Origin of the sequence: Thioclava pacifica DSM 10166, assembly GCF_000714535.1 — a bacterium.
GTDB lineage: Bacteria > Pseudomonadota > Alphaproteobacteria > Rhodobacterales > Rhodobacteraceae > Thioclava > Thioclava pacifica.
In genome coordinates this window covers 224219-336512 of record NZ_AUND01000023.1, presented here as the reverse complement: position 1 = coordinate 336512, position 112294 = coordinate 224219, and the positions used below count along the sequence as shown (strand labels likewise).

Sequence of the window (112294 nt, the reverse complement as noted above, 5' to 3'; positions counted from 1 at the left end):
GATCTTCACATCGCCCAGCCCCTTGTCGGCGCGGACCTCCTGGCAGATCTCGTAGCCCGAGACCTCCGGCAACATCACGTCGAGCAGCACGAGATCGGGGCGGGTCTCGCGGATGCGCTCCAGCGCGCCGCGCCCAGTGTCGATCCGGTCATGCTCGTAGCCCTCGCGGCTCATCAGATAGTCGAGCGCGATGGCGATATTGTCCTCATCCTCCACGATCAGGACGCGGTGTTTCCTCCCCCCAGGCATTCACTCATCCTCCTGCACACACCGCCTTGAGACCCGGATCCTCCGGGGGCAGCTTCAACCAAGCGCCACCGGTGAGTTCTCCTGCATCGGAGAGCTCCGCGCCGCTCACCAGATCGGCGCGGCTACCGGTTGCGCAATCATAGACCGTGGGCACCGTCATCAGCGGTTGCCAGCGCCCGATCAGCAGCAGGTCGGTCTCGACCAGCTCGGGCTTTTCGGCGACGGGCCGTTTGACCTCGGCCGCGTCAATCGCCATGAAACGCGTGACCATCGGCACCAGGTAGGTCCAGGGGCGCCACGGCACGCTCTCATCGACGGCCTGAAGCACCACGACCGTATCGGGCATGCCGCCGCGCACCGACGGATACCAGCTGTATTCGTTCCAGATCGTATAGCCGATAAGCGCCAGACCGATCGCCGCCGGCATCACCACCTTGGGCAGTTTCTCGCCGCGGAACTTCTTGCTCAGTTGATTGAGCAGGAAGACCACGAGGGCGGCGAGCGCCCCGGCTGCCATGGTCGAGATGAAGTCGTTGGTCATAGGCTCTCCTTAGCTGACCGGGCCTTTTCCGTGCCCGGCCGCCGATTGCATTGTGCGCACCACGACAAAGGCGTCGCGCAGGTGCGAGCGCTCGAAATCCGACAGATCGGAGGGTGCGAGGTAATTGTCCGGCTTGCGCCCCGAGCGCGCGAGATGCGCCTGGTTCTCCAGTCGCATCGCGGCGATCAGGTCATAGGCCTCGATCAGATCGCGCGCCCCGGAATGGCTCAGCACGCCCGCATGTTCGGCCTCGACGAGCCGCGCACGGGTGTTCACCTCGGGCAGGCGAGCGCGCAGCGCGTAAACGCGCGCGAGATCGGTGACCGGAACGACGCCGTTATGCTTCATGTCGATATGGTTGCGATGCTCGCCCGAACGGATCGTTGCAAAGCCCCGGATCAGGCCAAGCGGCGGCGTATGCTTGAGTGAATTGGCAATCATATGCGCGACGAAGATCGAGTTCTTCGCGGCCTTCGCCAGCGTGTCTTCCTGCAGTTTCTGGAACAGCCCAACGCCCGTGCCGCCGATCGCACGCAGGTCGAACATCACCGAAGCGAGCATCTGCGCTTCCGGGTTGGGCTTGTTGATCCAACCGTCGAAATACTCGCGCCAGACCCGAACCGGCTGGCACCAGCGCGGGTTCGTCGCCATCATGTCGCCCGGGCAATAAACATAACCGCAGGCATCCAGGCCATCCGAGACGATCTTCGCGAGCTGGCGGAAATAGCCCATGTCATCCTCGGTCACGGCATCGTCGAGGATCATGCAATTGTCCTGATCGGAAACGCCGGTCTGCTCCTGGCGCCCCTGCGATCCGCAGGCCAGCCACAGATAGGGCACAGGCGCCGGGCCAAGCTCGGCCTCGGCCATTGCCAAAAGCCTGCGCGTCACCGCATCGGCGATATCGGTGATCAGCCGCGTCACCACCTCATGTGCGTGATGCCCGCCCACGAGCTGTACCAGAAGCTGCGGGATCTGCGCCGTCACGGCCGCCATCTCGGCCACCGTCTTCGCGCCAGCCACATCGCGGATCAGCACCGCCGAGCTCACCGCCTGGAAGCGCGTGAGGTCGGTCTGGGTGATCATCCCGACGAAGCGCCCGTGATCGGTGATCGGCAGGTGGCCGATCCGCTTCTCGAGCATGATATGCAACAGGTCCGAGCCCAGCCCATCGGGTGTCAGCGTGATCGGATCGGGGGTCATCACGTCGCGCACGGGCGTCTCCAGGGACATCTCGCCGGCAAGCACCTTGTTCGACAGGTCGCGCACCGTGACGATGCCTTCGAGCTGCCCTTCCGGTCCCGCCACACCGAGCGAGGAGATATGCGCGTCACGCATCGTGCGCGCGGCCTCGGCCACGGTGGTCTCGGGCGCGCAGGAGACAGGCTCATGGGCGAGAAGATCGGCAATCTTCATCGTCGCGATGGAATTGGTCCGGGTCTCGCCCCCGCGCACACGGTTGAAGAAGCGCGCGAAGGCGGGCTCGTTTTGCGACAACTCGCGAAATTCCTCGGCGGGAAGCTCGAGCAGCACCGTGTCGGAGGTCACCCGCGCCGTGGTCGCGGCCAGCCCGTCGCGCATCAGGCCACGCTCGCCGAAGGTATTGCGCGGGCCAAGAATGGAGACCAGCGCCCCGTTCTGATCGGTCACCTCGACCGAGCCCTTCTTGATCAGGTAGATGCCCTTGAGGGGTTCGCGGAAGGCGTAAACGACATCGCCTTCGGAGAATTCCCTGCGGCGGAAGCAGCTGGCGACATGCTCCAGCTCGTTGCGCGGCAGGTTGTCGTAAGGGTGGACGCCTTCGAGAAATGCGAGGATCGGGGTCAGATCGGCGGCCATGATCTTGTCCTTTGGGTGGTGGCGGCGCCCCGAGGGGCGCCTGCCGAAAGTCAGAGGGTTCGGGACGAGGTTACCCCCGTCCCGCACCACTGTCTCAGTGGTCGACTGCCGCACCGGCGCCTTTCGGCACGCGGATCGACTCGACGAGCTCCTGGATATCTTCCGGGGTCTCTTTGGTCGCATTCGACACAACATAGGCGACGATGAAGTTCAGGATCGCGCCGATCACACCGAAGGACGTCGACTTGATCGAGAGGATCATCGGGTTCGCGTCGGTGAAGGTGTTGGTGTCCGGAATGAAGAACCAGCCCTTGTGCAGGAAGATGTAGACGAGCGTGGTGATCAGGCCGGTCAGCATCCCTGCAACCGCCCCGGTGTTGTTGATGCGCTTCGTGAAGATGCCCATCATCAGTGCCGGGAAGATCGAGCTTGCCGCCAGACCGAAGGCCAGTGCCACCGTCTGCGCCGCGAAGCCGGGCGGGTTCAGACCCAGATAGGTCGCCACCGCGATCGCAACGGCCATCGAGATACGGGCGGCCAGAAGCTCGCCTTTTTCCGAGATGCCCGGGTTGATCTGCGACTTGATCAGGTCGTGCGAAACCGCCGAGGAGATCGCCATCAGCAGGCCCGCTGCCGTCGACAGAGCCGCGGCGAGACCACCGGCCGCCACCAGCGCGATCACCCAACCCGGCAGGTTGGCGATCTCGGGGTTGGCGAGGGTGATGATGTCGCGGTTCACGGTCAGTTCGTTGGTGTCGCCGTTCTTGTACTCGATACGGCCATCGCCGTTCTTGTCGTCGAAGCTCAGCAGGCCGGTCTTGGCCCAGTTGCGCACCCAGGAGAGGTTCTGATCGTTCTCGATCGCAGTCATCTCCACGGCCGGCTGATCGACGCCGTTCGGGTAGAAGGTCTGCACGAGGTTCAGACGCGCCATCGCACCCACAGCCGGAGCGGTGAGGTAGAGGAGCGCGATGAACACCAGGGCCCAACCAGCGGACGAACGTGCATCGGCCACACGCGGAACGGTGAAGAAGCGCACGATGACGTGGGGCAGACCGGCGGTGCCGATCATCAGCGTCATGGTGAACAGGAACATGTTCAGCGTGGTGTCATGCTGGCCGGTATAGGACTTGAAGCCCAGAGCCTCGACCGTGTCGTTCAGCGTCGACAGGATCGGCGCACCGGTGTTGGCGTCGTTCGAGAACAGGCCCAGGCCCGGGATCGGGTTGCCGGTCAGCTGCAGCGAGATGAAGATCGCCGGGATGGTGTAGGCGATGATGAGAACCACATACTGCGCAACCTGCGTGTAGGTGATGCCCTTCATGCCGCCGAGAACGGCATACATGAACACGATCGCCGCACCGATGAAGAGGCCGGTGGTGTTCGACACTTCGAGGAAGCGCGAGAACGCAACGCCCACACCGGTCATCTGGCCGATAACGTAGGTGATCGACGCAACGATAAGGCAGATAACGGCCACGGTGCGCGCGGTTTGCGAGTAGAAACGGTCGCCGATGAATTCCGGAACCGTGAACTTGCCGAACTTGCGCAGGTAGGGCGCAAGCAGCATCGCCAGCAGCACGTAGCCGCCGGTCCAGCCCATCAGGTAGGCCGAGGTGTCATAACCGCCGAAGGCGATGATACCGGCCATCGAGATGAACGAGGCGGCCGACATCCAGTCAGCGCCCGTAGCCATCCCGTTGATGACCGGGTGAACGCCGCGACCTGCGGCGTAGAATTCCGACGTGGAACCCGCACGGGCCCAGATCGCGATGCCGATGTAGAGCACGAAGGTCGCGCCCACCACCAGCAAGTTGAGGGTAAACTGATCCATGTCCCTCTAGTCCTCCCTGAATCTTATTCTTCGACGCCGTGTTCGCGATCGAGCTTATTCATCCGCCATGCGTAGGCGAAGATCAGCACGAGGAACACGAGGATCGAGCCCTGCTGGGCAAACCAGAAGCCGAGATCGGTGCCACCGATCTTGATGCCTGCCAGCATCGGGCGAAGCAGGATACCGAAGCCGAAGGAACAGACGAACCAGATCACCAGAAACAGCTGGATCGTCCGGATATTCGCCTTCCAGTAGGCATTGGAAGAGGATTTGTCCGCCATGAGCGTAACTCCCTTTTCGTTTCTCTCCAGACGGGCCCCTCATGGGCCCGCCCCTCCCCAAAATCAGGCCGAGACGCGCTCTACGATCGACCCAAGCCCCGAGGCGATCGCGTCGATGGAGCCCATCGCGTCGATTTCCTCGAGAACGCCGAGCGCCTTGTAATGGGCGATCAGCGGCGCCGTTTGCGCGTGGTAGGCTTCGAGCCTCGCACGCGCCGTCTCGGCATTGTCGTCGGCACGGCGCTTGAACTCCGTGCCTCCGCATTTGTCGCAAACGCCCGCAACTTCGGGCTGTTTGAATTCGTCGTGATAGCCTTCGCCGCATTTGGCGCAGGTGTAGCGGCCGGCGACGCGGGCGATCATCGCCTCGTCATCGACCTCGAGGCTGATCGCCGCGGTGACCGACTGGCCGGTCGAGGCCAGCAGGTCATCGAGCGCGGCCGCCTGACCGGCGGTGCGCGGGAAGCCATCAAGGATGACGCCCTTGGCGACATCGGGCTCGGCCATGCGGTCCTTGAGGATCGCCAGCACGATCTCGTCCGAGACGAGGCCGCCCTGCTCCATCACCGCCTTCGCGGCAAGGCCAGCTTCGGTGCCCTGCGCGACGGCAGCGCGCAGCAGGTCGCCGGTCGAGAGCTGCACGAGGCCGAATTTATCCTCGAGCATCCGCGCCTGGGTGCCCTTGCCCGCGCCCGGAGGCCCGAGCAGGATCAGAACGGCAGGTTTCGTTTGCGTCATCGTCTCGCCCATCACTTGTTGCCGCGATTGGCGATCAGGTCATCGACGACCGAAGGATCCGCCAGCGTCGAGGTGTCGCCCAGCGCGCCGAAATCATTCTCGGCAATCTTGCGCAGGATACGACGCATGATCTTGCCCGAGCGGGTCTTCGGCAGGCCCGGCGCCCATTGGATGACATCGGGTTTCGCGATCGGACCGATCTCGGTGCGCACCCACTTCTCGAGCTCCTTGCGCAGCTCGTCGGTCGGTTCGACATCGTTCATCAGCGTGACATAGGCGTAGATGCCTTGGCCCTTCAGCTCGTGCGGGTAACCCACAACGGCGGCCTCGGCGACGGCCTGGTGCGCGACCAGAGCGGATTCGACTTCCGCCGTACCCATGCGGTGGCCCGAAACGTTGATCACGTCATCGACGCGGCCGGTGATCCAGTAATAGCCATCGCTGTCGCGGCGGCAGCCGTCACCGGTGAAGTAATAGCCCTTGTACTGGCTGAAATAGGTGTCCTGGAAACGCTCGTGATCGCCCCAGATCGTGCGCATCTGGCCCGGCCAGCTGTCCGAGATGCACAGCACGCCCTCGGCCTCGGTCTCGTCTTGCTTGACGGCCGTTTGCGGGTCGAGCACGACCGGCTTCACGCCGAAGAACGGGCGGGTCGCCGAGCCGGGTTTGGTAGGCGTCGCGCCCGGAAGCGGGGTCAGCATGTGACCGCCGGTCTCGGTCTGCCAGAACGTGTCGACGATCGGGCATTTGCCCTTTCCGACGTACTTGTCGTACCAGGCCCAGGCTTCGGGGTTGATCGGTTCACCAACCGACCCAAGCACCTTGAGGTCGGACAGGTCATATTTCTCGACCCATTCCGGCCCCTGGCCCATCAGCGAGCGGATCGCCGTCGGCGCGGTGTAGAACTGGTTGACCTTGTGCTTTTCGCACACGGCCCAGAAGCGGCCCGCATCCGGATAGGTCGGCACGCCTTCGAACATGATCGTGGTCGCACCATTGGCGAGCGGACCGTAGACGATGTAGCTGTGGCCGGTGACCCAACCCACATCCGCGGTGCACCAGAACACGTCGCCATCATGGTAGTCGAACGTGTATTGATGGGTCATCGAGGCATAGACGAGATAGCCGCCGGTCGAGTGCACGACGCCCTTCGGTTTGCCGGTCGAGCCCGAGGTGTAGAGGATGAAGAGCGGATCTTCCGCATTCATCGGACGCGGCGGACATTCGGGAGAGACGCTCTCCATCATCGCCTTCACATCCACGTCGCGGCCGTCGATCCAGGTGGTCTGGTCGCCGGTGTGCTTCACGACGAGGCAGCGCACCTTGTCCGAGCAGTGCAGCAGCGCGGCATCGGCATTGGCCTTGAGCGGGGTGCGGCGACCGCCGCGCGGCGCGGTGTCGGCGGTGATAACGACCTTCGCGCCCGAGTCGTTAATGCGGTTGGCCAGCGCGTCAGGCGAGAAACCCGCGAAAACGATCGAATGGATCGCGCCGATGCGCGCACAGGCGAGCATCGCGTAAGCGGCTTCCGGGATCATCGGCAGGTAAATAACGACGCGATCGCCGCGCATCACGCCCTGGCTCAGCAGGACGTTGGCGAAGCGGTTCACCTTTTCCGAGAGCTGGTTGTAGGTGATGTGCTGCGCGGGCGTCTCCGGGTCATCGGGCTCGAAGATGATCGCGGTCTGCTCGCCACGGGTCGCGAGGTGACGGTCGATACAGTTCACGGCGACGTTGAGCACGCCATCCTCGAACCACTTGATATTAACGTGGCCGAAGGTGAAGTCGGTGTTCTTCACCTTGGTGTAGGGGGTGATCCAGTCGAGGCGCTTGCCCTCACGGCCCCAGAATTTCTCGGGGTCGGTGATCGATTCCTGATACATCGCGCGATATTTCGCGGCATCGGCATGGGCATTCTCGAACCCCGGCGGGACTTCTTTCACGTCCGGAACCTGAGAAACCTGTTCTTGAGCAGCCATCGGCTTCCTCCCAACAATTTTCGACATGCGGCGCAATGGCCGCCAATCAGCCCACGACAGGTCGCGGGCGCTCTACCCCACGGACACTGTAACTCAAACGTTAATGTTCATGTAAGCCCCTTTGTGTATTGAATTTTTTTGTTAAGTTTTTCACACCGATTGCGCTAACTGTGTAAATTTAGTGAAAGATGGCAGAAAATAGGCGAAGGGTTTCAGGGGGTTGCCTGTTCACCACGGATGCAAAATCACCGTTCTGTAAATTTGACTGCCGGGTAAAGACTTCCGCGAAGGTGGAGTCCCCGCCGCCTTGGCCCGAATTTGATTCGATCCCGCGACCCAAACCGAAGCAGGCTGTGGATAAGTCTTCCGGGCTCGCCAGCTTGCTGGCGCGCAACGCAGGGCTTACCTGTGAAAGACCGCCCTCGCCTCAACCAGCAGTGCCCCATGTCGCAAACACCACCCCCCTCCCCCGCGAACCCGATCCGTCCCACCGATGACGAGGCGCGACGCCTCGCGCGCCGACTGATCGCCGAGGCACGGTTCGGCGCGATTGGCACACTCGATCCCGCTACCGGCCACCCGGCAGTGACGCGCATCGCCCTCGGACCTGGCCCCGAGAGTGAAATCCTGACACTCGTCTCCGGCCTCTCAGCCCATACAAATGCCCTGCGCGCCGATCCACGGGCAGGTCTTCTACTGGGCGAGCCCGGCCCCAAGGGTGATCCGCTCACCCACCCGCGCCTGTCGCTTCAGGTCGAGGCCCATCCGATCTACCGCGACAATCCGCGGTTCGTAGCGATGCACGCGCGCTGGCGCTCCGATCATCCCAAATCGACACTCTATATCGACCTGCCTGACTTCTTCTTCTTCGAACTCCGCCCCCTCGCCGGAGCGCTCAATGGCGGCTTTGGCCGCGCCTACAGCCTCACCCCCGGCGATCTCGCATAAAAAAGGCGCGCGAGATTTCTCCCGCGCGCCCAGATCATTCCAAATCCTGCCGATCAGATCGGGTTGTCCATCCGCAACGTGACTTGCAACCGCCCTTTCGCTGCATCCGGCCAGTTGATCACCGCAAGCGTCTTATCGGCGCCCTGCTCGACCGCGACATAAGGCATCGCCGTGACCCGCGCGCCCGAAGCATTGGTTACCGCGCCTTCGGCCACGAGACTCTGGACGTTGCGCGCCCATCCCCCGAAGGGCAGGTAATCCCCCGCATCGACCGTCCAGACTGTCTGCGCCGTGCCCTGGTTGACCTCGACCATCACAGGGTTCTGGGTAACCTGGTTCACCGCATTGAACATGTTGGCCTCGAAGACCACGTTGCGCATCCGTCCTCGATCGAGATCGGCAAAGCTCGTATCCACCGTCTCGATCCGGTCGATATTCCCGTTGAGCGACTTGAAGACATTATTCGTCACGCTCAGCCCCTGCACGAAATGCCCTGTGCCATAGGGCTTGATCGACAGCCAATGGAACCACGGAGCCACGTTGATGCACACGCATGTATTGCCGGTGACCGTCAGCCCGCCGAAGCTGTACTCATTCGAGAACTCCGGGAAGGCGTCGTGCTCGTTCGTCCACTCGATCACCGAGTTGTCGATGTAATTGCCGGTCACCGCCGATTGCACATTGGTCTGAGTGAAGACGAGCCCCGCGACACGCACGCCGCTCGTTTCCTCGTCGCCTTGGAACCAGTGATTGCCCACCAGAAGATGCCCCGAACCGTTCAGAACGAAAGTCGTGCCGAAGCGCACGAAGCGCGAGTCCCTGATCTTGGTGTCATTGGCATTGACGTTGAGCACCATCGACACCCGATCCTGCGCCGGGACAAGCATCTCGTTCGAGAGGAACTGGCAACCGTCGATCAGCAGATCCTGACACCCGCGCCCAATCGAGGTGATCACCCGGTCCTTGGGGCGCACGACATAGCTGTCGCGGATCTGGAACATCTGTCCCTCGGGCGCGAGCATGATGCAGCTCGCCGCACCGTTGCAGAGGAATTCGACATTGGCGATGTTGAACCGGTCGAGCTTGTCCATGCCCGAGAAATCGAGCACGTATTGGTAGCGCGTGAAGGTATAGGTCCGCGTCCCCGAGCCTCCATATAGCGGCTGCGAAAGATAAAGCGTCCCCGCCCCCACATTTTTCGACTTCACGTAGACTTCTCGCCCGACGCCGGTTCCGCTCACGCGCGCGCCTACCGGGACATTCGCGATATTGGCGACATTCGTCAGCTGCATCGACAGCGAGGTCGAATAGGTCGCCTGTGACGTGACCACCTCATCATCCCAAGCCGCACCTTCGATCACGTTGAACTGCCCGTTCTGCAAGACGCGGCGGTTCGAGAAGCTCGCGAGATCGGGCGCGAGCTCCTCGATCCGGATCGGCTCGCTCACCTCCACGCGCCGTCCCTTGAGGTCGAGCACATTGTGATCGGTATAGCCAAAGAGCGCCTGCAACGCCTTCTTGAACCCGGTCAGCTCGTCGCCGAATGCCTCCGCATAGGTCGGGAAATTGAACGAGGACATCAACGACAGTTTCGCCGCGGCGGGCATCGCCAGCGTGCCCACGAACTCGATCGGCGCCGAGATGGAGATCGAACTCCCGATGTAATAGTTGCCCTCCGGAACGAGGATCTTGCGCCCGTCCGCAGCCTGATCGGCAGCGTTGAAAGCGGCAGCGTCATCGCTCACGCCATCGCCCTTCGCGCCGAAATCGCGCACGTCGACCCAAGCCATCATGTCGCGCAGGAACGCCTCGGTCACATCCTCGATCTCGATATCGTCGATGCGCACGACGGCACCATTCGCGCCCGTCAGGTCGAGCCCGAAATGGCCATAAACAGCATCGAGCCCCCAGGCCATATCGACGCCGCCGCGACTGCCCGTGCCAACAATCGCCGACACTTCGACAACCGTGCCGTAGCTTTGCAGCGTCACGGTAGGCCCGATTTCGATCAACCCGCTCACATGCGCGCCGCTCCCGCTGACCGCATAGCCCGCGATGCGCACGTCCGGAAGGTTGCCGCTCACCGCCTTCACCCGCGCGCGGATGCGCAGATACGTTCCCGGCAGAATCGGCGTGTCACCCATATAGCGCAGCTTTTGCAGCGTCTGGGTCTTGAGCATTTCCAGACAGCCACCGAAATCAGCATCGGCGGGCACCAGTACAGCATTGGCCGCGCCCTCATATGTGGTCGAGCCCGGCATCCCGTCCTCGCTCGACCATTGATCGAGCCCTTCTGCGAAAGCGGCCGGGTTCAGCACCAGCCCTTCGGTAATCGCGACGTTCATCAGCAATCCTCTTGTCCAAGTTCCCGCCCGCCCCGTCCGCCGCGCCGCTGCGATCGAAACCGGGATCCGCCGAGAGCACCCGCCTCGACCGGACAAGAGCTACGGGCAAAGGTTAAAGAAGCACTGAGACGAGCGTGCGCTGACAACGTCATGCCGCTGTCATATGCTAGTAAGAGAAGGGAGCCGCACTGGACGGAGAGCCCGATGGCCTACGCGATTTCCCGCGACGACAAAAGCCCGACGAAATCCCTGCGCCGCATCGCGCGCGACGAGCTTGGCGCGGCCTGCAAACAGGCCACGAGCGAAGCCCCGTCGGTGCACGCCATGCGCAAGTCGATCAAGAAGACCCGTGGCTTGCTGCGCCTCTTCGCACCGCGCTTCGATGACTTCGCCCCGGCCAATGCGGCGCTGTCCGAGGCCGCGCGCGGGATCTCGGGACTACGCGATGCCGAGGTGCTGCGTACCACCCTCGCCCGTCTTGGGCGGGAGGGACCTGATCTCGACGGCGCGACCGCTGCTGGTGCACTGCTTGAAACGCTGCCCCCGCTCGAAACCCTGGCGCAAGCCGACGATCTTGCGCGTTTTGTCGAGCAGGTGAGCGACATCCGTCGTCAGGCGAAGCACTGGAAGGTGACCGGCAAGGGCTGGCCCGCCTATCAGGACGGGCTCCTCAAGACCCTTTCGGATTGCCGCAAACGGATGAAGACCGCGCGCGCCTCAGGCTGCGAGGAAGATTTCCACGCCTGGCGCACACGGGTTAAGCAACACTGGTATCACACCCGTCTGCTCGCGCCGATCTGGCCAGAGATGCTGCACCCGCGCGAGGACGCGCTCGACATGTTGGGCGAACTGATCGGCGACCATCATGACCTGCATGTGCTGCGCGGCGCGATCCCCGAGAGTTTCGACCCCGACCATTCGGCGGCGCTCGCGCAGCTGATTTCGGCCGAGCAGACCCGGCTCGAAACAGAGGCCCTCACCCTCGGCGCCCGGCTCTTCGCCGAAAAACCCGAGGCGCTTGCCGTACGCTGGGGCGCTTGGTACCGGCTCTGGCGGGGTTAACCCGCCAGTTCGCCTGCCAGCGCCCGCTCGATCAGAGCAACCGTTTCATCAACACCGTAAAGCGCGATGAACCCGCCGAAGCGCGGCCCCTGGCTCTGGCCAAGCAGCACCTCGTAGAGTGCCTTGAACCAGTCGCGCAGGTTGGCAAAGCCGTGGTTCTTGCCGACCGCGAAAACGACCGTCTGCAGGAATTCGTCGCTGTGGAAATCGGCCTCCGGCAGTGCCTCGTCGCTGCCCGCCGCCGCATTCTTGCGTGCGATCTGATCGAGAGCCGCCTGTTCCGATTGCAGCGCCTTGGCCAAATCTTCCAGCGCCGCGCGCTCCTGATCGGTGGGTTCGCGGAAGACCAGGGTCGGCTTCACAAAATCTTCGAAGTATTTCAGCGCGAAACCCGCCGCCTGATCGAGATCGGGATTGCCTTCCGGGCTCGCCTCGGGCGCGTAACGCTTGATGAAGCCCCATAGCCCTTCCTTCTCGATCGCCCCCGCGACGCTCGCGAGGTTCAGCAGCATCGAGAACGGCACGACCATTTTGCTCTCGGGCGGGTTGCCGCCGTGGATGTGCCAGACGGGGTTGTTGACCTGCGCGTCGATTTCCTGATCGGGATAGGCCCGCAGCTGTTGGTGATATTCGTCCACCATTTTCGGGATCACATCCCACCAAAGGCGCTTCGCGGTCTTGGGCTTGAGATACATGAAGTAGCTCAGGCTCTCGGTCGCCGCATAGGTCAGCCATTCGTCGATCGACAGGCCATTGCCCTTCGATTTCGAGATCTTCTCGCCATTGGCATCAAGGAACAGCTCGTAGGTGAAATGCTCCGGCGCACGCCCGCCCAACACGCGGCAGATGCCGTCATAGATCGGCGTGTTGGTCGAATGGTCCTTGCCATACATTTCGAAATCAACGTCGAGCGCGGCCCAACGCATCCCGAAATCGGGCTTCCACTGCAGTTTCACATTGCCGCCGGTGACCGGCAGCGTCCACTCGCGCCCGTCCTCGTCGTCGAAGGTCACGGTGCCATCCTTGGCATTGACCTCCTTCATCGGAACATAAAGCACGCGGCCGGTTTCGGGGTGGATCGGCAGGAAGCACGAATAGGTCTGCTGACGCTCTTCGCGCAGCGATTTCAGCATGATCGCCATGATCTCATCATACTTTTCCGCCGAGCGGATCAGCATGTCGTCGAACTTTCCCGACTTGTAATATTCGGTCGCCGAAGCGAATTCGTAATCGAATCCGAACGTATCGAGGAACCGGCGCAGCATCGCGTTGTTGTGGTTGCCGAAGCTGTCGAACTCGCCGAACGGATCGGGCACGGCGGTCAGCGGCTTCTGCTCGTGCTGACGCAGCATGACCTGATTGGGCACGTTGCTCGGCACCTTGCGCATCCCGTCCATATCGTCCGAGAAGCACAGCAGCTTCGTCGGGATATCCGAGATCACCTCGAAGGCGCGGCGGATCATCGTGGTGCGCGCGACCTCGCCGAAGGTGCCGATATGGGGCAGACCCGAGGGGCCGTAACCCGTCTCGAAGAGCACGAAACCCTTCTCGGGATCCTTCTTTTCGTAACGCTTGAGCACCCGGCGCGCCTCTTCAAAGGGCCAGGCCTTGGATTTCATCGCAGCGTCACGCAAGCTCGTCATGGCATACCTCATGAGGGCGCCCCATGCGCCCGGTCGCGCTCCACCTATTGAAGCGGAGGAGGACAGTCAATAATTTGCACCCCAACCACAGTCAGGAGCCTCAAAACCGTGCCCGATATCCTCGCCTCGCTCTCGCCCCAGGATGCCCTTGTCGCCGTGATGGTCGCGGTCTCCGCGGCAGACGAGGACGTACCGACCTCCGAACTCGTTGCGATTGAGCGTATTGTGAACCACATGCCGATCTTCGCCGGCTATGATTTCGACCGGATCGCACGGGTCTCGCGCTCGGTCTTCGCGCTGTTCGAGGAGGAAGACGGTCTTGAGGCCCTCTTCGGGCTGATCCGCGACTCGCTTCCAGAACGGCTTTTCGAGACCGCCTATGCGTTGGCATGTGATGTGGCGGCTGCCGATGGCACGATCCGTCAGACCGAGCTGCGCCTGCTTGAGGAGATCCGAGGCGAACTGGCGATCGACCGGCTGCATGCCGTCGCGATCGAATGGGGCGCGAAGGTGCGGCACGTCACCCTCTGAGGTGCAAGTTAATCACGCAGGATTCGGCAAGTGCTAAACCGGTTCGGTTTCCGGACCGGATCCCTTCCGATGTGATCCCGATCCAGCGCTTTCACCCCCCGCCAAGCATCGCCGCGTGCGAGACTTTACGCTTGGGGCGACCTACGCCTCCTGCTCGCTCCGGGTCAGGACTGCCGGTCGCTTCGGTCAATCGGCCTCTGTGACATCGCCCAAGTGTCGACATCGCCCAAGTGTCCGGGGCGCGGCGCGAGCAACCCGAAGCGGTGATGAACGACCACCTCGAACGATAAGCACGCTCAGCGCCCATAAATCGCAGCCCAGCGTTCAAGCAACCGACTTTGCAATATCTTGGACGCTTTCACCCAGGCCCGCCCGCCCGGTGGCTGTGGATCTGTTCCGGCCTTGCGTCGCCGTGCCAAGTCACCCGTGAAGATCGCAAAGACCAGTTCCGTCCCGTCCGGTGCCGTCATGTAACCCGCGAGGGTCGAGACGAAATTCAGCGTACCGGTCTTGGCGTCGACCGCGAAAGGCTGCGTTTTCATCGGCCGGCCACTCGCATCGCGCAGCTGGAAAGGCTTCATCAGACCGCGCAGCCCCATCGGCGCCCCGAGCAACCGTAACGCTCCGACCATGTCCTGCGGCGAAATCTTCGCATCGACGCCAAGGCCGGAGTGATCGGTAAAGCGGGCCGAGCGCGCGCCCGTGCGCTGCACCAGCCACTCCGTCATTGCCCGCCCGGAAGCCCCAAGCGAACTATCCGCGCCCAGCCTTGCGCTCGCCGTCATCCCCACCGCCTCGGCCGTGATATTGGTCGAATATTTCATCATCGACCGAAGGAGCGGCACCAAGGCCTCACTCGCATGGCTCACCAGAACCGTCCCGCCGGGGAGATTGCGAACCTCCTCGGGCGTGGGCAACGGCACGCCCTGGGCACGCGCGAGCGTCTGGAACACGTCGCCCGCATAAGCCGCCGGGTGGCGCACCGGAAGCCAGCGTGAGCCACCCTTGCCGAGCGCTGTCGAGGCGACCGTCCAGGTCTCAACCCCGCCTCTGTCAGAATAGGTGAAGGTTGGCCGCGCGCGGTTCGCGATCCCGACCTTGGCGGTATAGGCGCGCGGCTGCACGTCGCGCCCGCGTGCATCCATGCTCAGCGCCCAGCCCCCACCCGCGCGTTTCCACTGAAAATGCACGCGGTTGAAATTCAGCATCAGCCCCGAGATCGATGGGTTGTAGCCAGCATAGACCGGCTGATCATCCGCAATCTCGCGCTCATAAGGCAGCGCCCCGGCCCAGGTCAGGAACCGCCCTGTCACACCGCGCACGCCCTTACTCGCCAGCGCCTTCGCCATCGCCTGCAAATCGTCGGTCGACAGGGTCGGATCCCCGCCGCCCGCCAGAACCAGATCGCCCTGAATCAAGCCACCTGCGACCGGCCCCGTCGCGATAAGACGCGTCCCGAAACGAAAATCGGAGCCGAGTTGCTCGAGCGCATAAAGCGAGGTGATCGACTTGAGCGCAGAGGCCGGAGGCATCGCCTTGCCGCCCCACCGCTGCTCCAGCACCTGACCGCTGCGAAGATCCGCGACAACGAAACCGATATCGCCGCTCAACCCCGCGGCGCGAACAAGCTCGGCGCTCGATGCGATCCCCTGTGCCTTAAGCAGCGACGGGCAGGCAAGCAGACCGGCCCCTCCGGCGAGAGCCTGCAAAACCTTCCGCCGCGACAGCGCGTCCATGATGCGATTCCCCCTGTTTGCAAGGGTCAGCCTAGCGTCTCGTGCTGCCGCTTCAAGCGCTCGAAAGCCGCAGTTGACCCGCGGCCGTTGGCTTTACCCGTTCCGCCAGTCGCCGCGCTTACGGATCTCGCTCGAAGACAGGCCCGACATCGGGATATTGATGAAGCACCAGCGCGGCGCGGGCCCGTCGGCGAGGCGGGAGGATTGCGATGGAGGCAGTTCGGCCTGCGCGTAAATGCGCGCCGCGCGCGCATGGCGCCCCGGCATCCGCCAGCCAGGACGCGCGAGAACACCGATCGGCACGGTCTCGATGATGTCGCGCCAATGATCCCAGCGGTCGAATTGCACGAGGTTATCCGCCCCCATCAGCCAGACAAAGCGCACCCCGGGATAAAGTCGGCGCAGGTGCGAAAGCGTGTCGGCGGTGAACCGCGTACCCAGCCGCGCCTCCAGATCGCTGACCACCACGCGGGGGTCGCCGCGCAGGATCTGGCGCGCATGCTCGACCCGCTGTGCAAGCGGTGCGGGCCCGTGCGCCTTCAAAGGATTGCCGGGGCTCACCATCCACCAGACCCGGTCGAGACCAAAGCGGCGCAGCGCCTCACGCGTGATCAGCGCATGCCCTTGGTGGGCAGGATCGAATGATCCGCCCAGCAAGCCGATCTTTTGGCCCGGTTTCGCGATGGGAAAGCCCTTTTTCATGGGCTCTGCCCTTACCCCATCGCCCCGTGGCAGGAAAAGAGGAAACCCGCGCTCTTCGTGACCCGGCGCGTGAGATAAACGTCCCCGCGGGCATCTCAGTTATCGGTTGATCGCGCGAACCGCACGCAGCCGCGCCCCGCGTCCTTGGCAGAATAGGTTGCCGCATCCGCGTCGGCCTGCATCACCTCAAGGTCGGGAGGCCCATAATCGCCCGAGAACACAACACCAATCGAGCCGGAGATCAGGCATTCGTGACCGGAGAACCATTTCGGCTCCTCGAGACGGGCAATGATCCGCCGCGCCAAAGCCTTCACGGCGTGGCGCTCAATCGGACCGCGCAGCAGAAGCAGGAATTCGTCACCGCCCACGCGTCCGGCCATGTCGCCATGGCGCACCGTTTCTCGCAGGATCCGCGCGACCGATTGAAGTACGTAATCACCCGCCGCATGTCCGTGGCTATCGTTCACCCGCTTGAAATGATCGAGATCGATCTGCATCAACGCAAACGGCGCGCCTCCCTGAGCCGCACCGCTGACCGCCTGCGACAGCGCCTGTTCCATCGCGCGCCGGTTCGACAGGCGGGTGAGCGGATCGGTCAGGGCCAGCCGTTCTGCCTCCTGCCGCGCCTGATCGAGCCTTGCGGTAAGGGCGCGCAGCTCGCCCATCACAAGCGATTTCGCCTCCTGCAGATAGAGCATTTCCATCGCCAAATCGGCTGCGGCGAAATCGCGCTCGGTCAGCCCGAGGGTCGCCACCACCTCGCTCAGGTAGATACCAAAGCTCAGGTTCATCAACACGCCTCCGCCCTCGGTCGTAGGCAGGCTGAGCACATCACCGCGCAGGCCGATCTTGGGACGGGTCTGCAAGGTGAGGTGTATGCTCCGCCGGTCGCGCAAATGCCGGAGCGAAAACCCGCAGGCCCCAATCTGATGCGAGCAATTCTCAAATTCGCATTGAGGGCTGAGCCCATCGGGACATCGCAGCAAGTCGCCTTCCCGACGGCCGACCGAAAAATGGCGGGTAAAGGTGTCCCCGATCAACACGCCCTCACCCAAGACCTTTTTCAGGGTGCGCCCGAGCGCGCGAATCCGCGCCTGCCCGTCGATCCAGAGAAACATCGGCATTAACGCGCAGAAAAGGGGTTCGGCCTGCGCCAGAGCACCGGTCAAGCTGGTGCGCCCGGAACTCATGCCAACGCCCGATCCCACTGAGTTCTTCGGCGGAGGCGGCAGCAGATCGCGGCCCTGCGTGTCGCGCATCGCGTCGGTCATAAGCTGCCCTCCGCTGCGCGGGACAGCGCGAAGTTCCGCGCCTGCGCGTGGTAACTGTCCAGCAGACGGATCGTGACGCTTTCACCGGTCTCTTCCGGTTCGATCAACGCAAGAACGCCGTAGTCATCGGCCATTGCGCGCAGGATGCCAGCGAAGACCGTCGCCCAGCCCGACAGGTTTCCCACGACCATCAATCGATACTCCCCGGCGCCCGAGGTCGAAAGCGACAACTCCGGCAGGTCGAGATCCGCCAGCGCCATCCGTGCGCGGTCATGCAGATCCTCGAGGGTGTTGAGAAAATCCGTGTAATCACAGCCGCCGTAGCGCAGCAGGCGGCGCACTGGCTCGCGCGTCGCGAGATAAGTTCCCAGATCTTCCAGCAGATCGGTGCAACTTCGCCCCAGCTCCGTACAGGCTGCCTCGATCAGCGACAGGGTCTGCGCATCGTCATATTGCAGCATCGGCTCAAACCCGGCGGGTGGCAGCCCCAGACGGGATGCCACGTGATGCCAAACCTCGGCGCCATGCGTGTCGGTCAGGAAATTCTGGATCGAGCGGTTAATCAGGCCAAGCATGGTCCCTCCTGCCGGGAACCCTAGCGACCGGAGGTTAAGGAAGACCGAAAATCCGATAGCTTAGCGCGACAGCGGCAAGATCATCTGCCCACCGGCGCGCAACCCGAGAATTCCACTGGGGACAATTTCGAGCGCGCCCTTCGCGATCGCCGCAATGACCGGATCGAGTTCTCCCCGCGCAGCCCCGGTCTCGACGACGGGCTGCCCGCGAGACGCGCGCTGCCAGTTGCCGTTCCTCTCGGCATAAAGATCAATCACGCCGGAATAATCTTCCTGACGGATGATCATCGCCTCGTCTCCCGGTAGATCTGGGAGAAAATCGGCGCGCACCAGCGCACAGCTCGGCCGGCCGTCGGCATGCGGCGAACAAAGGCTCGCAGCGCGCGGACCCGCATCTTGCAACAGCGTCTTGAGCAAGGCTTCGGGTGGCGCCTCCGCAGTGGGCGGCACGACGATATCCTCGCGCAGACTGGTCAGGCGGGCATCGCTTTCGACAGGGGCCTTGCCGCGGGAAAGGACCGCTGCAAGAGCAGGGTCCCTGTCGGCCAGTGCCTGCAATCGGGCGATCCCGGCCTGCCCGGCCAAGCCCCATTCGGTCTCCATCGCGTAGACAGGCAGGCGCGCGGCCTCGATGCGCCCCTCCTCGTAGAGGGCGATCTGCGAGCGCGTCGCGATCTTGTACGGGGCGATCAACGGGGTCAGCCAGAGCAGCGCGGCCGTCAACAGAACCAGCGCCATCGCGATATTGACGCGCCGCACCCGCTCCATCCAGTTGCGACCGCTGAGCGTCGACAGCGCGTAGCCGGTACCATACCCCGCCAACAGCGCCGTCAGGACGAATTCTGCGACCCGCGCGGGCGTCCAACCCGAGCCCACGATGCGTTGCCACTCGATCCAGAGGGCGACCGCAATCATAACGGGCAGGATCAGGGCCAGCCCGCGTGCCGAAAGCCGCAGCACCGGTGCCTCGACCGCCTCATGATCTTCGCGTTCGACGCCGATAGAGATCAGCGTCACCGCCGCCACGGCCATCGCGAGCAGAGTTTCGGTCTCGGGAAAATCGCCCGCCGCGCCCTGCACCCGGCGCAGGACGAGACCGATCAGAAAGACCGCGACCACAATGACCACAGCCGGCAGCAAAAGCCGCAACAGGCGCAGGATCAGCGCGGGCGAAATCATCTCCTCAAGCTCGGTGACCACCGCAAGACCAAGCCCGAGGATGGCGCCCGAAAGCGGCAGCGCGATCTCGGCGCGTCGGAAAAAGACCCGCAGAATATCGATATCGACGCTTTCCAGCAGTCGCGAGGAGAGGAACAGAACGAGCCAGACCAGCCCCAGGAACAACCACGCCGCGCCATAGCGTACGACGATGTTCCAGCTGTGGGTAAAGAGCTCGGGATAGTCGGCCCAGTGGCCACGCCCCCGCGTCAGAGACACCATCGCGAAGGGGATCGGCACAGTCGCCAGAACGAAAATCGCCAGCAGGCCGAAGCGCATCTGCGATGCGATCGGGCGCTCGGGGCCGAAAGCCGCTGCATCCCACCAACCGAGGAAAGCGACCGGGACCGCGATCACGATCGCTGCACCAAGCGCCTTTCGCGCGCCGATCTCGCCCAGCATCGCAAGCGCCGCTCCGAAGAAGACCGTGCCCAGAACCGCCAAAGCAAAGAACCCACGCGGGTCGAGAGCGAGCGCATCCCACGGCCCCTCCTGAAGCGACCAGAAGAAGAGACCCGCCAGAGCCCCGAGCAGACTGTGCTGCAATCTCGAATGCATCGCTCCTCCTCGGGTCGCTCAGCGACCGCTCTGCGTCAGCCAGTCCGGCAGGCCACCGATATGATCGAGCACCGCATCGGCGGCCGGTTCAAGCTCCGCACGACCCGCTGGACCGCTCAGCACCGCCACAGCAATCATGCCCGCCGCGCGCGCGGCATTCATATCATGCAGGCTGTCACCGACCATCACCACCTCGGACGGGTCGATCCCGAGCCCGTCGGCAAAGGCGAGCAACGGGCGCGGCGTGGGCTTGGCGCCATGGCCACTATCGTAGCCAATGATCGCGTCGAACATCTGCGACACACCCGCGCGTTCCGCATGGGCACGCGCTGTCGATTCCGCATCATTTGTGCAGATACCGAGCCGCAGCCCACGCGCTTTCAACCCACCGAGCAGTTCAGCGAGCGGTACCGGCGCGACCAGCGGCACCTCACGCGCCGCCTCCTCTAGCTCCTCGACCAGCCCGGATAACTCGCGTCCGGGCAGATGCGGCAACAAGAGCGTGGCCGCCTCCTCCACAGTGCCCGCAATCACCGCCGAATGAGGATCGAATTCCGTAATTTCCAGATCGAATCCGATCGCCTCGGCCATCGCCTGCGCATGCGCGGGATCCTCGGCCATCGCCTCGATGCGCGCTTTCGCCCAAGCGCCCCAGGTCGCGTCGAAATCGAACAACGTGCCGTCCTTGTCGAAAAGAACCGCACGAATCCTACCGCCTGCCATGCCGTCTCCTGCCCCCCTCTTTGCGGGCCAGACTGCCCCGCGCCCGCGCTCAGGTCCAGTGGCGCAAATCGCCCCGACCCAGAACCGCACGTGCCTGCATAAATGCCTCGGGCGCCTCACCCAAATCGCTCGAGCAATCAAGCACCCAGCGATCCTCCATCAACAGGTAATCGAGTACCCCCGCAAGAAAATCCGAATCCTGTGCCTGCGCGCGCAGATCTTCGACACTCGCCCCCGAGACCGAGAGGAACCCCTCGATCAGTCCCTCCTGTGCCGCCATCCAGCCCAGCGCGCGGATCGCGAGGATTTGGGCGGATTCCTGCCGCATAAAGCTCTTCCCCCTATCGTCGGAAACCCTTTGTTAACCGATCGCCCGATATCTTCAAGACACGGGCAAGCGGAGCCCGGAACCAATAGGGAGCAAGCGGGCAATGGCGGGGTCCATCCTCATCGTCGATGATGTCGCGACCAATCGCATCGTTCTCAAGGCAAAGCTGTCCGGGGCGCGTTATACCACATTGCAGGCGGCCGATGGGCGCGCGGCACTTGCGCTCGCCATGACTGAGAAACCCGGCCTGATCCTGCTCGACACCAACCTGCCTGACATGCGGGGCAGCGAAGTGATCGCCCGGCTGCGCGCCGAACCCGAAACCCGCCGAATCCCGGTGATCGCCATGACGGTGCATGACGATCCCGCGCTACGCATCGAATTGCTCAAGGCGGGCGCGAACGAGATCCTGACCAAGCCCTTCGACGAGCTGGTTCTGCTCGCCCGGCTGCGCAGCCTGCTGCGCGCCCATGCCAGCGCCGACGAAACAGCGCTGCGCGCCCTGACCTGTCATGAGCTGGGCTTTGCCGAGTCGTTTCACGACTTTGCCCCGCCCGCACGCATCGCGCTGATCGCGCATCGACCCGAAAGGGCGCTGCACTGGAAAGCCGCGCTTGCACGCTGTTTGCCCACCGAGCGCATCCAAGTTCTCTCCGGAGACATGCCTCTTGATGATCCGCGTGCCGGAGAGGTGCCGGACATCTTCGTGATCGAGGCCGATCTGGCACGCAATGGAGACGGGCTGCGCCTGATGTCCGAACTGCGCTCGCGCGCCGTAACCCGCGACTCCGTAATCGCGATCGCGACCGTGCGCACGGCCCGCGAGACGCAGGCGACAGCACTCGATCTGGGCGCAGACGAACTGCTGCCTTGCGACCTATCTGGCCCAGCAGCGCAAGAGGCCGCCTTGCGCTTGCGCGCCCAGCTCGGGCAGAAACGCCTGCGCGACAGGCTCCGCGTCTCGGTCGATGAGGGGCTTCGTCTCGCGATGGTCGACCCACTGACGGGTCTTTACAATCGCCGCTATGCCAATGCTCACCTCGCGCGCATGTCCCAGCGCGCGCGCCGCACCGGACGCGCAAGCGTGGTGATGGTGCTCGATCTCGACCGGTTCAAACGGGTCAATGATTCCTATGGCCATCGCGCAGGCGACCACGTTCTCACCGCTTTCGCCAAGGCGCTGCGGGCCAATCTGCGCGGCGCCGACCTGATCGCACGCATCGGCGGAGAGGAGTTCCTCGTCGTGCTGCCCGACACAACGCTAGATGACGGTTACCGCACCGCCGAGCGGCTGCGTCGCGCGATTGAGACGCAGTCGATCCGGCTTCCCAGTGGCGAGAATATCTCGATCACGCTCTCTATCGGGCTCGCGCTTGGCGGCACGCGCGACACCGACCCGCAGCATCTCGTCGACGAAGCCGATGCAGCACTGCTGAACGCCAAGGCGACAGGCCGCAATCAGGTCGCTGTCGCCCAAACGAGCAATGCGGCCTGAGCAGGGCTGATCTTTACATGAAATCGCTTTGCGCCGTCAGGGCTTCGCGGGACGATCATCGTCATGTTCGACGCGCTTGTCGAACCTTTGGGCCCCCTGCAAGAGCCGTTCGGCAAAGGCGTGCCGCTCTTCGGGCGACATTTCCTCGAGCCGGTCGAAGATCAGCGTTTCGCCGATATCCACGCGCTCGATCGTCCGCGCCTTGTGCCGTGCGAGGATCTTCTCGACCTCGGCACGGTTCCAGGGATCGGCCTGAAGCGCACCGATAAGCGCCGTCATATCCGCCCGAGCCGCACGGCGCATGTCGCGGAAATCACCACCACGCTTCTGCGCCGCTCGGCGCAGAGCGTCGCGATCCTCAGGGCTGAGCGCCTCGGTAAATGCGCCCAAACTCACATCGCCCACCACAGGACGCGGGGGATGGCGATCATGCGCGACGAAGCCGCCGACGATCACCCCAGCTACCAGCAGGTTGAGCGTGACCGACCCGATCAGCGCCCAGCGCAGCCCGCGGCAGTTCTTGGTTTCGCTGTCCGCCATCAGAACCCTCCTTCATCGACGAAGGCAAAGGCCTCGCCCTCGGGCATCAGGTTCACCGTTCCGAGGCTTTCGGTCGTGCTGCCGTAAAGAGCGGAAAAGCTCGCCACATCTTCGGCACCGACAAACCCGATCCAGACCCCGGCCAGCGCCGCGGTCACCAGACCACCCATCGGCGCCCATCCCCCGAACGCGCCACGCAGCGCCTCCCAGATCCCGGCCAGAACACCCGGGCCATCATCGCCCGAAGCAGCCACAGGGGCCGCAAACCCCGCCTGAACCGCCGCGGCATCCGCCATCACCCGCGCGAGAAAATCTGCGCCCGGTTCGGGCGCCTGCGCGCGCGCGTCGGCGAAAACCGCCTCGAGCAGCGCCTCTTCGCTCCGTCCATCTGTCTCGCGATAGACCCGTTTGTCACTCATCGCCAAACCCCAATTCTTCCCGCCGCCCCGCAAGGAGCTTGCCAAGAGCGCGCTTCCCACGCGCTGTCAGACTTTCTACGGCCTCCACCCCGGTTTCCATCGCTGCCGCGATCTCGGGATTGGACAAACCGTCAATATGTCGCAGCGTAACCGCGATCCGTTGCCGCTCCGGCAGTTCGGCCAGCGCAGCCTCAAGCGCCGCCACACGGTCCCGCGCCATCAGATCATCAAGCGCCGAGGCCCGGTCGTCGGCGACCTCGGGCGCCTCGTCTAGCCCGACCCCGCGCCGCTTGCGCAACCGGTCGGTCGCGAGATTGGCCACCACCCGATACAGCCAAGTCGAGACCTTCGCCTCACCGGCCCGCCAGTCGGGAGCAATCTTCCACAGCCGCAGCAGCGCCTCTTGCGCCACGTCCTCGGCTTCGGCCCCATCGCGCAGATAGCGAAAGGCCAGCCGATAGGCCAAGGGGCCCATCCGCAGCGTCAATGCGCGCGCCGCCGAGGGGTCGCCTTGCGCATACAGCTCCAGAAGAGCCTCGTCGGAAGCTTCAGTCATCGCATCCAGCGCCATTGTCTCTCCGCCAAACGCCTATCGCGGCAAAGCCGCGGGTGCAATTCGGCAATGGGCCGAGGCGTGCCTGTCGCGCCCCGGCCCCTGCTCTACGCGATCAGTTCGCGCCGTTTTGCTGCTGCGCGCCCGGACCGTTGCCCGGCACCATCGGGCCGTTACCCATCGGCCCCTGACCCATCGGACCTTGGCCCATCGGACCTTGGCCCATCGGACCCTGACCCTGGCGCATCATCCGGCCGTGACCGTCGTGATCGCCCATGCGGTTCATCCCGCATTCGCCGCCACGACCGCCCATCTTGGCCATGCGCCCCTGACGATCACGATCGCCCATCCGGCCATGCCCGTCGCGGTCACCCATGCGGCCGCCGCCATCGCGATCGCCCATGCGCTGCATCATCTTGCGAGCCATCTGCAATTCGTCGGCGCTCAGCGCCCCATCGCCATCGCGATCCAGACGCGAGAACATCTGCTCGGGCATCGGCCGCGCGATCAGCTCAGCCGCCGAAAGCTGGCCATCACCATTCACGTCCTGCGTGGCAAAGCGCGCTTTCACGCGGGCCTCGATCCGGGCCTTGGACTTGGAAAGCTCGGAGTTGACCAGTTCCTCCTCAGAGATCAGGCCGTCGCCATTGGCATCGAGCGCCTTGGCGTCGGCTTCGCGCTTGGCCTGAATTTCTTCGAGCGTCACCTGCCCGTCGCCATCGGTATCGAAGATGGTGATGTCGAAGCCGAACCCGTCGCGCATCCCGTCGCGATCACCCATCATGCCGCCCATCTTGCCCATCATGGGCATGCCATTGCCCGGACCTGCGGGCTGGGCCTGCGGGGCGGGCTGCCCCGCGCCTGCCGCACTGTCCTGCGCCACGGCCGGAAGGGTGAAGGCAAGGCCGGTCCCGGCCAGAAGGGCTGCAATAACAGTCTGTCTGCTCAACAGTTTCATCTCTTTACTCCTCATAACTTTCCCCAGACGCGCGTCGCGCCGTCGATATTCACCAAACGGGGAGCGCCAGGTTTTCCGTCGCGCGGATTGTCGCCTCACGCAGCCGTGATCGGCGGGCCGCCCTTTCCAAGCCCCGCCTTCCCCGCCATACTGCGCCGCGACGGCGCGTCCCGAAGGCGCGCCACGGGAGAGAGGCGCAATGTATTCAGACGAGTCTTTTCACGACGATCGACCGCTTGGCCGGTCGATCCTGCGCGGGCTGATGTGCCGCTGCCCGGCCTGCGGAAAGGGGCGCGTGCTGCACAGCTACCTCAAGGTGCGCGATGCTTGCCCGAGCTGCGGCGAGGATCTCTCGCATCAACGCGCCGATGACGGCCCCGCCTATCTCACGATCCTGATCGTGGGGCATCTGATGATCCCGCTGATGGCGGCCTATTTCATCGCCTTCCGGCCCGAGCCCTGGCAGATGATCGCACTTTTCGGGTCCGGTTCGATTTTGCTGTCGGCACTGCTTTTGCCGCTGATGAAGGGAATGCTCGTCGGGATTCAATGGTCCAGGCGGATGCATGGCTTCGGCGAGGGCGAAATCGCGCATGACTGATACGACGCCTCCGGTCGACAAGACCGCGCTGCGTGATGCAGCAAGCGTGATCGTACTGCGCCGCGAGGCGGGTGATGCTCCGCGCGTGCTGATGGGGCAGCGCGGTGCGGGGGCGGCCTTCATGCCGTCGAAATACGTTTTTCCGGGCGGCGCGCTCGATGCCGATGACTGGGATGTCCCGCTCGCCCAGCCACTTCCCCAACCCGATGCCGCGCGGCTCGAAGAGGACGCGCCTCATGGGATTGCGGCGGCGCTGGCCGCGGCGGCCCTACGTGAGCTCTGGGAGGAAACCGGGCTGGTCCTCGGCCAACGCGCAGGCTGGCCCGGCGCAGTTCCAAGCGACTGGCAGGGCTTCGCCGATCTCGGCTTTGCCCCTTCGGCGGCCGATCTTCGTTTCGTCTTCCGCGCGATCACGCCACCCGGGCGCCCGCGCCGCTTCGATGCGCGGTTCTTCCTGATCGACGCGGGCGCGATCCATGGCGATCTCGATGATTTCTCGCGCGCTTGCGACGAGCTTTCGCATCTGCACTGGGTACCGCTTGCCGAGGCCCGCGCGCTGAACCTGCCCTTCATCACCGAAGTGGTCCTGGCCGAGATCGCAGCGCTAATCACCACCGAACACGCGCGCGGCGCGCCTCATTCGGTGCCGTTCTTCGATAACCGCGGCCCGCGCTCGGAGTTTCGCCGGATCGGGCTTTAACGTCCGGCCAGCACGATCACGATCAGAGAAACGACCACGAGCGCGATCCCGATGCCTTCGCGCTTGTGCAGCTTCTCTTGAAAAACCAGCGCCGAGATCACCAGCGTGAACACGATCTCGACCTGCCCCAAGGCCCGAACGAAGGCCGCGTTTTGGAGCGAGAAGGCGGTGAACCAGCCCGCCGAGCCCATGACCCCGGTGATCCCTACCAGCACCGTGCGCCGCCAAGCGCCGAAAACGCGGGTCAGTTCACCGGGCTCGCGCAGCCGCAGATAGAGCCCCATCCCGATCGACTGGGCGAAGGTCGTGCAGGCAAGCGCCACGATCGCCCGGCCGAAGAATTCCATCGGTTCGAGTTCCAGCGTCGCGCCGCGATAGAAGATCGACGACAGCCCGAACAGTGCCCCCGCCCCGATGCCATAGAGGGCCGCGCGCGGATTGAATTGTCCCTCAGGTGGCCTTGTCAGAAACAGCACTCCCGCCATGCCGATCACGATGCCGACCCAACCCAGTGGCCCCACGACTTCGCTCAGGATCACTGCGGAGAACAGGGCGACCTGCACCGTTTCAGTCTTGGTGAAGGCGACGCCCACGGCGAAATTGCGCAGCCCGAACAGAGCGACCGTCAGAAAGGTCGCCGCCACCTGCCCCGCGCCGCCCGCAAGTATGAAGCCCCAGAAGGCCCAGCTAAGATCTGGCCAGGGCGTCCCGGTCGCGGCGAGAAAGACCAGCGCCACGGCAGCGGCGAGCGGAAACCCGAAAAGAAAGCGCGAGAATGTCGCTCCGCCCACCGAGAGCTGTGCCCCGGCAAGGAGCTTCTGGAGCATGAAGCGCACCGTCTGCACAGCGGCGGCAAAGAGCGTCACCCAAATCCACAGATGGGCGGGTGCCTCGGTCACGGCCGCATCCTTGCCAGATCGTAGCCGTTGAAATCGAGCACTTCGCGGGCCGCCTTCAACAGATCGGGACGTGCCGGTGTCTGGCGCGACAGGATCACGCCCCAGCTCCCCGAGGGCGTGCCCAGCGCCGCGATCCGATAGTCGTAATCGACCCAGAGCACCCAGATCGGCTCTCCGCCAAAGCTTGCGCGCCCGATCATTCGCCCGCCCGGCCCGGTCAGCACAATCCGATCTTCGAGCTGCGCGGTCGCGCCGGTGCAATCGGCGCCCTTCACCTCATAGGCGGCCTGGCCGTCCCACGCCCAATTCTGCGCGCCGGAACAGCCCGACACGCCGCTTTGGACGACATGCCATTGCCCCGCGAAACGCGCCGGATCGAACAGGGCCGCCGACGAGATCAGCCCCTTGGGGTCGCGCAACGGCACGGTTTTCTCGGGCACGCAAGCCGCGAGCGCCAGCGTCGCGATCAGACCCGCGATTACTGCACGCATGTCTGCATCGGGAAGCCCGCCTCGGTCAGAACCTCATTGCAACCCAGAAGCGGGGTCACCGGCGCGCAGGTTCCCGAACGCGCGAGGCAAGCGCCCTCGCAATCGCTGCTGGCGCGGCAGGCCTTGCCCGCATCCTTCGTCACTTTCTGGCAGATCCAGCCGCCATTATTCGCAACCCAATTGCCGCCACGTGCGACGCATTCGAACTTCTCGGCATCCTGCTTTTCCTGACCCACGAGCGGCAGATCGCCACCCTCGGGCCCGGAGGGTTTACAAGCCGCAAGCGCGAGCGTCGCGAGAAGGATGAGAGCCGGGGCGCGCATCAGAAGGGCATCGGATGGTGCTGGTGGATCACCGCGATCTTGTCGAGAAGTTCCTTGGACAGCTCCATCCCCGCCGCGTCGAGATTGGGCTTGAGCTGATCGACCGATGTCGCACCCACGATCGGGATCACCGGGAAGGGTCGGCTCATCACCCATGCGATCGCCATCGTCACCGGATCGAGGCCGGCCTCTTGCGCAAGCCCGGTATAGACATCGGCCACATCGAAGGCGCGCGGATTGGCCCGCCCGCCGAGGTTGTGAACCAGCGCGCGGCGCGTACCCTCGGGGATCACATCGCCCGAATACTTGCCCGTCAGGATGCCCGCGGCGAGCGGCGAATAGGCCAGCAGCGTGACCTGCTCGTGATAGCCAAGCTCTCCCAGATCGAGATCGTAGTAGCGGCACATCAGCGAATATTCGTTCTGGATCGCCTGCACCCGCGGCCCCTTGCCCGCCTCGGCCAGATCGAGCCATTGCGCGGTGCCCCAGGCGGTCTCGTTCGACAGGCCGAACTCGCGGATCTTGCCTTCTTTCTGCAACTCGGTGAGCGTCTCGAGACAGGCGCTCATATCGTCGCGGACCTGCGCCTTGGAGGGTTGTTTCGACGGATCCCAGCGCCAGGTCTTGCGGAAATGGTAGGAGCCGCGATTGGGCCAGTGGAATTGGTAGAGATCGACGTAATCGGTTTGCAGGCGGCGCAGCGAATCCTCGATCGCCTGCCGGATGCGGGACGGCGAGATTTCAGGACCGCCGGGGATCGCGTTCGAGCCCTCGCCGGTGATCTTCGTCGCGATCACCAGATCGTCGCGCTTGCCACGCTTGGCCAGATAGGTCCCGACGATCTCTTCGGTGCGGCCGGCCGTCTCGGCCTTGACCGGGTTGACCGGGTACATCTCGGCCGTGTCGAGGAAGTTGACCCCGCGATCGAGTGCGAAATCGATCTGGGCATGACCCTCGGCCTCGGTGTTCTGGCTGCCCCAGGTCATCGTGCCGAGGCAGATCTCCGAGACCATGATCCCGCTTTGGCCAAGTTCGAGCTTGCGCATTCCCGCGCCCCCTTTTCGAATGTGAAGTTGAACGGACCCTGCCACCGGGGTCCGGGAAGGTAAAGTCCCCTGCCCTAATTCGGGCTCATTCGACCTTGTCGATCAAATCGCCATAGCCCTCGGCCTCCATCTCCTCGAGCGGAATGAAGCGCAGCGAGGCAGAGTTGATGCAGTAGCGCAGACCGCCCTGATCGCGCGGCCCGTCGGGGAAGACATGGCCCAGATGACTGTCTCCATGTTTCGAGCGCACCTCGATCCGCATCATGCCATGCGTGGTGTCCGTCAGCTCAACGATATGATCGTCAAAAAGCGGGCGGGTGAAGGAGGGCCAGCCGCAGCCGGATTCGTATTTCGTCGAGGAAGCGAAGAGCGGCTCGCCAGAGACCACGTCGACGTAAATCCCCTTCGCCTTGTTCTCGGTATACTCCCCCGTCCAGGGGCGCTCGGTGCCGTTTTGCTGCGTGACGCGATATTGCTCGGGGGTGAGCTTCGCGAGGGCGGCGTCGGTTTTTTGCCATTTGCTCATCTTGGATCTCCCTTTCGCGACTGATTTAGGCGTTACGCCGCGCGAGGAAAGCCCCGCGAGCTTGCTTTTACTGGTTCTGGCCGACGTGGTGGCTCTGCTAGGCTCACGTCAGGTGCGCGCCGGACGGATGGATTGCCTCCGGCAGAGATATTTAAAGCAGTTGAAGGAGAGCGCCATGAATGAAGACCGTTATCTGATCCGCGCGGAGGAAATCGCCGCGATGGAGGGGCTCTCGAAGGCGCATTTCCTCAACCCCAATGCGCGGCGGATCAACAAGTCGCTGGGCGATACGACCGGGCTGACAGGGCTCGGTTTTCACATCATTGAAGTCGCACCCGGCTGCGAAACGACCGAGTATCACCGTCACTATCACGAAGACGAGGCGGTCTTCGTGCTGTCGGGCCAAGCGACGGCTCGGATCGGGGAAGAGCGCCACGAGATCGGGCCCGGTGATTTCATCGGCTACCGTGCCGGTGGTGCGGCCCATACGATCGAGAATACCGGATCAGAACTGTTGCGGCTGATCGTCGTCGGGCAGCGTCTGCCCCATGACGTGGGCGATTACCCCGACAAGGGCAAGCGGATCTATCGCAACGAGGGCATGGCCTGGCAGCTGGTGGATTTGATGGCGGTGGACGAGATCAAGGCGGGGGCGAAGAAATGAACGCCCCCGGCGCCCGTCATGCGTTGAACAGGAAGTGCAGAACGTCGCCGTCCTTGACCTCGTAGGTCTTGCCCTCGACGCGGAACTTGCCCGCCTCTTTCGCGCCCGCTTCGCCCTTGTTGGCGACGTAGTCGTCGAAAGCGACGGTCTCGGCGCGGATGAAGCCGCGTTCGAAATCGCCGTGGATGACACCGGCGGCCGCCGGGGCCAGCGTGCCCTTGCGGATCGTCCAGGCGCGGGCCTCTTTCGGGCCGACGGTGAAATAGGTCTGCAGGCCGAGCAGGTCGTAGCCCGCACGGATCAGGCGGTCGAGACCGGCCTCTTCCAGCCCCATCTCTTCGAGGAACATCGACGCTTCCTCAGCGTCGAGCTGAGAGATTTCCTCTTCGATCTTGGCCGAGATCACCACGGTGCCCGCGCCCTGCTCGGCGGCCATCTTGGCGACGGCCTCGGATTTGGCGTTGCCGGTGGAGGCGGAGCTTTCCTCGACGTTGCAAACATAGAGGACCGGCTTGGCGGTCAGCAGTTGCAGCATGTTCCACGCCTTGCGGTCGTCGTCGGAGACTTCCACGGTGCGCGCGGGGCGACCGGCTTCCAGCGCCTCTTTCGCCTGTTCGAGAAGGCGCATCGCTTCCTTCGCTTCCTTGTCGCCGGATTTCACCTTGCGCGCGAGGTTCGCAATGCGCTTATCGAGGCTTTCGAGATCGGCGATCATCAGCTCGGTCTCGATGGTCTCGGCATCGGCCACCGGATCGACGCGGCCTTCCACATGGGTCACGTCGCCGTCTTCGAAACACCGCAGCACATGGGCGATGGCGTCCACTTCGCGGATATTGGCGAGGAACTGGTTGCCGAGGCCTTCACCCTTGGAGGCGCCTTTCACGAGACCCGCGATATCAACGAAGGTCATGCGGGTCGGGATGATCTCTTTCGAGCCCGCGATGGCGGCAAGCTGGTCGAGGCGCTCATCGGGAACGGCCACTTCGCCCACATTGGGCTCGATGGTGCAGAAGGGGAAATTCGCCGCCTGCGCGGCCGCCGTCTTGGTCAGCGCGTTGAAGAGGGTCGATTTGCCCACATTCGGCAGACCCACGATACCCATCTTGAAACCCATTTCGCCCTCCTGATTACGGCTTCGCGCTTCTTATTCACTGGCCGCGCCCGGCGCAAGCGCGCGAAAGGGCCGGAATCGTGATAGGCTGCAGACCTGACAGGGAGGATTCCACGATGAGTTTCGAACCCTACATCCACTTTCAGGGAAATTGCGAAGAGGCGATGCGCTTCTATGCCGATCTCTTCGGCACCGAGCCGCCCTTTCTCATGCGCTATGGCGATATGCCCGAAGCGAGCGAGGGCATGAGCGAGGCCGGCAAGGCGCGGGTCATGCATGCGCTGATCAAGCTGGGCGATGGCGCGCTGATGGCCTCGGACTGGCCTGAGGGGCGCGACCGCCCGCAAAGCTCGGTCTCGATCTCGCATGTCTCGGACAGTCGCGCCGCGGCGCAGGCGATCTTCGAGCGCCTGCTGGACCGGGCCGAGGAGATGATGATGCCATTTGGTGAGACCTTCTGGGCCGACGGGTTCGGAATGCTCCGCGACCGCTTCGGCACCGCCTGGATGATCAACGGCCCCACGAAGATGTAACCGTGCCGCGAGGCATTGATTTTCCCGCGCCCATCGCGCAAACCCCTTCGGGACCATCCGGAGGGACGCCATGACTCGCATCGACGCCAAATTCGCCAGCCTCAAGGCCGAGGGCAAGAAAGCCTTCGTCTCTTACATCATGGCGGGCGACCCGGATCTGGAGACCTCGCTGGAGGTGATGAAGGGCCTGCCGGGTGCAGGCGTGGACATCATCGAGCTGGGCGTGCCCTTCACCGATCCGATGGCAGACGGCCCGACGATCCAGCTCGCGGGACAGCGTGCGCTCGATGGCGGCCAGACGCTGCAGAAGACGCTCGATATGGCGGCGGAGTTCCGCAAGAGTGACGACACGACGCCGATCGTGCTGATGGGGTATTACAATCCGATCTACAATCGCGGTGTCGACAAGTTCCTCGAAGACGCCAAGGCCGCCGGGATCGACGGGCTGATCGTGGTGGACCTGCCGCCCGAGGAGGATGTGGAGCTGTGCATCCCAGCGCGCGATGCCGGGATCAACTTCATCCGCCTCGCGACGCCGACGACCGATGACAAGCGCCTGCCGAAGGTTCTGCAGAACACGTCGGGCTTCGTCTATTACGTTTCGGTCACGGGGATCACCGGCGCGCAGGCGGCACAGGCCGCCGAGGTCGGCCCCGAGGTCGCGCGGATCAAGGCGCAAACCGATCTGCCGGTGATCGTGGGCTTCGGCATCACCACGCCTGAGGCCGCGAAGACCATCGCGGGCGTGGCGGATGGTTGTGTCGTCGGCTCGGCCATCGTGAAGGAAATCGCGGATGGCAAGCCGGTAGCGGAGGTGCTCGAGTTCGTATCGGGCCTCGCAGGCGGCGCGCATTCGGCCTGAGGCCTGACGCGCCTGCGCCCTGCCCTCAGGGCTTCATGCGATAGCCGGTGCGCAGCCAGTACCAGCCCAGACCCAGCACCAGAACGAGTGCCGCGCAGATCACGGCGAGCCCGTGCCAGGGCGAGGCGTCGGACACGCCCAAGAAGCCGAAACGGGCCATGTCGATCAGGTAGAAGACCGGGTTGTAATGGGTCAGGATCTGGAAGGCCGGCGGCAGCGCCTTGGCCGAATAGAAGGTGCCCGACAGGAACGAGAGCGGCGTGATGATAAAGTTGGTGATCGCCGCCATCTGATCGAACTTGTCCGCAAAGACGGCCGCCAGAATGCCCAAGCCGCCAAGGAACGCCGCGCCGAGCACGACCGCGGCAATCGCCCAGAACGGATGCGCGATCCCCTGCCCCAGCACCGCGAACAGCCCCAGCCAGATCACGACCGCGACGATGAGCGCACGCGCCACCGCACCCGTCAGATAGCCCACGAGAATCTCCCATGGTGCCAGCGGCGGCATCAGCGTATCGACGATATTGCCCTGCACCTTCGCGATCACGATCGAACTGGAGGTGTTGGCAAAGGCGTTCTGGATCACCGTCATCATCAGGATGCCCGGCGCGATAAAATGCAGGAAATCGACGCCCATCACATCGGCGCGGTTGCGTCCGAAAGCCAGCGCGAAAACCGTCAGGAACAGGCCCGCAGTGATCAGCGGAGCCAGCACGGTCTGCTGCCAAACGGCAAGAAACCGGCGGATTTCGCGCCAGCCGAGCATCCGTAGGCCCATCCAATTCACCGCGCCGAAGCGGCGCACGCCCATCTCGTACATCTTCATCTCCCTTGGCTGTGCGCCCCCTACCACCGCATGGCTGCGATCTCAACGCAGCCAACGCACAGAGGGTTTCATAACCGGGCAGAGGCAGTGTGCCGCGTGCAGCGGCCCTTGAAATGCAAGGGCCGCGATTGTATCTGTGCGCTCTCCCGTTAGAATGCGGGTCGATCGAGGGTGCCTGCTGCGCCTGATCGCAGGAAACAAGGAAAGGATGCCCATGTCCTGGACCGATGAACGCGTCGAGTTGCTCAAGAAGATGTGGACCGAGGGCCAGTCGGCCAGCCAGATCGCGAAGGAGCTTGGCGGCGTCACGCGCAATGCGGTGATCGGCAAGGTGCACCGCCTTGGTCTGTCGAACCGTGCTGGCGGTGCGGCTGAACCCGCAAAGCCCGAACCGAAGGCGAAGGCTGAAAAGGTAGAGGCGAAGGCCGAGAAGCCCGCAGCCCAGCCCGCGGCCGAAGCGCCCGAGCCGAAACCCGCGGCAAAGCCCGCAGCCCCCGCACAGGCGGCAGCCCCCGCTGCCGCGCCTGCGCGCAAGGCGATCATCCCCGCCGGACAGCCGCTGCCGCCACAGCCCTCGGCCAACGAGATCGATCCGGCCGCGCTCGCCAAGGTCGGCGAGATCGAAAAGCATTCGAAGAAGCTGAGTCTGATGGAACTGACCGAGCGCACCTGCAAATGGCCGATCGGTGATCCGGCGACCGAGGATTTCTGGTTCTGCGGTCTGCCGAGCCAGGCAGGCAAGCCCTATTGCGAGGCTCATGTGGGCGTGGCCTTCCAACCGATGAGCGCGCGGCGCGACCGCCGCCGCTGAGTTCTTGCGGCCAGGCAGATATTTCAAAGGGCGCCCGAGGGCGCCCTTCGTTAATTCCGGTGGATGGACCGCTCAGAAGCGACGCGACCAGCCAATCGAGGCGGAGATCTGCTTCATCTCCAGTTCGACTTCGCTGCCATCCGGGTAAAGGAAGGACGGCCCCTTCACCTTGTGCGGCAGCACGTAGTTCACAGCAAAATCAAGCGTGTCGCGGTCGTTGAGCTTCTTTGCGCCGCCGAAGCTGATGTGATGTTCCACAACGCCCGGAGCGAGCACACCCAGAACGACATCTTCAGGCCCGATCGGGTTGGTCGCATGGGCATAGCCGAAGCGCCAGGTCATGTCGGGGCTCTGCTGCCATTCCGCGCCGATGCGGAGCACATCCACATCATCCCAGCCGAAGCCCGCACCCCCCGGAGCCCCGAAGGGAAGCGCCGTATTCGGATTGCCCACCGCGCCGATCGCGCTGTAGAAAATCTTCTGGTAGTCGAGCATCACCGTCAGGTCGCTGCGCGGCTTGAACGCCACACCCGCAGTGACCGATGCGGGGATATCAAACGAGCCGTTCCCCTCGAAGAGGCCCGCATATTTGTCGAATTTCGACATCTTGAAGCGGGTCTGCCCCGACAGGCCAATCGTGAACTGCGGATTGATCTCGTATTTGATACCAGCCCGCAGGCCGATCCCGGTCGAGAAGTCATATCCGTTACCCGTAAGCTTGCCCGGCGATGCGGTGTAGCCTTCCTGATCGAACATGTTCAGGCCGCGCGCCGAGAAGCGTTGAACGGCGACGGTCGGGGCGATACCCCAGCTGAAATTGCCGTCCTTGCGACCGTAGCCCACCGACGCGAAAAGCTGCATCAGGTCCACGCCCGCCTTGCCGGCGCAGAAGACGCCATAGCCGCCGCCGTCGCCACAGTAAGGATTGAAGACGGCCGGGTAGCTCGTGTTCATGCCGCCATTGCCATAGACCATGACGTTGAGCGCCCCGCCGTTCGCAAGTGGACGGTTGTAGCCGAAATTCGGAATCGGGAACCATTCATGGCCCGACTCGACCTTGCCCTCTGGCAGCGGCGGCGCGCCGGTCGCGGTGAAGCCACGCCGGGGCGAGAATGCTTCGACCCCGAAGGTCATTTGATGGCCGATATCGGCGATGTTCGCAGGGTTGATTGCCGCCGACATGGGGTCGACCGAATAGGCAACGCCGGCACCGCCGACGCCACGTTGCGCAGGTCCGTAGGCGAGCGCGAAATACCCTTCCGTAGCGCTTGCGACGCTTGGAACGGCCGCCGCCAGGCATAAAGCGGCTAGCCCCGAAAAACGGGGTGTCTTCAGTTTTGTCATTTTTCTCTCCCTGAGGGGCGCTTCCCTCTCTCCTGCGGGCTCTCCCTTCCCGCAGACGCATGCCATGCTGCCGATTTACGGCTTTGAATATTCAACTTTATTAATACGACAGGTGGCAAGCATTTTCTTTGCATGGCCGAAAAGCCCTATTCGCAAGGGCTTTTCGCGGCCATTCGCACAAGCTATATCGCGTCAATGAGCACGAACCCACCAAACCTGCGCCCCGATCTGGCGCCCCGCGCACGCATCACGGATGCGCCCCGTCCCGGTCAGCCGGTGATCGGAATGGTCTCGCTTGGCTGCCCGAAGGCGCTGGTCGACAGTGAACGTATCCTGACGCGTCTGCGCGCCGAAGGCTACGCGATTTCCCCCGATTACGCCGGCGCGGATGCGGTGATCGTGAACACCTGCGGTTTTCTCGACAGCGCCAAGGCGGAAAGCCTCGAGGCGATCGGCGAGGCCTTGAAAGAGAACGGCCGCGTCATCGTGACAGGCTGTCTCGGCGCCGAGCCCGATTACATTACCGGCGCGCACCCCTCCGTGCTGGCGGTGACGGGCCCGCATCAATATGAACAAGTGCTTGATGCCGTGCATGGCGCGGTGCCGCCCGATCCCGATCCTTTCGTGGATCTGCTGCCGGCGGCGGGGGTGAAACTGACCCCGCGCCATTACAGCTATCTGAAGATTTCCGAGGGCTGCAATCACCACTGCAAGTTCTGCATCATCCCCGACATGCGCGGGCGTCTCGTCAGCCGCCCGGCCCATGCGGTCGTGCGCGAGGCCGAGAAGCTCGTCGATGCGGGCGTGCGCGAACTGCTGGTGATCTCGCAGGACACCTCGGCCTATGGCGTCGATCTCAAACATGCGACCGAGCGCGACCACCGCGCCCATATCAGCGATCTGGCGCGCGATCTCGGACAACTCGGCGCCTGGGTGCGGCTGCATTACGTCTACCCCTACCCCCATGTGCGCGACCTGATCCCGCTGATGGCGGAGGCCCATGAGAACGGCGGCGGCGTGCTGCCCTATCTGGATATCCCCTTCCAGCACGCGCATCCGGACACGCTCAAGCGCATGGCGAGGCCCGCGGCCTCCGCCAAGACGCTCGACGAGATCGCGGCATGGCGGGCGACCTGCCCCGACATCACGCTGCGTTCGACCTTCATCGTGGGCTATCCCGGCGAGACCGAGGAAGAGTTCCAATACCTGCTCGACTGGATGGATGAGGCGCAGCTCGATCGCGTGGGTTGCTTCCAATACGAGAATGTCGAAGGCGCGCGCTCGAACGCTCTGCCCGATCATGTGCCCGACGAGGTGAAGCAGGACCGCTGGGATCGCTTCATGCAGAAGGCGCAGGCGATTTCCGAGGCGAAGCTGCAGTCCAAGGTCGGCACCATTCAGCAGGTGATCGTGGATGAGGTGGACGAGCAAGGCGCGACCTGCCGCACCAAGGCGGATGCGCCCGAGATCGACGGCAATCTCTTCATCGACGAAGGCTTTGAGGCGCTCAACCCCGGTGATATCGTGACCGTCGAGGTCGACGAGGCCTCGGAATACGATCTCTGGGGGAGGCTCGTTTGATCCGCATTCTCGCCGCGCTGGCGTTCCTTATGCCCGCCGCCCTCCTGCCCGCCGCGGCGCAGGCCAATGGCTGCTATATCAATGACGGGCTGGGCTGGGTGATCGCGAAGGCGACCTCGCAGCAACGGCAAGTCAACGGGCTCGGCCCGGTCGAGATGGACCCGCGCCTGATCCTCGCCGCCGAGGCACAGGCCTGCGACATGGCGCAGAAGGGCTTTTTCGATCATGCGGGCTCGGACGGTTCCACGGTAATGATCCGGGCCAAGCGCGAAGGCTATCGCGCTTGCCTGATCGCCGAGAATATCGCGATGGGCCAGCGCAATCCGCGCGTGACCTTCGACGACTGGATGAAATCGCCCGGCCATCGCCGCAACATCCTGCTCAAGGACGTGACCCAGATTGGCGTCGCCGTCGTGCCCAAGCGCGGCGGCAAGGGGCCGTGGTATGTGATGGTGCTGGCGCGGCCCTGCGAATGAGCCTCGCCCGTCGTCAGGTCAGCCCCTCGGTGTCGATATGCACCACTGCCCCGCAATGCTTGCAGTGGATCGCGTCGGCATCATGCAGGCTCAGCCCGCATTTCTTGCACTCGTAACGCACTTTCGAAGGCCGGAAGAGAACCTGCGCGAGCCGCAAGAACAGCGTCACCCCGAAGATCATGATCGCGACCGAGATCATCCGCCCCCACTCGCCCTTCGGCGTGATATCCCCGAAACCGGTCGTGGTCAGCGTGGTCACGGTGAAATAGAGCGCGTCGGCATAGTTGTTGATCTGCGGGTTGATCCGCACCTGCGTTGCGTAGATAAGCCCCGTCATTACAAAGAGAAACACGCCGAGATTGATCCCCGCAATCACCACGTCCTCGTGGCGGCGGAAGAAGGCGAAATCGCGCCGCAGCCGGGCCAGAAGCTGATAGGTGCGCAAGAGACGCAAGGTGCGCAAGATCCGCAGAAAGCCAAGTCCTTCCCCAGTGATCGGCGCGAGGAAGGAAATCACTGCGATGATGTCGGCCCAGGTCGCGGGTCGCGCCCAGAAACGGATCTTCTCGTTTGAAATTGCATAGCGCGCGGCGAAATCTGCCACGATCACCACGCCGATCAGCGCGTCGATGATCTCGATCCAGATCGTATGCGGGAAGAAAGAGGTGATGATCACGAATGCGATCGTCACGAAATCGAAGATCAGCAGCCCGTATCGGAACGCATGTGCACGCGGCGTGTCGGCTTCGTAGAGATGGTGCAGGCGCTTGATCATCGAAATTCCCCAAGTCTCGCTCAGGGATACAGGCTTTCGTCCAGCTGTCAAAGCGTGCAAGAAGCGGCCCCCTCGCGGGAGCCGCCTCTGAAAAGATCCATCGCGGATCGGGTTGTGAGTATCACTTCACGACAACGGGGACGAAAACCAGCCGGCCACCCGATGCCGAGTTGCCCTGCGCGGCGATCAGCTTCGCGGTTTCGAAATCATCGTGGCGCACCGCTTGCGCGATCTCTTCGAGCTGCGCGGTCGTGTAAGCCTTCGGGTTCAGCCCCAGCTCGGCCGCGAGCTGCGCCTTGCCCTGATTGGTTGCGCCGACACCCGGACCGCCCGGCAGGCGGTCCTCATGGCCACGGTAGAAATTGACCTTGCTCAGATCGCCCTTGCGTGCGGCGTGCAGCATGTTCGTCAGCTCGGCGACCGTGTACGCGCGCGGGTCGACATCGCTCAGGCCCGGGAATGTTTGAAGCTCGGCCGCGATCTGGGTCTTGCCCTGGTTCGTGGCCCCCGACGCCATCGGGCCCGAAGCGGGCGAGCTGGTCGACATCGGCACGGCGATCACGCCCTGACCGGAGTCATTGGTCGAATGGGAAAAGCCCGCGGCAGACGCGATCCCGGCGGAACCGGCGGTCAGGGCGAGAGCGGCGATAGCGGTAGTGAAAAGCTTACGGGTCATGATGAACTCCTTCTCATCAAATGGATTGTCTTCTTGGCGCCATTGGCGTCGGTGAGCCTCATCTAAGTGTTCAAAATGGAGATCAAAGGCCGTTATTGACCCGTAGTATGTTTGATTTTGCACATATAAATCGGGAACCTTTTTTCGCAGCCCCCGATCACATCCCCTTGAATAAAATATAAAAATAGGCGGCCTTCCGATTGGAAGGCCGCCTATCACGATTGGCTCAGGGGTTAAGTCAGTTCGCGACCACCGGGACGAACACGATGTAGCCATAGGGGGCCGGGTCACCATGGGTCGCGGTAAAATTCGCCGCGTCCATATGCCCGCGCTGAACGTCGTTCTGCATCTGATCGAGCTGACCAGTCGTGTAGTTGCCAGGGTCGGCGCCAAGCTGCGCGGCGAGCTGCGATTTGCCTTGATCGGTCGCGCCGATCCCCGGGCCGCCGGGCATCAGGTTCTCATGGTTGGCGAAATAGAGCGCCACATCCATCCGACCGCGACGCGCGGCGTGCAGCATGTTGGTCAGCTCAGCGACCGTGTAATCGCTCGCCTTGATGCCGCTCAACTGCGGGAAGGTCTGAAGCTCGGCCGCGATCTGGGTCTTGCCCTGGTTGGTCCAGCCGATTCCGGGGCCGCCCGAAGCCTGAACACTGCCTCCCATAGGTGCGATGATCACACCTTGCGATGCGCCGGGCGTGCCAGTCTCCCGCGCAGCGGCGATACCAGCAGAACCGACAGTGAGCCCGAGGGCGGCGAGAAGAGCGATAAGCGGTTTACGTGTCATGACAAACTCCTTTCATGACTTTGATTTTGAAAATGACTTTCGGCGCAATGCGTCGTCGGTGGGATTGAGGTGTGCTCGGGTCGGGGTGGTGAAAAGGATATTAATTAGCCTGCTAATTGTGAGCCGACGCACATAACTCAGGGGAACTCGGTGCAAAATGGAACAGCTCTGACGGCCCGACGAGTCAGACCGAATAAAACCGCATTGATTACAAACGAAAAAAGCAAAGCGGCCCTCGCTTTGAGGGCCGCTCGCATGCAGTTCAACTTGTGGGGACTCAGCTATCGCGGCCCATCACGGGTTGCGGAGCCACGTCGACAGGTTTCCGGTTCTCATGCGAAATCACGAAATTCGCGGTGTCGACATCGTTGTTATAAAGCGCCGACTGGATGCGGGTAAGCTCGGCCGAGGTATATTTCGCGGCATCCAGGCCCAGCTGGGCGGCGAGCTGAGCCTTGCCCGGGGTGACCTCACCGACCGAAGAGCCCGTGCTCGAGCTGTAGGATTTCGCCATCGACGGCGCGATGGAGCCATAACCGTTGCCACCGGCGGCGGCGAAGGTGGTGCTCAGGGCCAGAGCGGCGATGGCGGTGCTGATGATCGTTTTCATTCTCTCTCTCCAATGATGAAGCAATTAGCGTTGTTTCCGCGGGCAACCGTCGACAGGGGGAGGCGTCGGTCCCGCGATGGAGATGGATTTAGGATCGTTCTCTGGTGCAGGAAAGATCACAAATTGACATCTTTCTGCGCATTTATGCACATTGAAATCCGCCAGAGACGCGACAGAAACCGCAGCCTCCTACGTTGCGGCCCACGGCCCCTTTCCCTGCCGCCCCTTTCCGACTAGAAGGCGCCCAAACCCCTTATTCCAAACGAGGTCGACAATGGCGTCCTATCAATATGTCTATCACATGGATGGTGTCTCGAAGACCTATCCCGGTGGAAAGAAATGCTTCGAGAACATCCGCCTGTCCTTCCTGCCCGGCGTGAAGATCGGCGTCGTGGGCGTCAACGGCGCGGGTAAATCCACGCTGCTGCGCATCATGGCGGGCATCGACAAGGATTTCTCCGGCGAGGCCTGGGCTGCGAAAGGCGCGAAGGTCGGCTACCTCCCGCAGGAGCCCGATCTGGACCCGGCGCTCAACGTGCGCGGCAACGTCATGGAAGGCGTGGCCGCCAAGAAGGCAAAGCTCGACCGCTTCAATGAACTGGCGATGAACTACTCGGACGAGACCGCCGACGAGATGGCGCAGCTTCAGGACGAGATCGATTCCGAGAACCTCTGGGATCTCGACAGCCAGGTGGACGTGGCGATGGAAGCCCTGCGCTGCCCGCCCGACGACGCCGATGTCGAAACCCTCTCGGGCGGTGAGCGCCGCCGGGTCGCGCTGTGCAAGCTGCTGCTTGAAGCGCCCGACATGCTGCTCTTGGACGAACCGACCAACCACCTCGACGCGGAAACCATCGCCTGGCTGCAAAAGCACCTGATCGAGTACAAGGGCACGATCCTCTGCGTCACGCACGACCGTTACTTCCTCGACGACATCACCTCGTGGATTCTCGAGCTCGAGCGCGGCCGCGGCATCCCCTACGAGGGCAACTACTCCGCATGGCTCGAACAGAAGGCCAAGCGCCTCGAGCAGGAAGCCCGCGAGGACAAGGCCAAGCAGAAAGTTCTCGAGAAGGAACTTCAGTGGATCCGCGCCGGTGCCAAGGCCCGTCAGGCGAAATCCAAGGCCCGTATCGCGGCCTATGAGAAGATGGCGGACCAGTCCGAGCGCGAGCGCGTCGGCAAGGCCCAGATCATCATCCCGAACGGCCCGCGTCTGGGCGGCAAGGTGATCGAGGTCGAGGGCATCTCGAAGCATTACGGTGACAAGCAGCTGATCGAGAACCTCAGCTTCTCGATCCCGCCGGGCGCCATCGTCGGCGTCATCGGCCCGAACGGCGCCGGTAAATCCACGCTGTTTCGGATGATCACCGGGCAGGACACGCCCGACAGCGGCGAGATCACGCTGGGCGATACGGTGAAGCTGGCCTATGTCGACCAGTCGCGCGATGCGCTCGACCCGAACAAGACCGTCTGGGAGGAAATCTCGGGCGGTGCCGAGCTGATCGAGCTGGGCGACGCGCAGGTCAACTCGCGCGCCTATTGCGGCGCGTTCAACTTCAAGGGCGGCGACCAGCAGAAGAAAGTGGGCCTGCTGTCGGGTGGTGAGCGCAACCGGGTCCACATGGCGAAACTGCTGAAAGAGGGCGGCAACGTGCTGCTGCTCGACGAACCGACCAACGATCTGGACGTCGAAACCCTGCAGGCGCTGGAAGCCGCGATCGAGGACTTCGCCGGCAACGCGATCATCATCTCGCACGACCGCTTCTTCCTCGACCGCCTCTGCACCCACATCCTCGCCTTCGAGGGCGAGGCCCATGTGGAATTCTTCGAGGGCAACTTCGAGGATTACGAGGAAGACAAGATCCGCCGTCTGGGCCCCGATGCGGTCGAGCCGAAGCGGGTGAAGTACAAGAAGTTCAGTCGGTGAGATAATTTAAGTTGCAGTCAACCTAGTCCGTCTCGATGATAGCGAGGCGGACTTTTCTTTATGGGAGCAGCAATGTCCGGCAATGACAATGATTTCGTAAGAATGGGACTTATTGAGCGTCTAGCAACGACGCTTGGAAATTACGCTTCTTCAAACTTTGGAGCACGATTTTACAGCGACGATTACCTTGAGGGGCTAGTAAAAATCCGCCTCGCCAACGACCACAAACTTAGCCGAATTATCGTAAGTGTAATATTGGCAACGCTTGGCGTCACTTTCTTTCAGCAAGTTTCTGGAAACATCAGTCTTTGGGGCCTTTCTCTACCCTTGCCTGCTTATGGCGTTTACCTTTTCTGCTTATACCTTGCGAGCTCGCTCTTTGTCCTGACTGCGACCTTTATTGACTCAATCATCATTGATCGGCTTTTAAACAGGCTTGGACAACGGCAAGGGATATACCAATTTCAGCTGCTGACACTCTCATTCGGGGTAAGCAACCTTTGGTCGATTGCTTTCACTCCCACCTACTTCGGCCCGCGGTCCACTTGGGCACATAAGTTCTTGCATGGACTGTTCGCAGCATTGCTTCTCTCAACGTCTCTTGCATTATACGCTTTTCCCGCAATCATCCTATTAAATAAGGTTCTTGAAAAAAGTTGGAGCGAGCTGCCCATCTTTGCCGTCTTCATGCTTCTAATGAGCTCGCTGCTACTGCTTACCACCCTCGTGCTTGGTCTAGCATTTCTCCTACGATTCAGGTTTAACTCGGCCCTATTGCCAGAGCCCGCAGACCCATTCATTCCAGAAAACTGGAAAGAACTCGGAGACCCCCGCGCCTTCGATCCTCTGGAAGACGACGAACAAGGCTAACCCCCGACCAAAACCACACACCCCTCCCCCATCTGACCGCGCCGGTCACTCCCCGCCTTCCCCCTCCCTCCTGAGCCATCTATAGTGGTCCGCAAGGGACAAGACACAAGACAAGGCAGGGATAGCGAAGTGGCGCATATCATCGTGATGGGCAACGAAAAGGGTGGGTCGGGTAAGTCCACCACCTCGATGCATGTGGCGACCGCACTGGCGCGGATGGGCTGGAAAGTGGGTGCGCTCGATCTCGATCTGCGCCAGCGCAGCTTCGGGCGGTATGTCGAAAACCGTCTCGCGTTCATGGATCGCGAGGGGCTCGACCTGCCCACTCCGGATTACCGCGAACTGCCCGAGGTGGATGCGGCGACGCTGGCGCCGGGGGAGAACCCCTATGACCATCGCCTTTCCACCGCCGTGGCCGAGATGGAGCCCTCGTGCGATTTCATCCTGATCGACTGCCCCGGCTCGCATACGCGCCTGAGCCAGGTCGCGCATTCGCTGGCCGACACGCTGGTCACGCCGCTCAATGACAGTTTCATCGACTTCGACCTGCTGGCGCGGATCGACCCGGTGACCTCGAAGGTGATCGGCCCGTCGATCTATTCCGAGATGGTCTGGTCGGCGCGGCAGCTGCGCGCCAAGGCGGGGCTGAAGCCGATCGACTGGGTGGTGCTGCGCAACCGCGTGGGCGCCCAGCAGATGCACAACAAGCGCAAGGTGGGTGCGGCGCTGGAGCAGCTCTCGAAGCGCATCGGCTTCCGCGTGGCACCGGGTTTCTCCGAGCGCGTGATCTTCCGCGAGCTGTTCCCGCGCGGGCTGACCCTGCTGGATCTGAAGGATCTGGGCGTCGAAAGCCTCAACATCTCGAACGTGGCTGCACGTCAGGAACTGCGCGACCTGATGAAGGAGCTCGACTTGCCGGGCGTCACGATCGACTTCTGAGCGCGCAGAGCCGCTCTGTAACCTCTCTGGAAACGCAGAACGCCCGGGCATTGCCCGGGCGTCTTGCTTACGCGCCTGAACTCAGGAGGAAGAGGCCGACGCTCAGGCCGCGCGCTGCAACTGGGTGAAGGGGGAGACATGCAGGCGATGCTTCTTCGGCTCGGGAGAAGCGCGCAGGGCATCGTAACGCGCATCGAGAACATTATCGCGACGCTTGCTGAACAGCTTGAAGATCGAAACGAAGGTGCGGGGCATCGTTGGCTCCTAAGATGTCTGTTGCTTTCCGTTAAGTACAACCTGACGCTGAATTGCGGCCGACAAATGGCGCGAGCAGGGAATGTGCGGGGCCAAGTCACGGCGACAGCGTGCTTGTTGAAAACCGTGGAACAATCACCTCCGGCAGCCAGGATTTGCCCTGCAATTGCGCCGGAAATGCGACAAGGGTCGATTTGCTCTCCCCGGAACGGGCAGGCGCACAGACGACAGGAGAATCAAAATGCACGCACACGTAAAAGGTGTGCGGATGGCGGCGTGACACGCGCTGCATCGATTTTGGGGGGGGAAATGGCGGACCCGGAGCGATTCGAACGCCCGACCCCTTGATTCGTAGTCAAGTGCTCTATCCAGCTGAGCTACGGGTCCGCTTGTGGGGGGCGATTTAGCCTTCGCGCCGGGGCATTGCAAGGGCAAAACGCGACCTATTTCGGAATTTCGCCGAAAAATTCCGCAGCCCCCTGATTTGCCTAGCTCTCGGCGCAAGCGGCCTTTTCGAAGCCGCCGTCGAAGCTGATATCGGAGGGCAGGAAGATGCGAAATTCGGTACCGGTCTCATCGGTGCGCACCAGATCGAGCCGCCCGCCATGGCCGCGCACCAGCTCTGCCGCGATTGCGAGACCGAGACCGGTGCCGCCCGCACGGGTGCCCCCGGTAAAGGGCTGGAAGAGGTGCTCACGGGCGCGCTCTGGCAGGCCCGGGCCGCTGTCCTGAACGCGGATCCACCAGCCGTCGCTATTCTCCCCTGCCCCGATCTCGATCGTGCCGACCTGCCCCGTCGCCTCGATCGCCTGACGCGCATTGCGCGCGAGATTGTTGAGGACGCGATAGAGCTGTTCGCGATCGGCGCGGATCACAAGGTTGGGCGGGACATCGGTGATGAACTCGACCGCGGGCCCGTCGCTGGGATGTTCCTCGTTCTCGAGGACTTCCTGCGCCAGTTCGCTGAACATGAAGCGCGAGAGCGTCGGCGGCGGCTCTTTCGCCTTTCCGAAGGCGAGCGTCGTCTCGCACAGATTGATCGCCCGCCCGATCGACCCCATCAGCTTCGGCGCGGCGCGCTGCACACCCGGATCCTCCGAGCTCTCCATCCTGTCCGCGAAGAGCTGGGCCGTGGTAAGGATGTTGCGCAGGTCATGGCTGATCTTCGCAACCGCCTGACCGAGCTGGGCGAGACGTTCCTTCTGGCGCAGTGAAGATGTGAGCTGTGTCTGCATCGAAGCCAGTGCCTCTTCTGCCACGCGCAACTCCTCGACGCTGGCCTGAGGGGTGATGATGCGCCGTGCATCCTCGGGCGCTTCGGCATAGGCCGCCATATGCGCAACCAGCCGTTTGATCGGCACCACCATCAAGCGTCGCACCAGGAAGAACAGCAAGACGGCGGTGATCACCGAGAACACCGCCGAGATCGACAGCAGCCTCAGCCCGTATTCCACCATCGCGATCCGCATCGGCTCGGTGGCGAGCGTGACTTCGATCACGATGCCGCCTTTCTGGACCGGCTCGCCGAGCACGCGGATCACCTTGTTATCGACATCGAAGAGCGCATGGACCGCATCGCGAATCCGGGTCCATTCCGTCGAGTTGCGCAGATCGTAGGTCTCGGTCACCGGCGAGGGAATCGGTGAGGACAACACGAGCTGGCGCACCGCATCGCGCCGAAGCACCACGTTGAACACGCCCGCATTAGCCAGAAGCTCCTTTTCGAGGTCCGGCGCGATGGTGGTGTCGGTGGTCAGAAGGGCGAGCGAGGCAATCTGGGCGCGCTCGAGGCGGGTCAGCAGATAGTCCTCGCGGAAATTGGCGAGACCCGGCAGAAGGATCAACGCTTCGGCGAGCACGACGAATACCGTCGTCAGGATCAGAAACCGCCCTGAAAGAGTGTTTACTTTCATCGCCTATCTAACGTTGGGGCGGCGTTGTGCCATCCCGTCCCTCGCCTCTTTACGCCCCAGAACGCGCTTGACGCAACCAGAGTGCTTTGCCGACAAGATAGGCGGCTCGCGAAAAAGGCAAAACCCCGTGAGCCATCACGTTTCGCGCATGGACCCGAATAAAGCGCGAAAAAAGCGCTTCAGGCGAATTGACTTGGCGCGGAGAGGCCACTAAAGACCGGGCTTCGAATGATATCAGGCCTCGAATCCCAATTCAGGGGCCCGAACCGGAGTGACAACGATGAAACGCACGTTCCAGCCGTCGAACCTCGTTCGCGCCCGTCGCCACGGCTTCCGTAGCCGTATGGCGACCAAGGGTGGCCGCAAGGTTCTCAACGCCCGCCGCGCGAAGGGTCGTAAGCGTCTGTCGGCCTAAGGCCGTCTGCGCCGCGACAGGCTTTTGACGCCGCCGGTAGCTTTTCGGGATCAGGCCTCGTGCCCCGATCACGGATCGCGCCCGGCGGTTTCGCTATTTGCGCCCCCGATCCGCGAGGTGCCGTGATGGCCGCCATCCGCTCTTCCGATCCTGCTCGTCCGACCGCGATTCTGCGCCAGCGCGCGGATTACCTGCGGGCGGCCTCGGCGCAGCGCAAGAGCATGCCCGGTTTTCTGTTGCAGGCGCGCGCACGGCGCGAAGACGAACCCGTCGCGCCCGATCTGATCCGCGTGGGCTTCACGTGCTCGAAGAAGCTCGGCAATGCGGTCGCCCGCAACCGCGCGAAGCGCCGCCTGCGCGAACTCGCCCGCGCCGTGCTGTCTGATGCCGGCCGTCCGGGCTGGGATTACGTTCTGGTCGGACGCCCCGAGGCCACTGCCACCCGCGAGTTCGCGCAGCTGCTCGCTGAGTTTGCCTCTGCCCTCGCGGTGATCCACGATCTGCCCATCGCACCGCCGCGCCCGCGCAAACCCAGAGGCAAGAAAAAATGAGCCCCTTCGCCCATATCCTCGCCCTACCGGTACGCGCCTATCGCCTGCTGCTCAGCCCGTGGATGGGTCACGGCTGCCGCTATCAGCCGACCTGCTCGGTCTATGCGCTGGAGGCACTTGAGCGCCACGGCGCGATCAAGGGGGGCTGGCTTGCAGGCAAGCGGCTTCTGAGCTGCCACCCCTGGGGCGGGCATGGCTATGATCCGGTGCCCGGTGCCGATCCCGATTTCGACGCCGCTCATCGCGGCTGTTCGCACAAGGACCATTCCGATGCTTGACGACGAAGAGAGCCCGATCCACCCGCTTTTCGCAGGCGCGCCCTCTACGACCGAGTTCAAGAAGCTGCGCAAGCGTATCGTCCGCGAGACCCGCGAGGCGATCGAGAAATACGGCATGATCGAGCGTGGCGCGAAATGGCTCGTCTGCCTGTCAGGCGGCAAGGACAGCTACACCCTGCTCGCCGTACTGCACGAGCTGCAATGGCGCGGCTTGCTGCCGGTCGAACTGCTGGCCTGCAATCTCGATCAGGGCCAGCCGGGGTTCCCCGCGACCGTGCTGCCTGAGTTTCTGGAGAACATGGGCGTTCCGCACCGGATCGAGTATCAAGACACCTATTCGATCGTGATGGACAAGGTTCCCCAGGGCCGCACCTACTGCGCGCTGTGCTCGCGCCTGCGCCGGGGCAACCTCTATCGCATCGCGCGCGAGGAAGGCTGCTCGGCGGTCGTGCTCGGCCATCACCGCGACGACATCCTCGAGACTTTCTTCATGAACCTCTTCCACGGCGCGCGCCTCGCGACGATGCCGCCGAAACTGGTGAACGAAGAGGGCGATCTTTTCGTCTATCGCCCGCTTGCATTCGTGGCTGAATCCGATTGCGAGAAATTCGCGACCCAGATGAATTACCCGATCATCCCCTGCGATCTATGCGGCTCGCAGGACGGGCTGCAGCGCCAGCAGGTCAAGGCGATGCTCGACGGCTGGGAGAAGAACGCGCCGGGCCGGCGCAACAAGATGTTCAAGGCGCTGATGAACGCGCGCCCCTCGCATCTGTGCGACACTTCGATCTTCGACTTCGCGGGGCTGGAGCTGCGCACTGGCGATAAGGCGGATTTTAACGAAAACGTCCCGGTTTTGCGCGAGAGCGATTAACGCCCCGGCTACCAATTGACCCTAGCCTGCAAGCGATCCGGTTCGGCTCATCGGTCGGACCAACGCCACGGGGGTAGGTGTCATGGGGAAAACCGCAAAACCGCGTTATGCGCGGAAATCACAACTGCGCGCATGGGCACTCGGCAAGGCCGGGCCGGTTCTCTTGCGGCGTGAAATGATCGCTTTTCTGCCTGCCTGCGGGCTGGCGCTGCTCTGGATCGGGCCGGAGGCGATGGTGCTTCTGGGATTCACCGCGGTTCTCGTGGGCTGGATGACGCGCCCGCTCCCGATTCCTCCCGAAGAAGACGACGACAGCTGCGATCCGGCAACGGGCCTTCCAATGAAAACGGCCGCGGTCGAAGCGTTCGGGGACACCATGGAAGAGGCGCGCGATCGAATGCGTCCGACCGCATGCCTGATCCTCGGCCCCGATTCACCCGATCAGCTTTTGCGGCACCTCCATGGCGACGAGTTCGACCTTCTTCTGCGCCGGATGGGCGAGCGGCTGGGGGCGCAGATACGCGCAGGCGATCGGGTCGCGCGCTGGGACGGGGCGATGTTCGCGATTCTGCTCAAGCCGACGCCACGGCTCGATCTCGAGGGGATGATCCAGCTCGCTGGGCGTTTGCAGGACGCTCTGGCCGAGCCCTATTCGATCGGGGCGCGAGAAATCACGCTCGACACCCATATCGGATTCCGGCTCGTGCGGCGACAGGATCTCGAAACCCGCGCGCCGCTCGAAGCAGGTGCCCTGCTGGCCGAGGCGGAAGCGGCCGCCCGCGACGCGCGACGCGCCGGCTCAGGCGCGATCCGCGCCTTCGCACAGGCGGCGGGGGCAATCGAACCGAACGAACACAGCCTCGCCCGCGAATGCAGCGACTCTCTTGAAGCTGGTCAGATCAAGGCATTCTTCTGCCCGCAGATCTCGACCGATACCGGCGCAATCTGCGGCATCCAGGCGATGCCGCGCTGGCTACACCGCGAATGCGGCTTGCTCGATGAAAGCCAGGTACTGCCCGCGATCGAGGCCGCCGGATTGATCGAGCGATTTTCCGAAGTCATGCTGTTCGAAACCTTTGGTGCCCTGCGCGATTTCGATCGGCTTGGCGACGAGGTCGGCCCCGCCTCCCTCCCATTGCCACTCGCCCAGCTCGACAATCCGAAATTGGTCGAACGGCTCGCCTGGGAATGCGACCGGTTCACAATTGCGCCTGAAAGGCTGTGTTTCGTAGTGCCACAAGCCGCCGCTGCGCGGCTTTCCGAAGAGTTGATCGACCACAACCTGCGTGCCCTGCACCGTCTCGGCTGCCGGATTGAGCTGGCAGGCTTCGGCACAGGCCCCGTCTCGGCGGAGACGATCCGCAAACTCGCCCCTGAGCGGCTGCGCATCCACCGCTCTCTCGTGGCAAAAATCGATCAGAGCCCCGACAACCAGAAACTCGTGGCGGCGATCGTCTCGATGGCCGAAAGCCTCGAACTGAGCACACTGGCCGATGGCACGTCGAGCATCGCTGAACACGCCATGCTCGGCCAGCTCGGCTGCTCTGTCGTGCAAGGCCCCGCGATCGCCGCGCCGATGCCGCTAGAGGAATTCCACGACTGGGCCGAGCGACACCGCGCCAAGCTCGACGCGACGCCACGCCTTGATCTTGGGAACGGGTGAACGGTGGCGCGCATCGCCCTGCACCACCGCCAACGCGAGCGCAAAGTGTCATCAGTAGGGGCGCCGCTCGCGGTATTCGCTGCGCGCACCCGCGCCTGCGCTCAAGGGCCAAAGTGATCGCGCGGCAGGGCAAGCCGCCGCCTCTCGAACACCAATGCGAAACAGGCCGGCCTGCCCACCGATATCCGGGCGGAGCCCATTCCCTGACCAGCGCGCAGCACGCCGCCGGCACCCAATCGTCACCGCTTTCATGCCAAAGCTTTCACAAACCGGGCTCGCGACCCTGTTTTAAGGGAAAATGGCTTGACCTTTGCCTGCCCCTTCTGTTGAACCTCCCCAAGTTTTCGACAGGCTGGTGGACTAGGGGCTTCATGGATAATCAGAACAAGAACCTCATTCTCGCCGTCGTGCTTTCGGCACTGGTGCTCGGCGTCTGGACCTATTTCTTCCCCCCCGAGCAAACCGTCGTGCCGCCGCAGGGCGAGAATGTCTCCGATCAGGTCGCTTCGCCCGAGGCCCCTGACATCACTCCGAATACCGCCGCGCTGGACAGCCAGACCGTCGATGCCGACATGATGTCGAAGGCCACGGGCGCTGCCGTTCAGGCCGCCCCCCGCATCGAGATCGACACCCCCGATCTCAAGGGCTCGATCTCGCTTCTCGGTGGCCGTCTCGATGACCTTCAGCTGAAGAAGTACAAGGAGACGCTGGACGAGGATTCGCCCGATGTGCGCCTTCTGGCTCCGGTCGGCGGTGCCCAAGGCGATGCCACCAAGCCCTATTATGTCGTCTATGGCTGGATGCCCGCGGGCGGGCTGCCCGCCGATCAGGTGCCGGGGCCGAACACGCCCTGGACGCAGATCGGTAGCGGCACGCTGACTCCCGAAAGCCCTGTCACGCTGCAATGGAACAACGGCCACGGGCTGACCTTCCAGCGCGAGATCTCGGTCGACGACAAATATCTCTTCACCATCAAGCAGACCGTGCAGAACGGCACCGATCAGCTGGTGAAACTCGCCCCCTACGGGATCATTGCGCGCCACGGCATTCCCGAGGAGCGCCGCGTCTATGTGCTTCACGAGGGCGCCGTGCGGATGACCGATGGCGAGCTCGAAGAGATCAAGTACAAGAATATCACGAAGCTCGATCCGCAGGGCGCCGAGGGCCAGGCGGAGCTGCTGCAGGCCACGGATGCTGGCTGGACCGGCTTCACCGACAAATACTGGATGACGGTGCTCGCGCCGATCTCGGGCCCCTTCACCTCGGTGGTGAAATACTCGGGCGAGAACTCGGATATCTACCAGACCGAGACCCGCCTGCCGGTCATCGAGGTCGCGCCGGGTGCGATCGGTGATGCGCAGACCCATCTCTTTGCCGGCGCGAAGGAATGGGAGACCATCCGTAACTATCAGGACAACGTCCCGATCCAGAACTTCGTCGACTCGATCGACTGGGGCTGGTTCTACTTCCTGACGAAACCGATGTTCCGCCTGCTGCACTGGCTGCATGGCGCGATCGGCAACATGGGGTGGGCGATCATTGCGCTGACCTTCATCATCAAGCTGATCGTCTTCCCGCTCGCGCGCAAATCCTACATCTCGATGGCCAAGATGAAGGAACTCCAGCCCGAGATGGAGAAAATGAAGGAAGCTGCTGGCGATGACCGCCAAAAGATGCAGCAGGGCATGATGGAGCTCTACAAGAAGAACAAGGTCAACCCGGCCGCGGGCTGTCTGCCGCTTCTGATCCAGATCCCGATCTTCTTCTCGCTCTACAAGGTGATCTACGTCACGATCGAACTGTATCACGCGCCGTGGATCGGCTGGATCCACGACCTGTCCGCGCCCGATCCGACGTCGATCCTGAACCTCTTCGGCCTGCTGCCCTTCAATCCTCCGGATCCGGGCTCGCCGTTGTTCATCCTCTCGCTCGGCGTGCTGCCGATCCTGCTGGGTGTCTCGATGTGGTTCCAGCAGAAGCTGAACCCGGCGCCGACCGACGCGACCCAGGCGATGATCTTCGCCTGGATGCCTTGGGTCTTCATGTTCATGCTGGGAAGCTTCGCGTCTGGCCTGGTGCTCTACTGGATCACGAACAACACGATCACCTTCATCCAGCAGTACACGATCATGTCGATGCACGGGAAACGCCCCGATCTCTTCGGCAATATCAAGTCGAGCTTCCAGAAGAAGAAACCGGCGGCTGACGAGAAGAAATGACGGCGAACCTCGCCCATATCTACCGCCACCCGATCAAGTCGATCGGGGTGGAGGAGTTGGAAAACGCGTCCCTCCAGGAGGGGCGCGTTTTGCCCTTTGACCGGGAATGGGCAGTGCTGCACGAGCGCTCGAAGATCGGCGCAGGCCCGGACGGGCGCGCCGCGGGCTGGGGGCCGAAGATCAATTTCGTGATCGGGCGCTCCGCGCCCGAACTGATGGGCGTCACCTCGCGGTTGTTGGAGGATGGGCGCATCGCGCTTGATCATCCCCGGCAAGCCCCCCTCGAGATCAATCCCGCGCAAGACGCCGATCAGCGCAGGCTATTCGACTGGCTGCGCCCTTTCTGGCCCGAAACCGCACCGCGCCCGACAGCGCTCGTGCGCGCGGGCGAGCGGGCACTGACCGACGATCCGCTGCCTTACGTCTCGTTGATCGGGCAGGCCTCGCTCGACGATCTGTCGAAGCGCGTCGGCAAAGATCTCGACCGCCGCCGCTTCCGCGCCAATCTCTGGGTCGAGGGCTGGGAACCCTTCGCCGAGTTTGATCTGGTCGGAAAGACCCTGAGGATCGGCGAGGCCGAGATGCAGGTGCGTGCCTGCGTCGAGCGCTGCCGCGCCACAGATGCAAATATTGAAACTGGCATGCGCGATGTCGACATGCTGGCCGAGCTGGAGCGCCATTACGATCATCGCGATTTTGGTGTCTTCTGCCTCGTGACCACGCCGGGCCGGATCGGTCGCGGCGACAAGGTGGAGGTGCTCTGATGGAGCTGAATTTCCCGCTGGCCGAAGAGCCCGACGACTTCGCCCGCGAGGCCGGGCGCAAGCTCTTTGCGGCGCCGGTCGAGTTCCTCAAGGGTGTCGTCGCGATGTCCGGCCTGCCACCTGCGGACCGGATCGAAGTCTGCTTCGCGGGTCGCTCGAATGTCGGCAAGTCGAGCCTGATCAACGCGCTGACGAACCGCCGCAACCTCGCGCGCGCCTCGAACACGCCCGGGCGTACGCAGGAGATCAACTATTTCACCACGCAGGACGGCCCCTACCTGGTGGACCTCCCGGGCTACGGGTTCGCGCAGGCCCCTGTCGCGGTCGTCGCGAAGTGGCAGGCGCTGCTGAAGAGCTATCTCTCGGGCCGCGCCACGCTGCGCCGCGCCTTCGTGCTGATCGACACGCGCCACGGGGTAAAGGCTGTGGACGAAGAGATCCTGAAGCTCCTCGACCGCTCGGCCGTGACCTTCCAGGTGGTGATGACGAAGGCCGACAAGGTCTCGGCCAAGGATCGCGAAAAGGTACTGACGCAGGTTCGGCAGGCGCTGTCGAAGCATCCGGCTGCCTATCCCGAGATCGTTCTGACCTCGTCGGAAAAAGGCGAAGGGATCGAGACCCTGCGCGCCATCATCGCCGGGCTCGACTGAGCCGAACGCGACAGGACCGGGCAAGGCAAGCGCCCTGCCCGGCCGAAAGCCTTACACGCCGAGGCAGTAGCGCATGACCGCCTTCTGCGCATGCAGACGGTTCTCGGCCTCGTCGAAGATCACCGAATTCGGCCCGTCCATGACACCGCTCGTGGCCTCGTCATTGCGATGCGCGGGCAGGCAATGCATGAACAGCGCATCCGGTTTGGCGTGGCTCATCAGCTCTTCGTTGACCTGATAGGGGCGCAGCTGGTTGTGCCGGCGCTCCTTGGCGGATTCCGGATCGTGCATCGACACCCAGGTATCGGTCACGACGAGATCGGCGCCCTCGACCGCCTTGACCGGATCGCGCTCGATGGTAACCGGATGGCCCGCCTTCGCGGCCAGGTCGAGCCAAACGCGCTCGGGATCGAGCGTTTCCGGCCCGGTGAACGTCAGATCGAACCCGAATTGCGCAGCGGCATGAGCGAAGGAAGCAAAGACGTTATTGCCGTCGCCCGACCAGACCACCTTCTTGCCTGCGATGGGGCCGCGATGTTCCTCATAGGTCATCACATCAGCCATGATCTGGCAGGGATGGGTGCGATCCGTCAGCCCGTTGATCACCGGCACGGAGGCATATTCCGCCATCTCGAGCAGGGTTTCTTCCTCGAAGGTGCGGATCATGATCAGATCGACATAGCGCGAGAGCACGCGGGCCGTGTCGGCGATGGTCTCGCCATGGCCGAGCTGCATATCCGCCCCCGAGAGAACCATCGACTGCCCGCCCATCTGGCGCACACCCACATCGAAGCTCACGCGGGTCCGGGTCGAAGGTTTCTCGAAGATCAGCGCGACCATGCGGCCAGCCAGCGGCTGATCGTCATCAAGCGCGCCTTTCGGGCGATCGGCGCGCGCCTGTTTCATCGCGATGCCTTGGTCGATCATCGATCTGAGAGCGGCGGGATCGGTTTTGTGGATATCGAGGAAGTGGTTCATTACGTCGTCTTTCTTGGAGGGGTTCGGAGGGGCTGTCCGCCCCACTGCGCTGGCGCGCAGCCCCCGAGGATATTGCGAGCAGTTGGAAGATCAGCTCTCGAGTTGCGTGGCGGCAGCGTCGAGGCGCTTCACCGCCTCGCTCAGATCCGCTTCGGAAATGTTGAGCGCGGGCAGCAGGCGCAGCACGTTGTCGGCGGCCGGCACGGTCAGAAGCTCCTGATCATACGCGGCAGCCACGACATCCGCGGGCGCTCGCTTGCATTTCAGGCCGAGCATTAGGCCTGCGCCTCGCACGCTTTCGAACGTGTCGGGATGGGCGGCGACGAGCCCTTCGAGTTTCTGGCGCAGCAAGCCCGCCTTGGCGTTTACCTGAGCAAGAAATGCGGGATCGGAGACGATCTCCATCACCTTCGCGCCCACCGCGCAGCCCAGCGGGTTGCCGCCATAGGTCGAGCCATGCGTGCCCGCGGTCATACCCGAGGCCGCGTTTTCCGTAGCCAGAACCGCGCCGAGCGGGAAGCCCCCGCCGATGCCCTTCGCGACCATCATGATATCGGGCGTGATCCCCGCCCATTCATGCGCGAAGAGCTTGCCGGTCCGACCGACGCCGCATTGCACCTCGTCGAAGATCAGCAGCGCGCCGGTCTCGTCGCACAGATCGCGCAGTCCTTTCAGGCATTGGTCGGGCACGGGGCGGATGCCGCCCTCGCCCTGCACCGGCTCGATCAGGATCGCGGCGGTCTTGTCGGTGACGGCAGCGCGCAGGGCCTCGTGATCGGCCCAAGGGAGCTGGGTGAAACCGGGCAGCAGGGGCCCGAAGCCCTTCACCATCTTTTCCGATTTCGGGGTGGCCGAGATCGCGCCGGTGGAACGGCCGTGAAACGCACCCTCGAAGGTGATGATCTCGATCCGGTCCTCGCCCTTCGACGACCAATATTTCCGCGCCATCTTGATCGCAAGCTCGGCAGCCTCGGTGCCCGAGTTGGTGAAGAAAACCGTATCGGCAAAGCTGTTCTCGACCAGCGCATCGGCCAGCGCCTGCTGCTGGGGGATCTGGTAGAGGTTCGAGACATGCCAAAGCTTGCCCGCCTGCTCGGTCAGCGCCTGCACCAGTTCGGGGGCCGCATGACCCAGCGCGTTCACCGCGATGCCGGCCCCCATGTCGAGATATCGGGTGCCATCCGCCGTCTCCAGCCAGGAGCCCTCGCCCTTCACGAAGGCAAGCGGCGCGCGATTATAGGTCGGCAGAACGGAGGGGATCATCGGGTCAAACTCCAATAAGAGAAGGCAAATGCGTGCAACAGTCCCGTGGGGCTGTCAACATTCAGGGGCCTTCGGTCAGCGATTTGAGAGGGTTTGTGGCGCTATGCCACGGCAGATCGGACGTCAGGCGCGCGAGCGGCGACGTCGGGGACGGGCGATATGGTTGGTCCGTGCGATCATGCGACGGCGATTACGCCGGGTCAGTCACAAAGTAAAGAGGGAACATATCCCCCTCCTGCGCGGCTCAGCCCAGGGTCACGTCGAGGAACATCATCAGGATGAGCCCGAAGAGAAGCCCGGCAGTAGCCCTGTTCTGGTGTCCGTTGCGATGGGTCTCGGGCAAGATCTCATGGCTGATAATGTAGAGCATCGCGCCGGCGGCGAAGGTGAGCCCCCAAGGCAGCAGCGCGCCCGATACCGAGACCGCAGTCGCGCCGATGAGCGCACCAAGAGGCTCGACCGCGCCAGTCATCGCGGTGACGAAGAACGCCTTACGTCTGGTATAGCCTTGCCCGATCAGCGCCACGGCGACGGCCAGACCCTCAGGGATGTCTTGCAGCGAGATCCCGGTCATCACCGAGAACCCGTTGTCGGTTCCCGCGCCGAAGGCAACACCGATCGAAAGACCTTCGGGGAAATTATGGATGGTGATTGCGATCACGAAGAGCCAGATCCGGGCAAGCTGCGCGGCATCCGCACCTTCGCGCCCAGTGGTGAAATGCTCATGCGGCAAGGCGCCGTTGAGCCAGGCCACGAACCCTGCGCCGAGCGCGATCCCGATCGCCGCGATCGCAGCCGCGACCCAGACCGAGCCGAACATCGTCTCGGCCACATCAATGCCGGGCAGGATCAGCGAGAAATAGGAGGCCGAGAGCATCACACCTGCGGCGAAGCCCAGCATCGTGTCGGCGGTACGTTGGCTCATCGAGCGACCGAGCAGCGCAGGGATCGCCCCGGCGGCCGTCGCCCCGGCGGCCACCATGCCGCCCATCAGTCCAAGCCAGATTTCAGGCACGTATCACTCCTCTGTTCTTCCGTTGCTCAGATGGGCGCGGATTACGCGTTTTTGCAAGAACGGCGAAGAAAGATTGCTCTTTTAGCGCATGATTGGTAAGGAAACCTGACCACAGATAGGGAGCATCCCATGCCCGTCATCACCTCCATTGCCGATCTCAAGCGCCTGCACAAACGCCGCACGCCGAAGATGTTCTATGATTACGCCGAAAGCGGCTCCTACACCGAGCAGACCTTCCGCGAGAACACCGAGGATTTCGCTCAGATCCGGCTCAACCAGCGCGTTGCGGTGGACATGACAGGGCGGTCGACGAAATCGACCATGCTGGGTCAGGAGGTCGCGATGCCGGTGGCGCTCGCCCCGGTCGGGCTGACCGGTATGCAGCGCGCCGATGGCGAGATCAAAGCGAACCGCGCGGCGGGGAAGTTCGGCGTGCCCTTCACGCTTTCGACGATGTCGATCTGCTCGATCGAGGATGTGGCGGAGAATTCCGATGCGCCCTTCTGGTTCCAGATCTACACGCTCACCGATGATGATTATAACAAGAAGGTTCTGGCGCGCGCAAAGGCGGCGGGCTGCTCCGCTCTGGTGATCACGGTCGATCTGCAACTGCTGGGCCAGCGGCACAAGGATCTCAAGAACGGCCTCACCGCGCCGCCGAAATTCACCCTGCCGGTGCTGATGGACCTCGCGACCAAATGGCGTTGGGGCATCGAGATGCTGCAAACCAAGCGGCGCTTCTTCGGCAATATCGTTGGCCATGTCGAAAGTGCTGCGGACCCTGCGTCGCTGTCGAGCTGGACCGCGGAGAAATTCGACCAGTCGCTGAACTGGGACCGGATCAAGCAGCTGATGGACATGTGGGGCGGCAAGGTGATCCTGAAGGGCATCCTCACCCCCGAAGATGCCGAGATGGCCGCCGCCACGGGCGCCGACGCGATCGTGGTGTCGAACCATGGCGGGCGCCAGCTCGACGGCGCGCTGAGCTCGATCCGGGTGCTACCTTCGATCGTCTCGGCCGTTGGCGACAAAACCGAGGTGTGGCTCGATAGCGGCATCCGCTCGGGTCAGGATGTGCTTAAAGCGCTGGCGCTTGGGGCGAAGGGCGTGATGATCGGGCGGGCCTATGTGAACGGGCTTGGCGCGATGGGTGAGCAAGGCGTGACCAAGGCGCTTGAGGTGATCCAGAAGGAACTCGACACCTCGATGGCGCTTTGCGGCGAACGCCGGATCGACGCGCTTGGCCGCCATAATGTGCTTCTGCCGAAGGATTTCCTCGACAATTACACCTGATCGAGGCGACTGACTTCGCACCATTTCCCCGAATCCCCTTGCCTTTCGGGGCGATCCGGTCTATCGGCAGCCGTTCTTGGGCCCGACACCCTTGGAGGCGGCCCATCACTTTGACTTATTTGGAGACCAATCATGGCCAAAGAGATCGAAACGATCGAAGCCGTGGCGCGTACGGGGACAGGCAAGGGGGCCGCTCGGCAAGCGCGTCGCGAGGGCTACGTGCCCGGCATCATCTACGGCGACGGCAAAGACCCGCAGCCGATCAACCTCGACTATAACAAGCTGCTCACCCGCCTGCGCAAGGGCCGCTTCATGTCGACCCTGTTCAACCTGACCCTCGAAGGCCAGGAAGATCAGCGCGTGATCTGCCGCGGCGTGCAGAAAGACGTGGTCAAGGACCTGCCGACCCATGTCGACTTCATGCGCACCCACCGCAACTCGCGCATCTCGCTCTTCGTGCATGTCGAGTTCATCAACCACGAGAAAGCTCCGGGCCTCAAGCGCGGCGGTACCCTCGTCGTGGTGCGTCAGGAAGTCGAACTCAACGTTCTCGCGGGCGATATTCCCGAGCAGATCGTGGTCGACCTCGACGGCAAGCAGATCGGTGACACGATCCACATCTCGGACGTGACCCTGCCGGCTGGCGCGAAGCCCACGATCGACCGTGACTTCGTGATCGCCAACGTCGCCCCGCCGAAAGGCTTTGGTGGCGGCTCCTCGGACGAGGAAGAAGGCGAAGAGGCTGCTGCGGAGGAATAATCCTCTTTCGCAGACTGCAACTCTCGATGAAAAAATGAGCAAACGGAGCCCTCGGGCTCCGTTTTTCGTTTTTCTTGTTGTCGAACATTAATTCTCAACTACTTGTGATCTCAAGGATGTCGCGTTCTGCGGTACAAAATGAAAAAAATACACCTATGAGGCGAAATAGATGCAGACACAGGCCATGCAGATCTTTGCAGCCATGACGGCGCTTGCAATTTGCTACAGGGAACGGCGCGGATTCGCGCAGGTTTTCGAAGAGATCAAAGCGCGTCGCTCGGACCGGTCGATCGTGGATCGCATGGTCTGGGGCACGGGTCAGCGCAAATTGCAAACCCCGCCCGCAGATCACAGAGAACCTCCGGTAAGCCGCAAGGAACCGTTGGTCGATCGCCTCATGGAAGAGGTCGCGCGGCGCGAGAAGACAGACGAGGCACATCGCAACTTCTCCGGCGTCTCGATCTCGCGCGTGGCACGGGCGACGATCCGATCCAATGGGCGTGACGACACCCTGCTCTGACACCCCCTTTCCGTTTGCGCCCGCATCCAATATCCCAAAGGGGTGAGGATGACGCCGACGCGCAATGATGAGAAAGGTGGCGGATGCAACTCTGGGTGGGTCTCGGGAATCCGGGCGCAAAATATGCCGGGAACCGGCACAATATCGGGTTCATGGCGCTTGACCGGATCGCCGCGGATCACGGCTTCGGCCCGTGGCGCGCGAAATTTCAGGGACAGGTGAGCGAGGGGCGCTTCGGCTCGACCCGGGTGGTGCTGTTGAAACCCGAAACCTTCATGAACTTGTCGGGACAATCTGTGCGCGCGGCGGCCGATTTCTATAAGGTCGAGCCCTCCGACATTACCGTTTTCCATGACGAGCTGGACCTCGCCCCGGGAAAATGCCGCCTCAAGCAGGGCGGAGGTCACGCGGGCCATAACGGATTACGCTCGATCCATCAGCATATTAGCCCCGATTACGCGCGGGTGCGTCTCGGCATTGGGCATCCCGGCCACAAAGATCGGGTGGCGGGCTATGTGCTCAATGACTTCCCGAAGGCGGAACAGGAGATGCTCGACGATCTGCTGCGGGGGCTCTCCGACGGGGCTCCGGCACTGGCTGCGGGCGAGGGGTCAAAATTCCTCAATGCGGTGAGCCTGCGCGTCGCCCCCCCGCGGTCCTCGACAGGCACGAAAGCACCCGAGAAGACCGACGTCCCTGCCCCGCAACAAGCGGCCACGCAAAAGAAAGAGGCTGCGGAAGACACTCGCAGCCCCTTCGACAAGCTCAAGGATCACTTCCGCAAGTGATCCGGGCGCGTCTCCCTCACCAGTGTCCGGTGTTTTCCATGCTGGCCCATGGCTCCTGTGCAGGCAGCGCATCGCCCATCTGCAACAGCTCCACCGAGATATTGTCAGGCGAGCGCACGAAGGCCATGTGCCCGTCGCGCGGCGGCCGGTTGATCGTCACGCCGTTGTCCATCAGGTGCTGGCACATCTCGTAGATATTCTCGACCCGGTAGGCGAGATGCCCGAAATGGCGGCTGTCCGAGGGCAGCCCGGTATCGCCGTCCCAGTTCCAGGTCAGCTCCAGATCGGCGCGCCCGTCCTCCTGGCCCGGCGGGCAAAGGTAGACCAGCGTGAAGCGGCCCTGCTCGCTCTCGTAGCGCTTGCGCTCCTTCAAGCCGAGCAGTTCATAGAAAGCGATGGATTTCTCGAGATCGAGCACGCGAACCATCGTGTGCAGATATTCGATTTTCATCGGTTGGGGTCTCCTCATGTCTTGGCGTCCCCCCGAGGATAGCCCACCACCGCGCCCGGGCAAGAAGAAGGATTTATCCACAGGATATGGCGGTTCCTAGAGCGCACCATCGCAGATATAGTAAATCCGATTCGAGAGCTGCGGAGGATGAAATGGCGCTTACCCCGGAACAGAAAGCCGAGATCGAGGCGCAGCGCGCCGAGACGCAAATGACCGCGCGGGCGGTCTCGCCGGGGATGGAGAAGCGCCTCTATACCGCCCATGAGGTGCTCGATCACGGGCTGGTCCGCGTCATCGACTATATGGGCGACGATGCCGCGATCTGTCAGGCCGCGCGCGTCTCCTATGGCCGCGGCACCAAGGCGGTGAGCAACGATACCGGGCTGATCCGCTACCTGATGCGCCACTGGCACTCGACCCCGTTCGAGATGTGCGAGGTCAAGTTCCACGTCAAACTGCCGGTCTTCGTCGCCCGCCAATGGATCCGCCACCGCACCGCGAACGTCAACGAATACTCCGCGCGCTACTCGATCCTCGACCGTGAATTCTACATCCCCGCCCCCGATCAGCTCGCCGCGCAATCGACGGTGAACAACCAGGGCCGCGGCGCGGTGCTGGAAGGCGCCGAGGCCGCCCGCGTGCTCGACATCCTGCGCGAGGACGCGATGCGCGCCTATGACCATTACGAGGACATGCTGACCCCGGACGAGGACGCGGGCAAACAGGGCCTCGCGCGCGAGCTGGCGCGGATGAACCTGCCCGCGAATGTCTACACGCAGTGGTATTGGAAGATCGACCTGCACAACCTCTTCCACTTCCTGCGCCTGCGCGCCGACCACCACGCGCAATACGAGATCCGCGTCTATGCCGAGGTGATGTGCGATATCGTAAAGGACTGGGTGCCCGCCGCCTATTCGGCCTTCGAGGATTACCGTCTGGGCGGGGTGAACCTGTCAGGCAAGTCGGTGGAACTGCTCAAGCGCCGTCTCGCCGGTGAGGTGGTCACGCAGGAGAACTCCGGCATGAGCAAGGGCGAGTGGCGTGAGTTTGTGGAGGTTTGGGGGTAAGCCATGGCTTTTCGCCAACGAGGATCCGCACGCGCTGTGTTGTTCCTGAGCTCCGCTTTTCCAGTTTATCGTGTTGTCAGCTCTGGCTTTTCTTGGTGAGAATTCTGCGATGGCAATCTACTCGCTATGGTATCAGGGATTTGAGCAGGCGCCCGAGATGATCCAGCGTCTGCATCGGATCTGGCAGGAGACCCACGGTATCAGAGAGGTCAAACTCCTCGCTGGCGCCGAAGCGGATGATCTGATTGCTGCTGAAGGCATCGATCCGTCGAATCTGTCCATGCAAATCCGGTCAGACCTCCTGCGATTGATCCTTCTGGCGGATCGGGGTGGTGTATGGGTAGACGCAACCCTGTTGCCTTCGGCACGATTGGACAGTTGGCTGCCCAATGCGCTGGGACCATCGGGCTTCTTCGCCTATTTTAACGAGAATCCAGATCGATTGATTTCAAGTTGGTTTCTTGCTGCGCATGAAGGGAATCCGCTGGTGCGTCATTGGCGCGATCAGTTCGTGGATTATCTAAAAACCCCTCGCAAGTTGAATAAGACTGCGCCGATTTGGGCACGTCTATCACAGGAACTCCGGCGCGCTATCAATCCCGCTTCATTTGCAAGCAAGCAAGCCGCAACACGGACAAAATACTACCCCTACTTCATTCTCCATTATCACTTCGATTATCTCCTCCGAAAAAATCCTGTCTCGGCTGAAATCTGGAAGAACACCCCCAAACTGTCCGGAAAACCCGGCGGCAGACTGAAATCCGCGTGCAATTCAGCCAAAGGCGATCTCGACATGTCGACGATGTCTTCGTTGTTCTATTCGGCCCCCGTCCATAAGCTGAATTGGCGAAAGCCGGAGATGTTTGCAAAAATTCTCGATTTTGCCGAAGCCGAGTTTGGGATAGCCTAAGAGGCGAGCCATTACACAAGAAGCGGGCGCATCTTCATGACCCAACGCTTCCACGCCCCCCAGGCCCGCGACTTCCCCACCGCTCTGGCGGAGCTTCGCCAAGGTCGCAAGACCACCCATTGGATCTGGTGGATCTTCCCGCAACTGGCCTCGCTCGGGCGCTCTCCGCGCGCGCGGGACTACGGGATCGCGGATCTCGGTGAAGCGCGGGACTATCTCGCCGACCCGGTGCTACGGGCGCGGTTGGTGGAGGCGTCGGAGGCGGTGCTGACCCACGCGGACACGCCGATCGAGGAGATCATGGGACCGGTCGATGCGCTGAAGCTGCGCTCCTGCGCGACGTTGTTCGAGGCCGCCTCAAATGGAAAGGAGCCGGTGTTCACCCGGCTCCTTGAAACGTTCTACGAGGGCGAGCGTTGCCCATTGACGCTGGACGCCTTAGCCCGGTGACATCCCGCGCAGCTTCTCGGAGCGGCGGCGCAGCAATTCCACCGTGGTCAGAAGCGCGATCGACACGAAGACGAGGATCGTGGCCACGGCGAGGATCGCGGGTGAGATCTGCTCGCGGATACCGTTCCACATCTGACGCGGGATCGTCTGCTGGTCGTAGCCCGCCACGAAGAGCACCACCACCACTTCGTCGAACGAGGTCACGAAGGCAAACAGTGCGCCCGAGACCACGCCCGGCAGAATGAGCGGCATGACGATCTTGAAGAAGGTCGTGCGCGGATCGGCCCCGAGGTTCGCGGCCGCGCGGCTGAGCGAGTGGTCAAAGCCCACCAGAGTCGCCGTCACCGTGATGATCACGAAGGGAATGCCCAAGGTCGCGTGGGCCATAATGATACCGGGATAGGTATGGGCGAGACCGGTCTTCGAGTAGAAGAAGAACAGCCCCGTCGCGGTGATGATGATCGGCACGATCATCGGCGAGATCAGCACCGCCATCACGGCGCGGCGGAAGGGCATCTCAGGGCGCGACAGGCCAAGAGCTGCGAGCGTGCCCAGCACAGTCGCGAGGATCGTCGAGAAGAAACCGATGATGATCGAGTTCTTCGCCACGTCGATCCAGGTCGCGTGATGCCAAACATCCATCCACCAAGACCAACCGCGCTCGGCCTGCGGCTCCTGCATCCCGAAGGTCAGCAGCATGTCATACCAGCGCATCGAATAGCCGGACGGATCGAAGCTGAGCATCTTCTCCGTGAAGGTGAAATAGGGCTCCGCGTTGAAGGACAGCGGAATGATCACGATGATCGGCGCGATCAGGAAGAAGAAGATCAGGCCACAGATCACCAGATAGGTGTAGTGCCATGTTCTTTCGAGCGGGCTTGCATATGCGGGAACGGCCATGTGTCTCTCCTCAGCCCAGCTTCATGTTGTCGATGCCCACCAGCCGGTCATAGAGCCAGTAGAGGATGATAACGCCGCCCAGCAGAAGCGAGGCAAGTGCGGCGGCCAACGACCAGTTGAGCGATTTTTGCATGTGGAAGGCGATCATGTTCGAGATCAGCTGACCATCGGCGCCACCAACAAGGGCGGGGGTGATGTAGTAGCCAACCGACAGGATGAACACGAGAAGCGCACCTGCACCGATCCCCGGCAGGGTCTGCGGCAGGTAAATGCGGCGGAACGCGGTCCAGGAGGTCGCGCCGAGGCTGCGGGCTGCGCGCACATAGCTGACCGGGATGGTCCGCATCACCGAATAGAGCGGCAGTACCATGAAGGGCAGCAGGATGTGTGTCATCGCGACGATCGTGCCGGTCTTGTTGTACATCATCTCGAGGCGGCCGTTGTCGCTGACAATTCCCAGCCAGACCATGATGTCATTGAGAACGCCTTGCTGTTGGAGCAGCACCATCCATGAGGTCGTGCGCACCAGCAGCGAGGTCCAGAACGGCAGCAGCACGAAGATCATCAGCAGGTTCGATTTCGCCAGTGGCAGCGAGGCCAGCAGATGCGCGATCGGGAAGGCGAGGATCATGCAGAGCACGGTGATGACCAGAGACAGGATCGCCGTCCGCATGAAAAGCGTACCGTAGATCGAACGCGTCTCATCGACCGAGACGATGTTGTCGTCCTTGTCGCGGGTCATATCGAGCGCGGCGAGGTAGAAGTCGATGGTGTAGGGATGCGATGCGGAGCGCATCGCGCGCCACAGGTTGGGATCGCTCCAGCCCTCGTTGATGTCGAGGATCGCTTCCTTGTAGGGCGGCTCGAGCTTGTCAGCCTTGCGCGCCGTCGAGGTGAACAGCGAGCGCGTACCGGCAACGTCATAGTTGATCCGGGTGCCGGCTTCGCCCTGCGTACGGTTCGCCTTCATCTCCTTGAGATCGGCCGCAAGCGCGGCATAGGCGCTCTCGTCGATGGGCGTACCAAGCGGATGCTCAGAGAACCATTGGCCAAGCGCCGGGGCGTTCTTCGAGAAACTGTCGTTATAGACCGACTGGAGCAGCATCTGCCCGATCGGCACCACGAAGGTGATCAGGACGAACAGGAACAGCGGTGCGACCAGCAGGAAGGCGCGTCGCTTCGCCCGCGCCTGAGATTTCGCCAGCGCCTTCTTGAGCGGCAGGCCGTCGGCTGTTCTCAGCTCTGTTGGTTCCATCGTGGCGTCGCTCATTATCTCTCCTTTGCCGCTCAGGGCAGCGGGGCCAGAATCGCGCGCAGACGCGCCGCCTGATCCTGGGGTATCTCGGGCAGCATCACCCGGGTCGTGTAATTACCATGGAGCTTGCCGTCGCGGCGGTAGCTCCAATCCGAAATCTGATCGGGCGAGAAGGTGATTTCGTCACCGACATGGCCCTCGAAATAGACCGCCTCATTGACGAGCTCTGCCGTGATCTCGGTCGATGAGATCGAGACCGGCGCAGTCCAGATATGCTCGCGCCCGTTGCCGGGCGTGTCGATGCCCGCCTTGAGGAGGAAGTCTTCACCCTCGCGCGCACGGATCGCACCAAGGAAGGCGGTCGAATAGCTCTCGCGGGCGGCTGCCATTGCAGCGTTCATCTGCGCGTCACTCGTCGCGTACCCCACAACCGGATCCCCGGCCCGGACCACCTGCGGCGCGAAGGGCACCGTAAGGCAGAGGCAGACGGATAAAATCCGGAGGGTCGACATCGCCAGACGCTTCCTTACGCGAGAAGAAGTCGGGCCGCGCGAGAGGATCGCGCGGCCCGGTTTGGCATCAGCCGGCGAGCCAGGCGTTGAAGCGCTCGCTCAGCTCGGTGTCGTGGTCAGCCCAGAACTCGGAGTCGTTGACCAGAGCGTTGGTCAGGTTGTCCGGCGAGGTGGGCATGTGCGGACCCATCTCGGTCTTGCCGTCCTGATACATGCCGACCATCGGAGCCGAGGACTTACGTGCCGGGCCGTAGGAGATCCACTTCGCCTGGTTGGCGAGCTGCGCGGTCTCGGTGGCGAACTTCAGGTAAGCCTTCGCGGCGTCCATATTCGGCGCGCCTTTCGGGATCACGAAGAAGTCGAAGTCCATCAGCTGACCGTCCCAGACGATCTTGAAGGGCTGGCCTTCAGCGACCTCTGCGTTGAAGATACGGCCGTTATAGGCGGTCGACATCACAACTTCGCCATCGGCGAGAAGCTGCGGCGGCTGCGCACCGGCGTCCCACCACACGACATCGCTCTTGATCTTGTCGAGCTCGGCGAAAGCCTTGTCCACACCTTCCGGGGTGGCCAGTTCCTTGTAGACATCCGCTGCCGGGACGCCCGCGCCCATCAGAGCGAATTCCAGCGTGCCCTTGGCCGATTTGCGCAGACCGCGCTTGCCCGGATATTTCGCGGTGTCGAAGAAGTCCGCGATGGTGGCGGGCGAGCCGTCAACCTTCGAGGTGTTGTAGGCCATCACGGTCGACCACACGATGTTCGCAACACCGCAATCGGTGAAGGAACCATCGATGAAGTCTTCCGAAGCCGGAGTTCCGTCGGGCGCAGCGGCCAGATCGGTGTCCGGGTCGATCGGCTCGAGCAGACCTTCGTCGCACAGACGGATCGCGTCGGATTTCTCGACGTCGGCCACATCGACCGAAACGTTGCCCGCTTCAACCTGCGCCTTGATCGGGGTCGCCGGGTTATCGGCGGCTTCCATGTTCACGTCGATGCCGGTCGATTCGGTGAAGGGCTTGTTATAGGCCTCGACCTGGCTCTTCTCGTAAGCGCCGCCCCAGGAAAGGACGGTCACGCTTTCCGCCTGTGCGGCGGCGGCGGTGAAGCCAGCAAGCGCGGTGCTCAGGATCAGAAGTTTCTTCATTCTTGGTTACTCCCAGTTGGTTTAGTCTGTTGTTGTCTCGACGTTTCGTCGATTGGCCGCCTTCGGGCGGCGGATCAGGGCGCGCGGGTCGCACGCGCCCGGAATGCTGTGGCTCACATCGGATCGAGCGCGCGGGCGTCCTGAGGGTGCCAGCCGATCTTGACCGTATCACCTTCCTTGAGGCGCACCTGATCGAGCGTATTGCGCGATTTCATCACGAAATCATCCGATCCCGCAACACGCATGCGCGTGCGAAGAATATCGCCCATGTAGATCACCTCGAGCACCTCGGCGTTGATCGTATGGGCGCCCGAGGGCATCATCTCGGGTTTGAACTCGACGCGCTCGGGGCGGATCGAGACCAGCGTGTCCTGACCGGCTTCGCGGATATTGACCGCGGTGGCGTCGATCAGTTCACCGGTACTCAGCCGCACCGTACAGCCGTCGCCGTCGAGGGTCTCGACCTTGCCCGGCAGCTTGTTGTTCTCGCCAATGAACTGCGCGACGAAGCTGTTCTGCGGCCGCTCGTAAAGTTCATCGGGCGGCGCGAGCTGCTGAATGCGGCCATCGTTGAACACGGCGACGCGGTCCGACATGGTGAGCGCTTCGCCCTGGTCGTGGGTCACGTAGACCACGGTGATGCCAAGGCTTTCATGCAGGTGCTTGATCTCGAACTGCATATGCTCACGCAACTGCTTGTCGAGTGCGCCAAGCGGCTCATCCATGAGGACCAGCTCGGGATCGAACACCAGCGCGCGGGCCAGAGCGATCCGCTGTTGCTGGCCACCCGAAAGCTGTGCCGGCCGTCGATTGATGAAAGTGCCCATCTGGACCATGTCGAGCGCGCGCTTGACCTTGGTCTCGCGCTCGTCCTTGCCCATGCCCCGCACTTCGAGCGGGAAGGCGAGGTTCTCGCCAACCGTCATGTGCGGGAAGAGTGCGTAGTTCTGGAACACCATGCCGATCCCGCGCTTGTGCGGCGGAACCATGTTGATGTTGCGGCCATCCAGCCGGATCTCGCCATTGGTCGCGGTCTCGAAACCGGCCAGCATCATCAGGCAAGTTGTCTTGCCCGACCCCGACGGCCCCAACATGGTGAGAAACTCACCCTTGCCGATCGAGAGATTGAGATCCTTCACGACGAGCGTCTCGCCGTCATAGCTTTTCTGCACGCGGTCGAATACGACGAATCCTTCGCCGTCAGCTGCGTTGGTCAAAGCGGGCTCCCCGTTGTTTTTGTCTTTGGTCATTTCCCGTGCATGTGACTAAAGCAAGGGCAATTCTGGATTTCAACCCGGAATCCAAAAACTCCGAACATATGCCTATCGCAGCACAGAACCGCCCGAAAAACCGCCGCTTTGCGGCATTTGCCGCGCAACTAGCGACCATTTCCTGCACTTGTCGCGCGTAACTTGACGCGAGGTCACCTTCGGGCAAGCGGAGGGACCGTAGACGGATTCAACCTCTGCGGAAGCCCAGTGCACCAGCGCCAGACGGGGATAGACTCGGAATAGCGCCGCGAGTTGATCCGGGGGAAGCGCACCAAGCGCCTGTCGCCCGGGCCAGAAGCTTTCGACCCATACGCCCTCGGCGCGCACCAGCGCATGGCGCGGCAGAAGAAGATGGTGATAGCGCGCGGTGCGACGCCCCTGCATAACCCGCGCACCGCCCCAGCCTGTCGCCGCCAGATGGCGCGCCCGGACCAGCGCCCCGCCCTCTTCGGAAACATAGAGACAATGCTGGCCCGACAGCCGCAGCGGACGGGAATTGCCGAATGCCTCCGCCCGGATCTCGACCGGGCGGAGGCGGGTATCCGCGCGCAACTGACTTTCCGTTACCGCCCGCAGCCCATGCCAGAGCACGGGTTGCGCAGGCCCGTCGCGGGTGATGACCAGATCGCCCGGACACAACGCTTCGACCTTGCGCGGCCCGCGCGGCGTCTCGATCTCGGTGCCTTCGAGGAAACAGGGGATTCCCATCGCAAAAAGCTGTGGCGCGGTGGAGACCTCTTCGGGACTGACCCCGATCAGGGTCACGCTTTCGCCATTGGGGAAGCTGAGAATCGCATTTCCCGAGGCATCGGCGCTTACGCTGACATCCCAGGCATTGACCGGCGCCCCCGTGGCATCGGTAAGATCCGTCACGTCGAGTTGATCGGTGGTAAAACCCGACCCGTCATCGCTCATGTCGAAATCGGTGATCGTGTCGGCCCCGCCGCCATCCGCGAAGACGAGCGTGTCCGCTCCGTCGCCGCCCGAGAGCATGTCATCCTGGGCCGAGCCGATCAGCGTATCATCGCCGCCCCCTGCCGCGATCGAGACGCCCGTCGCCGCGTCACTGGCATCGAACCTGTCGGCGGCGGCAGTCCCCTGGATCGCCTCGACTTCCCAGAAATAGCTGAGCGTCGTGCCGCCGTCATAGCTGATCGTGCCGCTTTCCCACCCGGTCCAGACGACATCGGCACCGCCACCAATGAGCCTGATTGTATCCCAGTCATCCCCACCCTCACCGCCATAGATCGAACTGGCGCCGTCGGTTTCGTAGAGAAGGAAAGTATCGGCATCGTCGCCGCCATGCAGCTCATCTGCCCCGTCACCGCCCCAGAGCGTGTCGGCGCCGGCGGCCCCCTGTAGCGTGTCATCGCCCGTGCCACCGGTGATGAGGTCATCGCCCTCGCCCGCCCAGATCGTATCCGCGCCCGCGCCGCCCGACAGCGTATCATCTCCCGCACCGCCGGTGATCGTGTCATCGCCGCCGCCGCCTTCGAGATAGACGCTGGCGTTGCTCGCGGATGCGTCGAGCAAATCGGAAAGCGCGCTGCCGGTGATCCCTTCGATCTCCGAGAAATCGACCCGCTCGGCGCCAGCCGTGACGCTTCCGCTTTCGTCCCCCCCGTAGATCGCGGTGATGCCGGTCGTCGTGACTGCGCTGAAATCGAGCTGGTCGAAATCGGTGCCGCTGGTGACCGTCTCTCCGCCCAGGACGACGTCAACGCCCCAGCCGTCATCGAAGAAGAACGTGTCGTCATCCGCCCCGCCCAGAAGCAGGTCATTGCCGCCATCGCCCCAGAGCGTGTCTGCGCCATCGCCGCCCGACACGGTATCATCGCCCGCATCGCCATGCAGCGAATCCTCGCCGCCCTCGCCTAGAATGGAATCGTTGCCATCCCCACCCGAGAGCGTGTCATTGCCCGCGCCGCCAAGCAGCGTGTCATTGCCGCCCTCGCCGAAAATCAGATCATTGTCGTCACCACCCTCGACGTAATCATCGCCTCCCCCGGCCCAGATCGTGTCATCCCCGGAACCGCCATAGATCGTGTCCCGGTAGTCGTATGCGACCCCGGAGGCATCGTCGATCAGGTCATTTCCGGCCCCACCATGGACGAGATCGCCATCGGTCCCGCTGGCGCCGCCGGTGCCGTAATAGATGACATCATCGCCATCGCCGCCGTCGATCGTATCCGCCCCGGCGCCCGCTGAGATCGTGTCATCAAGCGCGCCGCCCTGAAGCGAGTCCGCATAAATCCCGCCCTCGATGTAATTCGGATCATCGGGATCGTAGCTGGCAGACACGATCGAACTATAGGCCGGACCGGTCGTGATATTGGTGACGGCCGTGACCTCATAGGTGACGCCGGGCTGGAGCGGCGCGCTCGTCACCTCGCCGACGACGACACCGTTCACCTCGAGAATATAGACCTGGATCGAACTGCCATCGGGCGCGGAGAGCGTGATGGAACTCTCGATATAGACCTTGCCCGACGCGATCACTGATCCATCAGGATTGGTAACGGTGACATATTGGTTTGAGTCGTTGCCGACCTCGTCGGCAAGTAGATCGCTGTCGCCCGAAAGATTGGGGTCGTCATCGGTGAAGGTGAAGGTGCGGCTCGACTCGTCGACATCCCAGGAGGGATCGATCATCAATCGAGAGCCAACGACGACGGTTGAGCCGCCGCCCTCGACGATGAAGTTATCACCGTAATAGCCTGTGAAGACGTAAGTCGCCATCCACCGATAGCCCCAAAAAGGCCCGCCCTCGTGGCAGGCTCACCCGGAGCCACTTTGGGGCGCGGTTCTTCAAGACGCGGTTAATAAAGGCGCGAAACTCGGGAGCATTTGTTTCAAACACGTCCGAATGGCGATGGGGGGACGAAAACGACAAAGCCCGGGCACTTGGCCCGGGCTCTGTCGGATGAATGGTGCGGTCGAGAAGACTCGAACTTCCACGGGAGTTACCCCACAGCGACCTCAACGCTGCGCGTCTACCAATTCCGCCACGACCGCACTGTCTTGGCTTGGTGTGGCGCGTATTAGCCAAAGGCCGGGGGGAAGAAAAGGGGGTATTTCGGGATTGCCGCGAATTTTTCGCCCCGTGTGAGCGCGGGCCGAGTTTCCCCGGCCCGCGTGCCATGCTCATTGCGGCGCGGCGGTCTCGATCAGCGCTGCGGCCTTGGACGCAAAGCCCGAAAGAGCCGCGGCAGGACCAGAGGCGGGCTTGGGGGCGGCGCTCGCATCGGCGCGGCCATTCATCATCAGCGCAGCCTTGTGGATCAGGCTATTCCGCTCGGGCTGGCCCGGTGCGAAGACCGGCGTGGCCTTGATCCCTGATTCGTACCACCCCAGCGCCAGATCGGGCCGTTCCTCGGTACCGATCCCCTGCATCAGGTGATGGCCGACAAGCTCGTCATAGCCGCCCTCGCCGATCGCGCCGAGCACGAGCGCCGAGCCCAGCGCAACGGGCATGTCATCGGTGCGGTAGCCGACCGAAAGGCAGACCTTGGCCGTGCCCGATAGCTGAGCGGGGCTCATGCCCGAGCTGGCAACGAAGCCCTTCACCTTCTCGATCATCGCGGGCTGCGGGGTGGACCCTACCGCCGCGACCTCGTCTGAAAGCAGCGCGCCGAAATCGCTGCATTGCGCCGCGATCTGCTCGGGGGTGAATCCGGTGATCTTCGCGGCCATCGCCTCGCCCTCGTCGATCGCATAGCCCCGCGCGAGGCAGAATTGCTCGCCCAGCGCCTGCTCCGGATCGGTCAGGCTTGCCTCGGTGAGGAACCCCCCGTTCGAAGATGTCACCAGCCCGACCTTCGCGCAGTAGGAGGCCAGCGAGACCGGGACCGGTTCGGGCATCGCCGCGAAGGACGGCATCGCTGGAGCCGGTTGCGCGGCCAGTTGCGTGCCAAAGGAAGGCGCCTGTGGCTGCGGCTGCGGGGCCACCGCCATCGTCGTGGGCGGCAGGCTCGCCGTCGGGGTGGCGCTGCCAGTCATCTGGCACGCGCCCGCCTGGCAGGTGAACATCGCCGGCGTCGCGTTATATGCTTGGAAGTCGTTGCGCGCGAAACCGCTCGGGGTCGAGGCGAAGACCCGCACCGCACAGCTCTTGTCATTGCACCAGAAGCCCGGACCAAGGACCGACGTGTCGAGCAGGTAATCGGTCCGCCCGTCATTGTTCAGATCCGCCAGCTGCACGAAGCCCGACCGCGCGATCAGTTGCTGCGGCTCGACGTTGGAGCTGCGCGCGATCTCGTAGACCGCTTCGGAGATCTGCGGCGGCAGCCCCCCGATCGAGCCGCCCGCATAGGTCGCTCCGCCAGTGCCCAACATCTGCGCCCGCGTCTCGAGAAGCAGTCCCCGCATGCCCTGCGGATGGGTCGAGATCGTCTGCGTCACTGCGGAGCCCCCCAACATCGCCTTCTGATAGGCAGTGGTTAGGATGGTACGCTCCATATCATTGAGCTGCCCGGTGATCGGGAATTCCATGAAGGCCTGATATTGCGAAATCCCGGCACGCGATTTGGGCCCGAGCGAGCCATCTGGCCTTCCGACATTCCAGCCGAAATGGTTGAGCGCGACCTGTACCTCGCGGTTGGCCTCGCGCTGCGCCGAGGACACGCGCGGCGCGGTATAGGTGCGCGTGGTCGTGGTGCGGCGCTGGTTGCTGCGATTCGCCTCGTTCACGATCGCGCCGCCGATGATGCCGCCGATCACGCCACCTACGATATCTGACCCGCCCGCGAGCGCTGGCGCGCCAGGCCCGCCCGTGACCATAAGCACGGCAAGCCCCGTCAACAGAAACTTGTGTTTCATCCCTGAACCCTCCAATCAATATCTTCCGGTTTTGCCTGTCGCCCCGCAGTTCCCACTCTTCGACTGCGCGATAGGTCCGACCCTGAAAACGGTCGGTGCGGTGGCGGCGACCTCACGAATGGGTGAAGTCTGCGCCCTAAGTCGCATCGCGGGCAAGAAATATTGATGTTGGGTAAGGAATTCCCGCGCTGGAGGTTAAGAATGGTTGAATGGCGCATCAGCGAGACCCCCGTCCCTTACGAGGAGGCGCTCGCCTTCATGGAGCACCGTGTCGCGCAGATCGCCGCCGGCGAGGCTGACGAAATGGTCTGGCTCCTTGAACATCCGCCGCTTTACACCGCGGGCACCTCAGCCAAGCGCGAGGATCTCGTCGATCCCGACCGTTTCCCGGTCTACGAGGCCGGGCGCGGCGGGCAATACACCTATCACGGGCCGGGCCAGCGCATCGCCTATGTCATGCTTGATCTCAACAAGCGCGGGCGTGACGTACGCTGCTTCGTGCGCAGGCTCGAGGATTGGGTGATCGCGGCGCTGGCCGAGTTCAATGTGAAAGGGGAGATCCGTGACGGGCGCGTCGGCGTCTGGGTGACCCGACCGGACAAGCCCAAGGCGGCCGATGGAACGCTGCGCGAGGACAAAATCGCCGCGATAGGGGTGAAGCTGCGCAAGTGGGTAAGCTTTCACGGAATCTCGATCAATCTCGAACCCGAACTCGAACATTTCAGCGGAATCGTGCCCTGTGGAATCCGTGACCACGGGGTCACCAGCCTGGTCGATCTCGGCATTCCCGCGACGATGGTCGACCTTGACGTTGCGTTGCGTGCGACATTCGACCGCACACTTGGCGATTCCTCACGCACAAACACAGAAAGTTGCTGACAACTCCCCGTTCACACATGTTACAACGCCTTTCAAGGCAGCGTGACTGCCCGTGAAGGCGAGGTCGGGAGGACCTGCGCCAACGCAAAAACAAAGAGGACGCGATGAAACTCAGCCTGATTGCCACGATCGCCGCAGTCTCCCTGGCCGCTCCCGCCTTCGCGCAGGACGCCGCCAAGGGCGAAAAAGAATTCAAGAAGTGCAAGGCCTGCCACTCGATTGTTGCCCCGGACGGGACGGCGATCTTCAAGGGCGGCAAGGTCGGCCCGAACCTCTATAACGTCATCGGCCGTCCGGTCGCGTCGGAAGAGGGCTTCAGCTACAAAGACGGCATCAAGGAATATGCCGCGACCGGCGCGGTCTGGACCGAAGAGTTGATCGCAGAATACATCACCGATCCCTCGAAATTCCTCGAGGAAAAGACCGGCGACCCCAAAGCGAAGTCGGGCATGAGCTACAAGCAGAAGAAGGATCAGGCGGATGTCGCCGCCTATCTCGGCTCTGCGGACGTTTCGCCGGACAACCCGGCCAACAAGTAATCCGCAAGCTGCGGAGAACAGATCGAGGCGGGCCCGACGGCCCGCCTTTTGCGTTCGAAAGGATTGCGATGCACCGGGAAAGCGCGATCTTCCTGATGATCAACCTCGTGTTGCCTTGGGCGCTTTCGATGCCGCTGCGCGCGCTTCCGGTGGCGCAGGGACAGCTTGCCCTGCTTTTCGCCTGCGCCGCCCTGATCGCCGCGCTCAACTTCGCCCGGGCGCGGCGCGCTCGCGTCCTGAAGCCACTTTACTGGGTCATTCTGCCCGCCAACCTTCTGGCGCTCTGGCTGACCGGAACGCTCGCCGCGATGACAGCCGCGCTGCGCCTCGCGCCGATGCTGTGGCAAGCTTGGTCGTGACCCCAACTCACGCCGCTGCGACAATTTTTCACGGACGCGTGCGTGAAATCCTTGCCCTGCTGGAAATTCGCTCCTAACCTTTGCCTGTTCAGGCCAATCGGGACGGGAGACCCGGGTCTGTAGGGAGAAATGGGAGATCACTATGGCGGACGCAGCCGTTCACGGCGAGGGTGCGCATGACAAGCGTGGATTTTTCACGCGCTGGTTCATGTCCACCAACCACAAGGATATCGGGATCCTCTACCTGTTTACGGCAGGTTTTGTAGGGCTGATCTCGGTTCTCTTCACCGTATATATGCGCCTCGAGCTCATGGAGCCGGGCGTACAATACATGTGCGCCGAAGGCGCGCGCTTCGTCGCCAATGCGGCAGAGGAATGTACGCCCGACGGGCATCTTTGGAACGTGATGATTACCTATCACGGCGTCCTGATGATGTTCTTCGTGGTGATTCCCGCGCTGTTCGGGGGGTTCGGCAATTACTTCATGCCGCTTCAGATCGGCGCGCCGGACATGGCCTTCCCGCGGATGAACAACCTCAGCTACTGGCTCTATGTTGCAGGCACGGGCCTCGGCATTGCCTCGCTGCTCGCCCCGGGTGGCGGTGGCGGCTCGGGTTCGGGCGTCGGCTGGGTGCTGTACCCGCCGCTCTCGACCAACGAGGCAGGCTACTCGATGGATCTCGCGATCTTCGCCGTGCACGTCTCGGGCGCGAGCTCGATTCTCGGCGCGATCAACATGATCACGACCTTCCTCAACATGCGCGCACCGGGCATGACGCTGCACAAGGTGCCGCTGTTCGCCTGGTCGATCTTCGTGACTTCCTGGCTGATCCTGCTCTCGCTGCCGGTTCTGGCGGGCGCGATCACCATGCTGCTGATGGATCGCAACTTCGGCACCACCTTCTTCGACCCTTCGGGCGGCGGTGATCCGATCCTCTATCAGCACATCCTGTGGTTCTTCGGCCATCCGGAAGTCTACATCATCATCCTGCCCGGCTTCGGCATCATCAGCCACGTGATCGCGACCTTCTCGCGCAAACCGGTCTTCGGCTATCTGCCGATGGTCTACGCGATGGTGGCAATCGGCGTGCTCGGCTTCGTCGTCTGGGCGCACCACATGTACACCGTGGGCCTGTCGCTGACCCAGCAAAGCTACTTCATGGTGGCGACGATGGTGATCGCGGTACCAACGGGCGTGAAGGTCTTCAGCTGGATCGCGACGATGTGGGGCGGCTCGATCGAGTTCAAGACACCGATGCTCTGGGCGATCGGCTTCCTGTTCCTGTTCACCATCGGCGGCGTGACCGGCGTGGTGCTGAGCCAGGCGCCGCTCGACCGTGTCTATCACGACACCTACTACGTCGTGGCGCACTTCCACTACGTGATGTCGCTGGGGGCGGTGTTTGCGATCTTCGCGGGCATCTACTTCTGGATCGGCAAGATGTCGGGTCGCCAGTATCCTGAATGGGCGGGCAAGCTGCACTTCTGGATGATGTTCATCGGGTCCAACCTGATCTTTTTCCCGCAGCACTTCCTGGGCCGTCAGGGCATGCCGCGCCGCTATATCGACTATCCGGAGGCTTTCGCCACCTGGAACTACATCAGCTCGATCGGCGCGTTCATCTCGTTCGCCAGCTTCGTGTTCTTCATCGGCGTCGTGTTCTACACCCTGTTCAAGGGCAAGCGCGTTACCGAGAACAACTACTGGAACGAATACGCCGACACGCTGGAGTGGACCCTGCCCTCCCCGCCGCCGGAGCACACTTTCGAGCAGCTCCCCAAGCGCGAGGATTGGGATCACGCCCACGCGCACTAGCGATCTCCATCTCCTGAGAACGAGAGCGGCCCCGGAGCGATCCGGGGCCGTTTGCAACAGGAAGCCCGACATGCCCTATCGCTGGACAGATGCCAAAGGTCACCCAGTGCCGCCCCCTGCGTCGGGAGAGGCTCAGGCGGCCGATCAACTGCACCTCTGGCCCTATCGCTCGCTGCCGCGCAAGGGTTTCGTCTTCTTCATCGTAGCAACGGTCGCGATGATCAGCCTGCCGTTGTTCGCGGTGCTCGGGCGGGTTGAATTATGGTGGCTATTGCCCTTCATCGCGCTGGCCGTGGCTGGTGTCTGGTGGGCGATCTCGCATAGTTACCGGACCGGCGAAGTGCTCGAAGTGCTCAGCTTCCGCGGGCCCGAACTCCACCTGATCCGCCACGACCCCGGCAAGCCACCGCGCGACTGGGAGGCCAACCCCCACTGGGTTCGTGTCGAGCTACACAAGGCCGGAGGGCCAGTTCCCGATTACCTGACACTGCGTGGAGGCACCCGCGAAGTCGAGATTGGCGCGTTTCTGACGCCCGAGGAGCGGCGCCAGCTTCACCGCGAATTGCAGGCACGGCTCGATGTGGCGCGCGCGCCGGCCGTCTCCTGATCAACCTCCTAGTCCGACGCCGGGAGCTGCCACCGGCAGGCATTGATACTCCGCTTCGATCTTCAGTGCCGCCTTGCGCGCCCAGGCATCGCTCTCGCGATTGACTTTGCGCGTCGCGGTGCTCGGAGCCGCCCCAGATTTCAATGCCCCCACCAATTCCTGCGCGAAGGTGTCACCGTAGCTGCCGATCTCGGCCTCGTAAGCGCCATGCGCCTTGGCCGCGCGGGCCTTCGTTGCCGCAGCAGTCTCACCGGGGGCGCAGAGGTAACTCATCTCCCCACCCGCGACATTGGAATGGAAATGGAAGAGCTGCCGGTCTGGATAGCTGCGCTTGAGATCGCCCGGCCCCGCCGAAGGCACACAGCCCGTCAGCAAAAGAACAGCCACAGGCAGGCCAACCGAAAGTGCGCGAACCCGACGCATCGCTCTCCTCCACTCGTTACTCACTGAAAACTATAGAGCCCGGGCCGGGCCCGGCCAGTTCAGCTCTTGCGTTCGGGCAGATCTTCGCGGGCCGTCCCGGCCATTTCCTCGAGCTCGCCCTCGGTCATCGTCTCGTACATATCCTTCGAGGCACCTTGCAGATCCTTGACCTTGGCCTCCCCGCGCTTGGCCGCGAGCGCGGCCCCGGCAGCTTTCTGCTGAACTTGCGATTGCGCTTTCATGTCGTCTCCTTTCCGCATGAGTTGCGAAAAGAAAAACGCCCCCGAGGGGGCGCTGTTCCGTATTCATCTGCGGCGTGGCGGCGTACCGCCCATGGCTCAGGAGGCGAGGCGGTCCTTCACCATCGGACCGGCCTTCGAGAAGTCCATCTGGCCGGTATACTGGCCCTTCAGCTCTCCCATCACCCGGCCCATGTCGCGGATCGAGTTCGCGCCGAGCTTGGCGATCGCGGCGTCGATTGCCGCGTTGACCTCTTCCTCGCTCAGCTGGCGCGGCAGGAACTCCTCGATCACCTTGATTTCGGACTGTTCCTTCTCTGCAAGTTCAAGCCGCCCACCTTCTTCATAAGCGCGAGCGCTTTCCTGACGTTGCTTGACCATCTTGCCCATGATCGTGAGCACCTCGGCATCGCCGACGGTGCCATCGCCATCGCCTTCCGAGCGCATCGCGATTTCGCGGTCCTTGATGGCGGCATTGATCAGTCGCAGCGTCGACAACCGCTCCTGATCCTTTTCCTTCATCGCCGTTTTCAGCGCGGCGGCGATCTTTTCGCGCATTTCCATCGGTTCTCGTGTCCCTACTTGCGTCAAGGCGCCAGAATAGCTGCATTGCGAAACGCGCACAACGTTTGCAAGTTATTGATAAATATGGAAAAGACAAATCTGCCGCAGGGCCTTGACCCGCGAACGAGAGCCGTCTAGGTTCCGGCGAATTTTGACCTCGGGGGAGTCGCGCCATGCCTGCCAGCCAGTCCGCATCGGAAAAGCCCACCGCGCTGATCGCGCTCGCCGATGGACAGCTCTTCTACGGCAAGGGTTTCGGCGCCACCGGCGATACGGTGGCCGAACTGGTCTTCAACACCGCGATGACCGGCTATCAGGAAATCATGACCGACCCTTCCTATGCAGGCCAGGTCGTGACCTTCACCTTCCCCCATGTCGGCAATGTCGGCGTGAACCCCGATGACGACGAGACCGGCGACCCCGTCGCGGCCGGAATGATCGTGAAATGGGATCCGACCGAGCCCTCCAACTGGCGCGCCACCGAGAACCTCGTCGAGTGGCTCGAAAAGCGTGGCCGGATCGGTATCGGCGGTGTCGACACCCGTCGCCTGACCCGCGCAATCCGGCAGCAGGGCGCGCCGCATGTCGCGATCGCCCACCATCCCGATGGCATCTTCGATATCGAGGCGCTGGTGAAGAAGGCACGCGATTGGAAAGGCCTTGTCGGGCTCGACCTCGCCAAAGACGTGACCTGCGCGCAGAGCTATCGCTGGGACGAGATGCGCTGGGCCTGGCCCGAAGGCTACAAATCGGCCGAGGGAAATGATCTCAAGGTCGTCGCGATCGACTTCGGCGCCAAGCGCAACATCCTGCGCTGCCTCGCCTCGGCAGGCTGCGACGTGACGGTTCTGCCCGCGACCGCGACCGCCGAAGAAGTACTCGCGCTTAACCCCGATGGCGTGTTCCTGTCGAACGGCCCGGGCGACCCGGCGGCAACCGGCGAATATGCCGTTCCGATGATCAAGGGTGTTCTGGAAACCGAACTGCCGGTCTTTGGCATCTGCCTCGGCCACCAGATGCTGGCCCTGGCGCTGGGTGCGAAGACGATCAAGATGAATCACGGTCATCACGGCGCGAACCACCCGGTGAAGGATCTCACCACCGGCAAGGTCGAAATCACCTCGATGAACCACGGCTTCGCGGTCGACAGCCAGACCCTGCCCAAGGGCGTCGCCGAGACTCATATCTCGCTCTTCGACGGTTCGAATTGCGGGATCTCGATGGAAAACCGCCCGGTCTTCTCGGTGCAGTATCACCCCGAGGCAAGCCCCGGCCCGCAGGACAGCTACTACCTGTTCGACCGCTTCGCCGAGGCCATGCGCGCCCGCAAGAGCGCCTGACCCCTCACGGGCCACCGAGGTTTTCTTTCCGGTTAACCAAGCCTTAACCATCCGCACGCATCTTGTCCTGCGGGACAGATATGAGGTTGGACATGGGCTCGACGCCGCTCAGGATCGTCGATTTTCCGGCGGCGCAGCCGGTTGTTTGCGCGCGCGCCGCCAAGCCGGAGATCAAGCCTCTTCAGGTGACGCCGCAGAAGGCCGATCCCGCACGACGAAAACCGCTTGGCCAGCTCCTGCTCGAGATGAACGCGATCGAGCCCGGCAATCTTCTCAAGGCACTCGCCCTGCGCAAGCGTGAGGATGTGCGGCTTGGCGATATCCTGCTCAGCCATGGTTGGGTGAGCGAGGCCGACCTGATGGCGGCGCTGGCGCTACAATGGCAAAGCTCAGTCGTCGATCTGTATCAGGAGCCCCCCGATCCCCGGCTGATCGACGCGATTGGCGCGGAACGTTGTCTCGCCAATGCGATGGTGCCCTGGCGCCGTGTCGGCGGCGTGACCCTGATCGCGACCGCGCGGCCCGAAGCCTTCCTGCGCCTGCGTGACAGCCTGCCCGCGTGCTTCGCCCCCTATCGAATGATGATCGCACCCGAGCGCGACGTGCATGATAGCCTGCTCGTGCGCCGTCAGACCGCCCTGATCCGCCGCGCCGAAACCAAGGGCGATCCGGCTGAGAGCTGCCGCAGCCGCAACGAACGCCGGACCGCCTTGATTGCGTCAGGCTTCACCGGGGGCTCTCTCCTCGGGTTGATTATCGCGCCGCAAATGGTGATGTGGGCACTCTTTCTCTGGACGATGCTGACGCTCGTGACGGCGATGGCGCTCAAACTTGCCGCCGTCAGCAGCGAGATCGCCGCGCAGCGCCGCGCCCGTACGCCGAGCGAGCCGCAGCCCCAGCTCGGTGCTCCGCCGCTCATGCCGATCATCTCGGTGATGGTGCCACTCTTTCATGAGACTGACATCGCCCCGCGCTTGGTCGAACGGCTCGGGCGGTTGCGTTATCCGCGCGAATTGCTCGATGTCGTGCTGGTGGTCGAGGAAACCGATCAGATGACCCGCGTGGCGCTCGCGGGCAGCCGCCTTCCACGCTGGATGCGGGTGGTGACTGTGCCCGACGGGCCGATAAAGACCAAGCCCCGCGCACTCAATTACGCGCTGAGCTTTTGTCGCGGTTCGGTGATCGGGGTCTGGGATGCCGAGGACGCGCCCGAACCCGACCAGCTCCAGATCGTCGCGCGCCATTTCGCAGCGGCCTCGCCAGAGGTCGCCTGCCTGCAAGGCATTCTCGACTATTACAACCCGCGCACCAACTGGCTCGCACGCTGCTTCACCATCGAATACGCGGTCTGGTTTCGCGCCTTCCTTCCTGGCCTCGCGCGACTTGGATTCGTCGTGCCCTTGGGCGGCACGACCCTCTTCTTCCGTCGCGAGGCTCTGGAGCGGCTCGGCGGCTGGGATGCGCATAACGTGACAGAGGATGCCGATCTGGGCGTGCGCCTCGCGCGGCACGGCTATCGCACCGAGCTGATCCCCGCCGTCACCTATGAGGAAGCGAATTGCCGCGCGCTGCCCTGGGTCAAGCAACGCTCACGCTGGCTCAAGGGCTACGCGATGACCTGGGCGGTGCATATGCGCAACCCGCGCAGGCTCTGGCGCGAACTCGGCGCGAAACGCTTCATCGGGGTGCAGATCCTGATCCTCGGTTCGCTCTCGCAATATGTGCTCGCGCCAGTGCTCTGGAGCTTCTGGCTCGCGCTTTTCGGTCTCTGGCATCCGATCGCGAGCGTGCTGCCCGAACCGGCTTTCCTTGCCGTGATGGGCACCTTCCTGCTCTCCGAGATCGTTTCGATCCTTGCCGGGGTCTGGGCCACGCGTGACCGGGCACATCGCCACCTGATCAAATGGGTACCCACGCTGCATCTCTATTTTCCGCTCGGCGCTCTGGCGGGATGGAAAGCGCTCTACGAGCTGATCGCAAAGCCCTTCTATTGGGACAAGACGCATCACGGCATCTTCGATGCCGGACAAGCGCAAACGGTTCCGCGAAAGCCCACCCGCTCGACATTGATGCCCGCAATCCGCGCCGCCACCGCGCGGGCGCGCAGCCCGCGGGCGCGCACGGCACGCGCGCCGCTCATCGACTGATGATCAGAGCGCCTCTGCCCAATGGCCTGCCGTGCCGTGGCGCGTGGCATCCAGCTTGAGCCGCGTCTCGAAGGCGCGGGAAATATGGGCGCGCAGCGCCTGCGCGGCGGCCTCGCCATCGCCGTCGCGGATCGCATCGACGATCGCCTGATGCTCGTCGAGCGCGGCCGTGCCACGCCCTTTCACCGCCAGCGAAGTCGTCGCGAGCAGCGCCATCGAGCGATGCACGAGGTCAAGTTGCTGAACGAGGTAACGATTGTGCGAGGCGAGATGGATCTGGTGGTGAAAACGCCGGTTCGCCCGGCTCAACGCCTCGGGATCCTCAAGCTGGCCACGATCCTCATCGATCATGTTTTGCAGCACGCGCACCTCCTCGGGGGCCGCATGTTTCGCCGCCAGACGCGCCGCCAGAGCCTCCAGCTCCGCGCGCACCACATAGAGCTCGGCGAGTTGGTTGTGATCCAGCGAGGCCACGATCAGCGAACGTCCGTCGCGCGCCAGCATTTGTTGGGTTTCAAGCCGCTGCAGCGCCTCGCGCACCGGCGTGCGCGACACGCCGAAACGTTCGGCCAGTTCGGATTCCACGAGCCGGTCGCCGGGACGGTAGATCCCTTCGTCGATCGCGTCGAGAATGAGGGTATAGGCGTCTTTTTGCATTGGTCCTGCCTTGTCTTGCCGCAAGATTAGGCGCGCGCGCCGTCCGCTGACAAGCAGATTGCGCTCGCTCGCCCCCCCGCTTAGCCTGCGCGCCATGACAATGTCTCGCTCCCCAGCCGATCCGAAACCCGATTTCGACCACGTCACCAACTGGGTCTTCGATCTCGACAACACGCTCTATCCCCCCTCGGCGCGCCTCTTCGACCAGATCGAGGTGAAGATGACCGAGTATGTGATGCGCTCGCTTGGCGTAGATCGTCTCGAGGCCGATCACCTGCGCGACCATTACTGGAAGCTCTATGGCACGACGCTCGCGGGTCTGATGCACGAGCATGATGTCGACCCGTCCCCCTATCTGCACGAGGTGCATGACATCTCGCTCGCGCATCTTGACCCCGACCCCGCGTTGCGGGCCGGGATCGCGGCGCTGCCCGGGCGCAAGATCGTCTATACGAACGGTTCAGCGCCTTATGCCGAGCGGGTTCTGGAAGCGCGCGGGCTCAGCGGGTTGTTTGACGGGATCTTCGGGGTCGAGCATGCCGAGTTCCACCCCAAACCCCACCCTCAGGCCTTCGACACAGTGTTCGCCCGCGCCGGGATCACCCCCGAACGGGGCGCGATGTTCGAGGATGATATCCGCAATCTGCGCCACCCCCATGCGATCGGGATGAAGACAGTCCATGTGGCCCCGACCCCTGCGCCGGAGGATCACATCCACCATCACACCGATGATCTTGCGCGGTTCCTCGCCAATCTCACGAAGACCTGACCCGGATGTGACACAGATGCGACAATTTGGCACGGGGATGTGTCTTTAAACCACGCCCCCGGCTCGCTAAGTCGAAGGGGCTATCAGGGAGATAGTCTCGGGAGATTCGATATGACCATGACGACCGCCGACACCGGCGCGGCGACCTACGTCGCCGACCACCACGACACCGACGCGAAAGAAGTTTCGCGTGGCTTCATGTACACCCTCGCGCTCGTGATCCTCGGCCTCGCAGCCGGCATGACCGCAATCATGGGCCTCGGTGGCCTGATCCTCTGGGCCGTTGGCGCCACCTGGATCATGCTTGCCGTTCTGGTGGTGATGACCGCCGGCGGCTGAGCCGTCGCGTCTGGCCTTCGGCCAAAGCACCTATTTCCGCTCATGCGGCCAAAGGCCCGGATCGCCCGATCCGGGCCTTCAACATGCGACAAGATGCGTCCTGTCCGAAAAAGTTATGTCATAATATAACATGAATGCGCAACAGACCTTTTCCCTGTTTTGCATTGGAGGACATCATGAGCGCCACCGCGACCCCCGCTGACACCACCAGCCCCGTCACCTTCTACATCATCGCCGCGATCATCGTGCTCGGGCTCGTTGTCGGCACCGCGCTTTATGGCCTGCTCGGCCTGACGGTCTGGATGGTTGTCCTGACGCTGGCGATCTTCGTCATCCTCGTCGGCATCTCGATCAGTTGACGCCGCGAAGGATCGCCGCAGGGCGGTTCGGGCGATTGCCTCTTTCGGACGCGCGCGGCATGGTATGCGCGCAACAGTCGGAGCCGAGCCATGCCTGAGCAATCCAAGATCCTCGAAACCGATATCCTGATTTCCGGCGGCGGCGTCGCGGGTCTCACCGCGGCCGCGGCCTTCGGGAGCGCGGGTTTCACGACGATCTGCGTTGATCCGACCCCGCCCGTCACGGAAGAGGGCGCCAGCGGTGCCGATATGCGCTCAACCGCCTTCCTGCATCCTTCGCGCGGCGTTCTTGAGGCGTCCGGCCTTTGGGCCCGGCTCGCGCCCCATGCGGCACCGTTGCAGATCATGCGCATCATCGACGCAGGCGGCGAAGAGCATGAAGCGCGGCTGACCCGTGATTTCGACGCGGCCGACCTGTCGGACGAGCCCTTCGGCTGGAACTTCCCGAACTGGCTTCTGCGCCGCGAGATGGTCGCGCACCTGGCCGAGATCCCGCAGGTCGATTTCCGCCCCGGCGTGGCGACGACCGGGCTTGTGACTCGCGAAAGCGGGGCCGAGGTGACGCTGTCGGATGGCTCCCATGTGCGCGCGCGGCTCGTCGTCGCCGCAGACGGGCGCAACTCCTTCGTGCGCGAAGCCGCCGGGATTGGCGTCAAGACGGTCCGCTACGGGCAGAAGGCGCTGGCCTTCTCGGTCACGCATCCGATCCCGCATGGCAATGTCTCGACCGAAATCCACCGCTCGGGTGGCCCCTTCACGCTGGTCCCGCTGCCCGACCGGGACGGCTCGCCGTCGTCGGCCATCGTCTGGATGGAGCGCGCCGCCGAGGCCGAACGCCTCGCCGCCCTGCCCGTCGAGGAGTTCGAGGCCGCGATGATGGAGCGCTCGACCGGTATTCTGGGCCCGCTGAAGCTGGTGACCCGCCGCGCGGTCTGGCCGATGATGACCCAGATCGCGGATCGGTTCTCGGCGCAGCGCGTGGCGCTGATCGCGGAAGCCGCGCATGTAATTCCGCCGATCGGCGCGCAGGGGCTCAACATGAGCCTCGCCGATCTCACATTCCTTCTGAAACTGGCCGAAGAAGATCCGGCGCATCTGGGCGAGGCGAAGATGCTCGACGCCTATCACCGCCGCCGTTGGCCCGAGGTGAAAGCGCGCGAGATCGGGATCGACCTGCTCAACCGTGCCTCCATGGTCGAGGCGCGCCCGCTGCGCGATCTGCGCGCAGGCGTTCTGGGCGCGCTCTATTCGCTCAAGCCGGTGCGCAAGACGTTGATGCGGGCGGGGCTCGGCGTGCGCTAAATCCACGGGGGCAGAACGGGGTGCGCCTCGCTCAGCCCTCCAGCCAAGGTCCGCGCCAGAAGCGCCACATCATGAGCCCGCCCGCCGAGGCCAGGCCGAGCACCAGACCGAACCAAAGCCCGACGCCGCCATAGCCCAGCACGAAGGCGAGCAGATAGCTCGCCGGGATACCGATCAGCCAATAGCTCAGGCCCGCCATCCACATCGGCACGCGCGTGTCCTGCACCCCGCGCAACAGCCCCAGCGCCATCACCTGCATCAGATCAAAAAGCTGAAAAATCCCTGCGACCATCAGGAAGCGCACGCCATAAGTGACGATCTCGGCGGAGGCCGGGTTCGCCTCGTCGAGAAACAGCTCCGTCAGCCATTTGCCTGCAAAGACAAAGGCCAGAACCGTCAGCAGCCCGACCCCCAGCGACAGTGCAACGGAGACCAGAGCCCCGTCGCGCAACAGCCGCACGTCGCGCGCACCATGCGCCCGCCCCGCGCGTACCGTGGCGGCATTCGACAGGCCCATATGCACCATGAAAACGATCGAGGCGATCTGGAGCGCGATCCCATGCGCGGCCAGTTCCACCGTGCCGATCCAGCCCATCATCAGCGCCGAGGCCTGAAACATCGACCCTTCCGCCACAGCAGTCAGCCCGACTGGCAGGCCGACCCGCGCCACCGCCCAGAACGTTTCCCAATCGGGACGCCAGAAGCGCTGGAAGAGCTGTACATGCTCGAGTCCCCGTGCCCGGCTCGCATAAATCGCCTGCGCGAGAAGGCTGATCAGGTTCACCAGCAGCGAGGCCAGCGCCGCGCCGCGCACGCCCATTTCGGGCACCCCCCAATTGCCGAAGATGAAGATCCAGTTCAGACCAGCATTCACCACCACACCGACAAGCGTGATCCACAGCAACACCGCCGTGCGCTCCTGCGCCGAGAGATAGGCGCGGATCACCATCATCACCAGCGCGGGCGCCAGTCCGAACCCCAGGATACGCAGGTAATCCTGCGCCAGCGCCGCGATTGCGGGTTGCTGGCCCAGCGCGCGCAGGATCGCGGCCGAGTTCCAGAATACCGGCAGCATGGCGAGCCCGAAGAGGATTGAGAGCCACATCCCCATCCGCGTATCGCGCCGAGCCTGTAGCTCATCCCCCGCGCCGAGCGACGCCGAGACCCTCCCCATCATCGCCAGCGCGATGCCGTTCCCGAGCATGAAGATCGAGAAAAAGAACGAAGTGCCCAGCACCAGCGCCGCCAGCGCCTCTACGCCATACCACCCCACCATCACCGTATCGGTGACATTGAGCAGCATTTGCGCGAGGTTCGACCCGATCAGCGGCAGGCCAAGCAAAAGGATCGCCCGCAGGTGACGGGCGATCGACATCGGCTCGGTGGCTATCGGAGTGGGTGCATGCATTCCGGTTCGCTAGCCCTGCAAACCGGACCGGTCAAGAGAGGGTTATTCCTCCTCGACCTCCTTCTTGCCGGTGATCATCGGCTTGACGAGGTTCTCGCCCTTCCAACGCTTGTAGAAGACGATCGCGCCGATATGGACCACGACGACGATCAGCAGAAGCGTCGAAACGATCTCGTGGATCTGCGGGGCGAGATCGACGCTGAAGCTTTCAGGCACGTAGCCGGCGAGCGGGCCAACATTGATGTAATCCTTCGGATCGGCCGTCAGCCCGGTCACGACCTGCACGATCAAAAGACCCAGCATCACCAGGACCGACCAGCCACCGAGCGGGTTGTGCCCCACCCAGTTCGAAGGGGAGCGGTCAGGCAAGTGGCGCAGGTACTCCACCACCTTGCCCGGACCGTAGAGGAAGTTCGCGAAGCGCGCGTTGCGCGTCCCCACGAACCCCCAGATCAAGCGGATCACCACCAGCGCTCCGACCGTGTAGCCGAAATAGAAATGCCAGGTCATCTGGTTCGGGCCCCACTCGCCCAGCCCCCATGCCGCCGCGAAGGCGAGCACCAGAAGCCAGTGAAAGGACCGGACAACCGGATCCCAGACTTTCACGACACGGGTCTTCATGCCTTGGGTGTCCTTCATCGCGCTTACTTCGCGCGGAACTCGTCGTGGCAGCCTTTGCAGCTGCCGCCGAGCTTGCCAACCGCCGGCTGCAGCGTCTCGAGGCTGCCCGCGGCTGCGGAGATCTCAGCAGCGGCCTCGTGGAAGGCGGTCGCCTTCTCACCGAAGAGCTCCATGTTCGACCAGATTTCGGGCTTGGCCTTGGTGTCGGCCATGTCATCGGTCGAAGTGCCTTCCATGAAGAGCGGCGCGACGTTCACCTTGGCGAGTGCCGCGATGTTGTCAGTAGCGATCTGGGCCTTGGTGGCGTCGAAGTCGATCTTGCCTTGGGCCATCGGGCCAAGCACCGCCATCTGGGCACCGAGCATTTCAAAATAGCCCTGACGCGCCTTCACCGCGTCTTCGGGCGATTGCGCCAGAACGGCAGTAGCGGGCAGCAGGAAGGTAAGAGCGAGGAGGGACTTGCGCATTGTGATGATCTCCCAATCAATTCGTTACGTCAGACGTTTCCCGGAATGAGTGTTACACATTACCGTGAAAGCCTAAAGACACCCGTTTTGTGCGCGAAAGCACATGCGACCTGCTGACGCTGTCAGGAACCCATTGGTATTCGGCGCTTTTACGCCGAACGAGGCCCGGCCCGAAATCGCAAGCGACGGAACCCCGCGAGCTCGGCGTAGAATGAGGTTACGAGACGTTCAGACGCGCTCAGCGCACGGGCTTTCTGGCGACGAAATCAACCAGAGCGGCAAGGCCGGAATGGCCATCTCCTTCATCCAGTTCACCGTCATAATCGGCCTGATGGAGCACCTCCCAGCGTGGGAAGGCATCGCGAAGAAGGTCGAGATCGTAAAGTTGCTCGACGATGCCGGGCCCTCCAGTGCCGTAGCGCGGCTGGCGGCGCGCGAACCCATGGATCAGCGCGATCCCGCCGGGTTTCAGCGCTTTCGCGATCCCATCGAAAATCTCGGCGCGGAAAGCCGGGTCGGCAAACTGGATGAAACAGGCGAGCACGGCGTCATATTCCGCCTCGGGCCAGTCGAAGCCGCGCAGGTCGGCCGGGGTGATTTCAAGCGACACGCCGCGTTCATCTGCGAGCGCCACCGCCTTGCGCCGCGCATTCGGCGCCCCTTCCAGTGCCGTGACATGCACGCCAAGGCTTGCGAGGTAGGTGCCGTTACGGCCTTCCCCCTCGGCCACGCTCAGCAGTTTAGAACCCGGCGCAATGCGCCAGGCTTGCCGCGCGACAAAAGCCGCGGGCGCTTTGCCATAGAGGTAATCCGCACCTGCGAAGCGCTCATTCCAACCCATTACGTCCTCCAACTCTTCAACCAGAGATGGATCGCGAAGACCGGCGCGGCAAGACCTCTTTGCCTCACGCGCCGGTCACGGGCGGGTCATTGCTCAGTTGCTGCCGCGCCGCTGATCAGGATGAAGCGATGCGCCCAAAATGTGATCAGCTGAATGCACGACATGGCTCGCATGGCCGACGATCAGCGGATCGGGCGGCGTTGCGATCGACGGATCCTTGTCGGGATAGTCGAGCGTCGAAAGGAAATGCTTCATGCAGTTCAGCCGCGCGCGCTTCTTGTCGTTCGACTTCACGATGGTCCAGGGCGCATCGGCGGTGTCGGTGTAGAAGAACATCGCCTCCTTCGCCTCGGTGTAATCGTCCCAGCGGTTCAGGCTGGCGATATCGATCGGCGAAAGCTTCCAACGCTTGAGCGGATCGGTCTCGCGCGATTTGAACCGCCGGCGCTGTTCCTCGCGGGTAACCGAGAACCAGTATTTGTAGAGCCGTATTCCCGAGCGCGCCAACATCCGTTCCAGTTCGGGCGTCTGGCGCATGAATTCGAGGTAATCATTGGGTTTGCAGAACCCCATCACGCGTTCGACGCCTGCGCGGTTGTACCAGCTGCGGTCATAGAAGGTCATCTCCCCGGCAGTCGGCAGGTGTTCGATATAGCGCTGGAAATACCACTGGCCGAGCTCTGCCTCAGAGGGTTTGTTGAGCGCCACGACACGCGCGAAACGCGGGTTGAGATGTTCGGTGAAGCGCTTGATCGTGCCGCCCTTGCCCGCCGCATCGCGGCCCTCGAACAGGATCACGAATTTCTCGCCCGTCTCCTGCGCCCATTTCTGGACCTTCAGAAGCTCGGCCTGAAGCTGCGCCTTCTCCTTTTCGTAGGCGGGACGGCCCATCTTGCGGGAATAGGGGTATTTGCCGGTTTCGAAGGCCAGCCGCACCGCGTCGGGATCGACGCGCGGGAAGCTCTTCGCACCGCTCGCCCCCGGCTTTCCGGGCTGGATCGCCGGATGCGCATCCGCCGGATCGGCGGGCTTTTCGACCACCGCCACAGGCACCGCCACTTTCGACTCAGGGGCCTCGTCTTCGGTCTTGCTTTTCTTCTCGGTCACGACCTGATCCTTCATGCACATCCCTCCGATTTCAAATCGCGAAAGCTTTAGCGCAAATGTCGATTATCCGCCTTGATACGCATCAAAAACGCGTGTCTGCTGGCTTTCCCTGATGCATTCGGGCGCCAGATTGCGGGGACGGACCGGAGGGACAGATGATCACGATCTACGGCAACTATCATTCCCGGGCGAGCCGCGCGCTGTGGCTGCTCGAAGAGCTCGGCCTGCCTTTCAAGCTGCGCTTCGTCGCACAGGCCAATCGCTTCAAGGATCCGCTCGCGCCGGATGCGCCGCTCAATACGCACTCGCCGGAGTTTCGAAAGCTCTCGCCGATGGGCGCGATCCCGGTGCTCGAAGACGACGGGTTGCTTCTGACCGAGTCGCTCGCGATCAACCTGCATCTTGCGCGCAAGGCGGGCGGGCCGCTTGCGCCAGCCCATGAGAACGAGCTGGCCCAGATGGAGCAATGGGCGCTCTTCGCCGCAACCTGGGTCGAGACCGACGCACTCGCGCTGAGCTTCATCTACCGCCGCAAGGAACAGGACACGCCCGAGGGCAAAGCCGAAATCGCCGCGCTCTGCTCGAAGCTCGCCCGTCCGCTGCTCGCGCTTGAGGCCCATCTGGGCAGCCACAGCAACATGGTCGGCGGTCGCTTCACCGTGGCCGATCTCAACCTCGCCGAGATCCTGCGCTACGGACAGGATCACCCGCCCTTCCTCGATCCCTATCCGCGGCTGCAAAGCTGGATCGCGCTGTGCCAGAAACGGCCCGCCTTCCGCGCGATGTGGGCCAAGCGCGAGGCCGAAAAAGTCTGAACGATTCGGAGCAAATTCGGGTGAAATCACGCGCCGCCCACAAACGCTCGCCCAGTCCTTGAGCAATCCTCCAAAACGGACATGACTTTTTAGTCAGGTCATCCTTACCAAGCGGTCAGGATTTCCCTACCAACGCCTGTTTCGCGCTTGGTGGAACAGCTGCCCCTGCGTCATGTTGATCGGGTGAAGTGGAGTGGTGTGTGATGTCTGCCTTGCTCGGATACGGTCTGTGCCTCGGTGCGACGCTTGTAGTGATTGCTGGCGATTTCGTTTTGAAAACCGCCGTTGATAGGGGTCATGCGTTGCATTCGCCGGCTGTCTTCCTCGGCTGCGCGCTTTATGCGGCATCGGCGGCAGGTTGGTTTCTTGCATTGCGTCACGTTTCGCTGGCGCAAACGGGCGTTGCCTCCGCTCTCTTCACACTGATGGCTCTGGTGACGATGGGAGTCGTCCTGTTCGGCGAGAAAGTCGCCATGCGGGAGGTTCTCGGAATCGCGATGGCGGTGGGGTCGATGCTGCTAATGGCGCGCGTTGCCTAAGAGCTACTTTTCCGTGGGGGTGGGGCCTACGGAGAGGACCGGGACGGAGGGGCAATCTTGCCCCTCCGCCCCAACCTGCTGTATCTCTTGAACTGACAACTACAAGAGAAAGCGAGCAGCATGGCCGACGATCTTCTGACGCCCAAGGATGAGAAAGCCTATGACGCCTCCTCGATCGAGGTGCTCGAAGGTCTCGAGCCCGTGCGCAAACGCCCCGGCATGTATATCGGCGGCACCGATGAGCGCGCGCTGCATCACATGGTGGCCGAAATCCTCGACAACTCAATGGACGAGGCCGTCGCCGGTCACGCGTCGCGCATCGAAGTCGAACTGCTCGCCGATCACTCGATTGTCGTGCGCGATAACGGGCGCGGCATCCCTATCGACCCGCATCCGAAATTTCCCGGCAAATCCGCGCTGGAGGTGATCCTCTGTACGCTGCACGCAGGCGGCAAATTTTCGGGCGATGCCTATGAGACTTCGGGCGGTCTGCACGGGGTGGGCGCCTCGGTCGTGAACGCGCTGTCGGATCTGATGGTCGTGCAGGTCGCGAAGAACAAGGAGCTCTACGAGCAACGTTTCTCGCGCGGCATCCCCGAAGGCCCGGTGCAGAAGATCGGCGCCGCCCCGAACCGCCGCGGCACCACCGTGACCTTCCATGCCGACGAACAGATCTTCGGCCATCACCGCTTCAAGCCCGCGCGCCTGCTGAAGATGGTGCGCTCGAAGGCCTATCTGTTCTCGGGCGTCGAGATCCGCTGGAAATCCGAGATTGACGATGGCGAGACCCCGACCGAAGCCACCTTCCATTTCCCCGGCGGTCTGGCCGATTACCTGACCGAGACGCTGAGCGGCGCGTCCACCTATGCCGACCGTCCGTTTTCGGGCAAGGTCGAGTTCCGCGAGAAGTTCAACGTACCGGGCTCGGTCGAATGGGCGATCAACTGGACGCCCTCGCGCGACGGCTTCATCCAGTCTTACTGTAACACCGTGCCGACGCCTGAGGGCGGCACCCATGAGGCGGGCTTCTGGGCCGCGATCCTCAAGGGTATCCGCGCCTATGGCGAGCTGGTGAACAACAAGAAGGCCGCGCAGATCACCCGCGACGACCTGATCACCGGGGGCTGCGCGCTGGTGTCGTGTTTCATCCGCGAGCCGGAATTCGTGGGCCAGACCAAGGACCGCCTCGCCACCGTCGAGGCGCATCGTCTGGTCGAGGGCGCGGTACGCGACCATTTCGACAACTGGCTGGCCTCGGACACGAAATCGGCCGGCGCGATCCTCGATTTCCTCGTGCTGCGCGCCGAGGAGCGCCTGCGCCGCCGGCAGGAGAAGGAAACCCAGCGCAAAACGGCCACCAAGAAGCTGCGCCTGCCCGGCAAGCTGGTCGATTGCTCGGCCACCAATCGCGAGGGCACGGAGCTGTTCATCGTCGAGGGCGACTCGGCGGGCGGCTCGGCCAAGATGGCCCGCGACCGCAAGCATCAGGCGCTGCTGCCCCTGCGCGGCAAGATCCTCAACGTGCTGGGCGCGGCGAGCTCGAAACTGGGTTCGAACCAGGAAATCAACGATCTGACTCAGGCACTGGGCGTTGGCCTCGGCACCAAGTTCAACGTCGACGACCTGCGCTATGACAAGGTCATCATCATGACCGACGCGGATGTGGACGGGGCGCACATCGCCTCGCTCCTGATGACCTTCTTCTTCACCCAGATGCGTCCGATGATCGACCAGGGGCACCTCTATCTGGCCTGCCCGCCACTCTATCGCCTGACCCAAGGCGCGAAGCGTATCTACGTGGCCGACGACGCCGAGAAAGAGGCGATGCTCGCCAAGGGCCTCGGTGGTAAGGGCAAGATCGACGTGCAGCGCTTCAAGGGTCTGGGCGAGATGGACGCGAAGGACCTCAAGGACACCACGATGAACCCCGAGACGCGCAAGCTGATCCGGGTGACGATCCACGACGACGAGCCGGGGGAAACCGGCGATCTGGTGGAGCGTCTGATGGGGAAAAAGCCCGAGCTGCGGTTCCAGTATATTCAGGAGAACGCGCAGTTCGTGGAGGAGCTGGATGTTTGAGGAGGCGCGGTGACGGAGCCTCGCTATCAGGTCCAAGAAGATCTACCTGACGACTATTTGCTAGCGCTCGGAATCTACGTGCAGACTTGCGCGCGGATCGAGTTGTGGGCAGCCCGTCTCGTCTGTCTGGTGGAAGGTTTAGAACCGACTTCTCCAGAGTTTACGAAAAGAACTGACGAACTAAGGCAACGGACCAAGCAATTAGCAGACAAATTGAAATCTACTTTAGATTCGCTTTCGCCCAGTGAAAAAGCGAAGCCAGAACTATTGTAACTTGGACAACAAATCCTGAGAAGCTTAGACGATCGACACAGAGCAGTGCACGGAGTTCATTTCATCCATGAGGGCCGTCTAGTGATCGAAGCAGGCACAAAAGGAAACAGCGAGCGGTTAAAGATAGCTGCATACGACCCAGTGCTCATACAGATGGCCATCACAAATGCCGATCGGGTGCTTTGCCTCCTGAAAGAGTATTGCGAGATGCATAGATGATATGCTCGCCCGGGCGACCAGCCCGGGCAGCGCCCGACCCTCCCCCCGGGAGGGCGCATTGGCGATGTCGAACACCGCTCGCCCCGCGTCCGGGCTTTCGAGATAAATCGCCCATCACGAGCGACGGGAAAGCGCCCACCCAAGGCTCGGGCGCTGCCCTCATCGCAAAACACAAGCGCCCCCTGCGCCGCGACGCGCGGCGCGTTCGCCGCTGAAGGCTTCCACTGGAAGCCTTCCGAAACGCAGCTCACCCCAAGGCTCGGGCGCTGCCCTCATCGCGCGACACAGGCGCCCGCGATATCGCGACGGTCTCTTCTCGCCAGCACGCGCCCCCGCTAGAGTGCACGCATGACGCTCCCCTACCTCGCCTACGGTTCGAACCTTCTCACATCGCGCCTTGCTGCACGCTGTCCCTCGGCGCGGGCTATCGGGAGGGCCATGATCCCCGGCCATGCGCTCGATTTCTCGAAACATGGCCGCGACGGGACCGGCAAGGCGACGATCACGCAAGGGGCGGCGACAGCGCCGGGCGTTCTGTTCGAGATCTCGGCGGCGGACATCCCCGCGCTCGATGCGGCCGAGGGAGCGGGGATGCATTACGAGAAGATCGAGATCATGCTCGCGACCGGCCAGCGCGCTTTCACCTATCGCGCACTGATGCGGCAGGTGGGGCTAACGCCGTTCGAGTGGTATCTCGCGCTGATCCGGGCGGGGCGGCGCGAGCATGGGCTGGGCCTCGACGATCTCGCCGCCATCACGCCGATCCCGGATCCGCAGCCTGACCGCCCCGGTTTCATTGCCGCGCGCGAGGCGCTGGAACGGGCCGGTTATCGCGACTGGCGCGCGGCGCTCTGACCGATCGGGCGCACGGGCATTCCCGGCCCGGTCAGCACCGCGATCCCCGGCCCGACCAGCGCGCGCAGCTCGGGCCCGTCGCAATCCAGACCCCCGGTATAGGTGCCGAAGGCAGGCAGGATCAGGTGCTCGCGCCCCACGAGAAACGCCCGGTGCGAGCGCCGCGCGATCTGCGCTTTCGGGTGGTAATGCCCCGAGAGATCCGGCCCGTCGCCCGCGATATGGCGCAGGGTGAGCGGGCCGAGGCGCATCTCTTCGAGAGCGCGGCCCAGCCCGACGGGGTCATGGTTGCCCGCGATCCAGATCAGCTCGGTCTGCGCGGCGACACCGGCGAGGCATTCGGCAATCTCGGGCGCGATCTCGCTCGCGGCGGTATCATCGTCGAAAGCATCGCCGAGGCTGATGAGACGCGAGGGCTTGAGTCGCGCCACCTCCGCCTCGAGCCGCGCGACCGTGTCGAGGCTCTCGAAGGGCGGCAGCAGCGCCCCGCCGCGCCGCGCCATCCGCGCCGATTTCCCCAGATGCAAATCGGCGACGATCAGCGCGCCCTCGTCAGGCCAGTAGAGCGCGCCCGAGGGCTGCGCGATCAGCCGGACCCCCGCGAAGGTGATCTCTCTCATGCCAGCCCCGCCTCGCGCATCATCGCCTGCGCCTCTTCCTCCATCAGCCGCGCCTCGCCCGTGCCGCCGCGAATGCCGACCTGCCCGTGCTCGAGCAGCAGCGGCGCAGCGAGCGGCGTCACATGCGGGGCGCGGATATGCACGATTTCGCGGCCTTGGGCCAGCATCTCCTCGATCCGGTCGAAATCGACAAGGCCGCGGCTTGCCTCTTCGCGGGTGATGCGCAGCAGCAGGTGGTCGGGGTCGTAGCGACGCAGCGTGTCATAGAGGATATCGGACGAAAACGTCGCCTGTTTGCCGGATTTGCGCTGCCCCGGCAGGTTGCGCTGGATGAGCCCCGCGATGGTCGCGATGGAGCGGAAGGCGCGCTTCATCACCGCGTTGCTTTCCAGCCAGTCGCGCAGCCCCTCCCGCAGCCCTTCGGCCGAGAGCAGCGGCGCGGGATCCTCGACCGGGTCGATCGACCAGATCAGCAGCGCGTAATCGGTGGCAACAAACCCGAGCGGCCCGAGCCCCGCCTGCTCCATCCGATGGGTCAGCAGCAGCGCGAGCGTCTGATGTGCGTTGCGCCCCGCGAAGCCGTAGAGGCAGAAGAACGCCCGCCCGCCGCGCAGAAAGGTCTCGCAGGTGAGCGTGCCGGGGGCGGGCAGGGTCGAGATTTCGCGTTGCAGCGCCAGCCAGTCGCGAGTGTCGGGCGGCAGTTGGTCCCAGTGCTCGGGCGTGGCGATCAGGCGCTGCACCCGCTGCGACAGCTCCAACGAGGTCGCCATCTTCAGGCCCGAGAAGACCGCGATCTTCGGCTCGCGGGTGGCGGCATCGGTGACTTCGACGACCATCTCGCGCAGGCCCTCGTAGCGCACGACCTGACCGCCGATCAGGAAGGTGTCGCCGGGTGACAGCGAGGCGGCGAAACCTTCCTCGACCTCACCCAGAGGCGTGCCGCCGCGCCGGGATTTGCGGCGGACCTTCAGCTTCTCGGTCTCGGTGATCGTGCCGATATTCATCCGCAGATCACGCGTCGCGCGCGGGTCGCGCAGCTGCCATTTGCCCTCGCGCTGCAACAGGCGCTGCCAGCGATCATAGGCGCGCAGCGCGTAACCGCCGGTGGCGCAGAACTCCAGGCAATCGTCGAAATCGGCGCGCGGCAGGCGCGCGTAGGGCCCGGCCCGCAGCACTTCCGCATAAAGCGCATCGGCCTCGAACGGCCCGGCGCAGGCAGTCAGCAGGATATGCTGGCACAGCACGTCGAGCGGCCCGCGCCAGCGCCGCCCGCCGCCATCCAGATCGCTCTCGCGCACGGCCTCCAAAGCCGCCGCGCATTCGACCACCTCGAAGCGATTGGCCGGCACGATGCGGGCGCGCGAGGGTTCATCATAGCGGTGATTGGCGCGTCCGATCCGCTGCACCAGCCGCTTGACGTTCTTCGGCGCGCCGACCTGCAGCACCAGATCGACATCGCCCCAGTCGAGCCCGAGATCGAGCGAGCCGGTGCAAACCACCGCGCGCAAATTGCCCTCCGCCATCGCCTCTTCGACCTTGTGGCGAGCCTCGCGCGACAGCGAGCCGTGATGCAGCCCGATCGGCAGGGCGGCGTCGTTGACCTCCCAGAGCGCCTGGAAGAACAGCTCGGCCTGCGCGCGGGTATTCAGGAAAACGAGGCTGAGCCGCGAGGCCTCGATCGCCGCCATCACGTCGCGGGCCGCGTGCCGCCCGCCGCCGCCCGCCCAAGGCGCAGGGCGCTCGGTCGGCAGCATCGCGATGTCAGGAGGCGGCCCGGGATCGGCCATGATCACCCGCGCACCGCCCATGAAAGCGGCCAGCGCTTCCGGGGCCTCGACCGTGGCCGACAGGCCCGTGACCGTGAGACCCGGCGAGAGACTGCGCAGACGCGCGACGCCCAACATCAGCTGATCGCCGCGCTTGCTCTCGGCCAGCGCGTGGATCTCGTCGAGCACCACGCGCCGGACGCCTGCGAAGATTTTCGGCGCCTCCGGGTAGGACAGCATCAGCGCGAGGCTCTCGGGCGTCGTCAGCAGGATCTGCGGCGGGTCCACGCGCTGGCGACGACGCTGGCTCGCGGGAGTGTCGCCCGTGCGATCCTCGATGCGCAGGTCCAAACCGATCTCGTCCACCGGCGCGCGCAGGTTGCGGGCGATGTCCTTGGACAGCGCTTTGAGTGGAGAAACATAGAGCGTGTGCAGCCCGTCATGTCCCTCGGCCAGATCGACGAGCGAGGGCAGGAACCCCGCGAGCGTCTTGCCGCCCCCTGTCGGCGCGATCAGCAGCGTGTCTTCGCGCGCCGCCAGCACCTCCAATTGATGCCTGTGCGGCTGCCAGCCGCGGCTGGCGAACCAGTCGGCAAAACGTTGCGGCAGGAGAGGCATGGCGGTGGTGTCGGGCATCGGGTGATAGGTAGGCGTGAGCGCGCGACGCGCAAGAGATCGCAACTGCTACGAGTTCACCCCGCACCGCGATCACATCGCCCCCCGGAAAGATCCCGCAAGACCGCACAGCCCCCGCGCCATCTCGCCACTGTTCATCGCCGCGCCCATGCTATATTCAGGCCCGCGACAGGAAATTGCCCGAGTCCCCTCGGGCGCGACAGAAACGGAAATCTCATGGCCTTTTATCGTTCCCGTAGATCCACCCATGGCCGTAACATGGCGGGCGCGCGCGGTCTGTGGCGCGCCACCGGCATGACAGATGACGACTTCGGCAAGCCGATCATCGCGGTCGTGAACTCCTTCACCCAATTCGTGCCCGGCCACGTCCATCTCAAGGATCTGGGCCAGATGGTCGCCCGCGAGATCGAGAGCGCGGGCGGTGTCGCGAAGGAATTCAACACCATCGCCGTCGATGACGGCATCGCGATGGGCCATGACGGGATGCTCTATTCGCTGCCCTCGCGTGAAGTGATCGCGGACTCGGTCGAATACATGGTCAACGCGCATTGCGCCGATGCGATGGTCTGCATCTCGAACTGCGACAAGATCACCCCCGGCATGATGATGGCCGCGATGCGCCTGAACATCCCCGTCATCTTCGTCTCGGGCGGCCCGATGGAGGCCGGCAAGGAAGGCGCCGAGATCATCGGCCACGACCTCGATCTGGTCGATGCGATGGTGGCGGCGGCCGATGACAAATATACCGACGAGGAAGTGCTCGCGATCGAGAAGGCCGCCTGCCCGACCTGCGGGTCGTGCTCGGGCATGTTCACCGCGAACTCGATGAACTGTCTGGCCGAGGCGCTGGGTCTGGCGCTGCCGGGCAACGGCTCGATGCTGGCGACCCATGCCGACCGCAAGGAGCTGTTCCTCGAAGCGGGCCGCAAGATCGTCGAGATCACGCGCCGCCATTACGAGCTGGAAGACAAGGGCCTGCTGCCGCGCGAGATCGCGACATTCGAGGCTTTCGAGAACGCGATGAGCCTCGATATCGCGATGGGCGGGTCCACGAATACCGTGCTGCACCTGCTGGCGATCGCGCATGAGGGCAAGGTCGATTTCACGATGGAGGATATCGACCGTCTGAGCCGCAAGGTGCCGGTGCTGTGCAAGGTCGCGCCCGCCAAGCAGGACGTTCACATGGAAGACGTGCACCGCGCGGGCGGCATCATGGGCATCCTCGGCGAGATGAACCGGGCAGGGCTGATCCACGACGGCGTGCGCACCGTGCATTCCGACACGATGGCCGAGGCGCTCGCGAAATGGGACGTGATGGTCGCCAATGACGACAGCGTGGACGAATTCTACCGCGCGGCTCCGGGTGGCGTGCGCACGACCGAAGCCTTCTCGACCCAGAACCGCTACAAGGAGCTCGACCGCGACCGCAAATCCGGCGTGATCCGCACCGCCGAACATGCCTTCTCGCAGGATGGCGGTCTGGCCGTTCTCTATGGCAATATCGCCGAGCAGGGCTGCATCGTGAAGACCGCAGGCGTGGACGACTCGATCCTGAAATTCTCCGGCCCGGCGAAGGTGTTCGAAAGCCAGGATGACGCGGTCTCGGGCATCCTCACCGGCAAGGTGGTCGAGGGCGAAGTGGTGGTGATCCGCTACGAGGGCCCGCGCGGCGGTCCGGGGATGCAGGAAATGCTCTACCCGACCTCGTACCTGAAATCGAAAGGCCTCGGCGCGAAATGCGCGCTGCTGACCGATGGACGGTTCTCGGGCGGCACCTCGGGCCTCTCGATCGGCCATGTCAGCCCCGAAGCGGAAGAGGGCGGCCTGATCGGCCTCGTCGAGACCGGCGATATCGTCGAGATCGACATCCCGAACCGCACGATCAACCTCGCCGTGGCGGACAACGTTCTGGCCGCGCGCCGCGAGGCGAAAGGCCCGCTGCCGTGGAAACCGGCAGAGCCGCGCAAGCGTCAGGTTTCGACCGCGCTGAAGGCCTATGCGCTGCTGGCCTCCTCGGCGGCCAAGGGCGGCGTGCGTATCCTGCCGGAGTGATCGACTGACTTAGCGAATTGAAACGGCCGTCCCTCGGGGCGGCCGTTTTCATCTGGCGGCGGCGCAGAGAGTATCAGCGCCAATCACACCCCAAGCCGATCCAGCAGCCCCGCGACCATCCCGTGATAGCCCGCCCCGAAGAGCCGTACATGCACCAACGCGGGCCAGAGCTGGTAGATCGCACGGCGCGTTTCCCAGCCGGGGGAGAGCGCGCCATAGGCTGCGATAAACTCCGGTCCGGGCGCGCCGAATAGGTGCAGCATGGCCAGATCGACTTCCCCATCCCCGTAATAGCTTGCCGGGTCGATCAACCCGCTCAGACGCCCGCCCGAGGCCAGCACATTCCCCGCCCAAAGATCACCGTGGAGCAAGGCTGGAGCGGGGCACGCAGGCAGGCGGTCGGGCAGTTGCCCAGCGAGCCCGTCGATCCGACGTGCGAGATCGACGGGCAGGAACGGCTGTGCCGGCAAGAGCCGTCGCTCGCCCCAGAAGGACGACCAGTCCGAAAGTGGCGCATTGGGGATCGCGACCGGGCCGAAGGCGTAATCCTCGACCCAGCCATAGGGGGTGATGCGAACGAAACCGGGATCGGAGGGTGGCGCATCATGCAGGGCACTCAGCATCGTGCCAAGCTCCGCCCAACCGGAAGCTGCAAGCGCACCCTGATCGGGCAGCGCCTCCATCACGAGACAGTCTTCGCACGCGGCGAGAACGGCGGGCACCCGTGCGCCGGCCGTCCCCAAGGCGCGAAGCATCCGCGCCTCGATCTGCGGCGCGGGGCCGCCCTTCGCGATCACTCGGCGCCCATCGGCAAGAGAGAGCGCCGCGACCGGGCTCAGATCCCCACCCGCAAGCAGGCGCGCCGCGACCAATTCCACGCCGAGCATGTCTGCCGCCTGCCTCGCCAGATCCATCACTTGTTTACCCGCTCACAGATTTTCACGCCCCATCACAACCTTTCGCAACGCACTCGTCCCGGCACCGTTCAGCCTACCTGCAGGGCGTAACGTAACAAGGATAGTTTTGATGATCGCCCTACCCGCCTGTGCCGTCTCCCCAGATTTTCCGGCCCGTCACGCACGGCAAGCCCACGCCAAGGTGACGCTGCGGACCGGCAAAGTTTCGCCGGTGACGGGGGCGAACACTGTTGCACTCACCACAACTATAAGTGCAAATGCGGCGAATTGCGCGGTGGCACTCGACGTGCTTTTGCGAACAATCGAAACCGAATGGAACGCAACAAGAATCAAGAACGTGTTTTTCCGGGCGCTCGCACCGGCGGGCCGCAGCACAACGACACCCAAGGGCAGAACATCAACAACGATTTCGCGCAATAGCCGCGCCTTTCGGGGCGTCACGAGATCCTGACGGAGATTCCCCACACAAGTCTCCGTCAGGCAGCAGCCGCCGCATCCCCTTTGCGGCGGCTGCGACCTTTTTAAAGGGCGCTCGATTGGGGCTCTGCCCCCGGCGCTGTCGCGCCTCCCCCGAGATATTTTCATCAAGAAGAAGGCTCAGCGCAGGAAGTTGTCGCGCATCAGCGAGACGACCTCATCCGCGCGCCCGTTGAGCACCGCCTTCACCCCGAAAAGTGCGGTCGAGGCGATCTGTGAGGGTTCGATCTTCGGCGGCATCACCAGCTCCATCCGGTTCACCTTCACATCGAGCAACGCCGGGCCCGGGGCGGCGAGCCATTCGTGCATCGCAGTTTCGAGATCATCGGCAGTCTCGACCCGTGCGCCCTGCATTCCGATCGCCCGCGCCATCGCCCCGAAATCGGGATTGTGCAACTCGGTGAAAGCGTCGAGCATGCCCTCGACCCGCTGCTCCATCTCGACGAAGCCCAGAGAGGCGTTGTTGAAGATCAAAAGCTTCACGGGCAGTTTCTCCTGCACCAGCGTCAGAAGATCGCCCATCAGCATCGTCATGCCACCATCGCCGCACATCGCAATCACCTGACGGTCGGGATAAGCGTTCTGAATGCCCAGAGCCTGCGGATAGGCATTGGCCATTGTGCCGTGCAGAAGGCTCGTCAGGAAGCGCCGCTCGCCATTGGCCGAGAGGTGGCGCAGCAGCCAGACCATAGGCGAGCCGCCATCGGCGGTGAAGATCGCGTCCTGCGCCGCCAGGCGGTCGAGCATCTCGGTGAGGTGCTGGGGATGGATCAGGCTCGGATCAGGCTCCTCAGCGCTTTCCAGGTAGCCTTTGAGGTCTTCGGCATAGCCCTTGAGCGCCCGGTTGAGATGTTTGCCATGTTCGCGCGGCGCGAGCCGCGGCAGGAGCGCGTCGATCGTGTCACCGACATCGCCCACGAGCCCCAGATCGACCGGCATGCGGCGGCCAAGACGGGTGGGCTCGATATCCACCTGCACGATCCGGGCCTTGCCGGGATAGAATTGCGTATAGGCAAAATCGGAGCCGAGGCAGAGCAGAAGATCGCAGTCGCCCACCGCCTGCATACCGGCGCGATTGCCGAGGATTCCGGTCATGCCGACATTGTTGGGCATATCGGGTTCGATGAATTCCTTCGCGCGGGTGGTGTGGGCCACCGGCGCCGCGAGACGCTCGGAGAGCGCGCGGATCTGCGCCGCCGCACCGCGCGCACCGATGCCCGCATAGATCGTGATGCGTTCGGCCCCCGCGATCATCGCGGCAAGCGCCTCGATTTCCGCCTCGCTGGGGCGGATCACCGGGGCGGGGCGATGCACAGCCCAGGGCAGGTCGTCCGATGAGATCTCGCGGAACATGTCGCCATTGACGATCACCACCGCCACGCCATGAAGGGTCAGCGCCGCCTGCGCGGCCTTTGCCACGATCCGGCGGGCCTGATCGGGATGCGAGATCTTCTCGCAGAATACCGAGCACTGCTCGTAGATCTTCTTCTGATCGACCTCCTGCGGAAAGCCCAACCCCTCCTCGGCGCGCGCGATATTGGAGGCGATCAGCACGACCGGCGCGCCGTTGCGGTGGCTCTCGAAGATGCCGTTGACGAAATGGAGGCTCCCCGGCCCGGTGGTGCCCGCGCAGACCGACAGCTCGCCGGTCATGTAGCTCTCTCCGCCCGCGGCCAGCGCGCCGACCTCTTCGTGGCGCACATGAACCCAGTCGAGATCGGAGCGGCGCACGGCATCGGTGAAATGGTTGATCGTGTCGCCCACGATGCCATAGACGCGCCGCGCGCCCGCCGAGACCAGCGTGTCGGCGATGATGTCGGAAACGGTCTTGCTCATATCAGGCCTCTCTCAAATGCGAATTGTGGTGAAGGCTGGTACGCGCGCGGCCCAGATCGGTGCGCGGCTTGAAACTGTCGGGATCGGCCGCCGCCCACCAATCGGCATAATCGGTGCTGCCGGGATCATCGGTAAGGATGCCCTCGGGCAAGAAAGGATAGACCTTGTCGATGGTGCGGGCCTGCGTCACCCCGATCCGGTGCACGATGTGATGCGGTTCGAGTTCGCTCGGATGGGTGAGGCCAGCCGAGGCGGTGATCTCGCTCAGAGCCTCGACGGTCTTGCGGTGAAATCGTGCGGCGCGTTCGCCCTGCACTTCGGGCACGAGACCGCGCTGGCGACGCGGATCTTGCGTGGTGACTCCGGTCGGGCAAGTGCCCAGATGGCAACGTTGCGCCTGAATACAGCCGATCGAGAACATGAAGGCGCGCGCCGCGTTGCACCAATCGGCGCCGATGGCGAGGTTATGGGCGAGCCCATAGCCCGAATAGACCTTGCCTGAGGCTGCAAGGCGCACCTTGTCCTTGACCCCCGCGCCGACCAGCGCGTTGCGCATCAGGATCAGACCGTCGATCAGTGGCATCCCCACATGATCTGACAGCTCGAGCGGTGCCGCGCCGGTGCCGCCCTCGGCCCCGTCGACAACGATGAAATCGGGGAAGATGCCGGTCTTCCGCATCGCCTTCACAAGCGCGAAGGCTTCATGCGGCTGGCCGATGCAAAGTTTCAGTCCAACCGGCTTGCCCCCGGAGAGATCGCGCATCTTGGCTGCGAATTCCATCATCTCGGCGGGCGTATTGAAGGCCTTGTGACCGCGCGGGCTCAGACAATCCTGATGGGCGGGAACCTTGCGGGTTTCGGCGATTTCCTGCGTGACCTTTGCCGCGGGAAGTAACCCGCCATGACCGGGCTTCGCACCTTGACTGAGCTTGATTTCCGTCATCTTGACCTGATCGCGGCTGGCCTGTTCCGCAAAGAGGTTCGGCTCGAAATTGCCGTCGTCGTCGCGCGCGCCGAAATAGCCCGAGCCCAGCTCCCACACGATGTCGCCGCCATGTTTGCGGTGATAGGGCGAGAAGCCGCCCTCACCCGTATCATGGTAGAAGCCGCCGCGCTTGGCGCCCCAGTTGAGCGCCTCGACCGCATTGGCTGACAGCGCACCGAAGCTCATCGCCGAGATGTTGAGCACCGAGGCCGAATAGGGTTTGGCGCATTGCTCATTGCCAACCGTCACGCGCGGATCGGTATCGGGATCGGCCGTGGGGGCGATCGAATGGTTCACCCATTGATACTCCTCCCCTGCGACATCGCGCTCGGTCCCGAAAGGGTGAGTGTCCGTCTCGCCGCGCGCGCGGGCATGGACAAGATTGCGCGCCTCGTAAGAGTAGGGTTTGCCCTCCAGATCCCCCTCGACGATGTAGGCGCGCAGGAAGGGTCGCAGATCGTAGAACAGCCAGCGCAGGCGGGCCGCGACCGGGTAGTTGCGGGTGATCGTCCAGCGTTTCTGGAAATAGTCATACAGACCGAGCGCCACGATCGGCAGAGTGAACAGCAAAAGGATCAGCCACCAGGGGCTGATCCAGGCCAGCGCGAGCGCCAGCAGGCTCAGGGCGAGAGCCGCGAGGGGGACGATGTTGCGCAAGATCGCGTTCATGATGTCCTCCTCGCGGCTCTCTTTTTCAGGATCAGGCGAGCGCCTGCTTGCCTTTCGGGCCAGCGACGAGCCAGATCACGAAGCCGAGGATCGGCAGAATGACGATCAACAGGATCCAGAGGACTTTGGAACCGGTGGATGCACCGGAGCTCAGGATCGAAACGATGGCCCAGATATCGAGAATGAGGACGACGAGGCCCCCGATCATGCTCAGCATGGGGTATCTCCTTTCCGTGTCAGGTTGGAAAGGAAACCCCCGGGCGGCGCGGTTAGTTCCGCGCAAATGCCCGCTCAAGCCGAAGTGATCGGTTCACCGGGGCTCAGCGCCCCGGGGTCAGCTTGCGCACAATGACGTAGAAGGCGGGGACCATGAAGACACCGATGAAGGTCGCCGCCGCCATGCCGCCCAGCACGCCGATACCGATCGCGTTCTGCGCCGCGGCCCCTGCCCCGGTCGCGATCGCCAGCGGCACCACGCCCAGCATGAAGGCGAGCGAGGTCATCAGGATCGGACGCAGGCGCAGGCGTGCGGCTTCGACCGTTGCCGCGATCAGCTCCTTGCCCTCGGCCTCGAGATTGCGGGCAAATTCCACGATCAGGATCGCGTTCTTCGCCGCCAGACCGATGGTCGTCAGGATACCCACCTTGAAATAAACATCGTTCGACTGCCCGAAGACCCAGGCCGCACCCAATGCACCCAAGATCCCCACCGGCACAGCGAGCATTACGGAAAGCGGGATCGACCAGCTCTCGTAAAGCGCCGCGAGACAGAGGAAGACCACCAGCACCGAAAGCGCATAAAGGTACGGGGCCTGATCGCCCGATTGACGTTCCTGGTAGCTCAGCCCCGTCCAGGCGATGCCGTAGCCGCCGGGCAGATCACTCACCAGCTGCTCCATCGCATCCATCGCCGCGCCAGAGCTTGCGTTCTCCGAGGCCTGCCCCGAGATCTCGATCGCATTGGTGGCGTTGTAGCGCGAGAGCTTCGGCGCGACCGAGACCCATTTCGTCGTCATGAAGGCCGAGAACGGCACCATCTCTCCGCTTGAGTTGCGCGCATACCAGCCGTCGATATCCTCGGGCTGCATCCGATAGGGCGCATCCGCCTGCACGATCACCGGGCGCAGATTGCCGTCGAGATCGAAATCGTTGACCGACTTGCCCGCAAAGATCACCGAAAGCATCGAATTGAGATTGCTCAACGTCAGCCCGAAGCTCTCGGCCTTCTGCTGGTCGATATCGAGCTGAAGCGCCGCTTTGTTCTCGTCGCCGCTGACGCGGACATTGCTCAGGCTTGTGTTGCTCTTGGCCGCGGCCACGAGTTGATCCGCGGCCTCCTTGAGCGCCTCGGTTCCGTTATTGGCCTGATCGACCAGATACATCTGGAAGCCCGAGGTATTGCCGATGCCGCGGATCGCGGGCGGTTGCAGGAAAAACACCTGCCCCGCGCGCAGCCCCGCGAAATGGGCATTGGCGCGCGCTGCAATCGCCTCGGCGGTCTGGCTCGCGCCGGTGCGTTCATCGAAATCCTTGAGCTTGGCAAAGACCATCGCCGTATTCTGCCCGCTGCCTCCAAAGGCGAAGCCAAGCGTCGCAAAGACCGAGGACACGTCGGATTTCTCCTGCGTGAGCATGTAATCGGTGATCTGGTCCACCACATCCGAGGTCTGCGCCGTGGTCGACCCTTCCGAGAGCGTCACCATAGCCATCAACACGCCCTGATCCTCGCTGGGCAGGAAAGACGAAGGCAGCCGCGTGGCCACGCCCCAGGCTGAGGCCAGCACGAGGACCAGCACCAGCGCCATCGCGAACGGCTTGCGCAGGATGCGGCGCACCGCGCCCGAATAGCCCGATTGCACCTTGCCGAAGCCGGTATTGAAGGCCCGCGCGGGCGCGATGGCGCGGCCCGTCGAGGGGCGCAGCAGCTTTGCCGCGAGCGCGGGCGTCAGGATCAGAGCCACGACGGCCGAGAGCACCATCGCGCTGATGATCGTCACCGAAAACTGCCGGTAGATCACACCTGTCGAGCCCGGAAAGAACGCCATCGGCAGGAACACCGCCGAAAGCACCAGCGCCACGCCCACCAGCGCGCCGGTGATCTGAGACATGCTCTTTTCGGTCGCCTTGAGCGGGGAAAGGCCTTCTTCCTCCATCACGCGCTCGACGTTTTCCACCACGACGATCGCATCATCGACCAGCAAGCCGATCGCCAGCACCATCGCGAACATCGTCAGCGTGTTGATCGAGTAGCCCGCAACCAGAAGCACCGCGAAAGTGCCCATCAAAACCACCGGAACCGCGACGATCGGGATCAGCGTCGCGCGCCATTTCTGCAAGAAGACGAGGATCACCAGCAGGACCAGAACGATTGCTTCGGCCAGCGTGCGATAGACCTTCTCGATCGACAGCTCGACAAATGGCGAGGTGTCATAGGCCACCTGGAACTCGACGCCTTCGGGAAGCGAGGGCGCCAAGCGCGCAAGCGTCGCGCGAACCGCCGCCGCCGTATCGACCGCGTTCGCGCCATTGGCGAGGTTCACCCCGAAGCCTGCCGCGTTCATCCCGTTATAGCGGGAATTGGTGCCGTAATCCTCCTGCCCGATCTCGATCCGTGCCACATCGCCGAGATAGACCGCCGAACCGTCGGCCTCGGTCTTGAGCAGGATCTTCTCGAATTCCTCGACCGAGGTGAGCTGGCTCTGCGCGGTGATGGTCGCGGTGAATTGCTGCCCTTCGGTCGTCGGCAGATCACCGAGCGAGCCGACCGAGACGGTCGTGTTCTGCGCCTGCACCGCCGAGGTCACGTCATTGGGCGTCAGCTGATATTGTTCGAGCTTGTAGGGATCGAGCCAGACCCGCATCGCATAGCCCGAGCCAAAGACATTCAGCCCGCCGACGCCGCTGGTACGCTCGATCGCCCCTTTTATCTCGGTGTCGAGGATGTTGCCCAGTTCAACGGTCGAGAACCGCCCGTCGGTCGAGACGAGCGCGCCGACCATCAGGATGTCGGAGGACGAGCGCGAGACGCTCACCCCGGAGCTCTGCACCGCATCGGGCAGCGAGCTTTCGACCTTGCGGATCTTGGTCTGCACCTCGTTCTCGGCGTCGATCGGATCGACAGAACCGTCGAACGTGATCGTGACGCGCGACGAGCCCTGCTGCGACGAGCTCTCCATGTAGAGCATCCCGTCGAGCCCGGTCAGCGCATCCTCGATCGGTGTGGTGACCGAGTTCTCGACCGCCTCGGCAGTGGCGCCCGAATAGCTGGCCGAAATGCGGATCGTGGTCGGCGCGACCTCGGGATATTGCGACACGGGCAATTGGGTAATCGCGTAACCGCCAGCGAGGATCGTCACCAGTGCGAGCACGATCGCGAAAACGGGGCGGTGAATGAAGAAGCGGATCATGTCGGGATTACTCCGCCGTTGCGGCGGCATCCGCCGGCGCCGCGTCTTTCACAACGCCCTCTGCATTGATCGTCACCGGCACCGTCTTGATCTCGGCCCCGTCGCGCAGGTTCTTGAGCCCGTCGAGGATCACCTGATCACCGCTCGCGATTCCGTCCGTCACGATCCACGCATTCTGATACGTCCCTGCCGTGCTCAGCGTCACCTTTTTCGCCTTGCCGTCGGCCGCGACGAAGGCCGAAAGCGAACCGTCGCTCTCCCGCGTCGTCGCGCGCTGCGGCACAAGGATTGCCTGCGTCGTGCCCAGCGTGATCTTCGCGCGCAGGAATTGCCCGGGCAGGATCAGCCGGTCGGGATTGTCGAACCTGAAGCGGAAATCGACCGTTCCGGTGGTCGAGGAGACCGTCGCGCCGGGGCTGACCAGCGTGCCGGTCCCGTCATATTCCTCGCCCGTTTCCAGCAGCAGCGAGACCTTGAGCTGCTCGCCGCGCTGGAGCGTGCCCTGGCTGATACGCTGACGCACGCGCATGATCCGCGCCGAGCTTTCCGACACATCGACATAGATCGGATCAAGCCGCGTCACCGTGGTCAGCGCGTCGGTCTGGTTCGCCGTCACGAGCGAACCCACCGAGACCTGCGCCACATCCGGCACCCCATCAATGGGTGAGCGGATCACCGTGCGGTCGAGATTGAGCTGAGCGGTTTGCAGATCGGCTTGTGCGGTCAGAAGCGACGCCTTGGCCTGCGCCAGCGTGACCTGCGCGCTTTCCAGATCGCTGATCGAGACGGAGGTTTGTTCAAGCTTGGTGTAGCGATCCACCTGGGCCTGCGCCGCTTTTACATTCGCCTCGGCGCTGACTTTCTCGGCCTGCGCGGCGGTGAGTTCGGCCCGGTAGGTATCGTCGTCGATATGGAATAGCGGATCGCCGGCTTTCAGCTTGTGACCGGCGTCATAGTCGATCGAGGCGATGGTGCCCGCCACGCGGGGACGGATATCGGTCTGCTCATAGGCAACCGCGCGGCCCGGAAGCGTGACGACATAGGGCACGGGTTGGGCATCGACCTGCATCACGCCGACCTCGGTAGCCCCCGAGCCGCCCGCGCCGGACATCCCTTGCGCAAGGGCCGCGACACTCATCACACCGCTCGCGAGCGCCCCAAATGCCGCGCGCCGCGTCACCAAACCAAAGCCCATACGTCCGTTCTCCCTGTCCGCATGCCGGTGCGTTCCGGCGAATTGACCTGTCTTACGATAGCGGTCCGATTATCTGTCGCCACTCTGTCAAGAGCCGCCATGCGCTGGGAACATGGCTCAAAAACACGAAAGGGGCGCCGAAGCGCCCCGTTCATTCTTTCCATATCATAGACTTACAGCGTGATCCGGTAGAGCGCGAAGCCCCCTTCTCCGTCTCCGGCCGGTTCGATTTTCAGCCCGCGCGACTTCACGTCTTCGAGATAAGCCTGCGCTTTCGGCCCGGTCTCGAACAGAACCGTCGCGCCCCCCGCAGGCGCGAAGGACCAGTTCGCATCGGCCTTGGGGTTGATCGTGCCAGCCTCGTGGATGTAGCGCACGATCACGTCGCGGTTGGTATCGGGCGCGCGGTAGATCACCGTCGAGCCATCCGCACCGGGGAAACTACCCCCGCCCGAGGCACGGTAATTGTTCGTCGCGATCACGAATTCGGCCTGCGGGTCGATCGGCTTGCCCTGATAGTGCAGATCGACGATCCGGTTCGCGTCCGCATTCACCAGATTGCCGTCGCTGTCGTATTTCGAGGGCTGGGTGATGTCGATCTGATAGGTCACCCCGTCGATCACGTCGAAATTGTAGGACGGGAAATCGGGGTTCAGGAGCGTGGCATCCTTCGCGCCCGGTTCGATCTGGTTGAACATCCCCGCCGAGCGTTCCAGCCAGTCCTTCACCTGCGCGCCGGTCACTTTCACCACCTGCAGCGTGTTCGGGTAGAGGTAGAGATCGGCCACGTTCTTGATTGCGACCGGACCCGCCGGAACATCGGTGTAATAATCCGGACCGCCGCGCCCGCCCGCCTTGAACGGCGCCGCCGCCGACAGGAGCGGCAGCTTGCCCTCGGGCGTGCCTTCGAGCAGCGTCTTCACATACCAGATCTGCGCATTCGAGACGATCTGCACCGACGGGTCATCCGCCACCAGCGCGAAATAGGAATAGAGCGGCACCGAGGTCTCGCCCACCTTCGCGCGAACATATTTCAGCGTCTCTTCATGCACCTGATTGGAGCTCGCCAAGACCGGCTCGTAATCGGTGGTGAGCGCTGTGATCGAACGGTCCTCGCCGCGCGAGAAGATCGGGCGGATCTCGGAGCTATGCGCCGCGATCTGCCACTTGCCGCCGTCATGGCTAAGCATCAGGTCGATCAGGCCCATATGGTTGCCCCAGAAGCCCGCCTGCACCGCCGGTTTGCCCTGCAGCGTGCCCTTCTCGTTGTCGATACCGGGGCCGTCGAAATCCTTGCCGGGGAAGTTGCGGTGCTGGTGACCGGTGATGACCGCGTCGATCCCGTCGACACCGGCGAGATAGAAGGCCGCGTTCTCCATGCCGTCGCTTTGCGGGCCGTTGTCGATGCCGGTATGGGCGAGCGCGACGATCAGGTCGACACCGTCCTCGCGCATCTGCGGCACCCAGGCGCGGGCGGCCTCGACGATGTCGCGGGTCTGGTAATTGCCCTCCAGATGCGGGCGGTCCCATTGCATGATCTGCGGCGGCACGAAGCCGATCACGCCGATGCGGATCGGCATCTTGTTCCCCGCCCCGTCGGTCAGGTCCCGGTCAAGGATCAGGTAGGGCGGCAGATACAGGTCATCCTCGCGCGGGGAGGCCCCGAGCTTATGGGCGAAATTCGCGCAGACCATCGGGAAGTTCGCGCGATCGTTCACCTTCTTCAGGAAATCCATCCCGTAGTTGAACTCGTGGTTCCCGAGCGTGCCGCAATCATAGCCGAGGATATTCATCGCCGCGATGACCGGGTGGGTGTCGCCCTCCTTCATCCCCTTCGAATAGGCGATGTAATCGGCCATCGGGTTGCCCTGCATGTAATCGCCATTGTCGAAGGTCATCGTATTGGCGGCTTCCGATCGCACCGCCTCGATCAGCGAGGCCGTGCGCGACAGCCCGACCGTATCGACGGGCTTGTCGGCGTAATAATCATAGGGGCGGATATGGCAGTGAATATCGGTCGTGCAGAGCAGGCGCAGGTGGGCCTGCCCCGCCGCGGCTTGCGCGGTGAAGGGGTGGACCATCACCAACCCGCCAGCAGCAGTGGTGGTAAGCAGGAAATGACGGCGCGAAATAAGCGACATGGGGGTCCTCCGGGACAATGGCTCCTTGTCGGAGCGCTCTATCCCGGAAGCGTAACAGCGATTTGACCGATCGGAAAAATACCTTCGCGTCAATCGGCGCAAAATGGCGTGAGCGGGCAGGGTCGCGCCCGCCCGACGCCCAAGTTTTCAGCTTTCGGCCAGAACCGCCTGCACTTCGGCCGCAGGTCCGGGATGGTGGCAGAAGACCTGCCGTCCCGCGACCTCTTCGGTCGGCGGCTTGCTCGCGCAGATCTCGCTCGCGCGCGGACAGCGCGTGCGCAGCGGACAGCCCGAGGGCGGGTTGAGCGGGCTTGGCAGGTCGCCTTCCAGCGCGATCAGGGTCTTGTTGCGCTCGACCTCCGGATCGGGGATCGGCACCGCCGACAGAAGCGCCTGCGTATAGGGGTGCTGCGGCTCGGTGAAGAGCTTCTCGGTCGCGCCCGCCTCCATCATCTGGCCCAGATAGAGCACCATCACCTCGTCGCAGACATGGCGCACGACGCTGAGGTCATGGGCGATGAAGATGATCGTGAGGCCCAGATCGCGGCGCAGGTCTTCGAGCAGCGCGATCACCTGCGCCTGGATCGACACGTCGAGCGCCGAGACG

General features: G+C 63.4%; 111 protein-coding genes and 2 tRNA genes (2 of these 113 cut by a window edge). 47 read left to right on the top strand and 66 right to left on the bottom strand.

The window, feature by feature from the left end; all coding sequences use genetic code 11:
- The 7 genes from TP2_RS10900 to acs form a co-directional block, all read right to left on the bottom strand.
- A protein-coding gene (locus TP2_RS10900) for a response regulator transcription factor (protein WP_038077201.1) crosses the window boundary here: on the bottom strand, positions 1-249 show its 5' portion. It extends 141 nt beyond the left edge of the window; the window shows 249 of its 390 coding nt (coding positions 1-249); the start codon lies at positions 247-249; its stop codon lies beyond the left edge, outside the window.
- A gap of 4 nt (positions 250-253) precedes the next feature.
- The gene (locus TP2_RS10895; protein WP_038077199.1) at positions 254-790 is read right to left on the bottom strand and encodes a hypothetical protein; all 537 of its coding nucleotides are present in this window, start codon (positions 788-790) and stop codon (positions 254-256) included.
- A 9-nt stretch (positions 791-799) separates the two neighbouring features.
- Positions 800-2629, bottom strand: coding sequence for a DUF294 nucleotidyltransferase-like domain-containing protein (locus TP2_RS10890; protein ID WP_038077197.1), 1830 nt, complete (start codon positions 2627-2629; stop codon positions 800-802).
- A gap of 94 nt (positions 2630-2723) precedes the next feature.
- The gene (locus TP2_RS10885; RefSeq protein ID WP_038077195.1) at positions 2724-4463 is read right to left on the bottom strand and encodes a sodium:solute symporter family protein; all 1740 of its coding nucleotides are present in this window, start codon (positions 4461-4463) and stop codon (positions 2724-2726) included.
- A gap of 23 nt (positions 4464-4486) precedes the next feature.
- Positions 4487-4744 (bottom strand): DUF4212 domain-containing protein, encoded by a 258-nt coding sequence (locus tag TP2_RS10880; RefSeq protein WP_038077193.1) that lies wholly within the window; start codon positions 4742-4744, stop codon positions 4487-4489.
- A gap of 63 nt (positions 4745-4807) precedes the next feature.
- Positions 4808-5482 (bottom strand): adenylate kinase, encoded by a 675-nt coding sequence (locus tag TP2_RS10875; protein WP_038077720.1) that lies wholly within the window; start codon positions 5480-5482, stop codon positions 4808-4810.
- An 11-nt stretch (positions 5483-5493) separates the two neighbouring features.
- Entirely contained in the window at positions 5494-7461 is a 1968-nt protein-coding gene (gene acs / locus TP2_RS10870) for an acetate--CoA ligase (RefSeq protein WP_084714177.1), read from the bottom strand.
- A gap of 444 nt (positions 7462-7905) precedes the next feature.
- Here acs and TP2_RS10865 point away from each other — a divergent pair, with 444 nt between their 5' ends.
- Positions 7906-8409, top strand: coding sequence for a HugZ family pyridoxamine 5'-phosphate oxidase (locus tag TP2_RS10865; RefSeq protein ID WP_038077191.1), 504 nt, complete (start codon positions 7906-7908; stop codon positions 8407-8409).
- Between the two features lie 53 nt (positions 8410-8462).
- Here the strand turns inward: TP2_RS10865 and TP2_RS10860 are convergent, their stop codons facing one another.
- The gene (locus TP2_RS10860; RefSeq protein ID WP_038077188.1) at positions 8463-10754 is read right to left on the bottom strand and encodes a glycosyl hydrolase family 28-related protein; all 2292 of its coding nucleotides are present in this window, start codon (positions 10752-10754) and stop codon (positions 8463-8465) included.
- 204 nt (positions 10755-10958) lie between these two features.
- Here TP2_RS10860 and TP2_RS10855 point away from each other — a divergent pair, with 204 nt between their 5' ends.
- Entirely contained in the window at positions 10959-11816 is an 858-nt protein-coding gene (locus TP2_RS10855) for a CHAD domain-containing protein (protein WP_038077186.1), read from the top strand.
- On the opposite strand, the gene TP2_RS10850 is transcribed toward TP2_RS10855, so the two are convergent.
- A complete protein-coding gene (locus TP2_RS10850) occupies positions 11813-13459 on the bottom strand; it encodes a lysine--tRNA ligase (protein WP_038077184.1) in 1647 nt (548 codons plus the stop codon). The genes TP2_RS10855 and TP2_RS10850 overlap by 4 nt on opposite strands.
- A 108-nt stretch (positions 13460-13567) precedes the next feature.
- Here TP2_RS10850 and TP2_RS10845 point away from each other — a divergent pair, with 108 nt between their 5' ends.
- Entirely contained in the window at positions 13568-13990 is a 423-nt protein-coding gene (locus TP2_RS10845) for a tellurite resistance TerB family protein (RefSeq protein ID WP_038077183.1), read from the top strand.
- 296 nt (positions 13991-14286) lie between these two features.
- On the opposite strand, the gene dacB is transcribed toward TP2_RS10845, so the two are convergent.
- From dacB to TP2_RS10810, 7 genes are all read right to left on the bottom strand, one after another.
- Complete coding sequence (gene dacB / locus TP2_RS10840; protein WP_038077181.1) at positions 14287-15726, bottom strand: D-alanyl-D-alanine carboxypeptidase/D-alanyl-D-alanine endopeptidase; 1440 nt, start codon at positions 15724-15726, stop codon at positions 14287-14289.
- Positions 15727-15819: 93 nt separating this feature from the next.
- Positions 15820-16428, bottom strand: a complete 609-nt coding sequence (locus TP2_RS10835) for a nicotinate-nucleotide adenylyltransferase (protein ID WP_038077179.1) — start codon at positions 16426-16428, stop codon at positions 15820-15822.
- Positions 16429-16523: 95 nt separating this feature from the next.
- Entirely contained in the window at positions 16524-17699 is a 1176-nt protein-coding gene (locus tag TP2_RS10830; protein WP_051692491.1) for a GGDEF domain-containing protein, read from the bottom strand.
- A complete protein-coding gene (locus TP2_RS10825; protein WP_038077177.1) occupies positions 17696-18274 on the bottom strand; it encodes a heme NO-binding domain-containing protein in 579 nt (192 codons plus the stop codon). Before TP2_RS10825 ends, TP2_RS10830 begins: the two co-directional genes overlap by 4 nt.
- 60 nt (positions 18275-18334) lie before the next feature.
- A complete protein-coding gene (locus TP2_RS10820) occupies positions 18335-20050 on the bottom strand; it encodes a DUF4153 domain-containing protein (protein WP_038077175.1) in 1716 nt (571 codons plus the stop codon).
- An 18-nt stretch (positions 20051-20068) separates the two neighbouring features.
- The gene (locus TP2_RS10815; protein ID WP_038077172.1) at positions 20069-20773 is read right to left on the bottom strand and encodes an HAD family hydrolase; all 705 of its coding nucleotides are present in this window, start codon (positions 20771-20773) and stop codon (positions 20069-20071) included.
- A gap of 49 nt (positions 20774-20822) precedes the next feature.
- Positions 20823-21101 carry a DUF3572 domain-containing protein gene (locus tag TP2_RS10810; RefSeq protein WP_038077169.1) on the bottom strand — a complete coding sequence of 93 codons (279 nt, stop codon included), beginning with the start codon at positions 21099-21101 and terminating at the stop codon, positions 20823-20825.
- A 103-nt stretch (positions 21102-21204) separates the two neighbouring features.
- Here TP2_RS10810 and TP2_RS10805 point away from each other — a divergent pair, with 103 nt between their 5' ends.
- A complete protein-coding gene (locus TP2_RS10805; protein WP_038077165.1) occupies positions 21205-22596 on the top strand; it encodes a diguanylate cyclase in 1392 nt (463 codons plus the stop codon).
- A 36-nt stretch (positions 22597-22632) separates the two neighbouring features.
- On the opposite strand, the gene TP2_RS18015 is transcribed toward TP2_RS10805, so the two are convergent.
- The 4 genes from TP2_RS18015 to TP2_RS18990 form a co-directional block, all read right to left on the bottom strand.
- The gene (locus TP2_RS18015; protein WP_051692490.1) at positions 22633-23136 is read right to left on the bottom strand and encodes a periplasmic heavy metal sensor; all 504 of its coding nucleotides are present in this window, start codon (positions 23134-23136) and stop codon (positions 22633-22635) included.
- Positions 23136-23555: a dihydroorotate dehydrogenase gene (locus TP2_RS10795; RefSeq protein WP_157617103.1), complete on the bottom strand. Its 420-nt coding sequence runs from the start codon at positions 23553-23555 to the stop codon at positions 23136-23138. Before TP2_RS10795 ends, TP2_RS18015 begins: the two co-directional genes overlap by 1 nt.
- Positions 23548-24126, bottom strand: a complete 579-nt coding sequence (locus TP2_RS10790) for an RNA polymerase sigma factor (RefSeq protein ID WP_038077162.1) — start codon at positions 24124-24126, stop codon at positions 23548-23550. Before TP2_RS10790 ends, TP2_RS10795 begins: the two co-directional genes overlap by 8 nt.
- Before the next feature lie 97 nt (positions 24127-24223).
- Entirely contained in the window at positions 24224-25066 is an 843-nt protein-coding gene (locus TP2_RS18990) for an EF-hand domain-containing protein (protein ID WP_051692488.1), read from the bottom strand.
- 199 nt (positions 25067-25265) lie between these two features.
- On the opposite strand from TP2_RS18990, the gene TP2_RS10780 reads away from it, so the two are divergent.
- Both TP2_RS10780 and TP2_RS10775 read left to right on the top strand, forming a co-directional pair.
- On the top strand, positions 25266-25667 hold the full coding sequence (locus TP2_RS10780) for a DUF983 domain-containing protein (protein ID WP_038077160.1): 402 nt from the start codon (positions 25266-25268) through the stop codon (positions 25665-25667).
- Positions 25660-26367, top strand: a complete 708-nt coding sequence (locus TP2_RS10775) for an NUDIX hydrolase (RefSeq protein ID WP_038077705.1) — start codon at positions 25660-25662, stop codon at positions 26365-26367. The genes TP2_RS10780 and TP2_RS10775 overlap by 8 nt, the downstream gene beginning before the upstream one ends.
- Here TP2_RS10775 and TP2_RS10770 read toward each other — a convergent pair.
- From TP2_RS10770 to msrB, 5 genes are all read right to left on the bottom strand, one after another.
- Positions 26364-27266, bottom strand: coding sequence for a DMT family transporter (locus tag TP2_RS10770; protein WP_240473746.1), 903 nt, complete (start codon positions 27264-27266; stop codon positions 26364-26366). The genes TP2_RS10775 and TP2_RS10770 overlap by 4 nt on opposite strands.
- Positions 27263-27757 (bottom strand): lipocalin/fatty acid-binding family protein, encoded by a 495-nt coding sequence (locus TP2_RS10765; protein WP_051692486.1) that lies wholly within the window; start codon positions 27755-27757, stop codon positions 27263-27265. The genes TP2_RS10770 and TP2_RS10765 overlap by 4 nt, the downstream gene beginning before the upstream one ends.
- Positions 27745-28080, bottom strand: a complete 336-nt coding sequence (locus tag TP2_RS10760; protein ID WP_038077159.1) for a hypothetical protein — start codon at positions 28078-28080, stop codon at positions 27745-27747. The genes TP2_RS10765 and TP2_RS10760 overlap by 13 nt, the downstream gene beginning before the upstream one ends.
- Positions 28080-29126, bottom strand: a complete 1047-nt coding sequence (locus TP2_RS10755) for an aldo/keto reductase (protein ID WP_038077157.1) — start codon at positions 29124-29126, stop codon at positions 28080-28082. The genes TP2_RS10760 and TP2_RS10755 overlap by 1 nt, the downstream gene beginning before the upstream one ends.
- Before the next feature lie 85 nt (positions 29127-29211).
- Positions 29212-29652: a peptide-methionine (R)-S-oxide reductase MsrB gene (msrB, locus tag TP2_RS10750; protein ID WP_038077155.1), complete on the bottom strand. Its 441-nt coding sequence runs from the start codon at positions 29650-29652 to the stop codon at positions 29212-29214.
- A 175-nt stretch (positions 29653-29827) separates the two neighbouring features.
- Between msrB and TP2_RS10745 the strand changes: the two genes are divergently transcribed.
- A complete protein-coding gene (locus TP2_RS10745) occupies positions 29828-30316 on the top strand; it encodes a cupin domain-containing protein (protein WP_038077153.1) in 489 nt (162 codons plus the stop codon).
- A gap of 16 nt (positions 30317-30332) precedes the next feature.
- Here the strand turns inward: TP2_RS10745 and ychF are convergent, their stop codons facing one another.
- Positions 30333-31430 (bottom strand): redox-regulated ATPase YchF, encoded by a 1098-nt coding sequence (ychF, locus tag TP2_RS10740; protein ID WP_038077151.1) that lies wholly within the window; start codon positions 31428-31430, stop codon positions 30333-30335.
- Positions 31431-31543: 113 nt separating this feature from the next.
- Here ychF and TP2_RS10735 point away from each other — a divergent pair, with 113 nt between their 5' ends.
- Positions 31544-31960, top strand: coding sequence for a VOC family protein (locus TP2_RS10735; RefSeq protein WP_038077149.1), 417 nt, complete (start codon positions 31544-31546; stop codon positions 31958-31960).
- Between the two features lie 70 nt (positions 31961-32030).
- Positions 32031-32822, top strand: a complete 792-nt coding sequence (gene trpA / locus TP2_RS10730) for a tryptophan synthase subunit alpha (protein ID WP_038077147.1) — start codon at positions 32031-32033, stop codon at positions 32820-32822.
- A gap of 25 nt (positions 32823-32847) precedes the next feature.
- Here the strand turns inward: trpA and TP2_RS10725 are convergent, their stop codons facing one another.
- Complete coding sequence (locus TP2_RS10725) at positions 32848-33633, bottom strand: ABC transporter permease (RefSeq protein ID WP_038077698.1); 786 nt, start codon at positions 33631-33633, stop codon at positions 32848-32850.
- Between the two features lie 229 nt (positions 33634-33862).
- Between TP2_RS10725 and TP2_RS10720 the strand changes: the two genes are divergently transcribed.
- On the top strand, positions 33863-34459 hold the full coding sequence (locus tag TP2_RS10720; protein ID WP_038077146.1) for a GcrA family cell cycle regulator: 597 nt from the start codon (positions 33863-33865) through the stop codon (positions 34457-34459).
- A 72-nt stretch (positions 34460-34531) separates the two neighbouring features.
- Here the strand turns inward: TP2_RS10720 and TP2_RS10715 are convergent, their stop codons facing one another.
- Complete coding sequence (locus TP2_RS10715; protein ID WP_051692484.1) at positions 34532-35803, bottom strand: OmpP1/FadL family transporter; 1272 nt, start codon at positions 35801-35803, stop codon at positions 34532-34534.
- Positions 35804-35998: 195 nt separating this feature from the next.
- On the opposite strand from TP2_RS10715, the gene rimO reads away from it, so the two are divergent.
- Together rimO and TP2_RS10705 are read left to right on the top strand one after the other, a co-directional pair.
- Positions 35999-37384, top strand: a complete 1386-nt coding sequence (rimO, locus tag TP2_RS10710; RefSeq protein ID WP_038077693.1) for a 30S ribosomal protein S12 methylthiotransferase RimO — start codon at positions 35999-36001, stop codon at positions 37382-37384.
- Entirely contained in the window at positions 37381-37860 is a 480-nt protein-coding gene (locus TP2_RS10705) for a CAP domain-containing protein (protein ID WP_051692482.1), read from the top strand. The genes rimO and TP2_RS10705 overlap by 4 nt, the downstream gene beginning before the upstream one ends.
- Before the next feature lie 13 nt (positions 37861-37873).
- Here TP2_RS10705 and TP2_RS10700 read toward each other — a convergent pair whose 3' ends face one another.
- The 4 genes from TP2_RS10700 to TP2_RS10685 all read right to left on the bottom strand — a co-directional run bounded on the left by TP2_RS10700 (position 37874) and on the right by TP2_RS10685 (position 40708).
- Positions 37874-38635, bottom strand: coding sequence for a potassium channel family protein (locus tag TP2_RS10700; RefSeq protein ID WP_038077145.1), 762 nt, complete (start codon positions 38633-38635; stop codon positions 37874-37876).
- A 121-nt stretch (positions 38636-38756) separates the two neighbouring features.
- The gene (locus tag TP2_RS10695) at positions 38757-39311 is read right to left on the bottom strand and encodes a hypothetical protein (protein WP_038077143.1); all 555 of its coding nucleotides are present in this window, start codon (positions 39309-39311) and stop codon (positions 38757-38759) included.
- Positions 39312-39549: 238 nt separating this feature from the next.
- Positions 39550-40098, bottom strand: a complete 549-nt coding sequence (locus TP2_RS10690; RefSeq protein WP_038077141.1) for a hypothetical protein — start codon at positions 40096-40098, stop codon at positions 39550-39552.
- A 277-nt stretch (positions 40099-40375) separates the two neighbouring features.
- On the bottom strand, positions 40376-40708 hold the full coding sequence (locus TP2_RS10685; protein WP_038077138.1) for a hypothetical protein: 333 nt from the start codon (positions 40706-40708) through the stop codon (positions 40376-40378).
- 274 nt (positions 40709-40982) lie between these two features.
- Between TP2_RS10685 and ettA the strand changes: the two genes are divergently transcribed.
- The 3 genes from ettA to TP2_RS10670 all read left to right on the top strand — a co-directional run bounded on the left by ettA (position 40983) and on the right by TP2_RS10670 (position 44447).
- Entirely contained in the window at positions 40983-42638 is a 1656-nt protein-coding gene (gene ettA / locus TP2_RS10680) for an energy-dependent translational throttle protein EttA (protein WP_038077136.1), read from the top strand.
- 72 nt (positions 42639-42710) lie between these two features.
- Complete coding sequence (locus TP2_RS10675) at positions 42711-43508, top strand: hypothetical protein (protein ID WP_157617102.1); 798 nt, start codon at positions 42711-42713, stop codon at positions 43506-43508.
- A 129-nt stretch (positions 43509-43637) separates the two neighbouring features.
- Positions 43638-44447, top strand: coding sequence for a division plane positioning ATPase MipZ (locus TP2_RS10670; protein ID WP_038077129.1), 810 nt, complete (start codon positions 43638-43640; stop codon positions 44445-44447).
- A gap of 102 nt (positions 44448-44549) precedes the next feature.
- On the opposite strand, the gene TP2_RS18510 is transcribed toward TP2_RS10670, so the two are convergent.
- The 3 genes from TP2_RS18510 to TP2_RS10660 all read right to left on the bottom strand — a co-directional run bounded on the left by TP2_RS18510 (position 44550) and on the right by TP2_RS10660 (position 46615).
- Positions 44550-44702 carry a hypothetical protein gene (locus tag TP2_RS18510; protein ID WP_157617101.1) on the bottom strand — a complete coding sequence of 51 codons (153 nt, stop codon included), beginning with the start codon at positions 44700-44702 and terminating at the stop codon, positions 44550-44552.
- 310 nt (positions 44703-45012) lie between these two features.
- Positions 45013-45089: transfer RNA gene (locus TP2_RS10665), tRNA-Arg, on the bottom strand.
- Between the two features lie 101 nt (positions 45090-45190).
- Entirely contained in the window at positions 45191-46615 is a 1425-nt protein-coding gene (locus TP2_RS10660) for a sensor histidine kinase (RefSeq protein WP_038077126.1), read from the bottom strand.
- 280 nt (positions 46616-46895) lie between these two features.
- On the opposite strand from TP2_RS10660, the gene rpmH reads away from it, so the two are divergent.
- The 8 genes from rpmH (at position 46896) to yihA (ending at position 54029) form a co-directional block, all read left to right on the top strand.
- A complete protein-coding gene (rpmH, locus tag TP2_RS18305; RefSeq protein WP_038142532.1) occupies positions 46896-47030 on the top strand; it encodes a 50S ribosomal protein L34 in 135 nt (44 codons plus the stop codon).
- A gap of 125 nt (positions 47031-47155) precedes the next feature.
- Positions 47156-47581 (top strand): ribonuclease P protein component, encoded by a 426-nt coding sequence (gene rnpA, locus TP2_RS10655; RefSeq protein ID WP_051692479.1) that lies wholly within the window; start codon positions 47156-47158, stop codon positions 47579-47581.
- Positions 47578-47859, top strand: coding sequence for a membrane protein insertion efficiency factor YidD (gene yidD / locus TP2_RS10650; protein WP_038077123.1), 282 nt, complete (start codon positions 47578-47580; stop codon positions 47857-47859). The genes rnpA and yidD overlap by 4 nt, the downstream gene beginning before the upstream one ends.
- Entirely contained in the window at positions 47852-48733 is an 882-nt protein-coding gene (ttcA, locus tag TP2_RS10645; RefSeq protein WP_038077120.1) for a tRNA 2-thiocytidine(32) synthetase TtcA, read from the top strand. Before yidD ends, ttcA begins: the two co-directional genes overlap by 8 nt.
- Positions 48734-48908: 175 nt before the next feature.
- Positions 48909-50396, top strand: a complete 1488-nt coding sequence (locus TP2_RS10640; RefSeq protein ID WP_169739524.1) for a GGDEF domain-containing phosphodiesterase — start codon at positions 48909-48911, stop codon at positions 50394-50396.
- Between the two features lie 371 nt (positions 50397-50767).
- Positions 50768-52615, top strand: coding sequence for a membrane protein insertase YidC (gene yidC, locus TP2_RS10635; RefSeq protein ID WP_038077117.1), 1848 nt, complete (start codon positions 50768-50770; stop codon positions 52613-52615).
- Positions 52612-53379, top strand: a complete 768-nt coding sequence (locus TP2_RS10630; protein ID WP_038077114.1) for an MOSC domain-containing protein — start codon at positions 52612-52614, stop codon at positions 53377-53379. Before yidC ends, TP2_RS10630 begins: the two co-directional genes overlap by 4 nt.
- Positions 53379-54029 carry a ribosome biogenesis GTP-binding protein YihA/YsxC gene (gene yihA / locus TP2_RS10625; protein WP_038077111.1) on the top strand — a complete coding sequence of 217 codons (651 nt, stop codon included), beginning with the start codon at positions 53379-53381 and terminating at the stop codon, positions 54027-54029. The genes TP2_RS10630 and yihA overlap by 1 nt, the downstream gene beginning before the upstream one ends.
- 51 nt (positions 54030-54080) lie before the next feature.
- Here yihA and argF read toward each other — a convergent pair whose 3' ends face one another.
- The 3 genes from argF to TP2_RS10610 all read right to left on the bottom strand — a co-directional run bounded on the left by argF (position 54081) and on the right by TP2_RS10610 (position 57261).
- A complete protein-coding gene (argF, locus tag TP2_RS10620; protein WP_038077109.1) occupies positions 54081-55007 on the bottom strand; it encodes an ornithine carbamoyltransferase in 927 nt (308 codons plus the stop codon).
- Positions 55008-55097: 90 nt separating this feature from the next.
- Entirely contained in the window at positions 55098-56270 is a 1173-nt protein-coding gene (locus tag TP2_RS10615; protein ID WP_038077685.1) for an aspartate aminotransferase family protein, read from the bottom strand.
- A gap of 244 nt (positions 56271-56514) precedes the next feature.
- Positions 56515-57261 (bottom strand): ZIP family metal transporter, encoded by a 747-nt coding sequence (locus TP2_RS10610; RefSeq protein WP_051692476.1) that lies wholly within the window; start codon positions 57259-57261, stop codon positions 56515-56517.
- Between the two features lie 153 nt (positions 57262-57414).
- Here TP2_RS10610 and TP2_RS10605 point away from each other — a divergent pair, with 153 nt between their 5' ends.
- The 4 genes from TP2_RS10605 (at position 57415) to pth (ending at position 60645) form a co-directional block, all read left to right on the top strand.
- A complete protein-coding gene (locus TP2_RS10605; RefSeq protein ID WP_038077103.1) occupies positions 57415-58578 on the top strand; it encodes an alpha-hydroxy acid oxidase in 1164 nt (387 codons plus the stop codon).
- 132 nt (positions 58579-58710) lie between these two features.
- Positions 58711-59337 (top strand): 50S ribosomal protein L25/general stress protein Ctc, encoded by a 627-nt coding sequence (locus TP2_RS10600; protein ID WP_038077100.1) that lies wholly within the window; start codon positions 58711-58713, stop codon positions 59335-59337.
- A 169-nt stretch (positions 59338-59506) separates the two neighbouring features.
- Positions 59507-59857, top strand: a complete 351-nt coding sequence (locus tag TP2_RS10595; protein ID WP_038077098.1) for a hypothetical protein — start codon at positions 59507-59509, stop codon at positions 59855-59857.
- Positions 59858-59940: 83 nt separating this feature from the next.
- On the top strand, positions 59941-60645 hold the full coding sequence (gene pth, locus TP2_RS10590) for an aminoacyl-tRNA hydrolase (RefSeq protein WP_038077095.1): 705 nt from the start codon (positions 59941-59943) through the stop codon (positions 60643-60645).
- Positions 60646-60661: 16 nt separating this feature from the next.
- Here the strand turns inward: pth and TP2_RS10585 are convergent, their stop codons facing one another.
- On the bottom strand, positions 60662-61096 hold the full coding sequence (locus TP2_RS10585; RefSeq protein WP_038077093.1) for a VOC family protein: 435 nt from the start codon (positions 61094-61096) through the stop codon (positions 60662-60664).
- Between the two features lie 152 nt (positions 61097-61248).
- On the opposite strand from TP2_RS10585, the gene thyX reads away from it, so the two are divergent.
- The 3 genes from thyX (at position 61249) to TP2_RS10575 (ending at position 63523) form a co-directional block, all read left to right on the top strand.
- A complete protein-coding gene (gene thyX / locus TP2_RS10580; RefSeq protein ID WP_038077091.1) occupies positions 61249-62163 on the top strand; it encodes an FAD-dependent thymidylate synthase in 915 nt (304 codons plus the stop codon).
- 109 nt (positions 62164-62272) lie between these two features.
- Positions 62273-63073 (top strand): capsular polysaccharide synthesis protein, encoded by an 801-nt coding sequence (locus tag TP2_RS18300; RefSeq protein WP_084714169.1) that lies wholly within the window; start codon positions 62273-62275, stop codon positions 63071-63073.
- A gap of 36 nt (positions 63074-63109) precedes the next feature.
- Positions 63110-63523, top strand: a complete 414-nt coding sequence (locus TP2_RS10575) for a DUF1810 domain-containing protein (protein WP_038077087.1) — start codon at positions 63110-63112, stop codon at positions 63521-63523.
- On the opposite strand, the gene TP2_RS10570 is transcribed toward TP2_RS10575, so the two are convergent.
- The 8 genes from TP2_RS10570 to TP2_RS10535 form a co-directional block, all read right to left on the bottom strand.
- Positions 63512-64423 carry an ABC transporter permease gene (locus TP2_RS10570; RefSeq protein WP_038077083.1) on the bottom strand — a complete coding sequence of 304 codons (912 nt, stop codon included), beginning with the start codon at positions 64421-64423 and terminating at the stop codon, positions 63512-63514. The two genes, TP2_RS10575 and TP2_RS10570, sit on opposite strands and share 12 nt — an antisense overlap.
- Before the next feature lie 10 nt (positions 64424-64433).
- Complete coding sequence (locus tag TP2_RS10565) at positions 64434-65693, bottom strand: ABC transporter permease (protein ID WP_038077079.1); 1260 nt, start codon at positions 65691-65693, stop codon at positions 64434-64436.
- Positions 65694-65710: 17 nt separating this feature from the next.
- Positions 65711-66079: a YegJ family protein gene (locus tag TP2_RS10560; RefSeq protein ID WP_276202130.1), complete on the bottom strand. Its 369-nt coding sequence runs from the start codon at positions 66077-66079 to the stop codon at positions 65711-65713.
- Positions 66080-66257: 178 nt separating this feature from the next.
- Positions 66258-67334, bottom strand: coding sequence for an ABC transporter substrate-binding protein (locus tag TP2_RS10555; RefSeq protein WP_038077072.1), 1077 nt, complete (start codon positions 67332-67334; stop codon positions 66258-66260).
- Positions 67335-67447: 113 nt separating this feature from the next.
- A complete protein-coding gene (locus TP2_RS10550) occupies positions 67448-68584 on the bottom strand; it encodes an ABC transporter ATP-binding protein (protein ID WP_157617100.1) in 1137 nt (378 codons plus the stop codon).
- Between the two features lie 72 nt (positions 68585-68656).
- On the bottom strand, positions 68657-71344 hold the full coding sequence (locus tag TP2_RS18985) for a Hint domain-containing protein (protein WP_038077071.1): 2688 nt from the start codon (positions 71342-71344) through the stop codon (positions 68657-68659).
- A 189-nt stretch (positions 71345-71533) separates the two neighbouring features.
- Positions 71534-71620, bottom strand: a tRNA-Leu gene (locus TP2_RS10540).
- Between the two features lie 129 nt (positions 71621-71749).
- Positions 71750-73423, bottom strand: coding sequence for a peptidoglycan-binding domain-containing protein (locus tag TP2_RS10535; protein WP_051692475.1), 1674 nt, complete (start codon positions 73421-73423; stop codon positions 71750-71752).
- A gap of 201 nt (positions 73424-73624) precedes the next feature.
- Here TP2_RS10535 and lipB point away from each other — a divergent pair, with 201 nt between their 5' ends.
- From lipB to TP2_RS10510, 5 genes are all read left to right on the top strand, one after another.
- Entirely contained in the window at positions 73625-74302 is a 678-nt protein-coding gene (gene lipB, locus TP2_RS10530) for a lipoyl(octanoyl) transferase LipB (RefSeq protein ID WP_038077068.1), read from the top strand.
- A 104-nt stretch (positions 74303-74406) separates the two neighbouring features.
- Entirely contained in the window at positions 74407-74841 is a 435-nt protein-coding gene (locus tag TP2_RS10525; RefSeq protein ID WP_038077065.1) for a c-type cytochrome, read from the top strand.
- A 68-nt stretch (positions 74842-74909) separates the two neighbouring features.
- Positions 74910-75200 (top strand): hypothetical protein, encoded by a 291-nt coding sequence (locus tag TP2_RS10520; protein ID WP_038077064.1) that lies wholly within the window; start codon positions 74910-74912, stop codon positions 75198-75200.
- Positions 75201-75342: 142 nt separating this feature from the next.
- The gene (ctaD, locus tag TP2_RS10515; RefSeq protein ID WP_038077062.1) at positions 75343-77016 is read left to right on the top strand and encodes a cytochrome c oxidase subunit I; all 1674 of its coding nucleotides are present in this window, start codon (positions 75343-75345) and stop codon (positions 77014-77016) included.
- A 70-nt stretch (positions 77017-77086) separates the two neighbouring features.
- Positions 77087-77623: a DUF2244 domain-containing protein gene (locus TP2_RS10510; RefSeq protein ID WP_038077059.1), complete on the top strand. Its 537-nt coding sequence runs from the start codon at positions 77087-77089 to the stop codon at positions 77621-77623.
- Here TP2_RS10510 and TP2_RS10505 read toward each other — a convergent pair whose 3' ends face one another.
- The 3 genes from TP2_RS10505 to TP2_RS10495 all read right to left on the bottom strand — a co-directional run bounded on the left by TP2_RS10505 (position 77624) and on the right by TP2_RS10495 (position 78849).
- Positions 77624-78046: a hypothetical protein gene (locus TP2_RS10505; protein WP_038077055.1), complete on the bottom strand. Its 423-nt coding sequence runs from the start codon at positions 78044-78046 to the stop codon at positions 77624-77626.
- Between the two features lie 59 nt (positions 78047-78105).
- Positions 78106-78288, bottom strand: a complete 183-nt coding sequence (locus tag TP2_RS10500; RefSeq protein ID WP_038077052.1) for a DUF3008 family protein — start codon at positions 78286-78288, stop codon at positions 78106-78108.
- Between the two features lie 96 nt (positions 78289-78384).
- Positions 78385-78849, bottom strand: coding sequence for a GatB/YqeY domain-containing protein (locus tag TP2_RS10495; RefSeq protein ID WP_038077050.1), 465 nt, complete (start codon positions 78847-78849; stop codon positions 78385-78387).
- A gap of 173 nt (positions 78850-79022) precedes the next feature.
- On the opposite strand from TP2_RS10495, the gene carA reads away from it, so the two are divergent.
- Positions 79023-80189 (top strand): glutamine-hydrolyzing carbamoyl-phosphate synthase small subunit, encoded by a 1167-nt coding sequence (carA, locus tag TP2_RS10490; RefSeq protein ID WP_038077048.1) that lies wholly within the window; start codon positions 79023-79025, stop codon positions 80187-80189.
- A 92-nt stretch (positions 80190-80281) separates the two neighbouring features.
- Positions 80282-82336 (top strand): glycosyltransferase, encoded by a 2055-nt coding sequence (locus tag TP2_RS10485; RefSeq protein WP_084714163.1) that lies wholly within the window; start codon positions 80282-80284, stop codon positions 82334-82336.
- 3 nt (positions 82337-82339) lie between these two features.
- Here the strand turns inward: TP2_RS10485 and TP2_RS10480 are convergent, their stop codons facing one another.
- Positions 82340-82993: a GntR family transcriptional regulator gene (locus TP2_RS10480; RefSeq protein ID WP_038077044.1), complete on the bottom strand. Its 654-nt coding sequence runs from the start codon at positions 82991-82993 to the stop codon at positions 82340-82342.
- A 100-nt stretch (positions 82994-83093) separates the two neighbouring features.
- Between TP2_RS10480 and TP2_RS10475 the strand changes: the two genes are divergently transcribed.
- From TP2_RS10475 to TP2_RS10460, 4 genes are all read left to right on the top strand, one after another.
- Positions 83094-83762 carry a pyrimidine 5'-nucleotidase gene (locus TP2_RS10475; RefSeq protein ID WP_038077041.1) on the top strand — a complete coding sequence of 223 codons (669 nt, stop codon included), beginning with the start codon at positions 83094-83096 and terminating at the stop codon, positions 83760-83762.
- A 111-nt stretch (positions 83763-83873) separates the two neighbouring features.
- Positions 83874-84101, top strand: a complete 228-nt coding sequence (locus TP2_RS10470) for a hypothetical protein (RefSeq protein WP_038077038.1) — start codon at positions 83874-83876, stop codon at positions 84099-84101.
- Positions 84102-84277: 176 nt separating this feature from the next.
- A complete protein-coding gene (locus tag TP2_RS10465; RefSeq protein WP_038077035.1) occupies positions 84278-84460 on the top strand; it encodes a hypothetical protein in 183 nt (60 codons plus the stop codon).
- 90 nt (positions 84461-84550) lie between these two features.
- Positions 84551-85762 carry a UbiH/UbiF family hydroxylase gene (locus TP2_RS10460; protein WP_038077033.1) on the top strand — a complete coding sequence of 404 codons (1212 nt, stop codon included), beginning with the start codon at positions 84551-84553 and terminating at the stop codon, positions 85760-85762.
- A 31-nt stretch (positions 85763-85793) separates the two neighbouring features.
- Here TP2_RS10460 and TP2_RS10455 read toward each other — a convergent pair whose 3' ends face one another.
- The 5 genes from TP2_RS10455 to ppk2 form a co-directional block, all read right to left on the bottom strand.
- Positions 85794-87170, bottom strand: a complete 1377-nt coding sequence (locus tag TP2_RS10455; RefSeq protein ID WP_240473745.1) for an MATE family efflux transporter — start codon at positions 87168-87170, stop codon at positions 85794-85796.
- A 42-nt stretch (positions 87171-87212) separates the two neighbouring features.
- Complete coding sequence (locus TP2_RS10450; protein ID WP_038077029.1) at positions 87213-87809, bottom strand: cytochrome b/b6 domain-containing protein; 597 nt, start codon at positions 87807-87809, stop codon at positions 87213-87215.
- 5 nt (positions 87810-87814) lie between these two features.
- Complete coding sequence (locus TP2_RS10445) at positions 87815-88258, bottom strand: c-type cytochrome (RefSeq protein WP_038077026.1); 444 nt, start codon at positions 88256-88258, stop codon at positions 87815-87817.
- A 238-nt stretch (positions 88259-88496) separates the two neighbouring features.
- Positions 88497-89099, bottom strand: coding sequence for an SAM-dependent methyltransferase (locus TP2_RS10440; RefSeq protein WP_051692471.1), 603 nt, complete (start codon positions 89097-89099; stop codon positions 88497-88499).
- Positions 89100-89192: 93 nt separating this feature from the next.
- Positions 89193-90221: a polyphosphate kinase 2 gene (gene ppk2 / locus TP2_RS10435; protein WP_084714160.1), complete on the bottom strand. Its 1029-nt coding sequence runs from the start codon at positions 90219-90221 to the stop codon at positions 89193-89195.
- Between the two features lie 140 nt (positions 90222-90361).
- Here ppk2 and TP2_RS10430 point away from each other — a divergent pair, with 140 nt between their 5' ends.
- The 4 genes from TP2_RS10430 to TP2_RS10415 all read left to right on the top strand — a co-directional run bounded on the left by TP2_RS10430 (position 90362) and on the right by TP2_RS10415 (position 94986).
- Positions 90362-91021, top strand: coding sequence for a glutathione S-transferase family protein (locus tag TP2_RS10430; protein WP_038077021.1), 660 nt, complete (start codon positions 90362-90364; stop codon positions 91019-91021).
- A gap of 203 nt (positions 91022-91224) precedes the next feature.
- Positions 91225-91560, top strand: coding sequence for a hypothetical protein (locus TP2_RS10425; RefSeq protein ID WP_038077019.1), 336 nt, complete (start codon positions 91225-91227; stop codon positions 91558-91560).
- Positions 91561-91680: 120 nt separating this feature from the next.
- The gene (gene parE, locus TP2_RS10420; RefSeq protein ID WP_038077017.1) at positions 91681-93639 is read left to right on the top strand and encodes a DNA topoisomerase IV subunit B; all 1959 of its coding nucleotides are present in this window, start codon (positions 91681-91683) and stop codon (positions 93637-93639) included.
- An 840-nt stretch (positions 93640-94479) separates the two neighbouring features.
- Positions 94480-94986: a gamma-glutamylcyclotransferase family protein gene (locus TP2_RS10415; RefSeq protein ID WP_038077015.1), complete on the top strand. Its 507-nt coding sequence runs from the start codon at positions 94480-94482 to the stop codon at positions 94984-94986.
- Here the strand turns inward: TP2_RS10415 and pdeM are convergent.
- Both pdeM and TP2_RS10405 read right to left on the bottom strand, forming a co-directional pair.
- Positions 94959-95606 (bottom strand): ligase-associated DNA damage response endonuclease PdeM, encoded by a 648-nt coding sequence (pdeM, locus tag TP2_RS10410; RefSeq protein ID WP_038077012.1) that lies wholly within the window; start codon positions 95604-95606, stop codon positions 94959-94961. The genes TP2_RS10415 and pdeM overlap by 28 nt on opposite strands.
- Entirely contained in the window at positions 95603-97990 is a 2388-nt protein-coding gene (locus tag TP2_RS10405) for a ligase-associated DNA damage response DEXH box helicase (protein WP_038077672.1), read from the bottom strand. The genes pdeM and TP2_RS10405 overlap by 4 nt, the downstream gene beginning before the upstream one ends.
- Before the next feature lie 234 nt (positions 97991-98224).
- On the opposite strand from TP2_RS10405, the gene ilvD reads away from it, so the two are divergent.
- A complete protein-coding gene (gene ilvD / locus TP2_RS10400) occupies positions 98225-100060 on the top strand; it encodes a dihydroxy-acid dehydratase (protein ID WP_038077008.1) in 1836 nt (611 codons plus the stop codon).
- Positions 100061-100143: 83 nt separating this feature from the next.
- Here the strand turns inward: ilvD and TP2_RS10395 are convergent, their stop codons facing one another.
- Complete coding sequence (locus TP2_RS10395; protein ID WP_038077005.1) at positions 100144-100974, bottom strand: fructosamine kinase family protein; 831 nt, start codon at positions 100972-100974, stop codon at positions 100144-100146.
- 112 nt (positions 100975-101086) lie between these two features.
- Here TP2_RS10395 and TP2_RS18505 point away from each other — a divergent pair, with 112 nt between their 5' ends.
- A complete protein-coding gene (locus tag TP2_RS18505) occupies positions 101087-101428 on the top strand; it encodes a hypothetical protein (protein ID WP_157617098.1) in 342 nt (113 codons plus the stop codon).
- A gap of 146 nt (positions 101429-101574) precedes the next feature.
- Here the strand turns inward: TP2_RS18505 and TP2_RS10390 are convergent, their stop codons facing one another.
- The 7 genes from TP2_RS10390 to TP2_RS10360 form a co-directional block, all read right to left on the bottom strand.
- Positions 101575-103290, bottom strand: a complete 1716-nt coding sequence (locus tag TP2_RS10390; RefSeq protein WP_038077002.1) for a thiamine pyrophosphate-dependent enzyme — start codon at positions 103288-103290, stop codon at positions 101575-101577.
- Between the two features lies 1 nt (position 103291).
- A complete protein-coding gene (locus TP2_RS10385) occupies positions 103292-104944 on the bottom strand; it encodes an FMN-binding glutamate synthase family protein (protein WP_051692467.1) in 1653 nt (550 codons plus the stop codon).
- Between the two features lie 31 nt (positions 104945-104975).
- On the bottom strand, positions 104976-105161 hold the full coding sequence (locus TP2_RS10380; protein WP_038076997.1) for a PLDc N-terminal domain-containing protein: 186 nt from the start codon (positions 105159-105161) through the stop codon (positions 104976-104978).
- A gap of 103 nt (positions 105162-105264) precedes the next feature.
- Positions 105265-108351, bottom strand: coding sequence for an efflux RND transporter permease subunit (locus tag TP2_RS10375; RefSeq protein ID WP_038077670.1), 3087 nt, complete (start codon positions 108349-108351; stop codon positions 105265-105267).
- Positions 108352-108358: 7 nt separating this feature from the next.
- Positions 108359-109546, bottom strand: coding sequence for an efflux RND transporter periplasmic adaptor subunit (locus TP2_RS10370; protein WP_051692466.1), 1188 nt, complete (start codon positions 109544-109546; stop codon positions 108359-108361).
- A 173-nt stretch (positions 109547-109719) separates the two neighbouring features.
- Positions 109720-111687, bottom strand: coding sequence for a bifunctional 2',3'-cyclic-nucleotide 2'-phosphodiesterase/3'-nucleotidase (locus tag TP2_RS10365; protein WP_038076993.1), 1968 nt, complete (start codon positions 111685-111687; stop codon positions 109720-109722).
- A 147-nt stretch (positions 111688-111834) separates the two neighbouring features.
- Positions 111835-112294 carry the end of an ABC transporter ATP-binding protein gene (locus tag TP2_RS10360; RefSeq protein WP_038076991.1) on the bottom strand. Its footprint extends 554 nt past the window's final position, so only the last 460 of its 1014 coding nucleotides appear in the window; its start codon lies off the right edge, out of view; the stop codon is at positions 111835-111837.

Bases quoted from the DNA above. Each gene is read 5' to 3' on its own strand.
- TP2_RS10570 (WP_038077083.1), bottom strand. From the start codon at position 64,423: ATGGCCGTTCCCGCATATGCAAGCCCGCTCGAAAGAACATGGCACTAC.
- TP2_RS18985 (WP_038077071.1), bottom strand. From the start codon at position 71,344: ATGGCGACTTACGTCTTCACAGGCTATTACGGTGATAACTTCATCGTC.
- TP2_RS10405 (WP_038077672.1), bottom strand. From the start codon at position 97,990: ATGCCTCTCCTGCCGCAACGTTTTGCCGACTGGTTCGCCAGCCGCGGC.
- TP2_RS10415 (WP_038077015.1), top strand. From the start codon at position 94,480: ATGACGCTCCCCTACCTCGCCTACGGTTCGAACCTTCTCACATCGCGC.
- TP2_RS10735 (WP_038077149.1), top strand. From the start codon at position 31,544: ATGAGTTTCGAACCCTACATCCACTTTCAGGGAAATTGCGAAGAGGCG.
- TP2_RS10875 (WP_038077720.1), bottom strand. From the start codon at position 5,482: ATGACGCAAACGAAACCTGCCGTTCTGATCCTGCTCGGGCCTCCGGGC.
- TP2_RS10595 (WP_038077098.1), top strand. From the start codon at position 59,507: ATGCAGACACAGGCCATGCAGATCTTTGCAGCCATGACGGCGCTTGCA.
- ctaD (WP_038077062.1), top strand. From the start codon at position 75,343: ATGGCGGACGCAGCCGTTCACGGCGAGGGTGCGCATGACAAGCGTGGA.
- ettA (WP_038077136.1), top strand. From the start codon at position 40,983: ATGGCGTCCTATCAATATGTCTATCACATGGATGGTGTCTCGAAGACC.
- TP2_RS10430 (WP_038077021.1), top strand. From the start codon at position 90,362: ATGATCACGATCTACGGCAACTATCATTCCCGGGCGAGCCGCGCGCTG.
- TP2_RS10835 (WP_038077179.1), bottom strand. From the start codon at position 16,428: ATGAAAAAGGGCTTTCCCATCGCGAAACCGGGCCAAAAGATCGGCTTG.
- TP2_RS10460 (WP_038077033.1), top strand. From the start codon at position 84,551: ATGCCTGAGCAATCCAAGATCCTCGAAACCGATATCCTGATTTCCGGC.
- TP2_RS10370 (WP_051692466.1), bottom strand. From the start codon at position 109,546: ATGGGCTTTGGTTTGGTGACGCGGCGCGCGGCATTTGGGGCGCTCGCG.
- rnpA (WP_051692479.1), top strand. From the start codon at position 47,156: ATGGCCGCCATCCGCTCTTCCGATCCTGCTCGTCCGACCGCGATTCTG.
- TP2_RS10495 (WP_038077050.1), bottom strand. From the start codon at position 78,849: ATGGAAATGCGCGAAAAGATCGCCGCCGCGCTGAAAACGGCGATGAAG.
- carA (WP_038077048.1), top strand. From the start codon at position 79,023: ATGCCTGCCAGCCAGTCCGCATCGGAAAAGCCCACCGCGCTGATCGCG.
- TP2_RS10455 (WP_240473745.1), bottom strand. From the start codon at position 87,170: ATGCATGCACCCACTCCGATAGCCACCGAGCCGATGTCGATCGCCCGT.
- TP2_RS10715 (WP_051692484.1), bottom strand. From the start codon at position 35,803: ATGACAAAACTGAAGACACCCCGTTTTTCGGGGCTAGCCGCTTTATGC.
- TP2_RS10440 (WP_051692471.1), bottom strand. From the start codon at position 89,099: ATGGGTTGGAATGAGCGCTTCGCAGGTGCGGATTACCTCTATGGCAAA.
- TP2_RS10820 (WP_038077175.1), bottom strand. From the start codon at position 20,050: ATGCATTCGAGATTGCAGCACAGTCTGCTCGGGGCTCTGGCGGGTCTC.
- yihA (WP_038077111.1), top strand. From the start codon at position 53,379: ATGGAGCTGAATTTCCCGCTGGCCGAAGAGCCCGACGACTTCGCCCGC.
- TP2_RS10485 (WP_084714163.1), top strand. From the start codon at position 80,282: ATGGGCTCGACGCCGCTCAGGATCGTCGATTTTCCGGCGGCGCAGCCG.
- TP2_RS18300 (WP_084714169.1), top strand. From the start codon at position 62,273: ATGGCAATCTACTCGCTATGGTATCAGGGATTTGAGCAGGCGCCCGAG.
- rimO (WP_038077693.1), top strand. From the start codon at position 35,999: ATGAGCACGAACCCACCAAACCTGCGCCCCGATCTGGCGCCCCGCGCA.
- TP2_RS10525 (WP_038077065.1), top strand. From the start codon at position 74,407: ATGAAACTCAGCCTGATTGCCACGATCGCCGCAGTCTCCCTGGCCGCT.
- TP2_RS10775 (WP_038077705.1), top strand. From the start codon at position 25,660: ATGACTGATACGACGCCTCCGGTCGACAAGACCGCGCTGCGTGATGCA.
- msrB (WP_038077155.1), bottom strand. From the start codon at position 29,652: ATGAGCAAATGGCAAAAAACCGACGCCGCCCTCGCGAAGCTCACCCCC.
- TP2_RS10535 (WP_051692475.1), bottom strand. From the start codon at position 73,423: ATGAAACACAAGTTTCTGTTGACGGGGCTTGCCGTGCTTATGGTCACG.
- TP2_RS10395 (WP_038077005.1), bottom strand. From the start codon at position 100,974: ATGGATCTGGCGAGGCAGGCGGCAGACATGCTCGGCGTGGAATTGGTC.
- TP2_RS10560 (WP_276202130.1), bottom strand. From the start codon at position 66,079: ATGAACGCTGCAATGGCAGCCGCCCGCGAGAGCTATTCGACCGCCTTC.
- TP2_RS10565 (WP_038077079.1), bottom strand. From the start codon at position 65,693: ATGAGCGACGCCACGATGGAACCAACAGAGCTGAGAACAGCCGACGGC.
- TP2_RS10630 (WP_038077114.1), top strand. From the start codon at position 52,612: ATGACGGCGAACCTCGCCCATATCTACCGCCACCCGATCAAGTCGATC.
- lipB (WP_038077068.1), top strand. From the start codon at position 73,625: ATGGTTGAATGGCGCATCAGCGAGACCCCCGTCCCTTACGAGGAGGCG.
- TP2_RS10550 (WP_157617100.1), bottom strand. From the start codon at position 68,584: ATGACCAAAGACAAAAACAACGGGGAGCCCGCTTTGACCAACGCAGCT.
- TP2_RS10855 (WP_038077186.1), top strand. From the start codon at position 10,959: ATGGCCTACGCGATTTCCCGCGACGACAAAAGCCCGACGAAATCCCTG.
- TP2_RS10700 (WP_038077145.1), bottom strand. From the start codon at position 38,635: ATGATCAAGCGCCTGCACCATCTCTACGAAGCCGACACGCCGCGTGCA.
- TP2_RS10390 (WP_038077002.1), bottom strand. From the start codon at position 103,290: ATGAGCAAGACCGTTTCCGACATCATCGCCGACACGCTGGTCTCGGCG.
- TP2_RS10640 (WP_169739524.1), top strand. From the start codon at position 48,909: ATGATCGCTTTTCTGCCTGCCTGCGGGCTGGCGCTGCTCTGGATCGGG.
- TP2_RS10805 (WP_038077165.1), top strand. From the start codon at position 21,205: ATGGCGGGGTCCATCCTCATCGTCGATGATGTCGCGACCAATCGCATC.
- TP2_RS10555 (WP_038077072.1), bottom strand. From the start codon at position 67,334: ATGAAGAAACTTCTGATCCTGAGCACCGCGCTTGCTGGCTTCACCGCC.
- TP2_RS10825 (WP_038077177.1), bottom strand. From the start codon at position 18,274: ATGCTTGGCCTGATTAACCGCTCGATCCAGAATTTCCTGACCGACACG.
- TP2_RS10585 (WP_038077093.1), bottom strand. From the start codon at position 61,096: ATGAAAATCGAATATCTGCACACGATGGTTCGCGTGCTCGATCTCGAG.
- TP2_RS10470 (WP_038077038.1), top strand. From the start codon at position 83,874: ATGACCATGACGACCGCCGACACCGGCGCGGCGACCTACGTCGCCGAC.
- TP2_RS10575 (WP_038077087.1), top strand. From the start codon at position 63,110: ATGACCCAACGCTTCCACGCCCCCCAGGCCCGCGACTTCCCCACCGCT.
- TP2_RS10880 (WP_038077193.1), bottom strand. From the start codon at position 4,744: ATGGCGGACAAATCCTCTTCCAATGCCTACTGGAAGGCGAATATCCGG.
- parE (WP_038077017.1), top strand. From the start codon at position 91,681: ATGGCCGACGATCTTCTGACGCCCAAGGATGAGAAAGCCTATGACGCC.
- TP2_RS10675 (WP_157617102.1), top strand. From the start codon at position 42,711: ATGTCCGGCAATGACAATGATTTCGTAAGAATGGGACTTATTGAGCGT.
- TP2_RS10810 (WP_038077169.1), bottom strand. From the start codon at position 21,101: ATGCGGCAGGAATCCGCCCAAATCCTCGCGATCCGCGCGCTGGGCTGG.
- TP2_RS10695 (WP_038077143.1), bottom strand. From the start codon at position 39,311: ATGACCCGTAAGCTTTTCACTACCGCTATCGCCGCTCTCGCCCTGACC.
- TP2_RS10385 (WP_051692467.1), bottom strand. From the start codon at position 104,944: ATGAACGCGATCTTGCGCAACATCGTCCCCCTCGCGGCTCTCGCCCTG.
- thyX (WP_038077091.1), top strand. From the start codon at position 61,249: ATGGCGCTTACCCCGGAACAGAAAGCCGAGATCGAGGCGCAGCGCGCC.
- TP2_RS10860 (WP_038077188.1), bottom strand. From the start codon at position 10,754: ATGAACGTCGCGATTACCGAAGGGCTGGTGCTGAACCCGGCCGCTTTC.
- yidC (WP_038077117.1), top strand. From the start codon at position 50,768: ATGGATAATCAGAACAAGAACCTCATTCTCGCCGTCGTGCTTTCGGCA.
- dacB (WP_038077181.1), bottom strand. From the start codon at position 15,726: ATGGACGCGCTGTCGCGGCGGAAGGTTTTGCAGGCTCTCGCCGGAGGG.
- TP2_RS10505 (WP_038077055.1), bottom strand. From the start codon at position 78,046: ATGCGTCGGGTTCGCGCACTTTCGGTTGGCCTGCCTGTGGCTGTTCTT.
- ttcA (WP_038077120.1), top strand. From the start codon at position 47,852: ATGCTTGACGACGAAGAGAGCCCGATCCACCCGCTTTTCGCAGGCGCG.
- TP2_RS10380 (WP_038076997.1), bottom strand. From the start codon at position 105,161: ATGCTGAGCATGATCGGGGGCCTCGTCGTCCTCATTCTCGATATCTGG.
- argF (WP_038077109.1), bottom strand. From the start codon at position 55,007: ATGAACCACTTCCTCGATATCCACAAAACCGATCCCGCCGCTCTCAGA.
- TP2_RS10745 (WP_038077153.1), top strand. From the start codon at position 29,828: ATGAATGAAGACCGTTATCTGATCCGCGCGGAGGAAATCGCCGCGATG.
- TP2_RS10510 (WP_038077059.1), top strand. From the start codon at position 77,087: ATGCCCTATCGCTGGACAGATGCCAAAGGTCACCCAGTGCCGCCCCCT.
- TP2_RS10885 (WP_038077195.1), bottom strand. From the start codon at position 4,463: ATGGATCAGTTTACCCTCAACTTGCTGGTGGTGGGCGCGACCTTCGTG.
- TP2_RS10850 (WP_038077184.1), bottom strand. From the start codon at position 13,459: ATGACGAGCTTGCGTGACGCTGCGATGAAATCCAAGGCCTGGCCCTTT.
- TP2_RS10895 (WP_038077199.1), bottom strand. From the start codon at position 790: ATGACCAACGACTTCATCTCGACCATGGCAGCCGGGGCGCTCGCCGCC.
- TP2_RS10475 (WP_038077041.1), top strand. From the start codon at position 83,094: ATGTCTCGCTCCCCAGCCGATCCGAAACCCGATTTCGACCACGTCACC.
- TP2_RS10865 (WP_038077191.1), top strand. From the start codon at position 7,906: ATGTCGCAAACACCACCCCCCTCCCCCGCGAACCCGATCCGTCCCACC.
- TP2_RS10480 (WP_038077044.1), bottom strand. From the start codon at position 82,993: ATGCAAAAAGACGCCTATACCCTCATTCTCGACGCGATCGACGAAGGG.
- TP2_RS10795 (WP_157617103.1), bottom strand. From the start codon at position 23,555: ATGAGTGACAAACGGGTCTATCGCGAGACAGATGGACGGAGCGAAGAG.
- TP2_RS10365 (WP_038076993.1), bottom strand. From the start codon at position 111,687: ATGTCGCTTATTTCGCGCCGTCATTTCCTGCTTACCACCACTGCTGCT.
- TP2_RS10890 (WP_038077197.1), bottom strand. From the start codon at position 2,629: ATGGCCGCCGATCTGACCCCGATCCTCGCATTTCTCGAAGGCGTCCAC.
- TP2_RS10375 (WP_038077670.1), bottom strand. From the start codon at position 108,351: ATGATCCGCTTCTTCATTCACCGCCCCGTTTTCGCGATCGTGCTCGCA.
- acs (WP_084714177.1), bottom strand. From the start codon at position 7,461: ATGGCTGCTCAAGAACAGGTTTCTCAGGTTCCGGACGTGAAAGAAGTC.
- TP2_RS10830 (WP_051692491.1), bottom strand. From the start codon at position 17,699: ATGACCGACGCGATGCGCGACACGCAGGGCCGCGATCTGCTGCCGCCT.
- yidD (WP_038077123.1), top strand. From the start codon at position 47,578: ATGAGCCCCTTCGCCCATATCCTCGCCCTACCGGTACGCGCCTATCGC.
- pth (WP_038077095.1), top strand. From the start codon at position 59,941: ATGCAACTCTGGGTGGGTCTCGGGAATCCGGGCGCAAAATATGCCGGG.
- TP2_RS10720 (WP_038077146.1), top strand. From the start codon at position 33,863: ATGTCCTGGACCGATGAACGCGTCGAGTTGCTCAAGAAGATGTGGACC.
- TP2_RS10610 (WP_051692476.1), bottom strand. From the start codon at position 57,261: ATGGGCGGCATGGTGGCCGCCGGGGCGACGGCCGCCGGGGCGATCCCT.
- TP2_RS18510 (WP_157617101.1), bottom strand. From the start codon at position 44,702: ATGCCCCGCACCTTCGTTTCGATCTTCAAGCTGTTCAGCAAGCGTCGC.
- TP2_RS10605 (WP_038077103.1), top strand. From the start codon at position 57,415: ATGCCCGTCATCACCTCCATTGCCGATCTCAAGCGCCTGCACAAACGC.
- TP2_RS10520 (WP_038077064.1), top strand. From the start codon at position 74,910: ATGCACCGGGAAAGCGCGATCTTCCTGATGATCAACCTCGTGTTGCCT.
- TP2_RS10685 (WP_038077138.1), bottom strand. From the start codon at position 40,708: ATGAAAACGATCATCAGCACCGCCATCGCCGCTCTGGCCCTGAGCACC.
- trpA (WP_038077147.1), top strand. From the start codon at position 32,031: ATGACTCGCATCGACGCCAAATTCGCCAGCCTCAAGGCCGAGGGCAAG.
- TP2_RS10690 (WP_038077141.1), bottom strand. From the start codon at position 40,098: ATGACACGTAAACCGCTTATCGCTCTTCTCGCCGCCCTCGGGCTCACT.
- TP2_RS10725 (WP_038077698.1), bottom strand. From the start codon at position 33,633: ATGGGCGTGCGCCGCTTCGGCGCGGTGAATTGGATGGGCCTACGGATG.
- pdeM (WP_038077012.1), bottom strand. From the start codon at position 95,606: ATGAGAGAGATCACCTTCGCGGGGGTCCGGCTGATCGCGCAGCCCTCG.
- ppk2 (WP_084714160.1), bottom strand. From the start codon at position 90,221: ATGAAGGATCAGGTCGTGACCGAGAAGAAAAGCAAGACCGAAGACGAG.
- rpmH (WP_038142532.1), top strand. From the start codon at position 46,896: ATGAAACGCACGTTCCAGCCGTCGAACCTCGTTCGCGCCCGTCGCCAC.
- ilvD (WP_038077008.1), top strand. From the start codon at position 98,225: ATGGCCTTTTATCGTTCCCGTAGATCCACCCATGGCCGTAACATGGCG.
- TP2_RS18015 (WP_051692490.1), bottom strand. From the start codon at position 23,136: ATGGCGGACAGCGAAACCAAGAACTGCCGCGGGCTGCGCTGGGCGCTG.
- ychF (WP_038077151.1), bottom strand. From the start codon at position 31,430: ATGGGTTTCAAGATGGGTATCGTGGGTCTGCCGAATGTGGGCAAATCG.
- TP2_RS10780 (WP_038077160.1), top strand. From the start codon at position 25,266: ATGTATTCAGACGAGTCTTTTCACGACGATCGACCGCTTGGCCGGTCG.
- TP2_RS10755 (WP_038077157.1), bottom strand. From the start codon at position 29,126: ATGCGCAAGCTCGAACTTGGCCAAAGCGGGATCATGGTCTCGGAGATC.
- TP2_RS18990 (WP_051692488.1), bottom strand. From the start codon at position 25,066: ATGAAACTGTTGAGCAGACAGACTGTTATTGCAGCCCTTCTGGCCGGG.
- TP2_RS10790 (WP_038077162.1), bottom strand. From the start codon at position 24,126: ATGGCGCTGGATGCGATGACTGAAGCTTCCGACGAGGCTCTTCTGGAG.
- TP2_RS10815 (WP_038077172.1), bottom strand. From the start codon at position 20,773: ATGGCAGGCGGTAGGATTCGTGCGGTTCTTTTCGACAAGGACGGCACG.
- TP2_RS10425 (WP_038077019.1), top strand. From the start codon at position 91,225: ATGTCTGCCTTGCTCGGATACGGTCTGTGCCTCGGTGCGACGCTTGTA.
- TP2_RS10465 (WP_038077035.1), top strand. From the start codon at position 84,278: ATGAGCGCCACCGCGACCCCCGCTGACACCACCAGCCCCGTCACCTTC.
- TP2_RS10450 (WP_038077029.1), bottom strand. From the start codon at position 87,809: ATGAAGGACACCCAAGGCATGAAGACCCGTGTCGTGAAAGTCTGGGAT.
- TP2_RS10500 (WP_038077052.1), bottom strand. From the start codon at position 78,288: ATGAAAGCGCAATCGCAAGTTCAGCAGAAAGCTGCCGGGGCCGCGCTC.
- TP2_RS18505 (WP_157617098.1), top strand. From the start codon at position 101,087: ATGATCGCCCTACCCGCCTGTGCCGTCTCCCCAGATTTTCCGGCCCGT.
- TP2_RS10660 (WP_038077126.1), bottom strand. From the start codon at position 46,615: ATGAAAGTAAACACTCTTTCAGGGCGGTTTCTGATCCTGACGACGGTA.
- TP2_RS10600 (WP_038077100.1), top strand. From the start codon at position 58,711: ATGGCCAAAGAGATCGAAACGATCGAAGCCGTGGCGCGTACGGGGACA.
- TP2_RS10760 (WP_038077159.1), bottom strand. From the start codon at position 28,080: ATGCGCGCCCCGGCTCTCATCCTTCTCGCGACGCTCGCGCTTGCGGCT.
- TP2_RS10765 (WP_051692486.1), bottom strand. From the start codon at position 27,757: ATGCGTGCAGTAATCGCGGGTCTGATCGCGACGCTGGCGCTCGCGGCT.
- TP2_RS10615 (WP_038077685.1), bottom strand. From the start codon at position 56,270: ATGATCCCCTCCGTTCTGCCGACCTATAATCGCGCGCCGCTTGCCTTC.
- TP2_RS10445 (WP_038077026.1), bottom strand. From the start codon at position 88,258: ATGCGCAAGTCCCTCCTCGCTCTTACCTTCCTGCTGCCCGCTACTGCC.